The sequence below is a fragment of the Lelliottia nimipressuralis genome (genome assembly GCF_004402045.1).
GTDB classification, from domain to species: domain Bacteria; phylum Pseudomonadota; class Gammaproteobacteria; order Enterobacterales; family Enterobacteriaceae; genus Enterobacter; species Enterobacter chinensis.
In genome coordinates this window covers 1-98176 of the sequence record NZ_SOMG01000008.1, presented here as the reverse complement: position 1 = coordinate 98176, position 98176 = coordinate 1, and the positions used below count along the sequence as shown (strand labels likewise).

Sequence of the window (98176 nt, the reverse complement as noted above, 5' to 3'; positions counted from 1 at the left end):
TCAGAAGTGAAACGCCGTAGCGCCGATGGTAGTGTGGGGTCTCCCCATGTGAGAGTAGGGAACTGCCAGGCATCAATTAAGTAGAGAGGCCATCCGCAAGGATGGCCTTTTTGCGTTTCTGAACCAACCGAATTTTGTAGACCGGGTAAGGCGAAGCCGCCATCCTGCAAGTCAGACCGCACTCCATGTCACAATAAACTCCGCAATCCCATCCACATCATTTAAATCCAGCAGCGGAACCTCAAGCGGCAATACAACATCACTGGCTACGGCAATCACATGCTCATCCAGCGTTAACTCGCTGACATCATGCCCGGCATCGCTTCGGAATAGCAGGATCTTAGGTACGGCCTCATGTTTAAAACCCTCAACCAGTACCAGATCCAGCGTGGAATGATCCATCCGACTAACCAGATAAGCGAGATCCAGCGGTGCCTCATCCGGCGTTTCTGTCATCAACGCCCAACGCTGGCTACTTGCCACCATCGTTTGCGCTGCACCCGCTTTACGCAACGCATAGCTATCTTTGCCCGGTTTATCGACATCCATATTATGGTGGGTGTGCTTGATCAATCCTGGACGAATACCTCTGGCACAAAGCGCGGGAATGAGCTCTTTCAGTAGCGTGGTTTTCCCGGTCCCACTCCAGGCGGAAATGGCGAGAACTGGTATCATTTTTTCTCCTGCATCATCTGCAAATCTTCACTCGTATTCACGTTCACAAACGCTGATTTCAAATCGCTAAAATCAACGGGATGGCCGCCAGAGTCGCGCATAAATACCATCACCCTGCGCTCTCCCGCAGCCAGATACGCCTGCAGGGCAGGTGCTAGCGATCGGTGTATCAACGCGATAGCAGGATGGTCACGCTCGCCGTCATGTACCCACACCACAGGAGCTGTACCACGAAGCAGAAACAAACGCTCGACAAGACAGGACGGAATAAACGGGGTATCGCAGGGGCAGAATATAAACCACTCTCCGTGAGACTGTTGCATGACCGAAAGCATACCGGCCAGTGGTCCCGGGTAATCTTCAAGGATGTCTGGGTAAACGGCGTATCCGCTGCGCTGGTAAGTGTCGATATGCCTGTTAGCACTGATGACCATTGTCGTCACCTGGCCTGCGAGCGTATCAGCGACACATTGCCATAAGGGCTTGCCGTTCAGGAGCTGAAGCCCCTTATCTTTTCCCCCCATTCGTGTCGCTCTGCCACCTGCCAGAACGACCCCAATGATTTCCTGGCTAAGATTCACGAATATCGCCTCTTTTATTGTGGGATTGACCCTGCTAACGTGTCACTCTAAATGAAAGGAGCACCACCATGAAATGTAAACGTCTGAATGAAGTTATTGAACTCCTCCAGCCCGCCTGGCAAAAAGAGCCAGAGCTAAATCTGATGCAATTTTTACAGAAACTGGCGAAAGAGTCAGGTTTTGACGGCGATCTGGCAGACCTTTCTGACGACATCCTGATCTACCACCTTAAAATGCGTGACTCAACCAAAGATGCTGTTATTCCTGGTATTCAGAAGGATTATGAGGAAGATTTTAAGACTGCATTATTGCGCGCCCGAGGCGTAATTAAAGAGTAAAAGCTTGTAAGCGGCGGCACCGAAATCGCCACAAGATGATATCCTGAATCATTCGTATAATTTCCGGATGATCGGATGAACGACCAGGCTTTTACTTTCCAGACATTACACCCGGACACCATTATGGATGCCCTGTTTGAACAGGGTATTCGGGTGGATTCCGGGCTAACACCGTTAAACAGCTACGAAAACCGCGTCTATCAATTTCAGGACGAGGATCGTCAGCGCTTCGTCGTAAAGTTCTATCGCCCTGAACGCTGGTCCGCAGAACAAATTCAGGAAGAGCATCAGTTTGCTCACGATCTGCTGGATGACGATGTTCCCGTTGCCGCACCGCTAAAATTCAATAACCAAACGCTCCTCACGCACGAAGGGTTTTACTACGCGGTATTCCCGAGCCTGGGTGGTCGACAGTTTGAAGCGGATAATATCGATCAGATGGAGTGGGTTGCCCGCTATCTTGGGCGTATACACCAGACGGGGCGCAAAAAAAGCTTTATCACCCGCCCGACTATCGGGATTCAGGAATACCTTCTTGAACCGCGGGGAATATTCGAAACGTCTGCCATGATCCCCACTGCGTTAAAGGATGATTTCCTCAACGCCACCGATAAGCTCATTGCTGCCGTTAAAACCTGCTGGCGCGACGATATTTCCATCCTGCGCCTGCATGGCGATTGTCATGCCGGAAATATCCTCTGGCGCGATGGCCCGCTGTTTGTCGATCTCGATGATGCGCGTATGGGGCCAGCGGTTCAGGACCTGTGGATGCTGCTCAATGGCGATAAAGCCGAGCAACGCATGCAGCTTGAAACCATTATTGAAGCTTATGAAGAATTTAGCCCGTTTAATTCAGATGAAATTCCCCTGATTGAGCCTTTACGTGCGATGCGTTTTGTTTATTATCTCGCATGGTTAATCAGGCGTTGGGACGATCCCGCATTTCCCCGGAATTTCCCGTGGCTTACCGGAGAGGATTACTGGCGTAGCCAGATATCTACATTTACTGAGCAGGTCAAGGTTCTTCAGGAACCCCCTCTGCAATTAACGCCGATGTATTAATTGGACACACCCAGGAGAGAGTTAATCATGAAAAAAATTTGGCTGGCGCTGGCAGGTATGATTCTGGCATTTAGCGCTTCTGCTGCGCAGTTTACCGACGGCAAACAGTTCATCACGCTGGACAAACCGGTCGCTGGCGAGCCACAGGTTCTGGAGTTCTTCTCGTTCTACTGCCCGCACTGCTATCAGTTCGAGCAGGTTCTGCATGTGTCTGACAACGTGAAGAAAAAGCTGCCGGAAGGTACCAAAATGACCAAGTACCACGTCGAGTTCCTGGGCCCATTGGGTAAAGACCTGACTCAGGCGTGGGCTGTTGCTATGGCACTGGGCGTGGAAGATAAAATCACTGCGCCAATGTTTGAAGCCGTACAGAAAACCCAGACCGTTCAGACCACAGCGGATATCCGTAAAGTGTTCGTTGATGCCGGCGTGAAAGGTGAAGATTATGACGCAGCCTGGAACAGCTTTGTGGTGAAATCTCTGGTGGCCCAGCAGGAAAAAGCGGCTGCTGACCTCCAGCTTCAGGGCGTTCCGGCGATGTTTGTTAACGGCAAATACCAGCTGAACATGCAGGGCATGGACACCAGCAGCATGGATATCTTCGTACAGCAGTATGCTGATACCGTGAAATACCTGGTTGAGAAGAAGTAATTTCGCTGATGTAAAAACGCCGGTCACTGACCGGCGTTTTTGTATGAAGATTTAATCTTGTCTATCTGTTCGTCTTTCTCTTTCCAGAGCGTATTGAGCCACTGCTGGAAACGACGTTTGAAATTCTTATCGTTAACGTAATCACCGTGCAGCCCGGCATCAATCGGGACCAGATCGACACGCACAACAATGCGCGTCAGTTTGCCGCTGAGCATATTGAAGAACGGCGTCTTATCATTTTCCGGATAGCAGAGCGTGACGTTCAGGAGTTTATCGAACTGTGCTCCCAGCACGTTAAGCGCCATCGCAATACCCGCCGCCTTCGGCGGCAGCAGATGCTGATAAGGAGAGCGGGTTTGTTGATGCTTCTCTTCCGTAAACCGGGAGCCTTCAACAAAGTTCACGATGGTCGTTGGATGCGCGCGAAACTTTTCGCAGGAACGGCGGGTGGTCTCTACATCCTTACCGCGACGCTCCGGGTGACGAATCAAATAGCTGCGCGAATAGCGTTTCATAAACGGCATATCGAGCGCCCAGCAGGCCAGGCCGATAAAAGGTACCCAGGCGAGCTGCTGTTTCAGGAAGTATTTGTTCATCGGGATGTGTTTGCGGAAAAGCACACACAACACCACGATATCAGCCCAGCTGTGGTGATTACAGATCAGCAGGTACCAGTTCTTTTTGTTGAGGCTCTCCAGCCCTTTAATATCCCATTTCAGATGCGGGTTCAGGCACAGCAGGATCGCCAGTCCTTCGCACCAGCAGTACATCATAAAATTACAAAATGCGGATACGGCTCGCCACACCACAGGTACAGGCAGCAGCAGTTTAATGATCCCGGCGACAATGATCGGCACAGAACAGGCGACAGTCACCAGGATAGTTAAAATGATGCTTAACAGTAATATTATTGCAGCGAGCAATCTCGGCATGATGAGCTTTTTCAGGTGGTTAGCTGTAAGTGAGCGGCCGGCTATTCGGCGCTGGGCGCTGATTCTACCAGAAAACAGGCAGAGTAATGGCGCTTTCAGGTGAGGAGCCGGTGGCTTTTACCCTGCTGCAGAAGATTTCTCTGTGATTCTACGCTAATCAAGGCTTATATCCACATAGACTAAATTGCCATCAGTTGGCCATATAGAGTAGATCTAGTAACGTAATGGCATGATAAATAAGATCTAAATATTCAGGTATATATATTTTTAGCGTCTGTTATTCATATGAAGTGAAAATATGCACAAACTTATCCACAGTTTTATTTTTGCGAGCGATCCTCACGATCGCAAAATCTTTTCCTGTATATGGCGCTAATAACTGATGTTTTCATCCTTCTGTGGCATCCTTTACGCATAAATTGATTAAAGGCACGGACATTATGGTTCAGATCCCAGAAAACCCTCTTATTCTCGTCGATGGCTCTTCTTACCTGTATCGGGCGTACCATGCGTTTCCTCCTCTGACCAATAGCGCAGGGGAACCTACCGGCGCAATGTACGGCGTGCTGAATATGCTGCGCAGCCTGATCCTTCAGTATCAGCCAACCCATGCGGCAGTCGTTTTTGATGCGAAAGGCAAAACGTTCCGCGACGAGTTATTTGAGCATTACAAATCTCACCGTCCGCCAATGCCTGACGATCTGCGTGCGCAGATTGAGCCGCTGCACGCCATGGTGAAGGCGATGGGCCTGCCGCTGCTGGCCGTCTCTGGCGTCGAAGCCGATGACGTCATCGGCACGCTGGCGCGTGAAGCTGAAAAAATGGGCCGACCGGTACTGATCAGCACCGGTGATAAAGATATGGCACAGCTGGTGACGCCGGGTATCACCCTGATAAACACCATGACTAACACGATTCTGGGGCCTGAAGAGGTGGTCACAAAGTATGGCGTGCCGCCTGAACTGATTATCGACTTCCTCGCGTTGATGGGCGACTCCTCGGATAACATCCCTGGCGTCCCGGGCGTTGGTGAAAAAACTGCGCAAGCGCTGCTGCAGGGGCTGGGCGGGCTGGATACGCTATACGCGGAATCGGATAAAATCGCCGCGCTCACCTTCCGTGGTGCAAAAACCATGGCCGGAAAACTGGAAGAGAACAAAGAGGTGGCTTATCTCTCTTATAAGCTGGCAACCATCAAAACCGATGTCGAACTGGAACTAGGCTGTGAACAGCTGGAGGTACAACAGCCTTCCGCTGACGAACTGCTGAGCCTGTTTAAGAAATACGAATTTAAGCGCTGGACCACAGACGTAGAAGCCGGTAAATGGCTGCAGGCAAAAGGGGCTAAACCGGCTGCAAAGCCGAAAGAGACAATTGTTGTTGATGCAGAAGAGCAGGCGGAAGAAGAAGCCGTGGCGCTTTCCTTCGACAATTATGAAACCATTCTTGAAGAATCGCAGCTGATTGCCTGGATCGAGAAGCTGAAAAAAGCTCCTGTCTTTGCCTTTGATACCGAAACTGACAGTCTCGATAACATCTCTGCCAATATGGTGGGCCTGTCATTTGCGACAGAGCCGGGTATTGCCGCCTACGTTCCTGTGGCGCACGATTACCTGGATGCGCCGGAACAGCTCTCCCGTGAGCGCGTACTTGAGCTGCTGAAGCCGCTCCTGGAAGACGAGAAGGCGCTGAAGGTCGGGCAAAACCTCAAGTACGACCGCGGCATTCTGCAGAACTACGGCATTGAACTGCGCGGGATTGCCTTCGACACCATGCTTGAATCCTACATTCTGGACAGCGTCGCGGGCCGTCATGATATGGATTCCTTATCTGACCGCTGGCTCAAGCACAAAACGATCACCTTTGAAGAGATTGCCGGTAAAGGGAAAAATCAGCTCACCTTTAACCAGATTGCTCTTGAAGAAGCGGGGCGCTACGCGGCGGAAGACGCTGATGTCACGCTGCAGCTGCACCTGAAGATGTGGCCAAAACTGCAGCAGCAAGAAGGACCGCTGAACGTGTTCCAGCATATCGAGATGCCGCTGGTACCCGTGCTGTCACGCATTGAACGTAACGGCGTGAAGATCGATCCAACGGTGCTGCATAACCACTCCGGGGAGCTGGCGCAGCGTTTGACCGAGCTTGAGCAAAAAGCGCATGAGCTTGCAGGTGAGCCGTTTAACCTCTCTTCACCGAAACAGCTGCAAACCATCCTGTTTGAAAAGCAGGGCATCAAACCGCTGAAGAAAACCCCTGGCGGCGCGCCTTCAACCTCTGAAGAGGTGCTTGAAGAGCTGGCGCTGGATTACCCGCTACCAAAAGTGATTCTGGAGTACCGTGGTCTCGCGAAGCTGAAGTCTACCTACACCGATAAGCTCCCGCTGATGATCAACCCGAAAACAGGCCGCGTGCATACCTCATATCATCAGGCTGTAGCGGCGACGGGTCGTCTTTCGTCAACCGATCCAAACCTGCAGAACATCCCGGTACGTAACGAAGAAGGCCGCCGTATTCGGCAGGCTTTTATTGCGCCCGATGACTACCTGATTGTCTCGGCTGACTACTCGCAAATTGAGCTGCGTATTATGGCGCATCTCTCCCGTGACAAAGGTTTGCTGACCGCGTTTGCCGAAGGGAAGGATATCCACCGTGCAACGGCGGCGGAAGTCTTCGGCTTACCGCTGGACAGCGTGACGAACGAACAGCGCCGCAGCGCTAAAGCGATCAACTTCGGTTTAATTTACGGCATGAGCGCGTTTGGTCTTTCGCGGCAGCTCAATATTCCGCGCAAAGAATCGCAAAAGTATATGGATCTCTACTTCGAGCGTTATCCGGGCGTGCTGGACTATATGGAACGCACCCGCGCGCAGGCGAAGGAAAAAGGTTACGTCGAAACCCTGGATGGCCGCCGTCTCTACTTGCCGGACATCAAATCCAGCAACGCGGCGCGTCGCGCTGGCGCAGAGCGTGCGGCGATCAACGCCCCGATGCAGGGTACCGCGGCGGACATTATTAAGCGTGCAATGATCGCCGTTGATGCCTGGCTGGAAAAAGAGAAGCCTCGCGTGAAAATGATCATGCAGGTACACGATGAACTGGTATTTGAAGTGCACAAAGACGATCTCGACGCCGTGTCGAAGAAGATCCATGAACTGATGGAAAGCAGCATGACGCTTGACGTGCCGTTGCTGGTGGAAGTGGGAAGTGGTGAAAACTGGGATCAGGCTCACTAACGGTTCTTCGCATAACGCGCTTTTTATGTAAGTTTGCAACATAACAACGCGCGTTTTGTGACGATCATTAGAATTCCCTATGTAAAGAATGAAAAAAAACTACAAAAAGTGCTTTTTCTGCAGAACAAAAAGGGGTAGAGTTATCGGCGTAGGGTACAGAGGTAAGATGTTCTATCTTTCAGACCTTTTACTTCACGTAATCGGATTTGGCTGAATATTTTAGCCGCCCCAGTCAGTAATGACTGGGGCGTTTTTTATTGTGGCAAAGAAAACTTCAGGCAAAAAAAAGCGCGGCCATCGCCGCGCTCGGTATTACTCTTCTTCCGCTTCCGTCGCGGGTTCCAGCTCGCTAAACCAGGTGTCGAGCTTCTGACGCAGCTTGTCAACGCCCTGCTTTTTGAGCGAGGAGAATGGCTCAACCTGCACATCACCGTTGAATGCCAGCACCGCTTCGCGAACCATATTCACCTGCGCTTTACGCGCGCCGCTTGCCAGCTTATCGGCTTTCGTTAGCAGCACCAGCACGGCGATATCGCTTGATACCGCCCAGTCGATCATCTGCTGATCCAGATCTTTCAGGGGATGACGAATATCCATCAGCACCACCAGACCTTTCAGGCACAGGCGTTTTTCCAGGTATTCACCCAGCGCACGCTGCCACTTGATTTTCATCTCTTCCGGTACTTGCGCGTAGCCGTAGCCCGGTAAGTCGACCAGGCGTTTGCCCTCTGCGACTTCAAACAGGTTGATCAGCTGGGTACGGCCAGGTGTTTTTGAGGTACGGGCCAGGCTCTTCTGATTGGTCAGCGTATTCAGGGCGCTGGATTTCCCCGCATTGGAGCGGCCAGCAAATGCCACTTCAATACCGGTATCAGAAGGAAGGTGGCGAATATCGGGCGCACTGGTGACAAAATGCGTCTGTTGGTAGTTCCAGGTAGTCACGTGGTCGTCTCCAAAATCGTAATCTGAAGGGGATTATACCCGAATGCAGGCAAAAGACTTTTCTCATTGCTATGACCTGTAGGCGAAAGCCCTAACCGGTGTGAGAGATCGGCCAGAGAAGCTATGAGAGATTTCAGAGAATTCGCAGGCGTTAAAAAAGCCAAACTGTTTTAAATCATAAGCTTATTTCCGGGTAATTGTCTGAAAATTCCTTTTAGTACCGTTTCGTTGCTTGTTAGTTTAACGGAACAAGGTAAAGTGTGCGTCAGGGCGAGGAAGCCAACAGGATATCGACTTAAGGATTAGGGTCAGGAGCGCCAGGAGGCGAAGACGCAGGATTGTCAGGATGACCAGCGCCTGGAGGCGTTTAAACAGGAAATGGAACCGTATCACGGACGGTATTAGCCAAGGGATAAACAGGGTTTGTTGTTGGCAAACATGGAATGTCTGACCCGCTAAGGGTTGTGAGTCAGGAAAAAAGGCGACAGATTGCTCTGTCGCCTTTTTTCTTTGCTTGCTTTCTGCTAGATTTCGCCGCAATTCTATACTGAAGAAAACGACTTAAAGATAAAACATTATGAAAAAACCAACCTCCGCTGCAGGCGCGAAACGCCCTGCAAAAGCACGCCGCAAAACGCGCGAAGAACTGAACCAGGAAGCGCGCGATCGTAAACGCGATAAAAAACATCGCGGTCATGCTGCGGGTAGCCGTGCCAGCGGCGTTGGTGCAGCGGGCACTTCTGCAAAAGGCAAACAGCAGAAAGATCCTCGTATCGGCAGTAAAACTCCCATTCCACTGGGCGTGACAGACACCCCGGTCACTAAGCAGCACAAACCAAAGAGCGAGAAACCTATGCTTTCACCGCAGGCTGAGCTGGATTTGCTGGAGAACGATGAGCGCCTGGATGCGCTGCTGGAACGTCTTGAAGAGGGTGAAACCCTGACCGCCGAAGAGCAGTCATGGGTTGATGCCAAACTGGATCGCATCGATGAACTGATGCAGAAGCTGGGCCTGTCATACGACGATGACGAAGATGAAGAAGAAGACGAAAAGCAGGAAGATATGATGCGTCTTCTGAAGGGTGGAAACTAACATTTGCACCCGGCAGGCACGATAGTCCTGCTTATAACCCTTCCGGTTATATGTTATCTGGTGTGGTTATTCGTTAAACTACGGCGGTTGTCGCGGCGACAGAAGTGGCTGCGCACCCGGGTGATGGCCCGCAATGGGGTCAGAACGGGCCGCCGTATACGAACGCGACACCAACGGAAGGAGTGAGCATGTCTGTACCATCTATCGACTGGGATTTGGCCCTAATCCAGAAATATAACTATTCCGGGCCGCGTTATACGTCATACCCCACTGCGCTGGAGTTCTCCGATGCCTTCGGTGAGGATGATTTTCTGCAGGCTGTCGCGCGCTATCCTGAGCGTCCGCTGTCTCTCTACGTCCATATTCCGTTCTGCCACAAGCTCTGCTATTTCTGCGGCTGCAATAAAATCGTTACCCGTCAGCAGCACAAAGCCGACCAATATCTTGATGCGCTCGAGCAAGAAATTGTGCATCGCGCGCCGCTGTTTGCTGGCCGTCACGTCAGCCAGCTTCACTGGGGTGGCGGCACGCCAACCTATCTGAATAAAGCGCAGATCAGCCGTTTGATGATGCTTTTACGAAGCCACTTCGATTTTAACGATGATGCTGAAATCTCGATCGAGGTCGATCCGCGTGAAATTGAGCTGGATGTGCTTGATCATTTACGCGCCGAAGGCTTCAATCGTCTGAGTATGGGCGTGCAGGACTTCAACAAAGAGGTCCAGCGCCTGGTGAACCGCGAGCAGGATGAAGAATTTATCTTTGCTTTACTCAACCACGCGCGTGAGATCGGTTTTACATCGACCAATATTGACCTGATTTACGGCCTGCCAAAGCAGACGCCGGAAAGCTTCGCCTTCACGCTGAAACGCGTGGCCGAACTAAACCCTGATCGCCTGAGCGTCTTTAACTATGCGCATTTGCCGACGCTCTTTGCCGCTCAGCGTAAAATCAAAGATGCCGATCTGCCTTCTGCTCAACAGAAGCTGGATATCCTGCAGGAAACTATTACTTCGCTGACCGAGACCGGTTATCAGTTTATCGGTATGGATCACTTTGCCCGTCCGGATGACGAACTGGCGATTGCCCAGCGTGAAGGGGTATTGCACCGTAACTTCCAGGGTTACACGACCCAGGGCGATACCGATTTACTGGGGATGGGAGTCTCTGCCATCAGCATGATTGGCGACTGTTACGCGCAGAACCAGAAAGAGCTGAAGCTGTACTACCAGCAGGTTGATGATACGGGCAACGCGCTATGGCGCGGCATTGCGTTAACGCGTGACGACTGCATCCGTCGTGATGTGATTAAGGCGCTTATCTGCAACTTCCGTCTCGATTTCAGCGATGTTGAGTCGCAGTGGTGTCTGCACTTCAGCGATTATTTCGCTGAAGACCTGAAGCTCCTGGCACCGCTGGCGAAAGACGGGCTGGTGGATGTATCGGAGAGTGGGATTGAGGTCACGCCGAAAGGGCGTCTGTTGATCCGTAATATCTGCATGTGCTTCGACGCGTACCTGCGTCAGAAAGCACGCATGCAGCAGTTCTCGCGGGTGATTTAAGCCGCATTGCCAACAGCACGAAACGTAGGCCGGGTAAGGCGAAGCCGCCACCCGGCTTTTACGTTCAACCCCGCTAGCTAAACAGCCCAACCAGCGCCGCACACAACATAGCCGCAACGGCTGTTTGTGGCGTGTGGCTTTCAGCGGCTCCGCTAGAGAGCATATTCACTAATGTTTCCAGCATGATGTTCACCCCCAATTTCCGGGCACGATCATACAAAACTCAACGGAACAGTAAAGCGCAAAATAACGGCAATTTGCGCTCAATTAATAACCTTTACACAGCGGCGTAAGATCACTCCATTCCCAACTCTTTAAGCTTGCGCGTCAGAGTATTACGTCCCCATCCCAACAGGCGAGCGGCCTCCTGCTTATGACCCTGCGTATGACGAAGCGCGGTAGTTAACAGCGTACGCTCCATCTCTGGCTGAGCTTCAGACAACAAGTTTTGATGACCGGAACGCAGCGCGCGGTCGGCCCACTGTGCCAGCAGCGTCGCCCAGCTGTCCGGCAGCGCGTGACCAGTACTGCTTTCAGGCGCGGTCGCTTCAAACAGCTCAGCCGGTAAATCCTGAATCAGCACTTCCTGCCCGGCAGCCATCACGGTTAACCAGCGGCAGGTATTTTCCAGCTGACGCACGTTGCCCGGCCACGCAAGGCGGGTGAGGGCGGCATCGGTTTCCGGGTGAAGTTGCTTGGCTTCCACACCCAGTTCCCGGGCGGCCACCTGCAGAAAATGACGCGCCAGGCGGGGGATATCTTCACGACGTTCACGCAGCGGTGGCAGATGAACGCGAATGACGTTCAGGCGATGGAATAAATCCTCACGGAATTTTCCCTCCTGCACGCGTTGCTCCAGGTTCTGATGGGTTGCGGCGATAATGCGCACATCCACCTTCACCGGTGCATAGCCGCCCACGCGATAAAACTGCCCATCGGCCAGTACGCGCAGCAGGCGGGTCTGGACATCCAGCGGCATATCGCCGATCTCATCCAGGAATAGCGTGCCGCCATCAGCCTGTTCGAAACGCCCCTGGCGAATGGTATTTGCGCCGGTAAACGCCCCTTTTTCATGGCCAAACAGTTCGGACTCAATCAAATCCTTCGGGATTGCTGCCATATTCAGGGCGATAAACGGTGCTTTTGCCCGCGGGCTGTGGCGGTGCAATGCATGTGCCACTAGCTCTTTACCGGTTCCCGATTCACCGTTAATCAATACGCTGATGGACGAACGGGATAACCGGCCAATAATGCGAAACACATCCTGCATCGCCGGCGCTTCGCCGATTATGTCAGTCGTTGGCCCAAAATCGGGCGCGTGGCGCGGCTGTTGCTGCTCCTGATAATGGCTAATCGCGCGCTCAACCAGCGCCACCGCTTCGTCGATATCAAACGGTTTGGGCAGGTAATCGAACGCCCCTTGCTGATAGGCGCTCACTGCGGCATCCAGATCGGAGTGTGCCGTCATTATGATGACCGGAAGCATAGGGTGGCGTTGTTTGATCTGCTTTAAAAGCGCAAGCCCGTCCATGCCCGGCATGCGAATATCCGAAAGCAGAACGTCCGGCGTTTTGGTGGTGAGTGCGTCGAGCACTTCGCTGCCGCTCTCAAACGTCGTGCAGCTTAATCCTGCCCCTGTGAGCGCGCGTTCAAGCACCCAACGGATGGAGCTATCGTCATCGACTACCCAGACTATCCCTCGTTGCATAAACGTCACCTTTATTTTTTAATCGGCAGGAAAACCGAAAACTCGGTATGTCCCGGCCAACTGGTAAATTCAATTTTTCCAGAGTGTTGATCGATCAAACTGCGGGCAATGGATAAGCCCAGGCCGGTCCCGCCTTCGCGACCGCTTACCATCGGATAGAACAGGGTGTCCTGCAGATGCGATGGAATACCGGGCCCGTTATCCTCGACGTCGATTCGGGCCGCCAGTCGATAGCGCACGCCGTGTAACGTGAGCTGGAAGGCGGTGCGGGTGCGTAAAATAATCTCGCCCCCTTCCGGCCCCAGCGCCTGCAGCGCGTTGCGCACAATGTTCAACAGGACCTGCTCAATTTGATCCGGGTCATGTGCCAGTTCCGGCAGGCTTGGGTCGTAATCACGTACCAGCGTGACGTTCTCTGGCAGCTCCATCGAGACGAGCTTCACCACCCGTTCAGCCACTTTATGAATGCTTTCTGTGACATGCATTCCCGGCTGCTGCGGCCCGAGAAGACGGTCAACCAGATTACGCAGTCGGTCCGCCTGCTCAATGATGACGTTGGTGTACTCCGCAAGCGCAGGGTCGGGCAGCGCCTTGGTCAGAAGCTGCGCCGCGCCTCGTAACCCACCCAACGGATTTTTGATTTCATGCGCCAGACCACGCACCAGGTCTCGGGCAGCAATTTGCTGCGCATGCTGAAGCTGCTCCTGACTCAGTCGACGCTGATTATCCATCGGCGCCATTTCAAGCAGGATCATGCCTTCGGGAAGACGTTGCGCGGTCAGCGACAGGATATGCGAGCGCCCGTCGATAACCAGCGTCACTTCGTTATCCGTGAACCCCTGACCAGCCTGCAAACTTTCCTGCATCAGGCCAATATTCAGCGAAAAATAGCTCAGTAATTCCGGAAGCGGGGTGCCGAACAGTTTACGTGCGCTTTGGGCAAGCAATTGCTGCGCCGCCGGGTTGGCGTAATGAACGGCCAGCTCGTCATCGACCAGCAATATGCTGTTAATCAAAGAATTGAGGATCTGCCCAGCATCGGGCAGCGTGCCAGTTGCCATTCAGCAGTCTCCTGGAGTTGTTTGCACTAATTTAGTGCAGTATAGCGTTTTCGGCGTAAAAAGCGCGTGAGATCAGATTGTTGGTGGAGAAAAAAGCCCATCCGGAGATGGGCTAAAAGTTTCCACGGCAACTACTCCCGGCGCTTGTCACGCCGGGTAAAACAACTTTATTAAACGCTGTAGTACAGCTCGAACTCAACCGGGTGTGGAGTCATACGCACACGGTCGTTCTCTTCAATACGCAGAGCGATGTAAGCGTCAATCGCTTCATCAGTGAACACGCCACCGGCAGTCAGGAACTCACGGTCTGCGTCCAGCGCCTGCAGGGCTTCTTCCAGAGAGCCAGCAACCTGTGGGATCTCTTTCGCTTCTTCTGGCGGCAGGTCATACAGGTTTTTGTCCATCGCTTCGCCTGGGTGGATCTTGTTCTTGATACCGTCCAGACCCGCCATCAGCAGTGCTGCGAAGCACAGGTATGGGTTAGCCGCTGGATCCGGGAAGCGTACTTCGATACGACGCGCTTTCGGAGACGCAACAACCGGGATACGGATAGAAGCAGAACGGTTACGTGCAGAGTAGGCCAGCATCACTGGCGCTTCGTAGCCCGGGACCAGACGCTTGTAGGAGTTAGTGGTTGGGTTCGCCAGGGCGTTGATCGCTTTAGCGTGTTTGATAACACCACCGATGTAGTGCAGCGCCTGCTCAGACAGACCGGCATACTTGTCGCCAGAGAACAGGTTGGTACCGTTCTTGGACAGAGACATGTGGCAGTGCATACCGGAACCGTTGTCGCCAAACATTGGTTTTGGCATGAAGGTCGCGGTTTTACCGAAACGGTGCGCAACGTTGTGCACAACGTATTTGTAGATCTGAATCTCATCCGCTTTTTTGGTCATAGTGTTGAAGCGGGTAGCGATTTCGTTCTGGCCAGCAGTCGCCACTTCGTGGTGATGTGCTTCAACAACCAGGCCCATCTCTTCCATGATAAGACACATGGTAGAACGGATGTCCTGTGAAGAATCGACCGGAGGAACCGGGAAGTAACCGCCTTTCACGCCAGGACGGTGACCTTTGTTACCACCTTCGTATTTGGTGGAAGAGTTCCATGCGCCTTCGATGTCATCGATAGCCACGTGGGAACCAGAAATTGAAGCGCCGAAACGGATGTCGTCAAACAGGAAGAACTCTGGCTCTGGCCCGAACAGAACGGTGTCTGCAATGCCGGTAGAACGCAGGTACTCTTCAGCGCGTTTCGCGATAGAACGTGGGTCGCGGTCGTAGCCCTGCAGGGTGCCTGGCTCGAGGATGTCGCAACGGATGATCAGGGTTGGTTCTTCGAAGAACGGGTCAATGAGCGCAGTGGTCGCATCTGGCATCAGAACCATGTCAGATTCGTTAATGCCTTTCCAGCCACCAATGGAGGAGCCGTCAAACATTTTGCCTTCTTCAAAGAATTCGGCGTTCACCTGATGAGCAGGGATTGTGACGTGCTGTTCTTTACCTTTGGTATCGGTGAAGCGCAGATCAACAAACTTCACTTCATGTTCGTTCAGCATCGTCAAAACGTGTTCAGCGGACATACTTAACTCTCCAGATTGGTCATTGTCGTCGTGGTAACGAGGTCTTCAATTTCTGTTTGTACTGGCTGTTGCCATGTATTTTTTATAAAGCGAAATCTGTGCCAACTTTTAAAACACCCCCAAAAGGCGTTATCATGCGCACCATAGTGCAAAAGGGCTGCACCACAATGGATTTGTTGCACCAGTATAGTGCTTCAATGTGAACATTGAGCACCATATTGGTGCAATTTACGTTAAAGTGCCCTTTTACCGCTCCGTGAAAGCGATCACAAAGCATCTCTGCAATACTTGTTTGCGGGGGATGTTTGTGATCCTGTTTTGTAGTGCGATTAATCCGTGTACAATAACGCGCTATTTCTAAATGCCTGAGGCAAAGTTGTGATCGAAAATTTGCGTAACATCGCCATCATCGCGCACGTTGACCATGGTAAAACTACCCTGGTTGATAAGCTGCTGCAGCAATCCGGTACGTTTGATGCTCGTGCCGAAACCCAAGAACGCGTGATGGACTCCAACGATTTGGAGAAAGAGCGTGGGATTACCATCCTCGCGAAAAACACCGCGATTAAATGGAATGACTACCGTATCAACATCGTTGATACCCCAGGGCACGCCGACTTCGGTGGTGAAGTTGAACGTGTAATGTCCATGGTAGACTCCGTTCTGCTGGTCGTTGACGCAATGGATGGCCCAATGCCACAGACGCGCTTCGTGACCAAAAAAGCATTTGCCCATGGTCTGAAGCCAATCGTTGTTATTAACAAAGTTGACCGTCCTGGCGCGCGTCCTGACTGGGTTGTGGACCAGGTATTCGACCTGTTCGTTAACCTCGACGCGACTGACGAGCAGCTGGACTTCCCTATCGTTTACGCTTCTGCGCTGAACGGTATCGCAGGTCTGGACCACGAAGACATGGCCGAAGACATGACCCCGCTGTACCAGGCGATTGTTGACCGTGTTCCTGCGCCAAACGTCGATCTCGACGGTACCCTGCAGATGCAGATCTCTCAGCTCGACTACAACAACTATGTTGGTGTAATCGGCATTGGTCGTATCAAGCGCGGTAAAGTGAAGCCTAACCAGCAGGTCACTATCATCGATAGCGAAGGCAAAACCCGTAACGGCAAAGTGGGTAAAGTGCTGACTCACCTGGGCCTTGAGCGTATCGAGAGTGACGTTGCGGAAGCGGGCGATATCATCGCTATCACCGGTCTGGGTGAGCTGAACATCTCCGACACCATCTGCGATCCGCAGAACGTCGAAGCGCTGCCAGCCCTGTCCGTTGATGAACCAACCGTAACCATGTTCTTCAACGTCAACACCTCTCCGTTCTGTGGTAAAGAAGGTAAGTTCGTTACCTCTCGTCAGATCCTTGACCGCCTGAACAAAGAGCTGGTGCACAACGTTGCGCTGCGCGTTGAAGAAACTCCGGATGCAGACGCATTCCGTGTTTCTGGTCGTGGTGAGCTGCACCTGTCTGTTCTGATTGAGAACATGCGTCGTGAAGGTTTCGAAATGGCGGTTTCCCGTCCGAAAGTAATCTTCCGCGAGATCGATGGCCGTAAACAAGAGCCATTCGAAAACGTAACGCTGGACGTTGAAGAGCAGCACCAGGGTTCTGTGATGCAGGCACTGGGTGAGCGTAAAGGCGACCTGAAAAACATGAATCCAGACGGCAAAGGCCGCGTACGTCTCGACTACGTGATCCCAAGCCGTGGTCTGATCGGCTTCCGTTCAGAGTTCATGACCATGACCTCCGGTACCGGTCTGCTGTACTCCACCTTCAGCCACTACGACGACGTTCGTCCGGGCGAAGTGGGCCAGCGTAACAACGGCGTGCTGATCTCCAACGGTCAGGGTAAAGCGGTTGCGTTTGCGCTGTTCGGTCTGCAGGATCGCGGTAAGCTGTTCCTGGGTCACGGTGCTGAAGTGTATGAAGGCCAGATCATCGGTATTCACAGTCGTTCTAACGACCTGACCGTAAACTGCCTGACCGGTAAGAAACTGACCAACATGCGTGCGTCCGGTACTGACGAAGCAACGGTTCTGGTTCCACCGATCAAGATGACTCTGGAGCAGGCTCTGGAATTCATCGATGATGACGAACTGGTAGAAGTGACTCCACAGTCAATTCGTATCCGTAAACGTCACCTGACCGAAAACGATCGTAAACGTGCGATGCGCGGTCCGAAAGAAGACTAATACGGTTAATTCGTATTAAAAAAAGCCGCTGAGAAATCAGCGGCTTTTTTGTTGTTATTTGAAGCTGTATTTCACCCCCAGCATTCCCTGCGTATCGCTGAAGCCTTTATCACCTACCTGCTGAGCCACGTTGCCCCAGACGCTCAGTTGCGGCGTAATTTGTCCCTCAACACCCGTTTTAAGTTCACCGATATTGCGCGTACCGCGCATCTCGTTGCTGACATCATCCATGCGGATGCGCGTGGTCTGAGTATTGTGGATCCAGTTCGCCTCAATAAACGGCTGGAAGGTACGGGATTTACCGTCGTCAATCGCGTTATGCCCGCTGATGTAGGCCTTCACGCCGAGACGTGTCATCAGGTTTCCTTGGGTTTCGTCTTTCACCCGCGTGCCGCTGCGTTCGCGATGGTCGTCAGCCTGCACGTCCATCCACACCACCTGCGCTTTTGGCTGGAGCCAGTAGCTGTCACGCTCGCTTTCGCCCACCTTGAAGCTATATCCCGCTTCGACAGAGGCGGTCACCCCACTTGAGCGATAATTCTCAGTGGCCTGATCCTGCCCCATCACCTTGTTATCGAACCAGTTATACAGCATCCAGCTATCAACGTAGGTACCGCTTTTATCCGCTTCGTTTGCGTACCAGGTTCCATACAGGCCTAAGCTATAGCCATTAACTTCGCCACGCGAGTGGTATCCGGTCAGGCTGGAAACGCTCCGGCTCTGGCTGTTGCCATAGCCGGCCATCAGGCCAAGATGCCAGCGATCCAGTCCGTCGGAACTCCATTGCGCCACATCTCCTCCCATCTGGAGTACATAGCGATTGGCTGTGGTTTTTAACTGGCCACTGCCGTCTTTAAACCGCGTATGGCCGCCGACGTTACGCATCCACAGGCTTGTCACCTTTTGCTCACCCGTGAGGATGTCGGTGTACTGTGTTTCACCCAGACGATCGTGCAGGCGGGTCATAAACAGCGTATTTGCCGCATAGCTGTTCGCCTGATAACTGCCAAATTCCGGGCGATACTGGTGCTCGCTTTTCGGTGGTGCAACGGGCGGTACCGGTTCCTGCGGCGGAACAACCGGGTCAACCGGTGGGTCTACGGGGTCGACCGGCGGAATGACCGGGTCAACCGGTGGGTCAACAGGGTCGACAGGTGGATCTACCGGGTCAACTGGCGGGTCAACAGGGTCGACTGGTGGGTCTACCGGGTCTTCCGGTGGGTCAACGGGTTCAACCAGGCTGGTCAGGAACCAGTTTTTCCCTTTTTGCACAACGTTATAGTCATAACCCCCTGCCACGATACGGCTGGCCTTCTCAAACGTCCCATCAGAGTTACCGCCAACGCTGACAATCTCAATCCCTTCTACGGTTTGTGCGCCGGTACCGCCAATGTTGTTCACTTCCACCCCGGTATGACCGGAAGTATTCCCTTCGACGATCAGCTTGTCCGTTTCAGAGGTATCGTCAAACAGCACGGTATTGAAAACCAGCTTGCCGCCGTTGCCGATGTAATCATCGTTGATGGTCAGGGTTTGCCATGCTTCATCTTCAGGATGCTGGAAATTAATCGTGCCGCCCGCATTCAGCGTCAGGCTGGTCAGCGTGGAACTGTCGCGCATATTCCACACGGCATCATTCATCGTAAGTGCGATGGTACCGCTGCCTGCGGCATTGCTCTCAATGAAGGACGCCCCGTTCCATAATGAGTTGTCACTCATTGTCAGCGTAATAGTGCTGTTTTGTGCCGGAAGCGTGCTGGTGGCCGCGATGCCGCCTGCGGAGAGAATATCGCCGTTGAGGGTGAATTTGCCCCCAGCGGATGCATCAATCATCCCGCCATTGCCAGCGTTCATGACATAACTGCCGCTTTCGCGCTGGCCAGCGGTGGTAATGGTTGCGCCACCCTCCATCGTTATCACGCCGCGTGACCAGGCATACATCCCATGCGGCGCTTGTGCGGAACTGCTGGTTTTCTCGCTACTGTTTACCGCAATAGTGACGTTATCGCCAAGGTTCACCGCACCGGTGTAGGCATAGACGCCATGCGCGCTGGCGCCGTTGGTGGTGATGCTGGCACCCTCATCAAGGTTGATGGTAGATGAGCCGGTTGAATAGATGCCGGAGGCGCTATTCTGGTCAGTAATAATGGTTGCGTTTTTTCCCAGCTCAATTTTTGACGCAGAACCTGCATACAGGCCGTAGGCCGATGCGCCGTACGTTTCAATGGTTGCCTCATCCCCCAGACGGACATATGAGCCGCTCTGGTTGGTGCGGATCCCCTCGGCGTAGGTACCACGCGTAACAATATGTGCACGATCGCCGACGATAACGTTATTTTTGGCCTTCGACGCGTCATTCAAAGCATAAGCGCTAATCCCGCGGCCGGTGCTGCCGGTAGTTTCGATATAGAGATCGTCACCCACATAAATATTGGCGGAGCCGAGAGAGCCCTGGCTGAAGGAGCTATATCCGGCATTTATACCGTCACCGCTTTGGCCATTAACGTAAATATGGGTGCGATCGCCGGTAATAATAAACACCGGGTTGTCCGGCGTATTCATACCATGCGTACGAATGCCGTCGACATCTCTGCCATTATTGGCCGCCACTTTTGACTGGGTGCGAATAGTCAGATCGTCACCAAAAATCACCCCCGGACTGCCGGACGTGGCGTTCTGAATAACGGTAACTGAATGCTCAAAGGCTTCCGCCCCTGGCCCTTCGAGAGTAATACCATCTCCGTAGATCGGGATATTACCTGGGCTATACTGATAGACATAGTTAGGATCGGTGGTATTTTTGCTAAAGTTCGCATTTGCCGTTGCAGGTATTAGCGCCTGTATTTCTGCAGGCAGATCCGTGACCGCTCCGGAGGTGGGTAAATTAGCAAAATCTATTACCGCAGCATTGACGGTGAATAACGCTGACGATAACGCCAGAGAAATCGCAACAGCGACAGGTGAGTGTTTCATTAAATATGGCATAGCTGCCCCTTTCTTTCAGGCGTAAAACATCCTCCACACCATTAAATGTGGGTATGTTAATTAGTTGAAATTACAAAATAGAAACGAGAATTTTATGAATGCGGGTACCTAACTTCCTCTCTAATCGTACTTTATGAACATAAATTTTTTTTACATCAATACTGTTTGTTTTTATAATCTCCTGAAGGCACACTCCTGACATAAATCGGTTAAGCAACATGAATTCGACAGCATTCAAGATATTTCCTCGTCTGCTATTTACACGTCTCCCGGAAAAAATATGACTTATTTTTTCCTGTAATATAACGTCATTATCGCCCGAATAAATAACTCCCTTTATTTCACTGCGATGAGTGAATAAGTAATTAGCCAGCGCCTCCAGTTTACGGTCGGTGATAATAACGATATTCATGTTAGTTATCGCCAGGCGTTCAATCCATTGTGGATTTGCAAGTATGCGAAGGTTGTACATCGAAAAGTCTACAAAAATAAAACCTCGAGATAAGTGATTCTTGTTTCTTCGCAATATTTTATCTTCTACTGCAATCTCTAAAAAATGATTACCAGCCGGCCAAACGGCGAACGAGGCGTTGTCACAGTATTGTGATCGTACTGCGTTATCTGGAAATAACTGACAGGACAATTCACAGCTTATACAGCGGACAACTTTTTGCGACGATGTTATCATCCAGTCCACTCCTGTCTTACTTTCATTGTCAATATTTCACTGCCATTCAAATGTGTCAATGTTGAAACATATACGGCGGTCTTGTCTCATTTGTGAAAAATAGGCCAGGGGAAATAAATTCCTGGTGGCATCTATTTTGAAAGACCGTAACCATAGCGAAAAACATCAGTTGGCCGAAGTACTCCAGGAATATTCCTCAATCATCTAAGACTATTCTTCAGAAAAAACCCCCGTAAGAAAATTTCATGAATAGCACTAATAGCTAAAAATTCGCTTCCTCAATCTGCCGTAACGTCAGTCTATTCCCTTGTGGTGACTCAATATAAGTATTTGGCCTGGTGAAGTGTAATGAAATCTCATTATGTCGCTTTAGATGAGGTAAACCTAAGAAAAGTGCCCTGTAAAAAGTTGAAAAATAATGCTTTGTTTTTAATCTTAGATAAGATGGTGTCGCGGCCTAATCCTCTCTGGCCTATACTGTTGTTAAATATGCGTGTGCCTTTTGGATGTAGAGAGTTAAATATTGTTATTGCAGAGGAAAGGAAAATTGTATCTCATTAACAAACTGGTCGAGTATGACTCAGAAAACAAAACCCTGGTGAATAATATTACCGGGCGCACGATACAATTGCAGCTTCCTGCCAATCTCTGTTTTCTGTATCTCGTTACGCATCCTGGCGAAATTATTTCGCAAAATCAGCTAATGGTGGTGGGATGGGGGGAGCGCAATGACGTTACCACTCCGAATACCTTTTATCAGGCCATTTTGACATTACGCAATGCTTTGGCTGAGGTGGGATTACCGCGCGAGACGGTAAAAACGATTTCGCGACGCGGGCTGATGCTTTCCGAAACAACAGAAGTTGAGGTATTTATCCCAACCGCTGAGCAGGTAATCGTCCATAAAAACACAGCTGTAGTCGGTGGTGCTACGATGCAGAGGCCAGCCTGGCTGATAATAACCACCACTGCGCTTTTGCTGATCGGGCTTATCAACGGGGCACTGTTATATAAAAATCGCCTGGCCATGCCGTTTAACAACTATATTCCACTTTCAACGGGTACCCGAATCGGCGCCTGCCAACTTTTTTATGCACCTAACGAGCATATGCAGGACCATTACTTGCGCTTGTTAAACAATTACCCCAACCTGTGTGCCGAAAAACGATACGTTTTTCTCACCGGTTATAGTAAAACGGAGCGGATCGCGGCGTTTGTCTGTAATAACGATGCGCGACGGGACACGGCAGCGTTTTGTACCACACACTATTTTTGGGCGCATGAACAATGATGACGTTCCGGAACCGTATTATTTTGCTGGTAGCGTTTCTGGGGGCTGTTGTTACCAGCGGCTGGCTAGCGTATTCGCATTTGTCGAGTACGCCGATACGTTGTACGGGAGATGTGGAATGGACGATTGGCAAAAACCGATTTGTTGGTACGGTTTCCTGGCGAATGCAGCATCGGGAAGGGACCGCGATCATTAACGGTAAATTATTTGGTCATACGGTTTCAGAAGTAAACCGTACCATATATTTCCATTACAGCTATCATCAGAACGCGCGAGTATTAAATAACGATCGTATTGTTAAAACCTTTGCGGATGCGGCGGATGAGGCTGATATCAACGTCACGCTGCCGGGCTTTTATCGCACGCCGGGAAGAGAGCTGAGCCTGATGATTGATGAGTATCGGGGAGCCTGGCTTTTTGCTGCATCAAACGTCCCCTCGCTCTACTGTCGTAAAAACACGCCGTAAAAATCGATCGCACACCTTCGACCGCGCGCATAGTCAAATCTCTTTATTCCCGCTACAGTTACTTCTCCACGGCGAGCAGGAGATAAACATGCTTTATATCTTTGATTTAGGAAACGTAATCGTCGATATCGATTTTAATCGGGTGCTGGGCGCATGGAGCGATTTTAGCCGTGTCCCGCTGGCGACATTAAAGCAGAGTTTCGCGATGGGCGAGACCTTCCATCAGCATGAGCGCGGCGAGATCAGCGATGAAGAATTCGCTGAACGTTTCTGTCAGGAGATGGATCTACCGTTAAGCTACGAGCAGTTTTCACACGGCTGGCAGGCGGTATTTGTCGCCATACGACCGGACGTGATCGACATCATGCATAAACTTCGCGAGCAGGGACATCGGGTGGTCGTACTGTCGAATACCAACCGTCTGCACACGACGTTCTGGCCTGAGGAATACCCTGAAGTTAAGGCCGCGGCAGATAAGATCTATCTCTCGCAGGAGATGGGCATGCGTAAACCTGAAGCCCGAATCTATCAGGCTGTTCTCCAGGCAGAAGGTTTTACCGCGGCCGATGCGGTCTTTTTCGACGACAATGCCGATAATATAGAGGGAGCTAATCAGTTGGGTATCACGTCAATTCTGGTGACCGGAAAAGAGACGATACCAAACTACTTTGCGAAGCAGTTATGCTAAAAAACGTTCATCAAAAAGCCACGCACCATACTCGCCCGCTGAGGGCCTGGCTGAAACTGCTCTGGCACCGCATTGATGAGGACAACATGACCACGCTGGCGGGTAATCTCGCCTACGTGTCATTGCTCTCATTAGTGCCGCTGGTGGCCGTTATCTTTGCCCTGTTTTCCGCTTTTCCGATGTTTGCGGACGTTAGCCTGCAGCTTCGCCATTTTGTCTTCGCGAATTTCATCCCTGCAACCGGAGATGTCATCCAGAACTACATTGAGCAGTTTGTTGCCAACTCCAGCAAGATGACGGCAGTGGGGGCATGCGGTCTTATCGTCACTGCGCTGTTGTTGATGTACGCCATTGATAACGCACTGAACACTATCTGGCGGAGTAAAAAGGCACGGCCAAAGGTGTATTCCTTTGCCGTGTACTGGATGATTCTCACGCTGGGGCCATTGCTGGCCGGGGCGAGCCTGGCTATCAGTTCTTATTTGCTTTCCCTGCGCTGGGCGAGTGATTTAAACGGCGTTATTGATAATGTGCTTCGCATCTTTCCGTTGATCCTGTCGTGGCTTTCGTTCTGGCTGCTCTATAGCGTCGTGCCTACCACGCGCGTGCCTAACCGCGATGCGGTTGTGGGGGCGCTGGTGGCGGCGTTGCTCTTTGAGCTGGGAAAAAAAGGGTTTGCCCTCTACATCACCATGTTTCCGTCCTATCAGCTGATTTACGGCGTGCTGGCGGTGATCCCCATTTTGTTTGTCTGGGTCTACTGGACCTGGTGTATCGTCTTGCTTGGTGCCGAAATAACTGTCACTCTCGGGGTATACCGCGAACTTAAAAAAGCAGCAGCAGCTGAAAAACAACAAGAAGCAGACCAACCATGATTGCATTGATACAGCGCGTAACCCGTGCCAGCGTCACCGTGGAGGGAGAGGTGACGGGTGAAATTGGCCCAGGACTTTTGGTGTTGTTAGGTGTCGAAAAGGATGATGACGAACAAAAAGCCAACCGCTTGTGTGAGCGCGTGCTGGGCTACCGTATTTTCAGCGATGCGGAAGGTAAAATGAACATGAACGTCCAGCAGGCGGGCGGCAGCGTGCTGGTGGTTTCCCAGTTTACGCTGGCTGCGGATACCGAGCGCGGCATGCGCCCGAGTTTCTCTAAAGGCGCCGCGCCGGATCGTGCAGAAGCACTTTATGAATACTTTGTTGAGCGTTGTCGCCAGCAGGAAATGAATACGCAAACCGGACGATTCGCTGCAGATATGCAGGTGTCGCTGGTGAACGATGGCCCCGTCACATTCTGGCTCCAGGTATGAGCCAACTGGCGGCGTGGCCGCGGGTAACAAGAGAGAGTACAGCTATGTATCACCTTCGAGTACCGCAAACGGAAGAAGAGTTAGAAGCCTATTACCAGTTCCGCTGGGAAATGCTACGCAAGCCATTACATCAGCCAAAAGGGTCTGAACGCGACGCCTGGGACGCGATGGCCCACCATCAGATGGTGATGGACGAAGAGGGCAACCTCGTCGCCGTCGGGCGTTTGTATATCAACGCCGATAACGAAGCCTCTATTCGCTTTATGGCGGTTCACCCCTCCGTCCAGGACAAAGGTCTGGGGACGCTAATGGCGATGACCCTGGAATCCGTCGCCCGTCAGGAAGGCGTTAAGCGCGTCACCTGTAGCGCCCGCGAAGATGCCGTTGAGTTCTTCGCCAAGCTCGGTTTTGTTAATCAGGGGGAAATCACGACCCCGCAAACCACTCCGATTCGTCATTTTTTGATGATCAAACCCATCGCTACGCTGGATGATATTCTCCATCGCGCTGACTGGTGCGGACAGCTGCAGCAAGCCTGGTATCAGCACATTCCGCTCAGCGAAAAAATGGGCGTGCGTATTCAGCAGTACACCGGACAAAAATTTATTACTACCATGCCGGAAACCGGCAATCAGAACCCGCACCACACGCTGTTTGCCGGCAGTCTGTTCTCACTGGCGACGCTCACCGGCTGGGGGCTGATCTGGCTGATGCTGCGCGAGCGCCATCTGGGTGGCACGATCATTCTTGCCGACGCTCACATCCGGTATAGCGCACCGATAAGCGGCAAGCCGAGCGCCGTGGCCGATCTGGGTTCACTGGGCGGCGATCTTGACCGTCTGGCACGCGGCCGCAAAGCCCGCGTCCAGATGCAGGTTGAACTGTTTGGCGATAAAACCCCGGGCGCGGTGTTTGAAGGCACCTATATCGTTCTTCCGGCGAAGCCCTTTGGCGCGTATGAAGAGGGTGGGAACGAGGAGGAGTAATCTCTTCCGCGCTATCGTCGGGCGGAGCTTATCCGCCAGGCGATGTCCCGCATAACGTCTCGCGCTGACTGGCTAATTCCACCAAGCTGGAAAAAGCCATGTATTACCCCCAGCCACCGTTGAGCGGTACACGTTACCCCTTGCTCCGTGAGGCGTTGAAACAGCGCCTCCCCCTCATCGCATAACGGATCGTACTCCGCGGTTACAATATGGACAGCCGGCAGGCCGCTGAAGTCTTCTCGCCACAGCGGGCTAACTTCAGGATGCAGACGGTCGGCTCCAGCCAGATATATTTCATAGCCGCTCAGCAGAGTATCGCGAGTAATTACGTAATCCATGCCGTTGAGGGTATAGCTTTCAAAACTGGCCGTGGCGTCGAGCATGGGGTAGATAAGAATAAGCTGCACAGGTTGCCACAGTCCTTTAACCTTAAGCCGCAGCGCCGTTACCAGCGCCAGATGCCCTCCTGCGCTGTCTCCACAAAGCGTGATCCGCTTTTTATCCACGCCTAATTTGTCTGCATATTGCCAGACCAGATCCGCACCTCTTTCAGCATCGTCATGTGCGGTGGGAAAGGTATGTTCCGGTGCCAACCTGTACTGAATCGCAACCACCCGGCAATTGCCGTAGCAGGCTAACTGACGGAGTTGGTTGTCATGGGTATCAAAGCCGCCGCTGATAAAGCATCCGCCGTGGTAGTAGATGGCAGCAGGCAATATTTCAGGCGCATTGAGAGGTGAAAATACCCGAATGGTATGACCCTCAAGAACAAGCGTCTCCACCTGAACGCGCATTTCGGTCTCCCCGGCAAGCTCCGTGCTGGCAATATAGCCTGCTCGTCGTACCTCAATTGTCTGGCGACGCGATGAGGGGCGACCTGCAGCGATAAATCCTTGAACCAGCCGTTTAATACCCTTTTCCAGTGCCATGAAAACACCCCTTAACTGTATGGATGTACAGTTTTATAGCCTGGTTTGATTCAAAAGAAAATAAGAAAATTGTTGAGGACTAAAAATCTGGAAAGCGACTCGCAAAGACCAGGCAAACTCTTGTCGGGTACTTTAACCCTACAGAAAGAAAGCGTATGTTGCCTTAAAAATGGACAATAATGATATACTGAGGTGATATATGAGTTTACTGGCGGAGCTTAATATGGGCAGGATCCTGATCGATTTGTCGGATGACGTTATTCAGCGTCTCGATAATCTCAAGCAACTGCGTAACCAACCTCGTGCCGAATTACTGCGTGAAGCAATTGAGCAGTATCTCGATCAGCAAAGCTCATCGGTTATCCGTGATGCGCTGGGTCTGTGGGGAAACCAGCAGGAAGATGGGCTTGAGTATGAACGTAAGCTGCGTGAGGAGTGGTAGGTATGGAACACATGGCGGTGTTTGATACCAACATTCTGATCGACCTTTTCAATAATCGCGTTGAGGCAGCAAATTCGATCGAAAGCGCAGCATCGCACCGAGCGATCAGTCTAATCACATGGATGGAAGTTATGGTGGGAGCACGCAAACATGGTCATGAAGCGAAGACAGCGGCGGTACTGGGCGCTTTTGAAATAATTGATGTAACCCGAGAGATAGCAGAAAGAAGCGTAATGCTTCGCGAGAAGCATGGCATGAAACTTCCGGATGCCATTATTTTAGCGACTGCCCAAAGCAGAAATTGCCCGTTAATCACCCGGAACACCAAAGACTTTCAGGGCATCGCCGGGGTGGTTTTGCCTTATCAACTGTAGGCCGGGCAAGCTTGCGTCGCCCGGCACTGTCACAGAAGATTACTCCCCTTCACCCGGGAACAGGAACGGGTTGATAGAGCTGCGGGCAAAGCCCTCCTGCTCCATTTTCGCGTCCAGAATCAGTGAAGCGAGATCGTCAGCGACCGCTTCAACTTTCGGGTCTTTTTCCTGGTAGAGAATCTTCAGGTAGGTCCCGCAGTCACCGCAGCTTTCGGCTTTTACCGCCGCTTCTTCGTTTTCCAGCGACCAGTAGTTCAGATCGCGGGTCTGCTCGCAGTTGCTGCACTTGATGCGCACCACGTGCCACTCGGTTTCACACAGGTTGCAGTGCAGGTAGCGCAGCCCCTGAGTGGTGCCGATTTGCACCATGCTGGAGACCGGCATTGAGCCACACACCGGGCAGAACTGGCGTGCTTCGCCATATTCAGCGCGCGCTTTGCCTGGGATTAGGCTGGCCATTTGCGCCCAGTAAAGCGACAGCGCAGCCCAGATAAACGGTGCTTTGTCGCTGCTGACCAGCGAGAAGTCGGAAGCGAACAGCGCGCTCGCCATCTCTTCCAGCTCCTGCTCGGACGCTTTTTCCAGATTCTCGATGACCGCCAGCGCGGTGCCGCTCATCTCGGGCTTCAGCTCGGCAATCAGCGAATTCAGCAGCTTGTGCCAGTGCTTGTCGCGCGGCAGGACGTGAATATCCAGCGGCGGCTTGCCCTGCGCATTGGCTTCTTTGATGCGCGCGGTCAGATCCATTTGCAGCGGGTGGTCGTACAGCACCACTTCCTGCGCGTGGGCGACCAACGCGGCAAAACGCAGAAAATCGCCCAGCGGGTTGTTCTCTGCCAGCTCGCGCAGACGCTCTGCGCGGCGGTTGTAGAGGTTCTTGAGTCTGGGGAATAACAACGGCGGAATATAATCCGCCGTGCGTTTCTCGCTCGACCCCAGCTCATCTTGCGGGATTATGCGAATACTCATTCAGATGACTTTTCCTGTTTCTGGCGGACCTCACGGTACCAGCGCGGGTGATGTTTCTTCGCCCACGTGCTGGTTACCCATCCTTCCACCATCGCGGTAATGGTGCCTTTCACCCAGAGGGCGGCGTAAATATGCACCATGATAACCACAATTAACGCCACTGCGGCAAATGAATGCAGCATCAGCGCGAATCGGATCACCGGGATTGAGAAAGCAGGCGCAAAGTACGGACGCCAGATGATCACGCCGCTCACCAGCAACAGGACCAGGAAGATAATCGCCGCCCAGAATACGCATTTCTGGCCGAAGTTATAACGCCCGGTGTCACCTACTTCCTCGTTGACGACGATCTTACGAATATTCTTCGCCCAAAAGATATCATCCCGATTGATTAGGTTATGGTGCCAGTAGCGGAAAAACATGATGATGAACGACGCGAACATGATGACGCCAACAAACGGGTGCAGGATACGCGCCAGCTGTGGTGTCCCCATGATCTGCATCAGCCAGTTGAAGGAGGGGAAGAAGAACCCCAGCCCGCTTATCGCCGCCAGCATGAAGCAGAAGGCGGTGACCCAATGGTTGATACGTTCCGGCGCGGTGTAGCGCACGATGGTGTCACGTTTTCTCATTTGCGCACCTCGTCTTTCTCTTCATGCAGGTTGTCGTCTTCCTCTTCCGCGCGGTTCGGACCGACGCCGACGTAGTGGAAGATGCTCGCTGCGAAGGTGGCAGCAAAACCGACCGCTGCCAGCGGTTTCCAGATGCCTTTCCAGAATTTCACGGTGGCACTGATTTCCGGGTTTTCCGGCAGGCCGTGGTACAGGTTTGGCTTGTCGGCGTGGTGCAGCACGTACATCACGTGCGTACCGCCAACCCCGGCCGGATCGTACAGGCCCGCGTTGTCGTAACCACGGGTTTTCAGCTCGCCCACGCGTTCTGCCGCCAGCGTTTTCATATCCTCTTTGGAGCCAAAGTGGATAGCGCCGGTTGGGCAGGTCTTCACGCACGCTGGCTCCTGGCCGACGGTGACGCGGTCAACGCACAGCGTGCATTTGTAGACGCGGTTGTCTTCCGGGTTCAGGCGCGGTACGTCGAACGGGCAGCCCGCGATGCAGTAGCCGCAGCCAATGCACTGCTCGGACTGGAAGTCGACGATACCGTTGGCATACTGAATGATAGCCCCTTCTGACGGACACGCCTTCAGGCAGCCCGGATCCGCACAGTGCATACAGCCGTCTTTGCGGATAAGCCATTCCAGTTTGTCGTTCTGCTCCACTTCGGAGAAACGCATCACCGTCCAGGACTTTGCGGTCAGGTCCGCCGGGTTGTCGTACACACCGACGTTGTGACCCACTTCGTCACGGAGATCGTTCCACTCTGAACAGGCCACCTGACAGGCTTTACAGCCAATACAGGTGGTTACGTCGATAAGCTTCGCCACTTCCTGCTGGTGGTCCCGCGCCTGAGGCGCGGGCGTGAAACTATTTGTCGCGGAACGACGGATAATGTCTTGAGATTGATAAGCCATAAGTCGTCTCCGTTACACCTTTTCCACGTTCACGAGGAAGGCCTTAAACTCCGGCGTCTGCGTGTTCGCATCACCGACGAACGGCGTCAGGGTATTCGCAATGAACCCTTTCTTCGCCACACCTTCGTAACCCCAGTGAATCGGGATGCCGATGGTATCCACCTCCTGACCGTGAACGTTCAGCGTGCGAATACGCTTGGTCACGACCGCCTTGGCTTTAATATAGCCGCGGTTAGAGGAGACCTTCACGGTGTCGCCATGGGCGATGCCGAGCTTGTTCGCCAGCTTCTCGCCGATCTCCACAAACTGTTCCGGCTGCGCGATGGCGTTAAGCAGCGCGTGCTTGGTCCAGTAGTGGAAGTGCTCGGTCAGACGGTAAGTGGTGCCCACGTACGGGAACTTGTCCTTTTTACCCAGCGCTTCGAAATCGCCCTTGAAGATACGGGCTGCCGGGTTAGAGACCACGTTCGGGTGCAGCGGGTTAGTCCCCAGCGGCGTCTCAAACGGCTCGTAGTGTTCCGGGAACGGCCCTTCCGCCATCTTATCGATGGCAAACAGGCGTCCCATCCCTTCAGGCTGCATGATAAACGGCCCGACATCGCTGCCAGGTGCGGCAGTGCTGTAGTCTGGAATATCCACACCGCCCCATTTTGCGCCGTCCCATTTCAGCAACTGACGCTTCGGATCCCACGGGTTGCCCTGCGGGTCAGCGGAAGCGCGGTTATAGAGAATGCGGCGGTTGAGCGGCCACGCCCATGCCCAACCCAGCGTATTGCCGAGACCCGACGGGTCGGCGTTATCGCGGTTGGCCATCTGGTTGCCTTTCGGCGTCCAGCTACCGGCAAAGATCCAACAGCCGCTGGAGGTGGTACCGTCGTCACGCAGGTGCGCGAAGGTGCTGAGCTGATCGCCTTTCTTCGCCAGAACCGCACCGGTAGCCGGGTCGATAACATCCGCCAGCGCCTTACCGTTGCTCTCCATCGCCACTTCTTCTGGCGCTGGGTTTTCCGGCGTCGCGTAGTTCCAGGTCATGTTCAGAACCGGTTCCGGGTTTGCGCCGCCTTCAGCCGCGTACATCTTACGCAGGCGTAAGAAGATACCGGCCAGGATTTCGCCGTCGTTCATGGCGATACCCGGGGCGTCCGCGCCTTTCCAGTGCCACTGCAGCCAGCGTCCGGAGTTAACGATAGAACCGTTCTCTTCCGCAAAGCAGGTTGATGGCAGACGGAACACTTCGGTCTGAATCTTCGATGGATCAACGTCGTTCGATTCACCGTGGTTCTGCCAGAAGGTCGAGGTCTCGGTATTGAGCGGGTCAATCGTTACCAGGAACTTCAGTTTCGACAGAGACTCAACAACCTTGTTCTTGTTCGGGAACGAGGCAACCGGGTTAAAGCCCTGGCACAGATAGCCGTTCACTTTGCCCTGATGCATCATCTCGAAATACTGCAGAACGTCGTAACCTTTGTCCCACTTCGGCAGCCAGTCAAAGCCCCAGCTGTTTTCCGCTGTCGCTTTGTCACCGAAGAAGGCTTTCATCATCGAGACGAAGAACTTCGGATAGTTGCCCCAGTAGTTTACCTGGCCTTCAAGCAGCGGCTTAGGCGTGCTGGCCGTCAGGTAGGTTTGCAGGTCGGTCTGTTTCTCGCTCGGCAGGTTCATGTAACCCGGCAGACTTTGAGACAGAAGGCCGAGGTCGGTAAGACCCTGAATGTTGGAGTGGCCGCGCAGGGCGTTCACGCCGCCGCCTGCCATCCCCATGTTGCCGAGCAGCAGCTGAACCATCGCCATGGTACGGATGTTCTGCGCGCCGATGGAGTGTTGCGTCCAGCCGAGGGCATACAGGAACGACGCGGTTTTATCTTTCGCGCTGGTTTCGGCGATAAGCTCGCAGACTTTCAGGAAGTCCGCCTTCGGCGTACCGCAGATGTTCTCAACAACCTCCGGCGTGTAGCGGGAAACGTGCTCTTTCAGCAGGTTCCACACGCAGCGCGGGTGTTGCAGGGTGGTATCGCGCTTCGCAAAGCCTTTCTCATCCAGCTCGTAGTTCCAACTGGTTTTGTCGTATTTGCGTTTTTCGGCGTCGTAACCGCTGAACAGGCCATCTTCGAAGTGGTAATCCTCACGCACGATCAGGCTGGCGTTGGTATAGGCTTCGGTGTATTCGCGGTTATATTTTTCGTTGGTCATCAGGTACAGCAATACGCCTGACAGGAAAGTGATGTCAGTACCTGAACGAATAGGGGTGTAGAAATCCGCCACTGACGCAGTACGCGTAAAGCGGGGATCGATCACAATCAGTTTCGCACCGTTGTGGATTTTGGCTTCCATCGCCCAGCGGAACCCGACAGGGTGCGCTTCAGCGGCGTTACCGCCCATCACCACAATGAGGTTGGCGTTCTTGATGTCGACCCAGTGGTTGGTCATCGCACCGCGACCAAATGTTGGAGCAAGACTTGCTACCGTTGGTCCGTGTCAGACACGCGCCTGGTTGTCGACCGCGAGCATACCGAGTGCGCGCGTGAATTTCTGAGTTAAATAACCGGTTTCGTTGCTGGAAGCAGAGGCACACAGCATCCCGGTGGAGAGCCAGCGGTTGACCGTGACGCCGTCGGCGTTCTTCTCAACAAAGTTGGCATCGCGGTCTTCTTTAATATGTTTTGCGATGCGGTCAAACGCCTCTTCCCAGCTGATTTGCTGCCATTTGTCGGAGCCAGGCGCGCGATATTCAGGGAATTTGAGGCGGCTTTCGGAGTGGATAAAGTCCACCAGACCGGCCCCTTTCGGGCACAATGCGCCGCGGTTGACCGGATGATCCGGGTCGCCTTCGATATGGAAAATAGACGCTTTGGCGTTTTTAGCACCGTCGCCGAGGCTATACATCAACAGCCCGCAACCGACAGAGCAGTACGTACAGGTATTACGGGTTTCACGGGTGCGCAGCAGTTTATACTGCCGCGTTTCCGCCAGCGCTACGCCGGGCGCAAAGCCCAGTGCCGCTGCCGTGGTGCCTGCCATACCGCCAGCGCAGATCTTAAAGAACTGCCTTCTGCTGACCTGCATGGGTCACTCCTTGTTTCGACATTGCTTACATATGTAGTTTTGACTTCGCGGCTGAAGAATGACCGCAAAGGAAAAAATTTGCGTTAATCCCTCAATTCCACGAGGGATATCATCAGAATACCACAATGTCGGTACAGCTGTTCTAATGGCGTTAATACAAAGTGAACGTATTATCACCATGTTGATTATAAAGTGTGATATCGATCACATTAATAGCTCTGCATGTTAAAGCGGTGTAGCGGGCGTCAGGTTGCACCCCTTCTAAATGAGTAGGAGAATGGTTGTCGAAAAGTTGATCCATACTATGCGTAACGCCTGTGGTTTGTGCTGCAATAGCAGGCTCGCTTCCGTGGTTGTTCAGGAATACCGCTGTGTCTAAACAAAACCGTGCTCCCCATCCGTCATCCCTGCCTGCCGGCATTGTGGAACTGTCTGTACACAGACCGCCCCACATTACCCATGCCACGCCCGATTATCTGGCGGAAGAAGTGCCTGTTGCGCTCGTTTACAACGGCATCTCGCATGTGGTGATGATGGCTTCGCCGAAAGATCTTGAACTGTTCGCAATAGGGTTCTCCCTTTCGGAAGGCATCATCGAACAGCCACAGGAGATTTACGGCATGGACGTGGTGCGGGCATGCAACGGCCTTGAAGTACAAATTGAACTGTCCAGCCGCCGCTTTATGGGATTGAAAGAGCGCCGCCGCGCGCTTGCCGGGCGCACCGGCTGCGGCGTGTGTGGCGTTGAGCAGCTCAACGATATCGGCAAACCTGTTGCACCCCTGCCGTTTACGCAGACCTTTAATCTGGCTCACCTCAACCATGCGCTTGCGCATCTCAACGACGTACAGCCCATCGGCCAGCTGAGCGGCTGTACGCACGCGGCTGCATGGGTGCTGCCGTCGGGCGATATCGCCGGGGGACATGAGGACGTTGGCCGCCACGTGGCGCTGGATAAACTACTTGGTCGCCGGGCGCAGGAAAGCGAGATGTGGCAGCAGGGCGCCGCGTTAGTGTCCAGCCGGGCCAGCTATGAGATGGTGCAAAAATCGGCAATGTGTGGGGTAGAGATCCTGTTTGCCGTGTCGGCGGCAACCACGCTGGCGGTAGAGGTGGCAGAGCGCTGCAATCTGACGCTGGTGGGTTTCTGTAAGCCGGGAAGGGCGACAATTTATACCCACCCACAGCGATTAATAGTTAATCAATAATTTTGAATGATAATAGCAAATCCTTCCGCTTTTAGTTGTTCACGATGAGGTCTAGTATTTATCTCATCAAGGCACGGTGCCTTACCAAAACAACTTAATGAAAGGGTTTAAATCATGAAAAGCATCAAAACTTTTGTCGCTGTAATCGCTCTGGCTACTTCTTTCGGTTCTTTCGCTGCGCAGACCGTGACCGCAACCGCGTCTACCATTGATGGCGCAGAAGCGAAAATCGCGGCTCAGGCTCAGGAAGCTGGCGCATCATCTTACAAAATTACCCAGGCGTTCTCAGGTAACCGCGTACACATGACTGCTGAACTGACTAAATAAGCTGTGTTGCCACTGTCCCTTGCTCTTTGGAGCAGGGACAGGTGTTTCTGACTACCTGAGTTACACTCAGTCGAAAAGCCTCTCTCTTCTTTATTATCATATCTATTTAGTCACTCCTGTTAAATAAACGTCTCAAAAATATTAATTAACCCGTCTGGTGAAGATGTTTTTTGAGTTATTTCAATGGGTTTGGCATCTCTATTTGCGAACATTTATTTTTAAATTAAATCAATAACCCTGGTTATTAATGAAAGGGTCGGGCACAAATCCTAAAAGAAACTCTTACCGTTGAACGTGAATATTGGGTTTGATATTCTGCTAAAGGTAATATTTATTATGTCACATCTTCTCTGCCAAATGCCTGCATTTGGCTTTTTTTGTTTTTCACCTTTATAAGGAAATAGAATGAACACACTTCTGAAAAAAGGAATGCTTCTCTCTGTATTAGCGCTGTCGGTTAACGCTGCCACAGCCGCTGAAAGCGTTGATATTAAAGTGACCGGTAAAATTCTCCCGTCTTCCTGTACGCCGTCCTTCCCAAGCGGTGGCGGTATCGCTGACTTCGGCACAATGAAAGTGGCAGCACTCAACGCGACCAGCGTGACGCAACTGAAGGACATGAAAGAAGTTCCGATCACCATTACCTGTGAAGAAAGCACGCGCATTGCGGTGAAGTTTACCGATGCTCGTGACGCGTCTTCCCCAACTGACGACATCGGTTTTAATTCTTTTGCTGGTTCACCAACATTTTCCTTCGGTCTGGGAACGTATAACGGTAAAAACATTGGTGCCTATGCATTGGGCATACCACGCGCCCAGGGTGCAAACACTAACGATGCTGGCGATTCACTCTACCCTATAATGAGTTTAGATAACGGTAGCTCCTGGGGCGTAAGGGGGATTAACCATCTGCAAATTGCCAGCGACAATCGCGAAATTTATTCTTTTGGAACCACGCTGAATAGCGTAGCGCTTGCACCACAAACCAAAATCAACTTTAAGGTTGCTGTGGAAGCCACTATTAACCCAACTAACGATTTAAGCATTACTGATGAAGTTACGCTGGACGGTTTAACCAACGTTGAGCTGGTTTACCTCTAATTATCACTTTGCTGATAATTCACTGCTCCCCGAATAAGGGGGGCAGTATTAATGGACTAATATTATGATTCACTTTAAAAAAGCGTTGCTCTGCGCTTGTCTTTTTACGTCTTTGCAGACGTTTGCTACCGGAATGGTGCCGGACACGTCACTGCTGTTAATAAACGAAGACGAGCAAGGGGCTAGCATGGATGTGAAAAATACCGACGATACCGCCCAGCTGCTGTATACCCGCATTGTTGATTTACCGGACGATCCAAAACCCGGCGTTATCGTCACCCAGCCGGTGGTTCGTGTAGACGCGGGCAAAACCCAGCGTGTGCGCTTTGTTTTAAAAGAGAGCGCAGAAAAATTAAAAACCGAACATTTAAAACGCGTCATTTTTGCCACCATTCCGCAGCGTGAACAGAATAAAGTTAAAATGGTCTTCAGCCAAAATCTGCCCGTGATTATTCGCCCGGTGGGTCTCAGGGTGAACCTGGAGCCATGGAAGGATCTGCGCTGGCAGATCGCAAACGGTAGTCTGACTGTAGTCAATGATACGCCTTATGTGGTCCGCATGGAGCAGAGCGCAAAATTACTGCCATCCGGAACAAAGGTGAAATTAGATAAGAGTTATATTCTGCCCGGTCAGACGCTGACGGCTAAGCCAGAGAATAACATATCAGACCTGGACAAAAAGATTGAAATGTATCCCGCTACTCGTTTTGGCTATAAAGCCGATTCTTACGTTGCAGAACTAAAATAATAATAGACGGGGTGGTCATGATATCTTCTCCTGGTAGAATAGGTGTGCTGGCATTTTGTCTGAGCGCAGTGGCATTAAGTATTCGCGCGGAAATAATGCCAGTCTCAGCGCCTTCAATGGAGCTGGCAAGAGCGATATTCGATACCGATGCGTTAAAAGAGAGCGGCCTCGATCCGGCTATTGCTGAATATTATGCTGCTGCACCGCGATTTATGCCGGGCTATCATAATGTTACCGTACTTATTAACGGTAAAAAACGCGGTATTATGCCCGTGAAATTTAATGAAGAAGGTATCCCTTGTGTTGACAGTGAATTTCTGGAGGGCGCCGGGCTATATAAAAAAATCAGACGTGGAGCCTGTCCGTTAATTCATCAGTACTGGAAAAATGCCACGGTGAGCACTTCACCGGATCTTGAAGAAATTTCGGTAGTTGTCCCGCCAGAGGCAATTAACCCGGAAAGCGGCCGCCAGGTGGCTGATGTGCGCGGCGGACGCGCGGCTATGCTGAACTACTCCATGTTTGGCACCCATTATGATTTTGAGGATGATAAATCCGATCGCTTCCAGTCCTCCTTTGAGTTTGGCTTTAACGCAGGTGACTGGATTGCGCGCAGCGCGCAGTTTATCAGCGATGGCAATGGCATGGCGTTTAGAAGCGAATCGCTCTACACCTATGTTCAGCGCACCTTTACCGACTACGACGTGATGGTACAGGGCGGGCAGATCAACGTTGCCAACAGCCGCTTCAGTATACCGGGCATTTACGGCGTGCAGCTGATGCCGGATCGCGCGCTCCAGCCGGGCGGCGGTAGCGGTATTGAAGTGAGCAGTATCGCCCGTAATGCCCAGGCCCGGGTTGATATCCGCCAGGGCGGCCAGCTGATTTTATCTACGCTGGTGCCGGCTGGGCCATTCACCTTAAGCGATGTGCCGATCGTCAGTCTCAATACGGATTTAAACGTCACGGTAACGGAAATCGACGGTAGCGAAAGTCACTTCACGGTTGCCGCCAGCACCTTCCGCAGCAACCATGTGGGTCGCGCGCCAGGGTTTTCGATGGCCGTGGGACGTGCGCAGGACATGGAGACTCACTTCGAACAGCCGTGGATTGTCGCCGCGTCGGACGGCTGGTCTATCAACAACCGCATGAATTTTCTCGCTGGCATGGTAATGGCAGATAACCACTACTACGGTTTTTCTGCCAACATCGATGCCGTACCGGCACAGAATTTGTCCGCTTCCCTGGGCTTCCTCGGCTCGATTGATAACCTTTCGCAGACCGACGGCAATAAAACCACGCTAGATCTCGGCTATGCATTGCCGTGGGGCCTGGGGGTTTCGCTCGGGGGCAGCTATGGCACGCCGAAGTACCGTGAAATGGAGGAGCTGTACGGTGACGACGATTTCTCGCCCACCAAATATGACACCAACGTCGGTATCAACTGGTCGAGCTCGACGCTGGGGCGTTTTTCTCTGAGTTACTACAACAACCAGACCTGGAATAGCGAATACAACAGTCGTCGTGTCATTTCCTCATGGTCGCAGTCGTTCCGCTACGTTAGCGTCAGCGTTAACTGGGAATCAGACATCAGCAGCGGCGACAAGAGCGAAAGCGACCAGGACTTGTTCTACGTGAACCTGTCGGTTCCACTAGGCCGCTCTGGCGTCTCCACCAACAGCTGGTATCGCGAAAACGAAGGCAAAGCCTCCTACGGTACTCGCGCGATGGGCTCGTTCAACGATGAAAACACCTACACGGTGGGTGTCTCTCAGGATCACGATGACAGCGTAACCAACTGGGACAGCTCGCTGAGCAGCAATCTACATTACACCACGCTCGCCCTGGCGGCAGGGGGTGACAATGAGCGCAACAGCAACTACTCGGCGGCACTGAGCGGAGGCATTGTTGCTCATGGTGAGGGGGTGACCTTCTCGCCGTATACGATAACGGATACCTATGCGGTGGTAGCACTGGACAAACCGGTCGCCGGGGTTGAGATCGGCACGCCGCGTGGCAATGTCTGGACGGACAAATGGGGTCGCGCGGTCGTTCCCGCTTTGGCACCGTTTAGTGCAAGCACGGTTGAAATTGATACCCAGAGCCTGCCGGGCAACCTGGACGTGAGGAACGGCCATGCGTCGCTGAAAGCATCTCACGGGGCGTTCGCGAACTGGAAGTTCACCACGCTGAGCCAGCGCCGCGTGCTGCTTAATATTACGCGCGCCGACGGTACGCCGCTGCAGAAGGGAGTCTCTGTCGTGAACGACAAGGGGGAATACCTCACTTCCGCACCGGAGGACGGTATGATCTTCCTGAACGATATCTCTGCCAGCCAGACGCTGTACGCGAAGCTGGACGAGGGGCGATGTGTGTTGACCTACACTCTTCCGGAAGCGGATCCAAACAAATTTTACGAGGAGATAAACGGAAAATGTCTCTAACCAAACAGGGAGTGAACGTCATGAATCGCACGTTTTTGCTGCCGCTACTGGTGGCCTGCGTGGCCATCGGCCATGCATCTTCAGCCATGGCAGAAGAGGGGTGTCAGGTGGTTTCATCGGTGAAGAATATCGACTATGGACGCCTGCGTCGGGAGGCGATGCGCGAGGTCAGTACGGACATTGCCGGCAAGCATTACTAGGGGTACGCCTCGGTGGAGCGGGAAATACAGGTGTCGGTGTTCTGCCCGGACAAGCGCAGGATCCGCCTGTGGGTGGACGGTCCGGCGCGTGGGAATAAAGCGTATCGCTTCAGCGAGAACGGGGCGATGAAAATCACAGCGAAAGCGGCACGGGTAGACAGTGGCGTTGTACAACTGGCCGTTGTGCCGCGCGGTTCAGAACAGCTGACTGCCGGGGCGGCGGAGGTTACGCTGCTGCCGGGTATGTCCCTCGCTGCGGTTAACGGCCAGGAGGCGGTGGGCCAGCAGTTGGTCGTTACTCTCTCCGTTGTGACTTATACCAACAATGATGCGTTCAAAACGCGTAACACGACGGACCTGGAAGCGCAGCTGACCGTGAATTATGAGGCTCTCCAGGGCCGTTGATAATGGCGTCTTACGGTCAAGATGTTCCGATTTACCTGGCGAAAGGTTCTTCGGCAGGTAAAGTTTATTATCAATGAACCCCTGCCAGACGCAGCAGCGCGGTGATGACCGCCGCGGTCACGATCACCACGATTAACGGCATTTTTCGCCAGGCCAGAAATACCGCAAACGCCACGCCCAGCACGCGCGCCATGCCGGCGAAGTGTTCCCCTTCATAAAACGTGGTCGCCAGCGCCACGGAAAACAGCAATACCGTTGCCGCATCTGAAAGCAGTGCCTGAGAACGTTCCGACAATGCCAGCCTGTTGCCGAGTTTCGCCCCGCCAAGACGCATCAGATACGTTCCCGCAGACAAAATGGCGATGCCGAGAATAAAAAACGTCATATTTCCCATTATTTTTTCCTCGCAGCGAGACCCAGTAAAGAGAGCAGCACCGGTAATCCCACCGGGGCAAACGGCACGGCGGCCAGTGACACAAGGGCACCGCTGCAGGCGCGGATGAGCGTGGTACGGTTTTTAAACGCGGGCACCACCAACGCCAGCAATATGGCCGGAAATACCGCATCCAGGCCAATGGTTTCCGGATCCGGTAGCAATTTGCCGACCATGGCGCCCAGCAGGGCCCCCAGCGGCCAGACAATCGCCACGCCTAAACCGCATAACCAGTACGCCGCCTTGCGCTGTTCGGGCGTTTTTTGCGACAGGCCAAACACCACGCTTTCGTCGTTCATGATGTGGCAACCCAACAGGCTCAGGCCCCGTTTACCCACCAGTTCTCGCACCGTCACGCCAAACGGCACATGGCGCGCGTTGACCAGCAACCCTGCCGCCGCTGCCGCCAGCGGGTTACCACCGCTCGCTACAATGCCGATAAACATAAATTCGGACGCACCCGCGAGCACGGTGATGGAGAGTACAAACGGTACCCAGACCGGAAAACCGTAGGCCATCGCCAGGGAGCCGTAGGACATCCCGACCACGCCGACCGCGAGGCAAACCAGGATGATTGCTTTTATGGTGTCGCCTTTCAGGCAGGAGAGATAATGCTTCATACAATTTTAGCCATATCGAACGGGTATCCATTATAATGAACGCAACAAAAGTATTTTTCAAGACGAACGATTCGTTCGATTTATAGAACAAGAGGCCGTTACATGACGCAGCCAATCAGCCTGATCGCTAAAAGTCTGGTGCGAGAACGCCTGCGAACCGGACTTTCACTGGCGGAAATCGCCCGTCGTGCCGGGATCGCTAAATCCACGCTTTCTCAGCTGGAGTCCGGCAACGGTAACCCTAGCCTGGAAACGCTGTGGTCGCTTTGCGTGGCGCTGGATATTCCTTTCGCTCGCTTGCTTGAGCCGCAGCTCCCGACCACGCAGGTGATCCGCCGCGGTGAAGGGACGAAAGTGGTCGCCGGGCAGGCTAATTATGAAGCTATTTTACTGGCAGCATGTCCACCGGGCGCGCGTCGTGATATTTATCTGCTGCTGACTCAACCAGGGGCCGACCGTATTTCCCAGCCGCACCCGCCCGGCTCGGTTGAACACATTATTGTGACGCAGGGGCGGGCGATGGTCGGCCTGGTCGACGCCGCGGAAGAGCTTGGTCCGGGAGATTACATTTGTTACCCCGCCGATCGGCCGCATATCTTTAAGGCGCTGGAGCCCGATACGCACGCGCTGCTGGTGGCAGAACAAAATTAACGAAGATACGGAAAATCATGTCGCTTAAAGCCATTGCTAAAGAACTGGGGCTGTCTGTTACCACCGTCAGCCGCGCGCTCAACGGGTATGATGATGTCTCCGCCGAGACGCGCGCACGCGTGGAAGCTGAGGCCCAGCGCCGTGGCTATCGACCAAATACATTTGCCCGCCGCCTGAAGATGGGCAAAATTGACGCCGTTGGGCTCGTTTTCCCCGTGCATCCTGTTCCGCTCAATAACAGCGTTTTTATGGACATGGTCGGCGAAATTAGCCACGAACTGGCGCGACATGAAATAGACTTGCTGTTGATTGCCGATGACGATCTGGCTGACAAGCACAGCTATATGCGCATGGTGCAAAGCCGGCGCGTGGATGCACTGATTGTGGCGCATACGCTGGATCACGATCCGCGTCTTGAGCAACTGCAGGCCGCCGGATTCCCATTCCTGGCGCTCGGACGCAGCCATCTGCCGCAGCCGTATGCGTGGTTCGATTTCGACAACTATGCCGGCACGTATCACGCCACTCGCTGGCTGATCGAGAAAGGTCATCAGCGCATTGCGCTACTGGGCGAAAGCAATAATCAGGCATTCATCACCCAGCGTCGTCAGGGCTATCTGGACGCGTTACGGGAAGCCGGGCTGTCCAGCGAGTGGCTGCGCGCCATGCCCCCTTCGCGCCGCGTGGGGTATGCCACCACGAAAGAGCTGCTCTCTTTGCCGCAGCCCCCCACGGCCATCATTACCGACTGCAACACCCACGGCGACGGCGCGGCAATGGCGCTGGCGCAGATGGGACGCCTTACTGGCGAAAATGCCGTCTCACTGGTGGTCTACGACGGCTTACCGCAGGACAGCATTGTTGATATCGACGTTGCGGCGGTGATCCAGTCCACCCGTGAGGGCGTCGGGAAACAGATTGCCGATATGGTGCGCCAGCTGATTAACGGCGACGACATTGAACGGCTTCAGGTGCTCTGGCAGCCAGAATTCTCTCCAGGCCAGACGGCCTAAATACCGCAAAATTATAAACCCGATCACATATCCGAAACGTTTTGGTTTGTATCCGAAACGTTTCGGATCAACACTCAGATCGTCCCGATAACAGGAGAGGTCTGATGCAAGATTCCGTTTTACGACTCGAAAGCAACACGGTAGACGTGGTAATCAAAACCCACCCATTCGCCGAAATTCTCTACTGGGGGCCGCACCTTCAGTACTTTTCGCCACAGAATGCGGCTACGCTCGCACGTCCGGTGGCTAACGGCAGGCTGGATGTTGATTCTCCGGTCACGCTGATGGCTGAGCTGGGGCATGGCCTGTTTGGGTCGCCCGGTATTGAGGGCCATCGTCAGGGGCTGGACGGCTCTCCTGTCTTCACCACCACAGACGTACGCCAGCAGGGGCAAACCCTGACGATTACCGCAGAAGATGAGTATGCGGGCCTGCGTCTGACCAGCGAACTGGCACTGGATGCCAGCGGCGTGCTGGCGGTGCGTCACGGCTTAACCAACCTGAAGTCGCAGGCGTGGCAGGTGGACCGTTTCGCCGTCACGCTGCCGGTGGCCGAGCGCGCGCGGGAGGTGCTGGCCTTCCATGGACGCTGGATCCGTGAATTTCAGCCACACCGCGTGACGCTCGAGCACGACAGCTTTGTAATTGAAAACCGCCGGGGCAAAACCTCCCACGAACACTTCCCGGCGCTGATTTCAGGTACGCCTTCGTTCAGCGAAATGCAGGGCGACGTCTGGGGCGTGCATTTGGGCTGGAGCGGCAACCACCGCCTGCGCGCGGAAGCGAAAACCGATGGCCGCCGTTATATACAGGCCGAAGCACTCTACCTGCCGGGTGAAATGGCGATTGAAGAGGGCGAAACGCTCTGGACGCCGCGCCTGTATGCAAGCTACTCCGCGCACGGGCTGAATGGCATGAGCCAGCAGTTCCACCGCTATCTGCGCGACAACATCATTCGCTTCCCGAAAAACAAACCGCGCCCGGTGCACCTCAACACCTGGGAGGGGATTTATTTCAACCACGATCCGGACTACATCATGCGCATGGCCGACGAGGCCGCAGCGCTGGGCGTGGAGCGCTTTATCATTGACGACGGCTGGTTCAAAGGCCGCAACGACGATCATGCCGCGCTGGGTGACTGGTATCTGGACGAGAAAAAATACCCGAACGGCCTGACGCCAGTGATTAATCACGTTAAACAGCTCGGCATGGAGTTTGGCATCTGGGTTGAGCCGGAGATGATTAACCCGGATTCTGATTTGTATCGCGCGCATCCTGACTGGGTTCTGGCGCTGCCGGGCTACGCGCAGGCGACCGGGCGACATCAGCTGGTGCTCAACCTCAACATCCCGGAAGCCTTTGATTACCTGGTCGAGCGCATGAGCTGGCTGCTGGGCGAGCATGCGGTCGACTACGTGAAATGGGACATGAACCGCGAGCTGGTGCAGCCTGGACACAACGGCAAAGCGGCTGCCGACGCCCAGACGCGCCAGTTTTATCGTCTGTTAGACGTGCTGGGCGAACGCTTCCCGCACATCGAATTCGAATCCTGCTCTTCTGGCGGCGGGCGTATTGATTATGAGGTCCTGACCCGCAGCCACCGCTTCTGGGCGTCCGACAATAACGACGCGCTGGAGCGCAGCACCATTCAGCGCGGAATGAGTTACTTCTTCCCGCCGGAGGTGATGGGCGCGCATATCGGTCATCATAAATGCCATGCCACTTTCCGCCAGCACAGCATTGAATTCCGAGGTCTGACGGCACTGTTTGGCCATATGGGGCTGGAGCTGGATCCACTCACCGTTGATGAGAAGGAGCGCGAGGGGTATCGCCATTATGCCGCGCTGCACAAGCAGTGGCGTGAGGTGATCCACCGCGGTACCCAGTGGCGCGTGGATATGCCGGACGCCACCACGCTGGCGCAGGGGATAGTGAGCGAAGATAAGTCGTACGGGCTGTTTATGATCAGCCAGCTCGCGATGCCGGATTACACCCTGATGATGCCGCTGCGCATGCCGGGGTTAGAAGCCAGCGCGCAGTACCGTATCACGCTGCTCGATCACCCGAATATTCAGATTACGGGAGAGGGTGGGCACACCATGCGCAAGCTGCCGGCGTGGATGAACGAGCCGCAAACGGTGAGCGGTGAGTGGCTGATGCAGGCAGGTATTGCGCTGCCGATTCTGGATCCGGAAACCGCCATTCTGATTGGCGTGGAACGCGTGTAAGGGTGACGGGCCGGAGACCCGGCCCTCCGTTGAGGATAAAAATAATGAACACAACAACCTGTACCCACAAAGACAACCCTAACTTCTGGATTTTCGGGCTGTTCTTCTTTCTCTACTTCTTCATCATGGCCACCTGCTTTCCGTTCCTGCCAATCTGGCTGTCGGACATCATTGGCCTGAACAAAACCCATACCGGGATTGTTTTCTCCTGCATCTCGCTGTCGGCTATCGCCTTCCAGCCGGTGCTGGGGGTAATTTCGGACAAGCTGGGGCTGAAAAAACACCTGCTTTGGATAATCTCGGTGTTGCTGTTTCTGTTCGCGCCGTTCTTCCTGTACGTCTTCGCGCCATTGCTGAAAACCAGTATCTGGCTGGGCGCGCTGAGCGGCGGGTTGTATATCGGCTTCGTTTTCTCGGCGGGTTCGGGGGCGATTGAGGCCTATATCGAACGCGTGAGCCGCAACAGCTTCTTTGAATACGGCAAGGCGCGCATGTTCGGCTGTCTTGGCTGGGGGCTGTGCGCCTCAACGGGGGGCATCTTGTTCGGCATCGATCCGTCATATGTCTTCTGGATGGGATCGGGGGCGGCGCTGTTGTTGATGCTGCTGCTGGTGGTCGCGAAGCCGAAGCCAAACCAGACGGCGCAGGTGATGAACGCCCTGGGCGCCAACCAACCGCAGATCACTGCCAGAACCGTCTTTAACCTGTTTCGCCAGCGCAGAATGTGGATGTTTATTCTGTACGTGATTGGCGTGGCCTGCGTCTATGACGTCTTCGACCAGCAGTTTGCCACCTTCTTCAAAACTTTCTTCGCCACGCCGCAGGAGGGCACCCGTGCTTTTGGCTTTGCGACGACGGCGGGGGAAATTTGTAATGCCATCATCATGTTCTGCTCGCCGTGGATCATTAACCGTATCGGCGCGAAAAACACGCTGCTGATCGCCGGGGTGATTATGGCGACGCGTATTATCGGCTCGTCATTTGCCACCACCGCTGTAGAAGTGATTGCCCTGAAGATGCTGCATGCGCTGGAGGTGCCGTTCCTGCTGGTGGGGGCATTCAAATACATCACCGGGGTGTTTGATACCCGTCTGTCGGCCACTATCTACCTGATTGGCTTCCAGTTTACCAAACAGTCGGCGGCGATTTTCCTTTCTGCCTTTGCCGGAAATATGTATGACAGGATCGGCTTTCAGGAGACATATCTGATGCTGGGCTGTTTCGTGCTGGCGATTACGGTGGTGTCAGCGTTTACGCTGAGCAGCAGGCGTGAGATTGCGGCAGGCAATAAGGCAGTAGAAGTCCATTAACGTCCTGAACCTATTCACCATTTTAGCTTTGGTCAGAAAATGAATAACCTTATAAAAACTAAGGCATTGATAATCATTTTCAATATCATTTAATTAACTATAATGAACCAACTGCTTACGCGGCATTAACAGCTGTGCCGCCCGACAATAATGGAGAGGATTATGAGTTATACACTGCCATCCCTGCCGTATGCCTACGACGCACTGGAACCGCATTTCGACAAGCAGACGATGGAAATCCATCACACTAAACACCACCAGACCTATGTGAACAACGCGAACGCCGCGCTGGAAAGCCTGCCTGAGTTCGCTAACCTGTCTGCTGAAGAGCTGATCACCAAGCTGGACCAGCTGCCAGCGGACAAGAAAACCGTTCTGCGCAACAACGCGGGCGGTCACGCTAACCACAGCCTGTTCTGGAAAGGCCTGAAAACTGGTACCACCCTGCAGGGCGACCTGAAAGCGGCTATCGAGCGCGACTTCGGTTCCGTAGATAACTTCAAAGCGGAATTCGAAAAAGCCGCTGCAACCCGTTTCGGCTCTGGCTGGGCGTGGCTGGTACTGAAAGGTGACAAACTGGCCGTGGTGTCTACCGCTAACCAGGACTCCCCGCTGATGGGTGAAGCTATTTCTGGCGCATCCGGTTTCCCAATCCTGGGTCTGGACGTGTGGGAACACGCTTACTACCTGAAATTCCAGAACCGTCGCCCGGACTACATCAAAGCCTTCTGGGACGTAGTGAACTGGGACGAAGCAGCAGCGCGTTTCGCCGCTAAAAAATAAGGTTGCATTGACGCCTGTGAGAAGCGAGTCTGATGACTCGCTTTTTTTGTATCTGCAGAAAGGAGCAGCGATGCATTATCCGGTGAATGTATTTACAGGCAAGGTAAGGGAATACGACGGCAGCCGCCCGAGCGCCATCGCCAAAATTCAGGTCGACGGTGAGCTGACGTTAACCGACCTCGGGCTTGCGGGTGACGAGCAGGCCGAAAAGAAAATCCACGGCGGGCCGGAGCGCGCGCTGTGCCACTACCCGCGCGAACACTATCTGCACTGGAAAACTGAGTTCCCCGAGCAGGCGGACCTCTTCGTCGCCCCCGCGTTTGGCGAGAACCTTTCCACCGAAGGGCTGACCGAAAAGAACGTGTTTATTGGTGACATCTACCGCTGGGGCGATGCCCTGATTCAGGTGACGCAGCCACGCTCGCCGTGCTTCAAGCTCAACTTCCATTTCGGCATCAGCGATATGTCCGAGCAGCTGCAAAATGCCGGTAAGACCGGCTGGCTGTATCGCGTTGTGCTGGCAGGGCAGGTATCTGCGGATGCGCCGCTTGAGCTGGCGTCGCGCCTGAGCGATGTCTCCGTCTATGAGGCCTGCGCTATTGCCTGGCATATGCCGTTCGACGACGAACAATATCACCACCTGCTGTCGGCGGCTGGGTTGTCGACCAGCTGGACAAGAACCATGCAGAAGAGGCGTTTAAGCGGCAAAATCGAGGATAATTCACGGAGATTGTGGGGGAAATAGTGTCCGTGGAAAGTAGGCCGGGTAAGGCGAAGCCGCCACCCGGCACATACGTCTACGAACGCTTATACAACGGCAGCCACAGCGTTAACCGCAACCCGCCCAGCGGGCTGTCATCGGCTTTCACCCAGCCGCGGTGCTGCTGCATGGCGGTTTCAACAATCGCCAGACCCAGTCCCGTCCCGCCAGACTCGCGGTCGCGCGCTTCGTCGGTGCGGTAGAACGGACGGAAAATCTGCTCGCGATCTTCCGGGCTCACGCCAGGACCGTCGTCATCGACAATAACGGTGATCCCGTCTTTATCCACCGAGAACGCCACCTCAATCTTCGTATGCGAGTAGCGCAGGGCGTTACGCACGATATTCTCCAGCGCGCTTTCCAGCGTGTTGGGGTTACCGTACAGCGGCCATGGCCCCGGCGGGAAGTTGACGGTAAACGATTTGCCCATCTGTTCCGCTTCGAACGCCGCGTTATCCAGCACTTCATGCCACAGATGATTGGCTTTCACCGTTTCGCTGACCAGCGCGTTTTTCTGCTGATTACGCGACATGACCAGCAGGTCGTTGATCATGCTGTCCAGGCGGTGAGCTTCCGTTTCAATACGCTCCAGCTCCTTGCTCTCACCGCTGCGGCGACGCAACAGCGCGGTGCCAAGCTGCAAGCGCGTGAGCGGGGTGCGCAGCTCGTGCGAGATATCCGACAGCAGGCGTTGCTGCGCCGTCATCATCCGATCGAGCGCGCTCACCATCTGGTTAAAACTGGTCCCGGCGGCAAGGAACTCCTGCGGTCCGGCTTCCAGTTCAGGGTGTTGTCGCAGGTTACCCTGAGCGACTTCATCGGCGGCATTTTTCAGCTTACGTGCCGGTTTTGCCAGGCTCCACGCCAGCCATAACAGCAGCGGGGAACTGACCAGCATGGTGACAATCAACAGCAGGAGAGGGCGGTCAAACAGCAGGTTGATGAAGTCGGACTGGGAATTGCTCGCCGGACGAATCAGGTAGAGTTGATAATTATCCTCCCCGTCCCTGACGGAGAAAGGCCCCACCATCTCTACGCGGCCATATTTCTTCTTCTGGGGGTGATCGGCGTTATCCGCCTGGCCAATAAAGTTGCGGATGATCTGCATCTCGTTGCGATCGGCCCCAATCACGCGACCTTCGCTGGTGACCAGCAAAAGACGCTGCCCGGGAGGCGCCCACTTGTCGATAGCGCGAAACAGCCTGCGCCACCACATCAGATCGTTCGGTGGATCGTTTGCCAGCTCGGCTTCCACGTGCTGCTCGATCATCACGCCCTGACGTTGCTCGCTGTCGAGAAGCTCCGTCATCTGGCGTGAGTCGAGTTTTGGCAACATCAGTACGAGCATTAAAACCAGTGCCAGCGTCAGCCAGAAGATGGCGAAGATGCGGGCGGTTAAGCTTCCTATCATGAAGCGGAAACCATCAGATAACCACGACCACGCAGGGTTTTAAACCATGGGTGACCGTCTTTACGCTCCGGCAGCTTACGGCGTAGGTTCGAGATGTGCATGTCGATGGCGCGGTCAAACGGGGTGAGGCGTTTACCCAGCACTTCCTGACTTAAATGTTCACGCGATACCACCTGGCCGAGGTGCTGCGCCAGCAGATAAAGCAGGGTGAACTCCGTACCGGTCAGTTCCAGCGTCTGGCCGTCGAAGCTCGCTTCCTGGCGGCCCGGGTTCAGGCTCAGGGAGTCGACTTCAAGGGTTGGTGAGCTATTGTCGGTATTTTGCTGCTGCTCGCTCCAGTGGGAACGTCGCAGGATAGCGCGAATACGGGCAACCAGTTCACGGTCATTAAACGGTTTGGGTAAATAGTCATCCGCGCCCAGCTCAAGGCCGAGTACGCGGTCAAGTTCGCTGCCGCGCGCGGTCAGCATGATAACGGGAGTCTGGTGTGTCTGGCGAAGCTCTTTCAACGTATCGATACCGTTCTTCTTTGGCATCATGACGTCGAGCAAAAGTAAATCGATGCTGTCGTCAAGGAGACTCAGCGCCTGCTCGCCATCATGGGCAACCAGGACGTTGAAACCTTCCATGTCGAGCAACTCCTTTAAAAGGGATGTGAGCTCTCGGTCATCATCAACTAACAGGATTTTATTCATTGTTTAAATACCTCCGAGGCAGAAATTACGACATCAAGGCTGTCTAATCCATGACTTTACGTTGTTTTACACCCCCTGACGCATGTTTGCAGCCTGAATCGTAGACTGTCTCTCGTTGAATCGCGACACGAAAGATTTTGGGAGCAAGTGATGCGCAAAGTTACCGCTGCCGTCATGGCCTCAACGCTGGCGTTCAGTGCGTTTAGCCAGGCTGCTGTAGCTATCATCAGCGATAACGGTTCCTCGCAAGAGGGCGCAACGCAGCACAGTAGCCAAAGCCATATGTTTGACGGCATAAGTTTAACCGAACATCAGCGTCAACAGATGCGAGATCTGATGCAGAGGGCACGACACGACCAGCCCCCTGTTAATGTTAGCGAAATGGAGACAATGCATCGCCTTGTCACCGCAGAAAATTTTGACGAAAGCGCTGTTCGCGCTCAGGCCGAAAAAATGGCACAGGAACAGGTTGCCCGCCAGGTAGAGATGGCGAAGGTCCGCAACCAGATGTTCCACCTGCTAACGCCCGAGCAGCAAGCGGTTTTGAACACCAAACATCAGCAGCGAATGGACCAGCTGCGTGAGGTTGCACGGATGCAGCGAAGCTCAGAAACGACGTTTTTCAGTAGCAATAGCAGTACCCGTAGTAACCAGTAAACCCTGTTTTCCTTGCCATAGACACCATCCCTGTCTTCCCCCACATGATGTGGGGGTTTTTTTTGCCCTTCATTCAGGTTTGTTAACCGTTTATTCATCCTTTGACTCCTCAAGCATCCGTTATACTAGCGGCATGACATGACAGGAGCGTTTATGAATCAATCCTATGGAAGACTGGTAAGCCGGGCCGCAATGGCCGCGACGGTAATGGCGTCGTGCTTGCTGGTCATCAAGGTTTTCGCGTGGTGGTATACCGGCTCGGTCAGTATTCTGGCGGCGCTGGTGGACTCGCTGGTGGACATTGCCGCCTCGCTGACCAACCTGCTGGTGGTGCGTTACTCGCTGCAGCCGGCAGATGAAGAGCACACGTTTGGGCATGGCAAAGCGGAATCGCTGGCCGCGCTGGCGCAAAGTATGTTCATTTCTGGTTCTGCGCTGTTCCTGTTTTTAACCGGCATTCAGCATCTCGTCTCGCCGACACCAATGAACGATCCCGGCGTGGGCGTGATTGTGACGATCGTTGCACTTATATGCACACTTGTTCTGGTAACGTTCCAGCGCTGGGTCGTTCGCAAAACGCAAAGCCAGGCTGTACGGGCGGATATGCTTCATTATCAATCTGATGTTATGATGAATGGGGCAATTCTTATTGCGCTCGGTCTGGCCTGGTATGGCTGGCATCGGGCCGATGCGTTGTTTGCGTTAGGGATTGGTATCTATATTTTATATAGCGCCCTGCGGATGGGGTACGAAGCGGTGCAATCACTGCTTGACCGCGCCCTCCCGGACTCGGAACGCAATGAAATTTTTTCTATCGTGACCTCCTGGCCTGGCGTCAGCGGTGCACACGATCTTCGAACGCGGCAGTCAGGGCCGACCCGCTTTATTCAGATTCATATTGAAATGGAAGACAACCTGCCACTGGTTCAGGCTCACGTTATTGCTGAGCAGGTCGAGCAGGCGATTTTGCAGCGTTTTCCTGGTTCAGACGTCATCATTCACCAGGATCCCTGCTCGGTTGTATCCGGACATGTTGGGCTTTCGTAATTCGTTGTAAAAAAGTGAGCCAGGCCAGCATTTTGTGTATAAATTACCGCCATTTGGTCTGACCTGAATCAATTCAGCTGGAAGGGATTGATATACTATTTGCAGTATTCGTTGGCCGATAAATTTCTTCCGGCAACAGATTTCAATTTTGCATTCCTAAGTTCAGAGGTAGTCATGATTAAGAAAATCGGTGTGTTGACAAGCGGCGGTGATGCGCCGGGCATGAACGCGGCAATTCGTGGTGTTGTCCGTGCAGCGTTGACGGAAGGCCTGGAAGTTTTTGGCGTTTATGACGGTTATCTGGGCCTGTATGAAGATCGTATGGTTCAGCTAGACCGTTACAGCGTGTCTGACATGATCAACCGTGGCGGTACTTTCCTCGGTTCTGCGCGCTTCCCGGAATTCCGTGATGAACACGTTCGTGAAGTGGCTATCGAAAACATGAAGAAACGCGGCCTGGATGCCCTGGTGGTTATCGGTGGTGACGGTTCCTATATGGGTGCAAAACGTCTGACCGAAATGGGCTTCCCGTGCATCGGTCTGCCAGGTACTATCGACAACGACATTAAAGGTACTGACTACACTATCGGCTTCTTTACTGCGCTGGGAACCGTTGTTGAAGCGATTGACCGTCTGCGTGACACCTCGTCTTCTCACCAGCGTATCTCTATCGTAGAAGTGATGGGCCGTTACTGTGGCGACCTGACTCTGGCGGCAGCCATTGCGGGCGGTTGCGAATTTATCGTCGTGCCGGAAGTCGAATTTAGCCGTGAAGATCTGGTGGCTGAAATCAAAGCGGGCATCGCGAAAGGTAAAAAACACGCGATCGTTGCTATCACCGAGCACATCTGTGACGTTGACGAGCTGGCGAAGTACATCGAAGCTGAAACCAAACGTGAAACCCGTGCGACCGTTCTGGGTCACATCCAGCGCGGTGGCTCTCCTGGCCCGTACGACCGTATCCTGGCATCCCGTATGGGTGCGTATGCTATCGATCTGCTGCTGCAAGGCCATGGCGGTCGTTGCGTCGGTATTCAGAACGAAAAACTGGTTCACCATGACATCATCGACGCCATTGAAAGCATGAAGCGTCCGTTCAAAGGTGACTGGCTGGACTGCGCGAAAAAACTGTATTGATCGGCGTTTGTATTGTGCCGGGTGGCGGCTTCGCCTTACCCGGCCTACAAAAGCACGGTTCGTAGGCCCGGTAAGCGAAGCGCCACCGGGCTTTTTTGTCCGCAGAGTTTGCCTTTTTATTCCTCAAAGTTATAGCCAATCTTTTTTTATTCTTTAATCCTCGATTCGCTTTCTGGCACGCTGCATTCATCAAAACACTACACAAGAGAGCTGGGCGATGAATAAATGGGGCGTGGGTTTTACATTATTGCTGGCATCGACCAGCGTTCTGGCTAAGGACATCCAGTTACTGAACGTGTCATACGACCCGACGCGTGAACTGTATGAGCAATACAACAAAGCGTTTGCGGCACACTGGAAGCAGGAAACCGGCGACAATGTTGTGGTTCGCCAGTCTCACGGTGGTTCTGGTAAGCAGGCGACCTCCGTCATCAACGGTATTGAAGCCGACGTGGTGACCCTGGCGTTGGCCTACGATGTTGACGCTATCGCCGAGCGTGGCCGCATCGACAAAAACTGGATCAAACGTCTGCCGGATAACTCCGCGCCATACACCTCGACCATTGTTTTCCTGGTACGTAAAGGCAACCCGAAACAGATCCATGACTGGAATGACCTGGTTAAACCAGGCGTGTCAGTCATTACGCCTAACCCGAAAAGCTCTGGCGGCGCTCGCTGGAACTACCTGGGCGCATGGGGCTACGCGCTGCATCACAACAATGGCGACCAGGCCAAAGCGCAGGAATTTGTGAAAGCGCTGTATAAAAACGTTGAGGTGCTCGACTCCGGCGCGCGTGGCGCCACCAACACCTTCGTAGAGCGCGGGATTGGCGACGTGCTGATCGCATGGGAAAACGAAGCCCTGCTGGCCACTAACGAACTGGGCAAAGACAAGTTTGAGATTGTCACCCCGAGCGAGTCTATTCTTGCCGAGCCGACTGTTTCCGTGGTCGACAAAGTGGTTGAGAAAAAAGACACCAAAGCGGTGGCGGAAGCGTACCTGAAATATCTCTACTCGCCAGAAGGCCAGGAAATTGCGGCGAAAAACTTCTATCGTCCACGGGATCCGGCGGTTGCGAAGAAATACGAAAGCGTCTTCCCTAAACTGAAGCTCTTCACCATTGATGACGAGTTCGGCGGCTGGACGAAAGCGCAGAAAGAGCACTTCTCCAACGGTGGCACCTTCGACCAGATCAGCCAGCGCTAACCCTTAGCCAATGACACGGTGACCCGGCGTGAGAAATCCGCCGGGTTTTTTATTTGGTCATCATTTTGCGTTACTCTTTTGCCTCTATTGAAAACAGGGAACGCGTTGTGAAAAAAATTATCTTATTGCTCCTGATTGTCATCGCCCTTGCCGCAGGCGGCGGGTACTGGATGAAAGCGGGTAATCCGAATGCGTTGCGACATATCGTTCTCGACCAGTGTGTGCCGAATCAGATCCAGAACCGTAACCCGGCGCCGTGTGCGCAGGTGAAAACGGATGCAGGCTATGTGGTGTTTAAAGATCGCAACGGGCCGCTGCAGTATTTGCTGATGCCAACCTACCGAATTAACGGTACCGAAAGTCCGCTTTTGACCGAATCTCATACGCCGAACTTTTTCTGGCTGGCCTGGCAGTCGCGAAGCTTTATGACCCTGAAGCGTGGATCCGAGGTGCCTGACAGTGCGATTTCACTGACGATCAATTCCCCGACAGGCCGTTCGCAGAACCATTTCCATATTCACATTTCCTGCCTGCGCCCGGACGTGCGTGAGAAGCTCAATGCGGCTCAGGGCGAAATCACTACCCAGTGGCTACCGCTCCCGGGCGGGCTGGAAGGGCATGAATATCTTGCTCGTCGGGTAACAGAGAATGAACTGGTCCAGCGCAGCCCGTTTATGATGCTGGCAGAAGAGCTGCCGGAAGCGCGCGACCATATGGGGCGCTTCGCGCTGGCGATGGCGCAGCAGTCGGATGGTTCGTTTGTTTTGCTGGCGACCGAGCGCAACCTGCTGATGTTGAACCGCGCGTCGGCTGAGGAATTGCAGGATCATCAATGCGATATCCTGAAGTGACCCCACTATAAATAGCGTTTACTCGTCCTGCCTGTCGCCGTAGACTTGCTGAAAAATTCTACAGGAGACAGGTATGTCGCTCTGGTTAACGTATCCTCTGCTGCTGCCTTCATTGATCGTTGGCGTTACCATCGTGCTATGGGCGACGTCGCTACTACCGGAATTTATCACCGCGCTGCTGTTCTTCACGGCGGCGATGACCGCGAAAATCGCTCCTCCTGAGGCGATCTTCGGCGGGTTTGCCTCGTCGGCTTTCTGGCTGGTATTCAGCGGTTTTGTGCTCGGCGTGGCGATCCGTAAAACCGGACTGGCCGACAGGGCCGCCCGGGCCCTGTCCGCAAAGCTCACCGACTCCTGGGTATTGATGGTGGCGAGCGTGGTGCTGCTGAGCTATGCGCTGGCGTTTGTGATGCCGTCGAATATGGGACGTATTGCACTGTTGATGCCGATTGTCGCCGCGATGGCTAAACGTGCCGGTATACCCGACGGCTCCCGCGCCTGGTTTGGTCTGGCGCTGGCGGTGGGGTTCGGGACTTTCCAGCTCTCGGCGACTATCCTGCCTGCTAACGTCCCTAACCTGGTCATGAGCGGTGCGGCGGAAGGCTCGTACGGCATCCATCTGAACTATGTCCCGTATCTGCTGCTGCACACGCCGGTGCTGGGTATTCTTAAAGGCCTGATTCTGATTGGCCTGATCTGCTGGCTTTTTCCCGGTAGCCCTAAACCACCGAAGGAACTGGTGCCATCTGAACCCATGGGGCGGGATGAGAAGCGTCTTGCCTGGCTGCTGGCGGTGGTATTGGGGATGTGGGTGACGGAGAGCTGGCACGGCGTGGGGCCCGCGTGGACGGGGCTGGCGGCATCGGTCATCGTTATGTTGCCGCGCGTTGGCTTTATCACCGGAGAAGAGTTTTCTGCGGGGGTGAATATGCGTACCTGTATCTATGTTGCAGGTATTCTTGGGCTGGCGATCGTCGTAACGCAAACCGGAATTGGAACGGCGGTGGGCGAGGCGTTGCTCCGCATTATGCCGCTGGATGCAGACAGGCCATTCACCAGTTTCCTGGCGCTGACCGGTATTACCACAGCCCTCAACTTCATTATGACCGCCAACGGCGTTCCGGCGCTGTATACCACCCTGGCACAGAGTTTTTCGGATGCGACCGGTTTCCCGCTGCTGTCGGTGATCATGATTCAGGTGCTGGGCTATTCCACACCGCTGCTGCCCTATCAGGCGTCACCGATTGTCGTGGCGATGGGCTTAGGGAAGGTGCCTGCGAAGGCGGGGATGGTGCTCTGTCTGGCGCTGGCGATTGCAACCTATCTGGTGTTGCTGCCGCTGGATTATGTGTGGTTTAGCGTATTAGGCCGTTTGTAGCGGTTTTGTAGGGCGGGTAAGCGCAAGCGCCACCCGCCACAACAGCATTACGCCTGTTTAGCCGCTTCTGCTGCTTTAACGATCACCGCGAAAGCGTCAGCTTTCAGGGATGCACCGCCAACCAGCGCGCCATCGATGTCTGGCTGGGTGAACAGCTCAGCAGCGTTTGCTGCGTTTACGGAACCGCCGTACTGGATGATAACCTGCTCAGCCACTTTCGCGTCTGCTTTAGCAATGTGGTCGCGGATGAATTTGTGAACCGCCTGCGCCTGCGCAGGGGTTGCAGATTTACCGGTACCGATCGCCCAAACTGGCTCGTATGCGATGACCGCGCCTTCGAACGCTGCCGCGCCCTGGGTTTTCAGCACCGCGTCGATCTGACGTGCGCACACTTCTTCGGTTTTGCCTGCTTCGTTTTCTGCTTCGGTTTCACCGATGCACAGAACCGGGATCAGACCCTGCTCTTTCAGCACAGCGAATTTCTTCGCGATGAACTCGTCGGATTCTTTGTGGTAGGTGCGACGCTCAGAGTGGCCGATGATGATGTATTTCGCGCCGATATCTTTCAGCATTTCAGCGGAGGTTTCACCGGTGAATGCGCCAGACAGGTTAACGTCAACGTTTTGCGCGCCCAGCACGATATGGCTGCCGTCAGCGGCGTGTTTAGCCAGATCCAGGTACATATCCGGCGGAGCGATAGCAACCGCGCAGCCTGTCACGCCAGCCAGCTCTTTACGCAGGTTCGCAACCAGTTCGTTTACCATGTGGCGGCTGCCGTTCAGTTTCCAGTTACCCATCACTAAAGGATGTCGCATTTCAATTCTCCACGCTAAATAAGCGAATTAAGGAATATGGCCACCCTGACGGGCAGCATGGTCTGTGAATCAGTATAGAGATTTTCCCTCGAAAGGCTTTGCTTTTTGTCATTAATTCGCCCCGCCGAGGGTGTCAGATAGTGCCAGCTTAATCGGTTCAACAGCGAAGGTCAGTCCTTTTTCGCCGTTGTCCGCCACAACATAGCGGATCGCGCCTTCGGTATCGGCGTAGTAACGCTTATTTTTACCGGCGGTAAGGAGTTTTTGCAGTTTTTGCTGGCTCTGTTTTTTCGTCAACGCAGGGGTAAAAGCCTGCAGCACTGCGCTCATGTACTCCAGCGCCTTCACCTTAGCGGCTTTTTGCTCTGGCCCCTGTATCGGCAGCCAGGTGATTTGCATACTTTTGATTTTTAACGTACCGCGCTCCAGCGCCGTGGAGGCATACAAATTCTCGTTAATCTTGCTTGCCGCGCGGGTCAGTGTGGGGGTATCGCGGGAGCCATCAATGGCGCGGAATTCATCCAGCGGTAGCGTTGGGTTGGCCTGATTGAAGGTTTCACGAAACTGGCTAATGGACTGATCGAACGACGGCGCGCCCGCCAGCAGATACGGCGCTGTGGTCGGGGCAGTGGTTTCGGCGGCGTGCAGGGGAAAACCCGCGCTGAGCATCGCTAAACACAGGTAAAGAGAACGTGCCGAACTTTTCATCAACATTGCCCCTGGCCGTAAGTGCTCATGATTAAAACGATATCTGGTCGGCTTGTCAAAAGGTCACAACTCCAGGGTAAAATGCGCGCTATACGATAATAAGGAACCTTACATGACCATACAGCAGTGGCTGTTTTCATTCAAAGGGCGTATTGGACGCCGTGATTTCTGGATCTGGATGGTGACGTGGGTTGTCGCCATGCTGCTTCTTTTTTTCGTTGCTTATAACGCCTGGCTAAGCACGCAAACGGCGGCATTTGCGCTGGTCTGCCTGCTATGGCCAACGGCCGCCGTCGTGGTGAAACGTCTGCACGATCGCGGTCGTTCCGGCGCGTGGGCGTTTCTGATTATTCTGGCGTGGATGCTGGTGGCGGGGAACTGGGCGATGCTTCCATCCATTCTGCCGTGGGTCGTGGGCAGGCTGCTGCCGTCGGTCATCTTCGTGATGATGATTGTCGATCTGGGCGCGTTTATCGGCACCCAGAGCGAAAACAAATACGGTAAAGATACCGTTGAGGTGAAATACCGCTGATCACCAGTAGTGTTCTGCGGTCATATGGCCCGGCCGGCGGCGAAGATGTTTCGTCATCTGCCGGGTATCCTTCAGAAGCTGCTGCGTGTCCCGTACCATCTGTGGGTTGCCACACAGCATGACGTGGCTGGTTTCCGCGTTCAACGGCAAACCTACTGCCTCTTCCAGGGCGCCACTTTCAATAAGCGCCGGCACACGACCGGTAAGCGTTCCTGCTACGGTTTCGCGGCTGACCACCGTCTGAATCTTTAACTTCCCGCCGTACTGCTGTTCCAGCGCCTGCATCTGCGGCAAATAGCTCAGGTCTGCGGCGTAGCGCGCAGCATGAACCAGCACGATGTTTTTAAAGCGCTCCAGATCTTTGCCGTACTGCAAAATAGAGAGATAAGGGCCGATGGCCGTACCGGTTGCCAGCATCCAGAGCGTGTCACAATCAGGGATCTCTTCGAGCACAAAGAAGCCTGCCGCTTCACTCACAATTTGCACCTTGTCGCCGGGCTTAAGCGCGGCAAGGCGCGGGCTGAGCTTGCCGTCAGGAACGGTGACCAGATAGAACTCAAGATCCGGGTTATCAGGTGCGTTAACGTAAGAGTAGGCGCGCTGCACGCGCTCGCCGTCAACATCCAGCCCCAGCTTCGCAAACTGCCCGGCTTTAAACGGGTGAACGGGAGCATGTACGGTGAGACTAAATAGCGCATCGGTCCAGAACTGTACCTTTGTGACTTTACCTGTTACCCAGTCCGCCATGATCTTCTCCTGTGCTGTTTCTCTGTTCTATCTTCCGTACTTGTGGTGACAATTTCCAGCCCGTCAGGGCCGGAAAGCTCTATCGATCAAACGGTTTTACAGAATGTGCGTCTGCACGTCCGGGTCTTTACGGTCGAGATAGTGAATAGACTGAATGCGGCGAATAGTGCGTGATTTACCGCGGATCAGCAGTGTTTCTGTGGTGGCCATATTGCCCTTGCGGGTGATGCCGTCCAGCAGATCGCCTTTGGTGATGCCGGTCGCCGAGAAGATAACGTTATCGCTACGCGCCATCTCGTCCAGAGCCAGCACTTTATTGGCCTCGATACCCATTGCTTCGCAGCGTGCCAGCTCGTTTTCTCCGATACGGCGGTTCTCTTCGCTGTCGCCTTTCACCTCATGGCGGGGCAGCAGACGGGCCTGCATATCGCCATCCAGCGCGCGGATCACTGCTGCAGAGACCACACCTTCCGGTGCGCCGCCGATGCCATACAAAACATCCACTTCGCTGTCCGGCATGCAGGTCAGAATGGAGGCGGCAACGTCACCATCCGGAATCGCAAATACGCGCACGCCGAGCTTTTGCATCTGCGCGATGGTGGCGTCGTGGCGTGGTTTTGCCAGAATAGTCACGGTAAGTTCGCTAAGGGGTTTGCCCAGGGCTTTGGCGATGTTGTGCAGGTTCTCTTCCAGCGGCAGGCTGAGGTCGATAGCGCCCTTCGCGCCAGGACCGACAATCAGCTTCTCCATATACATATCCGGCGCGTTGAGGAAGCAGCCTTTATCGCCTACGGCCAGCACCGCTAACGCATTGGCCTGACCCATCGCCGTCATTCGGGTGCCTTCGATCGGGTCGACGGCGATATCCACGGCGTCGCCTTTGCCGGTACCGACTTTTTCACCGATATAGAGCATTGGTGCTTCGTCGATTTCGCCTTCGCCGATCACGATAGTGCCGTCGATGTTGACCTGGTTAAGCACAATGCGCATGGCATGGACGGCGGCACCGTCTGCGGTATTTTTGTCGCCACGGCCCAGCCATTTATAGCCTGCGAGGGCAGCTGCTTCGGTGACGCGGGAAAACTCGATAGCAAGTTCACGTTTCATGAGGTACTCGTGCAATCAAAAGGAATTGCACGAAGTTTATCACAGAGTGGGGAGGGGTGAGGGGACCGGTGCGGTCGGAGCCTCTCACCCTAACCCTCTCCCCAGGGGAGAGGGGATTAAGGACAATTACTCTTCGTGATCTTCCCACGCCAGGGCGCGTTTCACCGCTTTTTTCCAGCCGCTGTAGCGGAAGTTACGCTCGGTGGTTTCGATGCCTGGGCGGAATTCGCGTTCGATAACTGCTTTTTCCTGCAGCTCGTCCAGGTTCTGCCAGAAGCCTACCGCCAGACCGGCAAGGTAGGCCGCACCCAGCGCTGTTACTTCACGCACTTCCGGGCGTTCAACGCGGGTGCCCAGAATGTCGGACTGGAACTGCATCAGGAAGTTGTTCGCAACCGCACCGCCGTCCACGCGCAGGGCGTGCAGACGAATCCCGGAGTCAGCCTGCATCGCTTCCAGTACGTCGCGCGTCTGATAGGCGATAGATTCCAGCGTGGCGCGAATAATGTGGTTAGAGTTCACACCGCGCGTCAGGCCGAAAATCGCGCCGCGTGCATACGGATCCCAGTACGGTGCGCCCAGACCGGTGAACGCAGGCACTACGTACACGCCGTTGGTGTCTTTCACTTTGGTCGCGAAGTATTCAGAGTCGAATGCATCGCTGATCAGCTTCATCTCGTCACGCAGCCACTGGATAGACGCACCGGCCATGAACACCGCACCTTCGAGGGCATAGTTCACTTCGCCGCGCGGGCCGCAGGCGATGGTGGTCAGCAGGCCGTTTTCTGATTTCACCGCTTTCTCGCCGGTGTTCATCAGCATAAAGCAGCCGGTGCCGTAGGTATTCTTCGCCATCCCTTCTTTGACGCACAGCTGGCCGAACAACGCCGCCTGCTGGTCACCGGCGATACCGGCGATAGGAATACGCGTACCGCCTTTACCGCCAATGTTGGTCTGACCGTACACTTCAGAAGATTTGCGCACTTCCGGCAGCATCGCGCGTGGGATATCCAGCGCGTCCAGCATCTTGTCATCCCACTCCAGGGTGTTGATGTTGAACAGCATGGTACGCGAGGCGTTGGTGTAGTCAGTGACGTGGACGCGTCCCTGGGTCATCTTCCAGATAAGCCAGGTGTCAACGGTACCGAACAACAGCTCGCCGCGTTTTGCACGCTCACGTGAACCTTCCACGTGGTCGAGGATCCACTTCACTTTGGTGCCGGAGAAATACGGGTCAACCACCAGGCCGGTGGCGCTGCGCACATACTCTTCCATACCGTCGCGCTTCAGCTGTTCGCAGATCTCTGATGTACGGCGGCACTGCCAGACGATAGCGTTGTAAATGGGTTTACCGGTTTCGCGTTCCCAGACTACGGTCGTTTCACGCTGGTTGGTGATACCAATGGCGGCAATCTCGTCGGAACTGATATCGGCTTTCGCCAGCACTTCGACCAGCGTGGAGCTTTGTGACGCCCAGATTTCCATCGGGTCGTGTTCAACCCAGCCTGGACGAGGATAAATTTGCTCAAATTCGCGCTGTGACACGCTGACGATGTTCGCGTCATGATCCATTACGACAGCGCGGGAGCTGGTAGTGCCCTGGTCGAGCGCAACGATATATTTTTTTTCGGTCATGGTATGTGTCCCGTAGTCAGATTACAGCGAAGCTTTTTGTTGTGCGGTAGAAGTCGTTTCCTTCTCCTCTTCCACACAGGTGTCGCACGGTAAGTGGCGACCAATTAATTTGCGGTAGCTAAACGCACCCAGCGCAGCCCCGACAACCGGCGCAAACAGCGGTACCAGGAAGTAAGGAATGTCTTTGCCACCGGTGAAGGCGACGTCCCCCCATCCTGCAAAGAAGGCGAAGGTTTTTGGACCCAGGTCACGCGCCGGGTTCATCGCAAACCCTGTTAATGGGCCCATGGATGCGCCAATCACCGCGATCAGAAGACCAATCAGCAGGGGGGCCAGTGGACCGCGCGGAATGCCGTTTCCGTCGTCGGTCAGCGCCAGGATAACGCCCATCAGAATAGCGGTAATCACCATTTCAACTGCGAACGCCTGCACAAAATTGATATGCGGGTTTGGATAGGTTGAGAAGATACCTGCCAGATCCAGACTTTCGACGCTGCCGCGCACCATATGATGCGTCTGTTCGAAGTCGATGAAAAGATTGTAATAAAGCCCGTAAACTAACGCCGCTGCGCAAAACGCGCCGGCAAACTGAGAAAGAATGAAAGGAACAACTTTGCGTCCGTCGAAGCACGCGAACAGCCACAGTGCGATAGTCACCGCCGGGTTAAGATGTGCACCAGAAACCCCTGCGGTCAGGTAGATGGCCATCGCCACGCCCAGACCCCAGATGATACTGATTTCCCACTGACCAAAACTGGCACCCGCCACTTTCAGTGCAGCGACACAGCCCACTCCGAAGAATATCAACAACCCGGTACCAAGGAACTCGGCAATGCACTGGCCTTTTAAGGTTGATGTCTGACTCATAATCGGAATCCTGAAGAAATTGATGTTTATTGTTAGCATGGCCGCCCGTGACAGCCACGATGCCCTGTAGACATAGTGTTAATTTATCGTTAACGAGCAAAAACGAGAAATATCGAAATCAAAATGTGTGGTCTGCGTCAATAAAATGAGCGTTTTCGCGCCATAAAGCACATTTTTGCATCAGCGTCGGAATGTGAGCTGAATCATTTCATTAACGAATGAGTTAACAATTTAGGGGTATGTGACGCGAACGCACCAGGACCAGACCTAAAAGTGTTGCAAACCGCGATCTGCGCGGTGTGTCGCTGGACACAGAGCGCCGCGCTCCATACAATCGACGGTATATGTCGTGCGCGTTTACGTTAAAGCGTCGCCTTGCAATTCAGGAGAGGTAGCATCATGTCTTTAGAAGTGTTTGAGAAACTGGAATCGAAAGTACAGCAGGCGATTGACACCATCACCCTGCTGCAGATGGAAATTGAAGAGCTGAAAGAGAAGAACAACAGCCTGGCGCAGGAAGTTCAGAACGCTCAGCACGGCCGCGAAGAGCTGGAGCGCGAAAACAACCAGCTGCGCGAACAGCAGAACGGCTGGCAGGATCGCCTGCAGGCGCTGCTGGGACGTATGGAAGAAGTCTGATCCCCTTGGGGATGACTGACCAGGCCGGGTAAGGCGAAGCCGCCACCCGGCTTTTTTATGGTTATTGCTCGCGGATTTCAACCATAAAAAAGGCCGCCCGAGGCGGCCTTAACGCTACTTGTCCTGCGCTGTCATAGCATAAGCAACAAACCCACTCGGTTCATCACTCTTTACCACGAGTACGCTGGCGACAATGAACGCGATACATAAATAGCGTTTCATTATGCGGTCCCTGCAGCTAACCGCTCCACCGTTCACCACCGGTGATAAGTCGGTGGACACAAGCCCGGTCAAAGGTTGCTTTACGGTGGTGAATACACCTTTCCCTGGACCGATGCCCATTTGCGAGATGGCGGAAAGGGACGATGCATCATAATGAGCAACAGTAGCGTAGTTAAGGCCTTCAGAGGAAATTAGGAATTTATAAAGGGTCGACGGGGGTTACCAGAGGGATGAACCAGGGTAAGATAAAAATCCTGGTTAAAGGTTGCAAGATAACCCAACGGACCGCGAATCCCGAGGGACAAAAAAACCGCCACATTGCTGTTGGCGGTTTTTTTATGGTTCACGCTGGCTGTTTTACTACTCGATATCCAGCGGATCTTCCGAAAGGATAATCCCGGTGTTATCAGCGTAGAGATGGTCCCCGGAGAAGAAGGTCACGCCGCCGAAGTTAACGCGCACGTCGCTTTCGCCGATACCGTCACCCGCCGCCCCTACCGGTATGGCCGCGATGGCCTGAATCCCGATATCCAGTTCCTCCAGATCGTCCACCTGGCGCACGGAGCCGTATACCACAAGGCCTTCCCACTCATTCTGAACGGCAATGCCGGCCAGTTCTGCATCAATTAATGCACGGCGTACGGAACCGCCGCCGTCGACCACAAGAACGCGACCGCGGCCGTTCTGTTCGAGCAGATCGTACAGCAACCCGTTGTCCTCGAAACATTTCACCGTGACGATTTGACCGCCAAACGACGACCGCCCACCAAAGTTGGAGAACAGCGGTTCAACGACGTTGACATCTTCCTGGTAGATGTCACAGAGCTCGGAGGTATCGTATTTCATAGGTTTAACGCTCAGTTGCTGCGAATGTGTTCAGTATATCGTGCGAAATGCGTTGTTGGCAAAATCATCAATTGTTAATTGATATTTGTCAGCTAACTGAGCGTCTGGCTTAAAACAATCCCGATGACGAACAATAGGTTAGTCAGCAGGGCGCCTTTTACCGTTCGCTCCAGCATCGGCGGCATGGCTGCCGGGCTAAGTTCACGCATCACAAAGCGAGCCTGTTTAATCAGCAGCGGCGCGGCAAGCACAAACAGCCAGCCCCACAGGCTGTGCAGGGAAATCAGGTTAAACAACGCCAGACAGACCAGAGCACCCAACAGCAGGCAGGCATGGTAGCGACGCGCATTTACCGGCCCCAGACGAACTGCCAGGGTATTTTTGCCGTTCTCACGATCGCTGTCGATGTCGCGCAGGTTGTTGATGTTAAGCACCGCTGTCGCCAGCAGACCGCAGGCGGTTGCGGGCAGGAACAGGGCAGGTATCACCGTATGCGCCTGTAAGTACCAGCTGCCCATCACGCTCAACCAGCCGAAGAACACCAGTACGGAAATATCCCCGAGTCCAATATAACCGTAGGGGCGCGTACCAACGGTGTAAGTGATGGCCGCGATAATGGCCAATAAACCCAACACCAGGAAGCCAATAAAATCGCTGGTGGTATTAGACGCAACCGTTACCAGCGCCAGGCCGGACACGCAGATCAGCAGCACGGTGATAATCAGCGCGCGTTTCATCTGCGCCTGGGTAATCACACCTTTCTGCATCCCGCGCAGTGGCCCGATACGGTCCGGCTTGTCGCTGCCTTTCACCGCATCGCCGTAGTCGTTGGCAAGATTGGAGAGGATTTGCAGCAGGCCTGCGGTAATCAATGCCAGCGCGGCGACCAGCGGATCAAAGTAACCTTGCCACCAGGCAAGCGCCGTACCGACGATAATCGCGGCAAAGGCCAGAGGAAGGGTTTTAGGGCGCAGACTTTCGAGCCACGCCTGAGTACGGCTGATGTCAGTCATAAGTATTTAGCCAATAAAAATGGGGGCATTAGCCCCCATTAAACGTGATGAGAATCCAGTAACCGCGATTATAGGATAAAACGGCTCAGATCTTCATCTGCCACTAACGCATCCAGATGTTTACTCACATATTCCGCGTTAATGGTAACGGTTTGACCGTTCAGGTCGCTCGCATCATAAGAGATATCTTCCACCAGGCGTTCCAGCACGGTGTGCAGACGACGGGCACCGATGTTCTCGGTGGTTTCGTTCACCTGCCATGCGGCCTGGGCGATACGTTTGATGCCGTCTTCGGTGAACTCAAGGTTCACGCCTTCAGTCGCCATCAGCGCTTTGTACTGTACGGTAGCAGAGGCGTTTGGCTCGGTCAGGATACGTTCGAAATCTTCGGTGGTAAGCGCCTGCAGCTCAACGCGGATTGGCAGACGCCCCTGCAGCTCGGGGATCAGATCCGACGGGCTGGCAACCTGGAACGCGCCTGAAGCGATAAACAGGATGTGGTCCGTTTTCACCATGCCGTGCTTGGTGGAGACGGTGCAGCCTTCAACCAGCGGCAGCAGGTCGCGCTGAACGCCTTCGCGGGACACATCCGGGCCGGAGCTGTTGCCGCCGCGCTTACAAATTTTGTCGATTTCGTCGATAAACACGATGCCGTGCTGCTCAACCGCGTCGATTGCGTCCTGCTTCAGCTCTTCCGGGTTCACCAGCTTCGCCGCTTCTTCTTCAATCAGCAGCTTCATCGCGTCTTTGATTTTCAGCTTACGCGCTTTCTGCTTCTGACCGCCCAGGTTCTGGAACATGGACTGCAGCTGGCTGGTCATCTCTTCCATTCCCGGAGGCGCCATGATTTCCACACCCATTGGCGCGGCAGCGAGATCGATCTCAATCTCTTTGTCATCCAGCTGGCCTTCACGCAGTTTTTTGCGGAACGCCTGACGCGCAGCAGACGGTTCCGCCTGCTGCTCAGACTGACCCCAGTTGTTTTTTGCCGGCGGGATCAGCACGTCGAGAATGCGCTCTTCAGCCATCTCTTCCGCGCGATAGCGGTTTTTCTCAATCGCCTGGACGCGTACCATTTTGATCGCCGAATCGGTCAGATCGCGGATGATGGAGTCCACTTCTTTACCCACATAGCCCACTTCGGTGAACTTGGTGGCTTCAACTTTGATGAACGGCGCGTTAGCCAGTTTGGCCAGACGACGGGCAATTTCGGTTTTACCGACGCCGGTCGGGCCGATCATCAGAATGTTTTTCGGCGTCACTTCGTGGCGCAGCTCTTCATCAAGCTGCATACGGCGCCAGCGGTTACGCAGAGCGATAGCCACGGAACGCTTCGCGTTATCCTGGCCAATGATGTGTTTGTTCAGTTCGCTGACAATTTCGCGTGGGGTCATTTCAGACATGGGAGATCCTTACGCTTTGGAGGTCAATTCTTCGATGGTGTGGTTGTGGTTGGTATAAATGCAGATATCGCCTGCAATATCCAACGCCTTCACCGCGATATCACGCGCGTTCATGTCGGTGTTTTCCAACAGCGCGCGGGCTGCAGCCTGGGCATAAGGGCCGCCAGAGCCGATGGCAATCAGGTCATTTTCCGGCTGAATCACGTCACCGTTACCGGTGATGATTAGCGATGCGGTTTCATCGGCTACCGCCAGCAGCGCTTCGAGCTTGCGCAGCATGCGGTCGGTGCGCCAGTCTTTTGCCAGCTCAACGGCAGCTTTCACCAGATGACCCTGGTGCATTTCCAGTTTACGTTCAAACAGTTCAAACAGCGTGAAGGCATCAGCCGTGCCGCCTGCAAAACCGGCGATCACTTTGTCGTTATAGAGACGACGCACTTTCTTCACGTTGCCTTTCATGACGGTATTACCCAGCGTGGCCTGGCCATCACCGGCGATTACCACATGGCCGTTACGGCGTACACTTACTATTGTTGTCACGAGCAGACCCCCTGGTTACAGAATCGGGAAACAGAAGCCCTGAGCCTGTGCTCAGGGCTGAATTAAATGATAGATGGGGGGGAATTTGGGGGTTTCAACCCCCGGAGGCGAGTCGAATACAGTTTGTGTGACCAGCGATTTTCAAACGAGAAATGGTGCCATCGGCATTTTCTTTGCCTTTGACCGGACCAATCACCACGCGATTCCAGCCGTTATTGGTGGTAATACGCGAATCAAACCCTTCGAAGGCCAGCTGTGCACGCACCGTTTCCGCCTGCTCGGCACCTTTGAACGAACCGCACTGTACCATCCAGCGGCGTTCGTCTTTTTTCTCTGCCGTCTGCTTCGGCGCCTCGGTCTCTTTGGTCACCGGCGCGGCCTGCTGCGTTTTCGGCTGCTGCGCGGTGGTATGCGCTGGCGTCTGAAGCAGATCCTGATACGGCTGAGCCGCTTGTTTTTGCGGCTGCGCTTTTGGCTGCTGCTGAACAGGCTGGGACTGTACCGTTCGCGTCGGCTGCTGGTATGGCTGTTCCGTTACCCGCGGCTGTGCTTTCGGCTGCTGTAGCGGCTGGGTTTGCGCCCACTGCTGCTGTTGCTGTTGCTGCTGAATTTGCTGTTGCGCCTGACGTCGCTGCAGCGTTTGCTGACGCTGTTCCGGCGTCTGCTCATTCCACGGCACTTCGTTCAGCTGCGTAGGCTGCTGGCGCATATCGGCCTGCATTTGTGCCAGCAGCTGACGTTGTTCATCCGTTAGCTGATTCGCATTCTGCACTTCACCACCCGCAGAAGGTTCGGTTGGCGCACGTACCCCAGGCTGACGGCTTTCCAGCTCTTTGATATAGCGCCAGCGCTCTTCAGGCTTCGGAGGAAGGCCATTTCCGGCCACTTTACTGGCCTGAAGCGCCTCAGACTCTTCTTTTTTATGGTGCGTGATAAAGTACAGGCCACCAATAAAGGCGACGACTACAGCCGCAGCAATAGCGACCATTGCTGGCGAGACAGCAGGCAGGTTACGTTGCTTTTTCCTTGAGCTACTCTTTTTGCGTCGCGAAGGTGCCGGCTGGCCGCGACGTACATAATCTCGTTGTGCCACTATCGTTTCGCTGTATTTATTCGTTCGTCAGTCCGCCATGTTACTTAAGCGGCGGGGCTTTGACCAGATAAGGGTGTCTTAAAGACGTTTACTTTAAGTCAATGCCTGGGTAGAGCCGCGAACAATCAGTTCGCAGTCCAGCAACCGCGAACCGCTGCTAACTGTTTGACCGTGAAGCTGATCCAGCAAAAGCAGCATCGCTTCACGACCAATTTGATAACGCGGCTGAGAGACCGTTGAGAGCGGTGGATCGCAAAATTCTGAAAGCGAAATATTATCGAATCCGATGATCGATAAATCTTTCGGGATCCGCAAGCCGCGGCGTTTGGCATACGATAACGCGCCCAGCGCCATCACGTCGCTGTGACAAAATACGGCGGTTGGCGGTTCAGGCAGGTCCAGAAGCTTCTCCAGCGCCTGTCCACCGGCTGCGAAGGTAAAGTCACCGCGCGCAATGTAGTGCGGATCGACGGTAGCGCCGGTACGGCGCAGCGCCTGAACGTAGCCCTGCAGGCGGTAGTGACATAGCGGCATCTCTTCCGGTCCGGCAATGCAGCCAATACGCTTATGCCCCAGATCCTGGAGATAGTTTACGGCATTGAACGCGGCGGTGAGGTTATCAATATGAACGGTCGGCAGCTCCAGCTCTGGCGCAAACTCGTTGGCCATCACCATCGGCGGTAAATTACGCTGCTCTTCAATGCTGGCATCAAACGGCAGACGAGAACCAAGCAGCAGCATGCCGTCAATCTGCTTGGTGATAATGAGGTCGATAAAGGTTTTTTCCTGCTGGTTCTGATGGGCACAATCGCCAATCAGCACCAGGTAACCCTGTTCCGCCGCGGTGACTTCAATACCGCGGATAATTTCGCTGAAGAAAGGGTCGCAGATGTCCGGCACAATCACCAGGATGGTGCGTGACTCGTTGCGTTTGACGTTACGCCCCATTGCCTGTGGAAAATAGCCTACTTCAAGCGCCGCCTGCTCCACCCGGTTACGGGTCGCCTGGGAGACTTTATCCGGGTTCATTAATGCGCGGGACACGGTTGCCGTAGAGACTTGTGCTTTCTGGGCAACGTCTTTCATGGTCGCCGGTGCAACCTCTTTCCTGGACTTCAACGTATTCTCCTCGCCTGAACACCGAACTTCTGCCATCACCATTTTTACAGATAGTTAATGGAATCGGTTACAGAATTTTCATAAAAAGTGTGAGGAGCGTTAAATTTTTCGATCCGTCTTCAACCTTCTATGGGATCGACGTCCAGCACCCACTTCACTTTTCGCGCTTCGGGCAGGGTGTTAATCAATACCAGAGCGCCGCTGACGATGTGCTGAAGACGAACACGCGAGGGGTGCTGGAGCAAAATTTGCCAGCGGAAACGTCCGCCGCGTTTTGGCGCCAGCGCGGGCACCGGGCCCAAAATCCACAGCTGATTATCCACCAGCGGGCTGGCCTGCAGGAGGTTTCTTAGCTGCTGCAGGAAAAGTGGTGCCTGCTGGTTGTTATGATCTTCCGCGCGGATGATAACGTGGCTTGTCCACGGGGGAAGCTGCATGGACTGACGTTCAGCCAGCGCCTGCTCGGCAAAGGCGTCATAGCCTTTATGCAGCAGGGTTTGCAGCAACGGGTGCTCCGGGTGGTGCGTCTGCAACACCACTTCGCCCTGTTTACCGGCACGGCCCGCACGTCCAGCCACCTGAGTATAAAGCTGGGCGAAGCGCTCGGCTGAGCGGAAATCCGCAGAGAACAACGCGCCGTCCACGTCCAGCAGGGCGACCAGCGTCACGTCCGGGAAGTGGTGCCCTTTGGCCAGCATCTGGGTGCCAATCAGAATGCGCGCCCCACCGCGATGCACTTCCGCCAGCTGCTGTTCCAGCGCCCCTTTGCGGCTGGTGGTGTCCCGGTCGATTCGGGACAGGGGCACGTCAGGGAAGAAGGGCGCGAGGGCCTGTTCCAGCTGCTCCGTGCCCAGACCGACCGGCACAATATGCGTTGAACCACATGACGGGCACTGGCGCGGCACCGGACGCTGGCTGTCGCAGTGGTGACAGCGCAAATGGCGCTGGGCCTGGTGAAAGGTGTAGTAATGGTCGCAACGCGGACACTCGGCAATCCAGCCGCAGTCGTGGCACAGCAGGGCCGGTGCAAATCCGCGTCGGTTGAGGAACAGAATGACCTGATTCCCCGCCTGCAAATGCTGGCGCATGCGGGTAATAAGTGCGGGCGCTAACCCTGCCTGCACCTGCTGACCTTTCAGATCCAGCACGTGCTGAATGGCTGGACGGGCATTTCCTGCCCGACGCGTCAGGCGCAGCATATGGTATTTACGCTGGCGCACGTTGTGCAGTGTTTCGAGCGCAGGCGTGGCGGAGCCGAGAATAATAGGAATCTGCTCACTGTGCGCGCGATAAACAGCCAGATCGCGAGCATGGTATCGCCAGCCTTCCTGCTGTTTATAGGAGCTGTCGTGCTCTTCGTCGATCACAATAACGCCAAGATTTTTAAACGGCGTAAACAGCGACGAGCGGGTGCCGATCACAATTGCCGCTTCGCCGTTCTTCGCTTTCAGCCAGGCGCTGAGACGTTCGCTGTCATTCAGGCCGGAGTGCAGCACCTCAACAGGGGCATTAAAGCGTTCGCGGAATCGGGCGATGGTTTGGGGCGTCAGGCCGATTTCCGGCACCATCACCAGCGCCTGCTTGCCCTGCGCGAGTACGTTTTCCAGCACGCTGAGATAAACCTCGGTCTTGCCGGAGCCGGTGACGCCCGCCAGAAGCCAGGCTGAGAAATGGTCCGAGGCGCTATGAATGGCACCTACGGCGGTGGCCTGCTCAGTGTTCAGACGCAGACGATCGCCCGACACGGAAAAGCTGTCGCGCCAGTCGTAAAGGGCGGGGGCTTCACTGCCCAGTTCGCTTAACCCTTTCTTTCTTAACGCCTGCAGTGCGGCTTCGTTCACCTCGAGCTCGTCGACCTGATGACGCCAGATTTTCCCCTGACGCAGCGCCGCCAGCGCCTGCTGCTGTTTCTGCGAGCGCTTCAGGCTGTTGATGTCCACGGCCTGACCCTGTTCGGTAGCAAACCAGTACCACATCGGCGCGTGGCTGGCGTTCTTGCCCTGGCGCAGCATGATTGGCAGGGCGTGGAACAGGACGTCGCCGATGGGGTGGTGGTAGTAATCCGCCGCCCACAGCAGCAGTCGCCAGGTGCTGGTGGAGTAAACCGGCTCACTGTCCAGCACCTCAACCACCGATTTCAGTTCATTGAGGGGCAGCTCGCTTTTCTCGCTAACTGACACCACAATTCCCACGCGCTGCTGTTTGCCAAACGGCACGGTCACGCGACAGCCCGCTTTGGCGCTCATGCTGTCAGGCAGCAGATAGTCAAAGGTGCGGGGAAGCGGAACGGGCAGGGCAACGTGAGCAACGGGCATCGAATCTTCCTGACTTGAAAAGTGGCGCGTTAGTATACACATTAGTAAAAGCGGCGTGCGGATCAGTTTGCATGCGCTGGTTAAATTCTGTATGATTCGCCGCCTTTGGTGTACTTTACGCCAAAGAACTTACATTCAACATCGCGTGGTGTCTGGCGTTAGGGCTGGAAGAGCGACGCGGCCTTAACTGAGGTTCTCCCATGAAAAAAGATATTCACCCGAAATACGAAATGATTACTGCAAACTGTTCTTGCGGTAACTCTATCCAGATCCGCTCCACCGTGGGTCACGATCTGAACCTGGACGTGTGCGGCAAATGCCACCCGTTCTACACTGGTAAGCAGCGTGATGTTGCAACCGGTGGCCGTGTTGACCGCTTCAACAAGCGTTTCAGCATCCCGGGCGCTAAATAAGCTTCCCGAAAAAAAGGCACCGCAAGGTGCCTTTTTTGTATCCGCTTATCAGTATTCCCACGTCTCCGGGTCAATACCCAGTTCACGCATGATCACCTTCGCCTCTTCCGGGATTTCGTCACTACGCTCTTTGCGCAGATCGTCATCGTTTGGCAGCGGTTGACCGGTAAACGCATGCAGAAACGCTTCGCACAACAGTTCGCTGTTGGTTGCGTGACGCAGGTTGTTCACCTGACGACGCGTACGTTCATCGGTGAGGATCTTCAACACCTTCAGAGGAATGGAAACCGTAATTTTCTTTACTTGCTCACTCTTCTTACCGTGCTCAGCGTATGGGCTGATATATTCGCCGCTCCATTCAGCCATGAGATACCTTTAATCCTCTCAGTCATTTATCTAAAGGTGCAAAACCTGTAACCACCCGTTTTGAACCGCAATCTTGCCTAGTTTACCGTAGAGACGATACCGTGGCACGGATATTGCCGCTGCAGCGTGCACTAAAGCATATAATTTTAACGGCTATTTGCGCATTGCTCAATCTATACGCAAAGAAGTTTAGATGTCCAGATGTATTGACGTCCATACTTTCAATGTTTACTCTGGTGCCTGACTTTTCACCTCATTCGCCAGGAAGCCCTCACCATGACGCGTAAACAGGCCACTATTGCAGTGCGTAGCGGATTAAATGATGACGAGCAGTACGGCTGCGTTGTCCCGCCGATTCATCTTTCCAGTACCTATAATTTCACCGGATTTAATGAACCCCGCGCGCATGATTATTCGCGTCGTGGCAACCCTACACGTGACGTAACCCAGCGCGCGCTGGCCGAGCTGGAGGGTGGCGCAGGAGCAGTATTAACCAATACGGGAATGTCTGCCATTCACCTGGTGACCACGGTGTTCCTGAAACCGGGTGACCTGCTGGTTGCGCCGCATGATTGCTACGGCGGCAGCTATCGTCTGTTTGATAGCCTGGCAAAACGCGGCTGCTATCGCGTGCTGTTTGTCGATCAAAACGACGAACAGGCGCTGAAACAGGCGCTGGCAGAGAAACCGAAGCTGGTGCTGGTGGAAAGTCCAAGCAATCCATTGTTGCGCGTTGTCGATATTGCGAAAATTTGTCAGCTCGCAAGGGATGCGGGAGCGATAAGTGTAGTGGATAATACGTTCCTCAGTCCGGCCCTTCAGAACCCACTCGCACTGGGTGCCGATCTGGTATTGCATTCATGTACTAAATATCTGAACGGCCATTCTGACGTGGTTGCGGGCGTGGTGATTGCCAAAGATCCTGATGTTGTCACCGAACTGGCATGGTGGGCGAATAACATTGGCGTCACCGCGAGCGCCTTCGACAGCTATCTGCTGTTACGCGGCATTCGCACGCTGTCGCCGCGTATGGAAGTGGCGCAGCGCAATGCCCAGGCGATTGTTGATTTCCTGAAAACGCAGCCGCTGGTGAAAAAGCTTTATCACCCGTCGCTGCCTGAAAACCAGGGGCACGAGATTGCCGCGCGCCAGCAGAAAGGATTTGGCGCGATGTTAAGTTTTGAACTGGACGGTGACGAGCAAACGCTGCGTCGCTTCCTGAGCGGGTTGTCATTGTTTACGCTGGCGGAATCTTTAGGTGGGGTTGAAAGCTTAATCTCCCACGCCGCGACCATGACGCACGCAGGTATGGCACCCGAAGCACGTGCCGCTGCCGGGATCTCTGAGACGCTGCTGCGAATCTCAACCGGTATTGAAGATTCTGAAGATTTAATTGCCGATCTGGAAAATGGCTTCCGGGTCGCAGCCAAGGGGTAATCATGAGTGTGATAGCGCAGGCAGGGGCGAAGGGTCGTCAGCTGCACAAGTTTGGTGGTAGTAGTCTTGCTGATGTGAAATGTTACCTGCGTGTCGCAGGGATCATGACAGAGTATTCTCAGCCGGGGGACATGATGGTTGTCTCTGCGGCAGGCAGCACCACCAACCAGTTGATTAGCTGGCTGAAACTGAGCCAGACCGATCGCCTTTCTGCGCATCAGGTGCAACAGTCCTTACGTCGTTACCAGAGCGAGCTGATTGCCGGCCTGCTGCCTGCGGACGTGGCGGACGGGCTGATCAGCGCCTTTACCCATGACCTTGAGCGTTTGGCTGCCCTGCTGGACAGCGGCATTACCGATGCGGTGTATGCCGAAGTGGTGGGCCACGGTGAAGTGTGGTCCGCGCGCCTGATGGCTGCCGTTCTGCAACATCTGGGGGTAGACGCAGCCTGGCTCGACGCGCGTGATTTCCTGCGCGCTGAACGCGCCGCGCAGCCGCAGGTGGATGAAGGCTTGTCCTACCCGCTGCTGCAACAGCTGCTGGTGCAGCACCCGGGCAAACGTATTGTGGTGACCGGCTTTATCAGCCGCAGCAACGCGGGTGAAACCGTACTGCTGGGCCGTAACGGCTCCGACTACTCGGCAACGCAAATTGGTGCCCTGGCCGGCGTATCCCGCGTCACCATCTGGAGCGACGTAGCCGGTGTGTATAGCGCTGACCCGCGTAAAGTGAAGGATGCCTGCCTGCTGCCGCTGCTGCGCCTGGATGAAGCCAGCGAGCTGGCGCGTCTGGCCGCACCGGTGTTGCACGCGCGCACGCTGCAGCCGGTTTCCGGTAGCGATATCGACCTGCAGCTGCGCTGCAGTTACACCCCAGATCAAGGCTCCACGCGTATTGAGCGCGTGCTGGCGTCCGGTACCGGGGCGCGTATTGTCACCAGCCATGACGACATCTGCCTGATTGAGTTCCAGGTTCCTGCGGGACAGGACTTCAAACTGGCGCATAAAGACATTGACCTGGTGTTAAAGCGTGCCCAGGTTCGTCCGCTGGCCGTGGGTGTTCACAATGACCGCCAGTTGTTGCAGTTCTGCTATACCGCTGAAGTGGCGGACAGCGCCCTGAAAATCCTGGATGAAGCGGGCCTGCCGGGCGAGCTACGCCTGCGTCAGGGGCTGGCGCTGGTGGCGATGGTGGGCGCGGGCGTCACCCGTAACCCGCTGCACTGCCACCGCTTCTGGCAGCAGCTGAAAGGCCAGCCGGTTGAATTTACCTGGCAGTCGGAAGAGGGTATCAGCCTGGTCGCCGTCCTGCGCAAAGGGCCAACTGAAAGCCTGATTCAGGGTCTGCATACCACTTTGTTCCGCGCGGAAAAACGCATCGGCCTGGTGCTGTTTGGTAAAGGCAACATCGGTTCCCGCTGGCTGGAGCTGTTTGCCCGCGAACAGGTCACGCTTTCGGCGCGTACCGGATTTGAATTCATTCTCGCGGGTGTCGTGGACAGCCGCCGTAGCCTCCTGAACTACGAAGGGCTGGATGCCAGCCGCGCGCTTGCCTTCTTTAATGATGAGGCCGTCGAGCAGGATGAAGAGTCGCTGTTCCTGTGGATGCGCGCGCACCCGTACGACGATCTGGTGGTGCTGGACGTCACCGCCAGCGAACAGCTTGCCGATCAGTATCTTGATTTCGCGAGCCACGGTTTCCACGTCATCAGCGCCAATAAACTGGCGGGTGCGAGCAGCACCGATAAATATCGTCAGATCCACGACGCGTTTGAAAAAACAGGGCGCCACTGGCTCTATAACGCCACCGTTGGGGCTGGCCTGCCGGTTAACCATACGGTGCGCGACCTGATTGAGAGCGGCGACAGCATTCTGGCGCTGAGCGGTATTTTCTCTGGCACGCTCTCCTGGCTGTTCCTGCAGTTTGACGGCACCGTACCGTTCACTGACCTGGTGGATCAGGCCTGGCAGCAGGGCTTAACGGAACCCGATCCGCGCGTTGACCTCTCCGGTAAAGACGTCATGCGTAAGCTGGTGATCCTGGCGCGTGAAGCCGGTTATGACATCGAACCGGATGCCGTTCGCGTTGAGTCACTGGTGCCTGCTGGCTGTGAAGAGGGTTCTGTGGACCATTTCTTTGAAAATGGTGAAGAGCTTAACGAGCAGATGGTGCAACGTCTGGAAGCGGCGAACGAGATGGGGCTGGTACTGCGCTACGTGGCGCGTTTCGAGGCGAACGGAAAAGCGCGAGTCGGCGTCGAGGCGGTGCGTCCTGAACATCCGCTGGCGGCGCTGCTGCCGTGCGATAACGTCTTCGCTATCGAAAGCCGCTGGTACCGCGATAACCCACTGGTGATCCGTGGTCCTGGCGCGGGACGCGATGTCACCGCTGGGGCAATCCAGTCCGACATCAATCGTCTGGCTAAGCTGCTGTAATTTCGCTTATTCCCTCTCTCTGTGGGAGAGGGTTGGGGTGAGTGCAATCAACCGCACTCACCCTCATCATGAATTTCTCTCATATTCCCTGAGCAAACCTCACCGTTATTGTTGATTATTTATGTTGACGTCCCTCCGCTTTTCCGTCATTTTTACATCTGGACGTCTAAACGTATAGAAGTTCACAATACAACAAACAACGACACAAGATTGATAGAGGTAAGGTATGAGCTTTTTTCACGCCAACCAGCGGGAAGCACTGAATCAGAGCCTGGCCGAAGTAAACGGCCAGATTAACGTCTCTTTTGAATTTTTCCCGCCGCGCACCAGTGAAATGGAGCAAACCCTGTGGAGCTCTATCGATCGTCTCAGCAGCCTGAAACCGAAGTTTGTCTCCGTGACTTACGGGGCTAACTCCGGCGAGCGTGACCGTACGCACAGCATCATTAAGGGCATCAAAGATCGTACCGGTCTGGAAGCGGCTCCGCACCTCACCTGTATCGACGCGACCCGTGACGAACTGCGCGCCATTGCCCAGGATTACTGGAACAACGGCATCCGCCATATCGTCGCGCTGCGCGGTGACCTGCCGCCGGGCAGCGGTAAGCCGGACATGTATGCTGCCGAGTTGGTCGCGCTGCTGAAAGACGTGGCCGACTTTGATATCTCCGTTGCCGCTTATCCTGAAGTTCATCCAGAAGCGAAAAGTGCCCAGGCCGATCTGCTTAACCTGAAGCGTAAAGTGGACGCCGGCGCGAACCGTGCCATTACCCAGTTCTTCTTTGATGTGGAAAGCTATCTGCGCTTTCGTGACCGCTGCGTCTCCGCGGGCATCGACGTTGAAATCATCCCGGGTATTCTGCCGGTCTCTAACTTCAAACAGGCAAAGAAATTTGCCGACATGACCAACGTGCGTATCCCGCTGTGGATGTCCAAAATGTACGAAGGTCTGGACGATGACCCGGAAACCCGCAAGCTGGTGGGGGCCAATATCGCGATGGACATGGTAAAGATCTTAAGCCGCGAAGGCGTGAAAGATTTCCACTTCTATACGCTGAACCGCGCGGAGATGAGTTACGCCATTTGTCATACGCTCGGCGTTCGTCCAGCGTAATAAGCATAAGGCCCTCATAATATGAGGGCTTTTTAGTCAGGTAAAAAGCTTAAAAGGTATTAGCTATCGAATCTGTGGATTAATTCAACTATATCTTATTGCTAGTGGTGTATATCGTAACGGTAACACTGTAAAAGGGAGCATAGCGATGAGCACGTCAGACGAGACCAATAAAGCGGCATCAGTCGGCAAATGCCCGTTCCATCAGGGCGGCGTCGATCACAGCGCGGGTGCAGGTACAGGCAGCCGTGACTGGTGGCCAAAACAACTCCGCATCGATCTTCTTAGCCAACATTCCAACCGTTCTAACCCACTGGGTGAAGACTTCGACTACCGCAAAGAATTTAGCAAACTCGATTACTCTGCCCTTAAAGGCGACCTCAAAGCACTTTTAACCGACTCTCAACCGTGGTGGCCTGCCGACTGGGGCAGCTATGCGGGTCTGTTTATCCGTATGGCCTGGCACGGCGCGGGTACCTATCGCTCCGTTGACGGACGCGGTGGGGCAGGACGCGGTCAACAGCGCTTTGCGCCGCTGAACTCCTGGCCGGATAACGTTAGCCTGGATAAAGCTCGCCGCCTGCTGTGGCCCATCAAGAAAAAATACGGACAAAAAATCTCCTGGGCTGACCTGTTCATTCTCGCGGGGAACGTGGCGCTGGAGAACTCTGGCTTCCGCACCTTTGGTTTTGGTGCCGGGCGTGAAGACGTCTGGGAACCGGATCTGGACGTAAACTGGGGCGATGAAAAAGCCTGGTTGACCCATCGTGATCCGGAAGCGCTGGCGAAGCGCCCTCTGGCCGCCACCGAAATGGGGCTGATTTACGTTAACCCGGAAGGGCCAAACGCCAGCGGTGAACCGCTGTCAGCGGCAGCGGCGATTCGCGCCACCTTTGGCAACATGGGCATGAACGACGAAGAGACCGTGGCGCTGATTGCTGGTGGCCACACTCTCGGTAAAACCCACGGCGCGGGTGAAGCCACCCACGTGGGCACCGACCCGGAAGCCTCACCGATTGAAGCACAGGGCCTGGGCTGGGCCAGCACGCACGGCACAGGGGTTGGCGCTGACGCCATTACCTCCGGTCTGGAAGTCATCTGGTCGCAAACCCCGACCCAGTGGAGTAACTACTTCTTCGAGAACCTGTTCAAATTCGAATGGGTTCAGACCCGCAGCCCGGCAGGCGCGATTCAGTTTGAAGCCGTGGATGCGCCGGAAATCATGCCTGACCCGTTCGACCCGTCGAAAAAACGTAAGCCAACGATGCTGGTTACCGACCTGACGCTGCGTTTTGACCCGGAATTCGAAAAGATTTCCCGCCGTTTCCTGAACGACCCGCAGGCCTTCAACGAAGCCTTCGCGCGCGCGTGGTTCAAACTGACCCACCGCGATATGGGACCAAAATCGCGTTACCTCGGACCGGAAGTGCCGAAAGAAGATCTGATCTGGCAGGATCCGCTGCCGGAGGCGGTATTCAACCCGACCAAAGAAGACATTGAAAGCCTGAAGGCGGAAATTGCGGCATCCGGTCTGTCCATCAGCGAACTGGTTTCCGTTGCCTGGGCGTCAGCGTCAACCTTCCGCGGTGGCGATAAGCGTGGCGGCGCCAACGGTGCACGTCTGGCGCTGGCCCCTCAGCGTGACTGGGACGTGAACGCCGCAGCGGTTCGCGCGCTGCCGGCTCTGGAAGCTATCCAGCGCACTACTAACAAAGCCTCCCTGGCTGATATCATCGTGCTGGCAGGCGTGGTAGGCGTAGAACAAGCCGCCAAAGCTGCGGGCGTGTATGTCACCGTGCCGTTCACGCCGGGCCGCGTGGATGCGCGTCAGGATCAGACGGATATCGAGATGTTTAACCTGCTCGAACCGATTGCCGACGGCTTCCGCAACTACCGTGCGCAGGTGGATGTGTCCACCACCGAGTCACTGCTGATTGATAAAGCCCAGCAGCTGACGCTGACCGCACCTGAGCTGACGGTGCTGATCGGTGGTCTGCGCGTACTGGGTGCAAACTTTGATGGCAGTAAGAATGGCGTGTTCACCGACCGCGAGGGCGTGCTGAGCAATGATTTCTTCGTGAACCTGCTGGACATGAATACCCAGTGGAAGGCGACCGATGAATCAAATGAACTTTTTGCCGGAAGCGATCGCGCCAGCGGTGAAGTGAAATATACCGCCACTCGCGCCGATCTGGTCTTCGGTTCAAACGCCGTTCTGCGCGCGCTGGCAGAGGTTTACGCCAGTGACGATGCGCACGAGAAGTTTGTTCGCGACTTCGTTGCAGCATGGGCGAGGGTGATGGATCTGGACCGGTTTGACGTGAAGTAACCATTGTGCCGGGTGGCGGCTACGCCTTACCCGGCATTCGAATTAAGTTGCCTTGTAGGCCGGGTAAGCGTAGCGCCACCCGGCTTTTCTGTTACTCCCACTCCTGCAGAAAACGTTGTCCATACTGGTCGGCAACCAGCAGTGCCGCGTAAACCTGATCCGGTGACACGCCGCCTGGCATGTTGTGGATGGTTTCTCCTTCAGCACAAGACGCTTCGGCAATCAGACGCATTTTGGCCGGAATATCCACTTTGATGTTTAGCTGTGCCAGCGTGATAGGCAGCCCAACGCTGTGGCAAAGCGCGGCGACGGTCTCTATTTCTTCTACCGGCGCATTTTCCAGCACCAGCTGCGTCAGCGTACCAAACGCCACTTTTTCGCCGTGATAGAAATGGTGCGCGTCCGGCACGGCCGTCATACCGTTATGAATAGCGTGTGCCGCGGCCAGCCCGCCGCTCTCAAAGCCGACGCCGCTGAGATAGGTATTGGCTTCGATAATGCGTTCCAGCGCCGGTGTGACCACATGCTGTTCCGCTGCCAGCATCGCTTTTTCACCCTCTTCAATCAGCGTGTTGTAGCACAGCTCAGCCAGCGCTAATGCCGCCTGGGTGCATTTACCGCCGGCCATGGTGGTGGCGCCGCTGCGCGAGCAGGCACGTGCTTCAAACCAGGTCGCCAGCGCATCGCCAATCCCGGCGGCAAGCAGGCGTGCAGGCGCACCCGCCACCACTTTCGTATCCACAATGACCATGTTTGGGTTGTGCGGCAGCATCAGGTAGCGATCGAACTCGCCGCTGTCGGTGTAAATAACCGAAAGGGCGCTGCACGGCGCGTCGGTGGACGCGATCGTCGGCGCAATCGCGACGGGCACGTCCATGAAGTGGGCCAGCGCTTTGGCGGTATCCAGCGTTTTACCGCCGCCGATGCCCAGCACCGCCATGCAGTCGGCGCCGTCAGCGAGTTTTTTCAGTCGATCGATTTCATTTTGTGAACATTCGCCGCCAAACGGCGCGATTTCGGCATGCAGTTCGGCTTTTTTAAAACTCTGACGCAGGGTTTCTTCGGCAAAACCCAGCACAAATTTATCGCCGACAACCAGCCAACGCTGTGCCAGCGGTTTCAGATAGTCGCCGAGACGGGTAAGCACATCAGCACCCTGGATGTATTTCCCAGGTGATTGAATGATACGGTCCATAACAGTTCTCCCTTACAGGTTGAGGTTACCAAACGCGTTTTTCCAGTCCTGCTCGAACTTCTCTATGGCTGACTCTACCGCCGGGGTGCCGAGCATTTGTTGCGCTACGTCTAAAGGAAGCGTGATTGCCTCACATCCTGCGAGCAGACAGTCCAGCACCTGACGCGGCGTTTTGAAGCTGGCGGCCAGCACTTTACTGTCCGGTGCGTGCAGCTCCAGCAGGGACTGCAGCTCCTGCACCATGCGGATGCCGTCACCGCCCTGAGCGTCGACGCGGTTTACATACGGCGCGACATATTTCGCCCCTGCGAGTGCGGCGAGTAAGCCCTGTGCAGCGCTGTAAACGGCGGTCCCCAGCGTGGTTATCCCCTCTTTTTTCAACGCCCTAATTGCGATAAGCCCCTGCGCGGTAACCGGGATTTTGACCACGATATCCGGTACGGCGTTACTCAGGCGTTTGGCTTCCGCCACCATGCCTTCGGCATCGCGGCTCATGGTTTGAGCAAACAGCTTGCCTTCCGGCCCGATGGCTTTTTGCAGGCGCGGCAGCACGTCCCAGATCGATTCACGGTTGGCGGCAATGATGCTCGGATTGGTGGTGACGCCCGCGATGGGGAAGACGCGCGCCAGACGTTCAACATCCGCCACGCTGGCGGTATCGAGGTACAGTTCCATTATTTTTCCTTAAGTCAGAAAGGTTAAATAAAGGATAAGGCCCGGCCAGGCGCGGCCGATACAGGTCAATTTTGCCAAATACTGGACAAATGTATTCTGCTTAACGAAGTGCGATGTCGATCACAGTGCTAGTTTTTGGCGATCAGCTGGCTGTGATACTGGCGTCGATATTCGGAAGGGGAACGTTCGGTGTGTTTGCGAAAGAGACGGCAGAAATAGTTGCTGTCCATAAACCCGCAGCGCGCCGCAATATCCTTGATTTTTAAATCATATCCCTTGAGCAGCTGGCGCGCATTTTCCAGACGCGTCTGCGTCAGGTATTCGTTGAACCCGACGTTCCCGGTCTTCTGAAAAAGATGAGAGAGATAGTTAGGGGAAATGTAAAACGCCTCGGCAACGGAATCCCGGCTCAGCGCTAAGGCATGATGTTCGTCGATAAAGCGGCGAATGGCCTCAAAGAGTGCGACCCTGCGGCTGTCAGTGTGGATCTCGCTGCCAAGCAGATCGCGGCAGTGGCTGAGCAGACTTAGGACGACCAGCCTGGCGGTATCTTGCTCGGTCGGCTGCATGTGCAGCTCGTTGAGCGTTTGCAGGAGAAACGCGCCCGTTCGGGGGCCTCTTCTGGCAACCTGCTGCTGTTGCAAAAGGACGTTGCCCCGATGGAGCTGAAGCGTCAGCTGCTGTTTACCGAAGATTATTCTGAGAATGTTTGAAGAATGAAGCGGGACGTGCCCGGATGTGGAAAAGAATGCCTCGCAGCGGGTTTCCAGGATAACCGAGAGACAAGGTGATGTTCGTGTATTCTTCCCGGCAGGCGCGACAAAGTGCACCTGATGCAGGGGTAGTGCGCCGTTAATCAGCTCCGTCAGGAGTTGCCTAACATCGTGGTGCATGACGTGGATACCGCGGTATTGCCGGGTGGCGCTAACGCTTCCCGGCCTACCTGTCGTAGGCCCGCGCAAGCGTAGCGCCGCCGGGCATAAAGCATTAACCGGTGTTACGCATACCTGCCGCAACACCCGCAATCGTCACCATCAGCGCCTGTTCAACGCGTGGATCCGGCTCTTTCCCTTCTTCTTCCGCCAGGCGCGAACGGTGCAGCAGTTCTGCCTGCAGAACGTTCAGCGGGTCGGTGTAGATGTTGCGCAGCTGGATAGACTCGGCAATCCACGGCAGGTCTTCCATCAGGTGGGAATCGTTAGCGATATCCAGCACTACCTTGATGTCGCCTTGCAGTAGCTCGCGCAGCTCTTTACCCAGCGCCCACAGCTCAGGCTTCACCAGACGCTGATCGTAATATTCCGCCAGCCACAGGTCGGCTTTTGAGAAGACCATTTCCAGCATACCCAGGCGGGTGGAGAAGAATGGCCAGTCGCGACACATGGTTTCCAGCTCGCTCTGCTTGCCGTCTTCGACGACTTTCTGCAGCGCCGCTCCCGCTCCCAGCCAGGCTGGCAGCATCAGGCGGTTTTGCGTCCAGGCGAAAATCCATGGAATAGCACGCAGAGACTCTACGCCACCGGTTGGGCGACGCTTCGCAGGACGCGAGCCCAGCGGCAGTTTACCCAGCTCCTGCTCTGGTGTGGCTGAGCGGAAGTAAGGGACGAAGTCTTTGTTTTCACGCACGTAGCCGCGGTACAGATCGCAGGAGATATCCGACAGCTCGTCCATGATGTGGCACCAGGACTCTTTCGGCTCCGGCGGCGGCAGCAGGTTCGCTTCCAGAATGGCGCTGGTATAGAGCGACAGGCTGCTGATGGTCACTTCCGGCAGGCCATACTTGAAGCGGATCATCTCGCCCTGCTCGGTGACGCGCAGGCCGCCTTTCAGGCTTCCCGGCGGCTGCGACAGCAGAGCCGCGTGAGCAGGCGCGCCGCCGCGGCCAATTGAACCACCGCGTCCGTGGAACAGGGTCAGTTCGATACCGGCTTTCTCGCAGGTTTTGATCAGCGCATCCTGCGCCTGATACTGCGCCCAGGAGGCTGCCATTACGCCCGCATCTTTTGCGGAGTCGGAATAGCCGATCATCACCATCTGTTTGCCCTGAATAAAGCCGCGATACCAGTCGATGTTCAGCAGCTGGGTCATGACGTCGTTGGCATTGTTCAGGTCGTCGAGGGTCTCAAACAGTGGCGCTACAGGCAGGGCATAGTCGATACCGGCTTCTTTCAGCAGAAGGTGAACGCCCAGCACGTCGGACGGGGTTTTCGCCATGGAGATCACATAGGCGGCCACCGATCCTTTCGGTGCATCCACGATCGCTTTACAGGTATTGAGCACTTCGCGGGTTTCGTTGCTTGGCTCCCAGTTGCGTGGCAGCAGAGGGCGCTTCGAGTTCAGCTCACGGATCAGGAAGGCCTGTTTGTCGGCTTCGGACCAGCTTTCATAATCGCCGATACCGAGATAGCGGGTCAGCTCGCCCAGGGCTTCGGTATGACGAGTACTTTCCTGACGTACGTCGATACGCACTAGCGGCACGCCAAAACACTTCACGCGACGCAGGGTGTCGAGCAGTTCGCCGTTGGCGATGATGCCCATCCCGCAGGCCTGCAGCGATTTATAGCAGGCGTAGAGCGGCTCCCAGAGCTGTTCGTTCTGGCTGAGGAGGCCTTCCGGTTTTGGCAGGCGCTGACCTTTCAGGCGCGCTTCCAGCCAGGCCTGAGTGGCCATCAGCTGACCACGCAGTTTTTTCATCAGGAAACGGTACGGCTCGCTGGCACCTTCTTCTCCGGCCAGCGCGCGCAGTTCAGGTGTCGCTTCAACCATCGACAGCTCGGAGATCAACACCTGAATGTCTTTCAGGAACAGGTCAGTCGCTTTCCAGCGGCTTAGTAACAGGACGTGACGGGTGATTTCTGCGGTGACGTTCGGGTTGCCGTCGCGGTCGCCGCCCATCCAGGAGGTGAAACGGACCGGAACAAAGTCGACCGGCAGGCGGTAGCCCAGGTTCTCTTCCAGCTGTTCGTTCAGCTCGCGCAGGTAGTTAGGCACCCCTTCCCACAGGCTGTTTTCCACCACCGCAAAGCCCCATTTGGCCTCGTCGACCGGGCTTGGGCGGTGCTTACGAATTTCATCGGTGTGCCAGGACTGAGCAATCAGCTGGCGCAGACGGCGCATTAGCTGGTTGCGTTCGTAGTCGGCAATGTCTTTATTATCCAACTGTTTGAGGCAGTTGTTCACTTCCACCATTTTATGGATCAGGGTGCGACGGGTGATCTCGGTTGGGTGAGCAGTGAGTACCAGCTCCAGCGAAAGAGACTCCACCGCTTTTTTGATAGTGGCTTCGTTGAGGTCTGGCTGGTCTTTCAGTTTACGAAGGGTGCGGGCAATGACTTCCGGGTTGCTGGCCGCTTCGCCGTTTGGCGAAATGCTGTGGTATTGCTCAGCGGTATTTGCCAGGTTCAGGAACTGGCTGAATGCGCGTGCAACGGGCAGCAGCTCATCGTTCGAGAGGTTCTGCAACGTCGTAAGCAGCTCCTGACGACTGGCCTCGTTACCTGAACGGGAAGATTTAGACAGCTTGCGGATGGTTTCAACGCGGTCGAGGATGTTCTCCCCCAACGCATCTTTGATGGTATCTCCAAGCACTTTGCCGAGCATACTGACATTACTACGCAACGCGGAATATTGTTCGTTCATAAAAACCCAGTCACCCCATCATTTTTGTTTATGCCCAATCGAAAATCTTTTGGACATTATTTTGTCATCTCCCTTTATAAAGCCACGTAAAACCCCCGTCGTCAATTGCTGCGAAAACGGTTCAGCAAACGAATAAATGCGGACAATTTACGAAATTTAATTCGCTTCGCGTCAGATAAGAGATGCTTATGGGAATGTGACGGAGATCGCGGGATTTTCCCCTCCCAGACGGGAGGGGGAAACGTCATTAATGCCAGCAGAAGTGATGCACAACCTGGGTAATCAGTTCGCGGGTGGGCTTGATGAAGCGGGTTTCCAGATATTCATCCGGCTGGTGCGCCTGGTTGATCGAACCGGGGCCAAGGACCAGCGTCGGACAAAGCGTCTGAATAAACGGCGCCTCGGTGCAGTAGTTCACGACGTCGGTTTTCTCGCCGAGCAGCTTTTCCACCACTTCGACCAGTTGATGGTCCGGCGGGCATTCATAACCCGGAATCGGCGGGTGCAGTTCGGAGACCGTCAGACGGCCCGGCCAGCGCTCGCTCACCGGGGCCAGCGCTTCATTCAGCAAGCCGTCGAGATCGCTCAGCGTCATGCCCGGCAGCGGGCGGATATCCATGTGCAGTTCGCAGCAGGCGCAGATACGGTTAGAGGCATCGCCGCCGTGCAGGCTACCGAGGTTCAGGGTCGGATACGGCACGGTGAACGCGTCGTAGTGGTAACGCTCTTTCAGGTCGTCGCGCAGGGTCATGATACGGCCGATGGCGTCATGCATCAGCTCAATGGCGTTGACGCCGCGCGCCGGATCGCTGGAGTGGCCGGACTGGCCCAGAACACGCACTGCGGTTGAGATATGGCCTTTATGCGCACGGATTGGCTGCAACGACGTTGGCTCGCCGATGATGGCGCAATCCGGGCGAATCGACGTGTTTTCAGAGAAGTAGCGCGCGCCCGCCATGCTGGTCTCTTCATCGGCAGTCGCGAGGATGTAGAGCGGCTTTTTCAGTTTTGTCACGTCCACGTCACGCAGCGCGTCGAGGATAAAGGCGAAGAAGCCTTTCATGTCGGCGGTGCCCAGACCGTAAAGCTTGTTGTCATGCTCGGTCAGGGTGAACGGGTCGCGGGTCCAGCGGCCATCATCAAATGGCACGGTGTCGGTATGACCGGCAAGCAGCAGGCCGCCCGCACCGGTTCCGGTGCTGGCGAGCAGGTTAAATTTGTGACGTGTTCCGGGGACGGGCTGAACCTCAACGTTAAATCCAAGATCGCTGAACCACCCCGCCAGCAGATTGATTAAAGACTCATTGCTCTGATCCAGCGCTTCTTCCGTTGCGCTGATGGACGGTGTGGCAATCAGGGCGCGGTAAATCTCGATAAATGGTGGTAAGTTCATTTTCATTGTTGACACACCTTAGGTCGTGATAGTATCAATATTCATGCAATGAATGTGAATAAAAATACATTATCGTTGAGCATAAAGGAACCCGATGTTGAATACGCTGATTGTAGGCGCTAGCGGTTATGCGGGCGCAGAGCTTGTAAGCTACGTAAATCGTCACCCTCATATGACCATAACCGCTTTGACTGTGTCAGCGCAAAGCAATGATGCGGGAAAGTTAATTTCCGATTTGCATCCGCAGCTTAAGGGCATGGTCGATCTGCCGCTGCAGCCCATGTCTGACATCAGCGAGTTCATCGACGGCGTCGACGTGGTGTTTTTAGCCACCGCGCACGAGGTCAGTCACGACCTGGCGCCGCAGTTCCTGGCTGCCGGCTGCGTGGTGTTCGACCTCTCCGGCGCGTTCCGTGTTAACGACGGCGCGTTTTACGAAAAATATTACGGCTTCACTCATCAGCATCCGGAACTGCTTGAAAAAGCGGTGTATGGCCTGGCGGAGTGGAGCGCAGACAAACTGAAAGAAGCAGATCTGATTGCCGTGCCGGGCTGCTACCCAACGGCGGCGCAGCTTTCCCTGAAACCGCTGATCGACGCCGGTCTGCTCGATCTGAGCCAGTGGCCGGTGATCAACGCTACCAGCGGCGTGAGCGGCGCAGGGCGCAAAGCGGCTATCTCTAACAGTTTCTGCGAAGTGAGCCTTCAGCCGTATGGCGTGTTTAATCACCGTCATCACCCTGAAATCACCACCCATCTGGGCGCGGACGTGATTTTCACGCCGCATCTGGGCAGCTTCCCGCGTGGGATCCTCGAAACCATTACCTGCCGCATGAAGCCTGGCGTGACCAAAGAGCAGGTGAGCGAGGCCTTCACGCAGGCGTACGCGGATAAACCGCTGGTACGTCTGTACGACAAAGGCGTGCCGGCGCTGAAAAACGTGGTCGGCCTGCCCTTCTGCGATATCGGCTTTGCCGTGCAGGGCGAACACCTGATTGTGGTGGCCGCAGAAGATAACTTACTCAAAGGCGCTGCCGCGCAGGCAATGCAGTGTGCAAATATTCGTTTCGGCTTCCCTGAAACGCAGGCTCTTATTTAAGGTGTGATGATGAACCCATTAATTATCAAACTCGGTGGTGTACTGCTGGACAGCGAAGAAGCGCTGGAGCGTCTGTTTACCGCGCTGGTTAACTATCGCGAATCACATCAACGTCCGCTGGTGATTGTGCACGGCGGCGGCTGCGTGGTGGATGAGCTGATGAAAGGGCTCAACCTGCCGGTGAAAAAGAAAAACGGCCTGCGCGTGACGCCTGCCGACCAGATTGACATCATCACCGGCGCGCTGGCGGGTACGGCGAACAAAACTCTGTTGTCCTGGGCGAAGAAACACCATATCGCGTCTGTTGGCCTCTATCTGGGCGATGGCGACAGCGTAAAAGTGACCCAGCTCGACGAAGAGCTCGGCCATGTTGGACTGGCGCAGCCAGGTTCGCCTAAGCTGATTAACACGCTGCTGGAAGGCGGATTCCTGCCGGTGGTGAGCTCTATCGGTGTGACCGAAGAGGGCGACCTGATGAACGTCAATGCTGACCAGGCGGCGACTGCGCTGGCGGCAACGCTGGGTGCGGATCTGATCCTGCTCTCCGACGTGAGCGGTATTCTGGACGGTAAAGGTCAGCGCATTGCGGAAATGACCGCGGAAAAAGCCGAGCAGCTGATTGATCAGGGCATTATCACCGATGGCATGATCGTCAAAGTGAATGCGGCGCTGGACGCTGCGCGCACGCTGGGTCGCCCGGTGGATATCGCCTCATGGCGTCACGCGGAGCAGCTCCCGGCGCTGTTTAACGGCACGCCGATTGGCACGCGTATTTTAGCCTAAGTTTTTATTGAATGACCGTAGGCCGGGTAAGCGTAGCGCCACCCGGCGGAACTAACGAATAAAGGAAGCATGTTATGGCACTTTGGGGTGGGCGTTTTACACAGGCAGCGGATCAGCGTTTCAAACAGTTCAACGACTCTTTGCGCTTCGACTACCGCCTGGCCGAACAGGATATCGTCGGCTCTGTGGCCTGGTCCAAAGCGCTGGTGACGGTAGGCGTGCTGACCGCAGAGGAACAGCTGCAGCTGGAAGAGGCGCTTAATAATTTGCTGGAAGAAGTGCGTCTGGATCCGCAGCAAATCCTGCAGAGCGATGCCGAAGATATTCACAGCTGGGTGGAAAGCAAACTGATCGACAAAGTCGGTCAGTTGGGTAAAAAGCTGCATACAGGCCGTAGCCGTAACGACCAGGTCGCTACCGACCTGAAGCTTTGGTGTAAAGATACCGTTGGCGAACTGCTTACGGCCAACCGTCAGCTGCAGAGCGCACTGGTGGAAACCGCACAGAATAATCAGGACGCGGTGATGCCGGGTTATACCCATCTGCAGCGTGCGCAGCCGGTGACCTTTGCGCACTGGTGTCTGGCCTACGCTGAGATGCTGGCGCGTGATGAAAGCCGTCTGCAGGATACCCTGAAGCGTCTGGACGTGAGCCCACTGGGCAGCGGTGCGCTGGCCGGTACGGCGTATGAAATCGACCGTGAGCAGCTGGCAGGCTGGCTGGGCTTTGCCTCCGCCACCCGTAACAGCCTGGACAGCGTGTCCGACCGCGACCACGTGCTGGAACTGCTCTCAAATGCGTCTATCGGTATGGTGCATCTGTCGCGCTTCGCTGAAGACCTGATCTTCTTTAACTCTGGCGAAGCGGGCTTCGTCGAGCTGTCCGATCGCGTGACCTCCGGCTCTTCACTTATGCCGCAGAAGAAAAACCCGGATGCGCTGGAGCTGATCCGCGGTAAGTGTGGCCGTGTACAGGGCGCGCTGACCGGCATGATGATGACCCTGAAAGGGTTGCCGCTGGCATACAACAAAGATATGCAGGAAGACAAAGAAGGGCTGTTCGACGCGCTCGACACCTGGCTGGACTGTCTGCATATGGGCGCGCTGGTGCTGGACGGCATTCAGGTGAAACGTCCGCGCTGCCAGGAAGCGGCGCAGCAGGGCTATGCGAACTCTACCGAACTGGCAGATTATCTGGTGGCGAAAGGCGTTCCGTTCCGTGAAGCGCACCATATTGTGGGCGAAGCGGTGGTAGAGGCGATTCGTCAGGGTAAACCTCTGGAAGATCTGGCGCTTGCCGATCTGCAGAAGTTCAGCGCGGTTATCGGGGATGATGTGTATCCGATTCTGGCGCTGCAGTCCTGCCTGGACAAGCGTGCAGCGAAAGGCGGCGTGTCGCCTAAGCAGGTTGCGCAGGCGATTGCGGATGCGAAAAACCGGTTGGTTTGAACCGTGCGGGCTGGTGCCCTCACCCCGGCCCTCTCCCACGGGAGAGGGAGCAAACACTAAAAATGGCAACTTCGGTTGCCATTTTGCTTTTATCCCGGGCTTTTTTACGCAAAAAAAAGCGGACCACGGGGTCCGCAAAAGTTCACGTTGGCTTTAGTTGTTCGAGTTTTGAGAGAAACTCGCTGACGGTGCGGGGACGTCAAGGGTCAAACACGTGCCGCCTCGTCTATGTGGCGTATTATTCAACAGAATGCTTGATAGGGATAATCGTTCGTTGCTATGCTATCTATCGCCATGAACTATCGTGGCGACGGAGGATGAATAATGAATATTCGTGATCTTGAATACCTGGTAGCGTTAGCCGAGCATCGTCACTTTCGCCGCGCGGCAGATTCCTGCCACGTCAGCCAGCCCACGCTGAGCGGTCAGATCCGCAAGCTGGAAGACGAGCTGGGCGTGATGCTGCTGGAGCGCACCAGTCGTAAGGTTCTGTTCACACAGGCAGGTCTTCTGCTGGTGGATCAGGCGCGCACCGTGCTGCGCGAGGTCAAAGTGCTCAAGGAAATGGCAAGCCAGCAGGGGGAGGCGATGTCAGGCCCACTGCATATTGGCCTGATCCCAACCGTTGGTCCGTACCTGCTGCCGCAAATCATTCCTATGCTGCACCAGACGTTCCCGAAACTCGAAATGTATCTGCATGAAGCGCAAACGCATCAGCTGCTGGCACAGCTGGACAGCGGCAAGCTCGACTGCGCCATTCTGGCGCTGGTGAAAGAGAGTGAAGCCTTTATTGAAGTGCCGCTGTTCGATGAGCCGATGATGCTGGCGATCTATGAAGATCACCCGTGGGCGAACCGCGATCGCGTACCGATGTCCGATCTGGCCGGTGAAAAGCTGCTGATGCTGGAAGATGGCCACTGCCTGCGCGATCAGGCGATGGGCTTCTGCTTCGAAGCGGGTGCTGATGAGGATACCCATTTCCGCGCAACCAGCCTGGAAACGCTGCGTAATATGGTCGCTGCGGGAAGTGGAATCACGCTGTTGCCTGCACTGGCGGTACCGCGCGAGCGTAAACGTGATGGCGTGGTCTATCTGCCGTGCATTAAGCCGGAGCCGCGTCGTACCATTGGCCTGGTGTATCGTCCGGGTTCACCGCTGCGCAGCCGCTATGAGCAGCTGGCAGAGGCCATCCGTAGTTCCATGGATGGCCATTTTGACAGCGCGTTAAAACAGGCGGTTCAGACCGTTTAGTGCCGCAACCCGATAGGCTTCCGCCATGGTCGGGTAGTTAAAGGTGGTGTTAACGAAGTACTCAATGGTGTTACCACCACCTTTCTGCTCCATAATTGCCTGCCCGATATGAATGATTTCCGCGGCGCGTTCACCAAAGCAGTGAATCCCGAGGATCTCTTTCGTCTCGCGATGGAACAGGATCTTCAGCGTACCCACGCTCATCCCCACGATTTGCGCCCGCGCCAGATGTTTAAACTGCGCACGTCCCACCTCGTAAGGTACCTTCATGGCCGTCAGCTGCTGCTCGGTTTTCCCGACAGAACTGATTTCCGGGATGGTATAAATGCCCGTCGGGATATCTTCAATCAGATGCGCCGTCGCTTCGCCTTTCACCAGCGCCTGAGCTGCAATGCGGCCCTGGTCGTAAGCGGCAGAAGCCAGACTCGGGTAGCCAATCACGTCACCGACCGCGTAAACGTGCGGCAGCGCGGTCTGGTACATGCTGTTGACCTTCAGCTGACCACGGCTGTCGGTCTCAAGACCGATATTTTGCAGCTGCAGTGAGTCGGTGTTGCCGGTACGGCCGTTGGCATACAGCAGGCAGTCGGCTTTCAGCTTCTTGCCGGACTTCAGGTGCATGATCACGCCGTCGTCGCAGCCTTCAATCTTCTCGTACTCTTCGTTGTGGCGAATCACCACACCGCTGTTCCAGAAGTGGTAGGAGAGAGAGTCTGACATCTCCTGATCGAGAAACGCCAGCAGGCGATCGCGGGTGTTGATCAGGTCAACTTTGACCTCCATTCCGCGGAAGATCGACGCATATTCGCAACCAATCACCCCCGCGCCATAGATAATGACGTGGCGTGGTTCATGGTGCAGGCTCAGGATGGAGTCGCTGTCGTAGACGCGCGGATGCGAGAAGTCCACATCGGCCGGATGGTACGGGCGAGAACCGCAGGCAATCACAAATTTTTCAGCCGTGATGGTTTCAACTGAACCGTCGTGGCATTCGAGCGCCAGGGTGTGTTCATCCACAAAATGTGCGTTGCCCTGCAAAATTTCACAGTGGTTACGCTCATAAAATCCCTGACGCATACGTGTTTGCTGGTTAATGACGGTATCCGCGTGATTCAGGATATCAGCAAAGGATGAACGAAGAAGTCGGGAGTGGTCGCTGTAAAGAGGGTTCTGGTTAAATTCGATAATGCGGCTAACGGCGTGGCGGAGGGCTTTGGAAGGGATGGTGCCCCAGTGGGTGCAACCGCCGCCGACATTATGGTAGCGCTCAATGACCGCTACTCTGGCTCCCTGTTTCACCAGACCCATAGCAGCACCTTCGCCGCCGGGGCCGGAACCAATAACTATTGCGTCGTAATCGTAGGAATGTGGCATGGCAAGGCTTACCTGTTCTTATACATAAAAGCAACAGAATCATAACATCATTGCCAGAGTAACCCAATTATCGTTGTGCTTTTTTCCGGCAGTGGAGCACAAACCGCACGTAAACAATCATTCACAAAGCTGAGCAAACAGATTAATTTTATTCTCTGGTATAGTGCCATCAGGCCTTTGGAAGGATTCAACTATCGTGATGGGCGTAAGAGCACAACAAAAAGAGAAAACCCGGCGTTCGCTGGTGGAAGCCGCATTCAGTCAACTGAGTGCTGAGCGGAGTTTTGCCAGTTTGAGCCTGCGCGAAGTCGCACGCGAGGCCGGGATTGCGCCAACGTCCTTCTATCGTCATTTCCGTGATGTGGATGAACTGGGTCTGACCATGGTCGACGAGAGCGGCCTGATGCTGCGTCAGCTGATGCGCCAGGCGCGTCAGCGGATTGCAAAAGGGGGCAGCGTGATCCGTACCTCCGTCTCGACCTTTATGGAATTTATCGGCAATAACCCCAACGCATTTCGTCTGCTTCTGCGCGAGCGTTCGGGCACATCGGCGGCGTTTCGTGCCGCCGTCGCGCGTGAAATTCAGCACTTCATCGCGGAACTTGCCGACTATCTTGAACTCGAAAACCATATGCCGCGTGCGTTTACTGAAGCACAGGCCGAGGCGATGGTGACGATTGTTTTCAGCGCAGGTGCCGAAGCGCTGGATGTCAGCATTGAACAACGTAAGCATCTCGAAGAGCGACTGGTATTGCAGCTCAGGATGATCTCCAAAGGTGCGTACTACTGGTATCGCCGTGAACAAGAGAAACTGGCACATCAAACCGAAGAGTGAAGGTGAGTAATGAAACAGTCAGGTCAGGATAAAGGGACGCTGTTGCTGGCATTGATCGCTGGCTTATCCATTAACGGTACGTTTGCCGCTATTTTTAGCTCAATCGTTCCGTTTTCGATTTTCCCGCTTATTGCACTGGTGCTGACGGTTTACTGCCTGCATCAACGTTACCTGAACCGCACGATGCCGGTCGGGTTACCGGGACTGGCCGCAGCCTGCTTTATTCTGGGTGTATTGCTGTATAGCACGGTGGTGCGCGCGGAGTATCCGGATATCGGCTCTAACTTCCTGCCTGCGGTACTGTCTGTGGCGCTGGTGTTCTGGATTGGCTCGCGCATGCGTAGCCGTAAGAGCCAGTTGCCGGAGTAAAGAAGGGTTTTGTAGGCCGGATATGCGAAGCGCCATCCGGCTTTTTGGCAGGTGGCGCTTCGCTTACCTGCCCTACAAAACCTCTGTCATTTTGCCGTGAGCAGTACACCGCACTCCATATGATGCGTATACGGGAACTGATCGAACAGCGCCAGACGTTCAACCTTATGCGTCTGGCCTAACGTTTCCAGATTCTTGCACAGCGTCTCCGGGTTACAGGAGATGTACAAAATACGCGGATACGCCTGCACCATCTTTTCGGTTTCGCTGTCCAGGCCACTGCGCGGCGGGTCGACAAAAATCGTCTCACACTGGTAGCTTTTCAAATCGATCCCTTCAAGACGGTTAAACGCCCGCACGCCGTTCATGGCCTGAGTAAACTCTTCCGCTGCCATACGAATGATCTGCACGTTGTCGATATGGTTAGCGGCAATGTTGTACTGCGCGGCAGCGACCGACGGTTTGGCAATTTCCGTGGCCAGAACGCGATCGAAGTTACGTGCCAGCGCCAGCGAGAAGTTACCGTTACCGCAGTAGAGCTCAAGCAGATCGCCCGTTGACCCTTCCGTTGCCTTCAGCGCCCACTCCAGCATTTGCACGTTCATCGCGGCGTTTGGCTGGGTGAAGCTGTTCTCCACCTGGCGATAAACCATCTCTTTACCTGCCACCGGCAGACGCTCGTCGACGTAATCCTGATCCAGCATGATTTTGGTTTTTGTCGCGCGGCCGATCAGATGAACGTTGATGTTCTGCGCACGCAGGGTATCGCGCAGCGCTTCCGCCTGCTCGCGCCACTCGTCATTAAGCGCTTTGTGATACAGCAGGGAGACAATCGCCTGGTTGCTTTGCGTGGTCAGATAGTCAATCTGGAACAGCTTGTGACGCAGCACCGGGTTATTGTGCACGCCTTCCATCATCAGCGTCATGAGCTGGTTGATGAGTTCGCTTGCCGCCGGGAAGCTGTCCACGCGAATGCGCGATTTCGTCTGCTGATCGAAAATGATGTGATACAGGTCATCCCCGTCATGCCAGATGCGGAATTCGGCGCGCATACGGTAGTGGCTGACAGGAGAGCGAAACACCTCGGGAACGGGCGCGTTGAACGGCGTCATCATACTTTGCAGGCGGACAACTTTCTCTGCCAGCTGCGCGTCGTACTGTTCTGTTGGGAGGTGTTCGGGGGTCATGATGCGTCCTGAGTGATATAGAATTACGCGGGGATTGTAGGCATTGTGTAGGGGATGTCCAGATTTAATGGCTAATAGCTGTCTGGACATCTATACGTGTCTAATTGTAGCATTCTGTTTCCGGTCTCATGAGAGTGAAAAGGGAATCCAGTGTAAATCTGGAGCTGACGCGCAGCGGTAAAGACTGGCGGGATGAGCGTTGTAGACACTGTGAAAATGGGAAGTCTTCATCCTTATAAAGCCACCTAGCCCGAAGACCTGCCGGGATCACGTCGCATTTGGTTTCATCATCGCGTGCTATCGATGAGGCCTGCGGCATCCTTCTTATATTGTGGATGCTTTAACAATGATTAAAAAAGTATCGCTGCTGACGGCGTTGTCCGTCACGGCATTTTCGGGCTGGGCGCAGGATAGCGCAGACTCGTTGGTGGTGACGGCAAATCGTTTTGAACAACCGGCAAAAACTGTTCTGGCACCGACGTCCGTGGTGACGCGTGAAGATATTGAGCGCTGGCAGGCAAAAAGCGTTGTGGAAGTCATGTCACGTCTGCCGGGCGTGGATATCGCGCAAAGCGGTGGAATGGGCTCGAACTCTTCGACTTTTATTCGCGGAACAGAATCTCGCCATGTGCTGGTGCTGATTGACGGTATTCCTTTGAATAACGCCGGGATCAGCAACGTTCCCGATCTGAGCCAAATCCCGACCTCGCTGATTCAGCGTATTGAGTACATCCGTGGTCCGCGTTCGGCCCTGTATGGCTCCGACGCGATTGGTGGCGTGATCAACATCATCACCGGACGCGACAAGCCGGGTGCAGAAATCTCAGCGGGCGTCGGCTCTAAGGGTTATCAGACCTATGACGGCGCTTTCCAGCAGGTGCTGGATAAAACCAAAATCACCATGGGGGGTAACTATACCTATACCCGTGGCTTTGATATTGCTGCCCAGGATGCGCCGCGCCAGCCTGACCGCGATGGCTTTATGAGTAAATCGCTGTACGGCTCCGTGGAACAGCAGATTACCGACAGCGTGAGCGGGTTCTTCCGTGGCTTTGGATACGATAACCGTACGGCGTATGACGGTTATGATCATTACGACGCCAACTTTATGGTGGATGGACGACCTGATACTCGCCAGCTCTACAGTCAGAACTGGGATACCGGTCTGCGTTACAACCAGGGGATTTTCCAGTCACAGCTGGTGGCGGGTTACGGCCGCAGTAAAGATCAGAACTATGATCCGAAGAAAGGGCGTTACGCTGATTCCGCCACCATGGATGACGTGAAGCAGTACACCACCCAATGGCTCAACACCGTAGAAGTCGGCCATGGCAACATCGGCGCAGGTCTGGACTGGCAAAAGCAGAAGACGCAGGCCGGAACGGGCTACCTGGATAAAGGTTACGAGCAACGTAATACCGGCGTGTTCATCTCGGCGATGCAGCAGTTCAACAGCGTGACGCTGGAAGCGGCGGCGCGTAATGACGACAACTCCAACTTTGGCAACCATGGCACATGGCAAACCAGCGCAGCGTGGGAGTTTGTGGATGGCTATCGCGTGATTGCCTCCTACGGTACCGCTTTTAAAGCACCTACCATGAGCCAGATCCACAGTGCCTCTTACGGTAATCCGGACCTTAAACCGGAGGAGAGTAAGCAGTGGGAAGGGGGCTTTGAAGGCCTGACGGGACCGGTCAACTGGCGTATCACAGGTTATCGCAATGACATTGATAATCTAATTAGCAGCGATCCGCATACGTATCGGTACTACAACGTTGACGAAGCACGTATTAAAGGTGTGGAAGCGACCGCACAGTTTGATACTGGCCCGGTTGGACATCAGATTTCCTATGATTATGTCGACCCGCGTAATGCCAAAACCAACGAAGTGCTGGCCCGCCGTTCTAAGCAGCAGGTTAAGTATCAGCTTGACTGGCAGGTATGGGATCTCGACTGGAACCTTGCCTATCGTTACCTGGGCACCCGCTATGATGTTGCGATTGATCCAGACACCTATTCATCAGAACGCGTGAAAATGGGCGGTGTCAGTCTGTGGGATGTCGCAGTTTCGTATCCTGTCACCTCACACCTCACAGTTCGTGGTAAAATAGCCAACCTGTTCGATAAAGATTACGAGACAGTTTATGGCTACCAAACTGCAGGACGGGAATACACCTTGTCTGGCAGCTACACCTTCTAATCCGCGTCCCACCGTGCTGGTATTTGATTCCGGCGTCGGTGGGCTTTCGGTCTATGATGAGATTCGGCATCTCCTGCCGGATCTCCATTACATCTACGCCTTCGATAACGTCGCTTTCCCGTATGGTGAAAAGAGCGAAGATTTTATTGTTGAGCGTGTGGTTGAAATCGTCACTGCGGTACAAAAGCGCTATCCCCTTGCGCTGGCCGTCATCGCCTGTAATACGGCGAGCACCGTCTCCCTTCCTGCTCTGCGTGAAAAATTCCCGTTCCCGGTTGTAGGCGTCGTTCCTGCAATAAAACCTGCCGCGCGCCTGACGGCGAACGGCATCGTGGGTTTGCTGGCGACGCGGGGCACGGTAAAGCGTCCTTATACCCGCGAGCTGATCGATCGTTTTGCTAACGAATGTCAGATTGCGATGCTCGGCTCGGCTGAGCTGGTGGAGATGGCCGAAGCGAAGCTGCATGGAAAGGCGGTATCGCTTGAAGAGTTGCGTCGTATTCTTCGTCCTTGGCTGCGGATGCCCGAACCACCGGATACCGTTGTGCTGGGCTGCACCCACTTCCCGCTATTGCAGGAAGAGCTGTTAGAGGTACTGCCGGAGGGGACGCGCCTGGTGGATTCCGGTGCGGCTATCGCCCGTCGTACGGCCTGGTTGCTGGAGCATGAAGCGCCGGATGCCAAATCTACCGATGCGAATATCGCGTTTTGTATGGCAATCACGAAAGAGACTGAGCAACTTTTACCCGTTTTACGCCGTTATGGCTTTGAAACGCTCGAAAAACTGGCGCTGTAGCACGCTTTTGAGCAAAAAAGAGACGGTTGAACGTTTTTTTTAAAAGAGGGGTTGTCAACGTCTGAGAACTCCCTATAATGCGCCTCCACTGACACGGAACAACGGCTTACAGGCCGCCGGGTTAGCGGGGTTCAGCGATGAACGCCAACAGAGAAAAGCGAAAATAATCACTTGACTCTGAATGAGGAAAACGTAATATACGGGACCTCGCAACGGTGAGCGAAAGCCGCGTTGCACTGCTCTTTAACAATTTATCAGACAATCTGTGTGGGCACTCAAAG

General features: G+C 54.6%; 89 protein-coding genes and 1 riboswitch. Of the genes, 49 read left to right on the top strand and 40 right to left on the bottom strand.

Annotation, left to right across the window (positions count from 1 at the left end; all coding sequences use genetic code 11):
• Positions 1-171: 171 nt before the first annotated feature.
• Both mobB and mobA read right to left on the bottom strand, forming a co-directional pair.
• Positions 172-675, bottom strand: a complete 504-nt coding sequence (gene mobB, locus E3U32_RS03060) for a molybdopterin-guanine dinucleotide biosynthesis protein MobB (RefSeq protein ID WP_134347594.1) — start codon at positions 673-675, stop codon at positions 172-174.
• Positions 672-1256, bottom strand: coding sequence for a molybdenum cofactor guanylyltransferase MobA (mobA, locus tag E3U32_RS03055; RefSeq protein ID WP_134347593.1), 585 nt, complete (start codon positions 1254-1256; stop codon positions 672-674). The genes mobB and mobA overlap by 4 nt, the downstream gene beginning before the upstream one ends.
• A 68-nt stretch (positions 1257-1324) precedes the next feature.
• Between mobA and E3U32_RS03050 the strand changes: the two genes are divergently transcribed.
• The 3 genes from E3U32_RS03050 to dsbA all read left to right on the top strand — a co-directional run bounded on the left by E3U32_RS03050 (position 1325) and on the right by dsbA (position 3307).
• On the top strand, positions 1325-1594 hold the full coding sequence (locus tag E3U32_RS03050) for a YihD family protein (protein ID WP_134347592.1): 270 nt from the start codon (positions 1325-1327) through the stop codon (positions 1592-1594).
• A 75-nt stretch (positions 1595-1669) separates the two neighbouring features.
• Entirely contained in the window at positions 1670-2656 is a 987-nt protein-coding gene (locus E3U32_RS03045; protein WP_134347591.1) for a serine/threonine protein kinase, read from the top strand.
• Between the two features lie 27 nt (positions 2657-2683).
• The gene (dsbA, locus tag E3U32_RS03040) at positions 2684-3307 is read left to right on the top strand and encodes a thiol:disulfide interchange protein DsbA (protein WP_121423247.1); all 624 of its coding nucleotides are present in this window, start codon (positions 2684-2686) and stop codon (positions 3305-3307) included.
• A gap of 23 nt (positions 3308-3330) precedes the next feature.
• On the opposite strand, the gene E3U32_RS03035 is transcribed toward dsbA, so the two are convergent.
• Positions 3331-4239 (bottom strand): acyltransferase, encoded by a 909-nt coding sequence (locus tag E3U32_RS03035; RefSeq protein WP_134347590.1) that lies wholly within the window; start codon positions 4237-4239, stop codon positions 3331-3333.
• A 440-nt stretch (positions 4240-4679) separates the two neighbouring features.
• On the opposite strand from E3U32_RS03035, the gene polA reads away from it, so the two are divergent.
• Positions 4680-7472 carry a DNA polymerase I gene (gene polA / locus E3U32_RS03030; RefSeq protein ID WP_134347589.1) on the top strand — a complete coding sequence of 931 codons (2793 nt, stop codon included), beginning with the start codon at positions 4680-4682 and terminating at the stop codon, positions 7470-7472.
• Between the two features lie 312 nt (positions 7473-7784).
• Here polA and yihA read toward each other — a convergent pair whose 3' ends face one another.
• Positions 7785-8414 carry a ribosome biogenesis GTP-binding protein YihA/YsxC gene (gene yihA, locus E3U32_RS03025; RefSeq protein WP_134347588.1) on the bottom strand — a complete coding sequence of 210 codons (630 nt, stop codon included), beginning with the start codon at positions 8412-8414 and terminating at the stop codon, positions 7785-7787.
• 577 nt (positions 8415-8991) lie between these two features.
• On the opposite strand from yihA, the gene yihI reads away from it, so the two are divergent.
• Positions 8992-9507, top strand: a complete 516-nt coding sequence (gene yihI / locus E3U32_RS03020; protein WP_134347587.1) for a Der GTPase-activating protein YihI — start codon at positions 8992-8994, stop codon at positions 9505-9507.
• A gap of 188 nt (positions 9508-9695) precedes the next feature.
• Positions 9696-11069 (top strand): oxygen-independent coproporphyrinogen III oxidase, encoded by a 1374-nt coding sequence (gene hemN, locus E3U32_RS03015; RefSeq protein ID WP_134347586.1) that lies wholly within the window; start codon positions 9696-9698, stop codon positions 11067-11069.
• A gap of 73 nt (positions 11070-11142) precedes the next feature.
• Here hemN and E3U32_RS23625 read toward each other — a convergent pair whose 3' ends face one another.
• The 4 genes from E3U32_RS23625 to glnA form a co-directional block, all read right to left on the bottom strand.
• Positions 11143-11253: a YshB family small membrane protein gene (locus tag E3U32_RS23625; protein WP_166790900.1), complete on the bottom strand. Its 111-nt coding sequence runs from the start codon at positions 11251-11253 to the stop codon at positions 11143-11145.
• 111 nt (positions 11254-11364) lie between these two features.
• Positions 11365-12777, bottom strand: coding sequence for a nitrogen regulation protein NR(I) (gene glnG, locus E3U32_RS03010; RefSeq protein ID WP_023309765.1), 1413 nt, complete (start codon positions 12775-12777; stop codon positions 11365-11367).
• An 11-nt stretch (positions 12778-12788) separates the two neighbouring features.
• The gene (gene glnL, locus E3U32_RS03005; protein WP_014885760.1) at positions 12789-13838 is read right to left on the bottom strand and encodes a nitrogen regulation protein NR(II); all 1050 of its coding nucleotides are present in this window, start codon (positions 13836-13838) and stop codon (positions 12789-12791) included.
• Positions 13839-14008: 170 nt separating this feature from the next.
• Complete coding sequence (gene glnA, locus E3U32_RS02995; RefSeq protein ID WP_014072406.1) at positions 14009-15418, bottom strand: glutamate--ammonia ligase; 1410 nt, start codon at positions 15416-15418, stop codon at positions 14009-14011.
• Positions 15419-15796: 378 nt separating this feature from the next.
• Here glnA and typA point away from each other — a divergent pair, with 378 nt between their 5' ends.
• Positions 15797-17620: a ribosome-dependent GTPase TypA gene (gene typA, locus E3U32_RS02990; protein WP_134347585.1), complete on the top strand. Its 1824-nt coding sequence runs from the start codon at positions 15797-15799 to the stop codon at positions 17618-17620.
• A gap of 54 nt (positions 17621-17674) precedes the next feature.
• On the opposite strand, the gene E3U32_RS02985 is transcribed toward typA, so the two are convergent.
• Positions 17675-20605 carry an autotransporter outer membrane beta-barrel domain-containing protein gene (locus tag E3U32_RS02985; RefSeq protein ID WP_134347584.1) on the bottom strand — a complete coding sequence of 977 codons (2931 nt, stop codon included), beginning with the start codon at positions 20603-20605 and terminating at the stop codon, positions 17675-17677.
• A 70-nt stretch (positions 20606-20675) separates the two neighbouring features.
• Positions 20676-21293 (bottom strand): helix-turn-helix transcriptional regulator, encoded by a 618-nt coding sequence (locus tag E3U32_RS23875; protein ID WP_134347583.1) that lies wholly within the window; start codon positions 21291-21293, stop codon positions 20676-20678.
• Between the two features lie 547 nt (positions 21294-21840).
• Here E3U32_RS23875 and E3U32_RS02975 point away from each other — a divergent pair.
• The 6 genes from E3U32_RS02975 to fabY all read left to right on the top strand — a co-directional run bounded on the left by E3U32_RS02975 (position 21841) and on the right by fabY (position 26034).
• A complete protein-coding gene (locus E3U32_RS02975; RefSeq protein WP_134347582.1) occupies positions 21841-22584 on the top strand; it encodes a winged helix-turn-helix domain-containing protein in 744 nt (247 codons plus the stop codon).
• The gene (locus E3U32_RS02970) at positions 22581-23051 is read left to right on the top strand and encodes a hypothetical protein (protein ID WP_134347581.1); all 471 of its coding nucleotides are present in this window, start codon (positions 22581-22583) and stop codon (positions 23049-23051) included. Before E3U32_RS02975 ends, E3U32_RS02970 begins: the two co-directional genes overlap by 4 nt.
• Before the next feature lie 88 nt (positions 23052-23139).
• The gene (yihX, locus tag E3U32_RS02965) at positions 23140-23739 is read left to right on the top strand and encodes a glucose-1-phosphatase (RefSeq protein WP_063958126.1); all 600 of its coding nucleotides are present in this window, start codon (positions 23140-23142) and stop codon (positions 23737-23739) included.
• Positions 23733-24614, top strand: a complete 882-nt coding sequence (locus E3U32_RS02960; protein WP_134347580.1) for a virulence factor BrkB family protein — start codon at positions 23733-23735, stop codon at positions 24612-24614. The genes yihX and E3U32_RS02960 overlap by 7 nt, the downstream gene beginning before the upstream one ends.
• A complete protein-coding gene (gene dtd / locus E3U32_RS02955; protein ID WP_134347579.1) occupies positions 24611-25048 on the top strand; it encodes a D-aminoacyl-tRNA deacylase in 438 nt (145 codons plus the stop codon). Before E3U32_RS02960 ends, dtd begins: the two co-directional genes overlap by 4 nt.
• A 44-nt stretch (positions 25049-25092) precedes the next feature.
• Entirely contained in the window at positions 25093-26034 is a 942-nt protein-coding gene (gene fabY, locus E3U32_RS02950; protein ID WP_025759561.1) for a fatty acid biosynthesis protein FabY, read from the top strand.
• 11 nt (positions 26035-26045) lie between these two features.
• Here the strand turns inward: fabY and E3U32_RS02945 are convergent, their stop codons facing one another.
• Positions 26046-26963 carry an alpha/beta hydrolase gene (locus tag E3U32_RS02945; RefSeq protein ID WP_134347578.1) on the bottom strand — a complete coding sequence of 306 codons (918 nt, stop codon included), beginning with the start codon at positions 26961-26963 and terminating at the stop codon, positions 26046-26048.
• Between the two features lie 199 nt (positions 26964-27162).
• On the opposite strand from E3U32_RS02945, the gene E3U32_RS02940 reads away from it, so the two are divergent.
• Together E3U32_RS02940 and E3U32_RS02935 are read left to right on the top strand one after the other, a co-directional pair.
• On the top strand, positions 27163-27405 hold the full coding sequence (locus tag E3U32_RS02940) for a ribbon-helix-helix protein, CopG family (RefSeq protein ID WP_045909092.1): 243 nt from the start codon (positions 27163-27165) through the stop codon (positions 27403-27405).
• Between the two features lie 2 nt (positions 27406-27407).
• On the top strand, positions 27408-27779 hold the full coding sequence (locus E3U32_RS02935; protein ID WP_134347577.1) for a type II toxin-antitoxin system VapC family toxin: 372 nt from the start codon (positions 27408-27410) through the stop codon (positions 27777-27779).
• A gap of 39 nt (positions 27780-27818) precedes the next feature.
• Here the strand turns inward: E3U32_RS02935 and fdhE are convergent, their stop codons facing one another.
• Genes fdhE through fdnG form a run of 4 tightly spaced genes read right to left on the bottom strand, consistent with a single transcriptional unit; the run spans position 27819 to position 33342 of the window.
• Positions 27819-28748: a formate dehydrogenase accessory protein FdhE gene (gene fdhE / locus E3U32_RS02930; RefSeq protein WP_047345529.1), complete on the bottom strand. Its 930-nt coding sequence runs from the start codon at positions 28746-28748 to the stop codon at positions 27819-27821.
• The gene (fdoI, locus tag E3U32_RS02925; RefSeq protein WP_008501832.1) at positions 28745-29380 is read right to left on the bottom strand and encodes a formate dehydrogenase cytochrome b556 subunit; all 636 of its coding nucleotides are present in this window, start codon (positions 29378-29380) and stop codon (positions 28745-28747) included. The genes fdhE and fdoI overlap by 4 nt, the downstream gene beginning before the upstream one ends.
• On the bottom strand, positions 29377-30279 hold the full coding sequence (gene fdxH, locus E3U32_RS02920; RefSeq protein ID WP_010436855.1) for a formate dehydrogenase subunit beta: 903 nt from the start codon (positions 30277-30279) through the stop codon (positions 29377-29379). Before fdxH ends, fdoI begins: the two co-directional genes overlap by 4 nt.
• 12 nt (positions 30280-30291) lie before the next feature.
• Positions 30292-33342, bottom strand: coding sequence for a formate dehydrogenase-N subunit alpha (fdnG, locus tag E3U32_RS02915; protein ID WP_166790899.1), 3051 nt, complete (start codon positions 33340-33342; stop codon positions 30292-30294).
• Positions 33343-33713: 371 nt separating this feature from the next.
• Here fdnG and fdhD point away from each other — a divergent pair, with 371 nt between their 5' ends.
• From fdhD to E3U32_RS23720, 7 genes are all read left to right on the top strand, one after another.
• Positions 33714-34550 carry a formate dehydrogenase accessory sulfurtransferase FdhD gene (gene fdhD / locus E3U32_RS02905; RefSeq protein ID WP_134347575.1) on the top strand — a complete coding sequence of 279 codons (837 nt, stop codon included), beginning with the start codon at positions 33714-33716 and terminating at the stop codon, positions 34548-34550.
• A 114-nt stretch (positions 34551-34664) separates the two neighbouring features.
• A complete protein-coding gene (locus E3U32_RS02900; protein WP_023309747.1) occupies positions 34665-34877 on the top strand; it encodes a DUF1471 domain-containing protein in 213 nt (70 codons plus the stop codon).
• 405 nt (positions 34878-35282) lie between these two features.
• Positions 35283-35978, top strand: coding sequence for a DUF1120 domain-containing protein (locus tag E3U32_RS02895; protein WP_134347574.1), 696 nt, complete (start codon positions 35283-35285; stop codon positions 35976-35978).
• 64 nt (positions 35979-36042) lie between these two features.
• Entirely contained in the window at positions 36043-36726 is a 684-nt protein-coding gene (locus tag E3U32_RS02890) for a fimbria/pilus chaperone family protein (protein WP_134347573.1), read from the top strand.
• A 17-nt stretch (positions 36727-36743) separates the two neighbouring features.
• A complete protein-coding gene (locus E3U32_RS02885) occupies positions 36744-39170 on the top strand; it encodes a fimbrial biogenesis usher protein (RefSeq protein ID WP_134347572.1) in 2427 nt (808 codons plus the stop codon).
• Entirely contained in the window at positions 39161-39370 is a 210-nt protein-coding gene (locus tag E3U32_RS23725) for a hypothetical protein (protein ID WP_286164124.1), read from the top strand. The genes E3U32_RS02885 and E3U32_RS23725 overlap by 10 nt, the downstream gene beginning before the upstream one ends.
• A 30-nt stretch (positions 39371-39400) precedes the next feature.
• Positions 39401-39775: a hypothetical protein gene (locus E3U32_RS23720; RefSeq protein ID WP_286164123.1), complete on the top strand. Its 375-nt coding sequence runs from the start codon at positions 39401-39403 to the stop codon at positions 39773-39775.
• Between the two features lie 70 nt (positions 39776-39845).
• Here the strand turns inward: E3U32_RS23720 and E3U32_RS02875 are convergent, their stop codons facing one another.
• Together E3U32_RS02875 and E3U32_RS02870 are read right to left on the bottom strand one after the other, a co-directional pair.
• A complete protein-coding gene (locus E3U32_RS02875; protein ID WP_134347571.1) occupies positions 39846-40169 on the bottom strand; it encodes an AzlD domain-containing protein in 324 nt (107 codons plus the stop codon).
• The gene (locus E3U32_RS02870; protein ID WP_134347570.1) at positions 40169-40828 is read right to left on the bottom strand and encodes an AzlC family ABC transporter permease; all 660 of its coding nucleotides are present in this window, start codon (positions 40826-40828) and stop codon (positions 40169-40171) included. The genes E3U32_RS02875 and E3U32_RS02870 overlap by 1 nt, the downstream gene beginning before the upstream one ends.
• Before the next feature lie 102 nt (positions 40829-40930).
• Between E3U32_RS02870 and E3U32_RS02865 the strand changes: the two genes are divergently transcribed.
• From E3U32_RS02865 to yiiM, 6 genes are all read left to right on the top strand, one after another.
• Positions 40931-41479 (top strand): helix-turn-helix domain-containing protein, encoded by a 549-nt coding sequence (locus tag E3U32_RS02865; RefSeq protein ID WP_134347569.1) that lies wholly within the window; start codon positions 40931-40933, stop codon positions 41477-41479.
• Positions 41480-41496: 17 nt separating this feature from the next.
• The gene (locus E3U32_RS02860) at positions 41497-42492 is read left to right on the top strand and encodes a LacI family DNA-binding transcriptional regulator (RefSeq protein WP_134347568.1); all 996 of its coding nucleotides are present in this window, start codon (positions 41497-41499) and stop codon (positions 42490-42492) included.
• A gap of 104 nt (positions 42493-42596) precedes the next feature.
• Positions 42597-44720, top strand: coding sequence for an alpha-galactosidase (locus tag E3U32_RS02855; protein ID WP_134347567.1), 2124 nt, complete (start codon positions 42597-42599; stop codon positions 44718-44720).
• A gap of 44 nt (positions 44721-44764) precedes the next feature.
• On the top strand, positions 44765-46030 hold the full coding sequence (locus E3U32_RS02850; RefSeq protein ID WP_134347566.1) for an MFS transporter: 1266 nt from the start codon (positions 44765-44767) through the stop codon (positions 46028-46030).
• A gap of 162 nt (positions 46031-46192) precedes the next feature.
• Positions 46193-46813 (top strand): superoxide dismutase [Mn], encoded by a 621-nt coding sequence (gene sodA, locus E3U32_RS02845; protein WP_004203668.1) that lies wholly within the window; start codon positions 46193-46195, stop codon positions 46811-46813.
• 70 nt (positions 46814-46883) lie between these two features.
• Entirely contained in the window at positions 46884-47558 is a 675-nt protein-coding gene (gene yiiM / locus E3U32_RS02840) for a 6-hydroxyaminopurine reductase (RefSeq protein WP_435659338.1), read from the top strand.
• Between the two features lie 52 nt (positions 47559-47610).
• Here the strand turns inward: yiiM and cpxA are convergent, their stop codons facing one another.
• The gene (gene cpxA, locus E3U32_RS02835) at positions 47611-48984 is read right to left on the bottom strand and encodes an envelope stress sensor histidine kinase CpxA (RefSeq protein WP_023309731.1); all 1374 of its coding nucleotides are present in this window, start codon (positions 48982-48984) and stop codon (positions 47611-47613) included.
• Positions 48981-49679 (bottom strand): envelope stress response regulator transcription factor CpxR, encoded by a 699-nt coding sequence (cpxR, locus tag E3U32_RS02830; RefSeq protein WP_006179159.1) that lies wholly within the window; start codon positions 49677-49679, stop codon positions 48981-48983. Before cpxR ends, cpxA begins: the two co-directional genes overlap by 4 nt.
• 150 nt (positions 49680-49829) lie before the next feature.
• On the opposite strand from cpxR, the gene cpxP reads away from it, so the two are divergent.
• The 6 genes from cpxP (at position 49830) to E3U32_RS02800 (ending at position 55956) form a co-directional block, all read left to right on the top strand.
• Positions 49830-50336 carry a cell-envelope stress modulator CpxP gene (gene cpxP, locus E3U32_RS02825; RefSeq protein WP_134347564.1) on the top strand — a complete coding sequence of 169 codons (507 nt, stop codon included), beginning with the start codon at positions 49830-49832 and terminating at the stop codon, positions 50334-50336.
• A 153-nt stretch (positions 50337-50489) separates the two neighbouring features.
• Positions 50490-51383 carry a CDF family cation-efflux transporter FieF gene (gene fieF, locus E3U32_RS02820; RefSeq protein WP_134347563.1) on the top strand — a complete coding sequence of 298 codons (894 nt, stop codon included), beginning with the start codon at positions 50490-50492 and terminating at the stop codon, positions 51381-51383.
• Positions 51384-51557: 174 nt separating this feature from the next.
• The gene (pfkA, locus tag E3U32_RS02815) at positions 51558-52520 is read left to right on the top strand and encodes a 6-phosphofructokinase (protein ID WP_134347562.1); all 963 of its coding nucleotides are present in this window, start codon (positions 51558-51560) and stop codon (positions 52518-52520) included.
• A gap of 217 nt (positions 52521-52737) precedes the next feature.
• A complete protein-coding gene (locus E3U32_RS02810; RefSeq protein ID WP_134347561.1) occupies positions 52738-53727 on the top strand; it encodes a sulfate ABC transporter substrate-binding protein in 990 nt (329 codons plus the stop codon).
• A 107-nt stretch (positions 53728-53834) separates the two neighbouring features.
• On the top strand, positions 53835-54578 hold the full coding sequence (locus tag E3U32_RS02805; RefSeq protein ID WP_134347560.1) for a CDP-diacylglycerol diphosphatase: 744 nt from the start codon (positions 53835-53837) through the stop codon (positions 54576-54578).
• 73 nt (positions 54579-54651) lie between these two features.
• Positions 54652-55956 (top strand): SLC13 family permease, encoded by a 1305-nt coding sequence (locus E3U32_RS02800; protein ID WP_134347559.1) that lies wholly within the window; start codon positions 54652-54654, stop codon positions 55954-55956.
• Positions 55957-56003: 47 nt separating this feature from the next.
• On the opposite strand, the gene tpiA is transcribed toward E3U32_RS02800, so the two are convergent.
• Both tpiA and E3U32_RS02790 read right to left on the bottom strand, forming a co-directional pair.
• Positions 56004-56771 (bottom strand): triose-phosphate isomerase, encoded by a 768-nt coding sequence (gene tpiA, locus E3U32_RS02795; RefSeq protein WP_010436926.1) that lies wholly within the window; start codon positions 56769-56771, stop codon positions 56004-56006.
• A gap of 111 nt (positions 56772-56882) precedes the next feature.
• Entirely contained in the window at positions 56883-57479 is a 597-nt protein-coding gene (locus tag E3U32_RS02790; RefSeq protein WP_134347558.1) for a DUF1454 family protein, read from the bottom strand.
• Positions 57480-57591: 112 nt separating this feature from the next.
• Between E3U32_RS02790 and E3U32_RS02785 the strand changes: the two genes are divergently transcribed.
• Positions 57592-58011, top strand: a complete 420-nt coding sequence (locus tag E3U32_RS02785) for a DUF805 domain-containing protein (RefSeq protein ID WP_023293600.1) — start codon at positions 57592-57594, stop codon at positions 58009-58011.
• Here E3U32_RS02785 and fpr read toward each other — a convergent pair whose 3' ends face one another.
• The 4 genes from fpr to E3U32_RS02765 form a co-directional block, all read right to left on the bottom strand.
• On the bottom strand, positions 58012-58758 hold the full coding sequence (gene fpr / locus E3U32_RS02780) for a ferredoxin--NADP(+) reductase (RefSeq protein WP_134347557.1): 747 nt from the start codon (positions 58756-58758) through the stop codon (positions 58012-58014).
• A 96-nt stretch (positions 58759-58854) separates the two neighbouring features.
• Positions 58855-59865, bottom strand: coding sequence for a class II fructose-bisphosphatase (gene glpX / locus E3U32_RS02775; protein WP_134347556.1), 1011 nt, complete (start codon positions 59863-59865; stop codon positions 58855-58857).
• Positions 59866-59991: 126 nt separating this feature from the next.
• Positions 59992-61500 (bottom strand): glycerol kinase GlpK, encoded by a 1509-nt coding sequence (gene glpK / locus E3U32_RS02770; protein ID WP_029739196.1) that lies wholly within the window; start codon positions 61498-61500, stop codon positions 59992-59994.
• A 21-nt stretch (positions 61501-61521) separates the two neighbouring features.
• Positions 61522-62367, bottom strand: a complete 846-nt coding sequence (locus E3U32_RS02765; RefSeq protein ID WP_134347555.1) for an MIP/aquaporin family protein — start codon at positions 62365-62367, stop codon at positions 61522-61524.
• 399 nt (positions 62368-62766) lie between these two features.
• Between E3U32_RS02765 and zapB the strand changes: the two genes are divergently transcribed.
• On the top strand, positions 62767-63006 hold the full coding sequence (gene zapB, locus E3U32_RS02760; RefSeq protein WP_010436935.1) for a septal ring assembly protein ZapB: 240 nt from the start codon (positions 62767-62769) through the stop codon (positions 63004-63006).
• A 582-nt stretch (positions 63007-63588) separates the two neighbouring features.
• Here zapB and rraA read toward each other — a convergent pair.
• From rraA to priA, 7 genes are all read right to left on the bottom strand, one after another.
• On the bottom strand, positions 63589-64074 hold the full coding sequence (gene rraA, locus E3U32_RS02755) for a ribonuclease E activity regulator RraA (RefSeq protein WP_025758826.1): 486 nt from the start codon (positions 64072-64074) through the stop codon (positions 63589-63591).
• Positions 64075-64166: 92 nt separating this feature from the next.
• A complete protein-coding gene (gene menA / locus E3U32_RS02750) occupies positions 64167-65087 on the bottom strand; it encodes a 1,4-dihydroxy-2-naphthoate polyprenyltransferase (RefSeq protein WP_134347554.1) in 921 nt (306 codons plus the stop codon).
• A 68-nt stretch (positions 65088-65155) separates the two neighbouring features.
• Complete coding sequence (hslU, locus tag E3U32_RS02745) at positions 65156-66490, bottom strand: HslU--HslV peptidase ATPase subunit (protein ID WP_134347553.1); 1335 nt, start codon at positions 66488-66490, stop codon at positions 65156-65158.
• A 9-nt stretch (positions 66491-66499) separates the two neighbouring features.
• Positions 66500-67030, bottom strand: a complete 531-nt coding sequence (gene hslV / locus E3U32_RS02740) for an ATP-dependent protease subunit HslV (protein WP_008501802.1) — start codon at positions 67028-67030, stop codon at positions 66500-66502.
• Positions 67031-67124: 94 nt separating this feature from the next.
• A complete protein-coding gene (gene ftsN / locus E3U32_RS02735) occupies positions 67125-68123 on the bottom strand; it encodes a cell division protein FtsN (protein WP_134347552.1) in 999 nt (332 codons plus the stop codon).
• Between the two features lie 93 nt (positions 68124-68216).
• Positions 68217-69242, bottom strand: coding sequence for a DNA-binding transcriptional regulator CytR (gene cytR, locus E3U32_RS02730; RefSeq protein ID WP_134347551.1), 1026 nt, complete (start codon positions 69240-69242; stop codon positions 68217-68219).
• Positions 69243-69361: 119 nt separating this feature from the next.
• Positions 69362-71557: a primosomal protein N' gene (gene priA, locus E3U32_RS02725; RefSeq protein ID WP_134347550.1), complete on the bottom strand. Its 2196-nt coding sequence runs from the start codon at positions 71555-71557 to the stop codon at positions 69362-69364.
• A 200-nt stretch (positions 71558-71757) separates the two neighbouring features.
• Here priA and rpmE point away from each other — a divergent pair, with 200 nt between their 5' ends.
• Positions 71758-71970 (top strand): 50S ribosomal protein L31, encoded by a 213-nt coding sequence (gene rpmE, locus E3U32_RS02720; protein ID WP_003862040.1) that lies wholly within the window; start codon positions 71758-71760, stop codon positions 71968-71970.
• Positions 71971-72018: 48 nt separating this feature from the next.
• Here rpmE and metJ read toward each other — a convergent pair whose 3' ends face one another.
• Positions 72019-72336: a met regulon transcriptional regulator MetJ gene (gene metJ / locus E3U32_RS02715; RefSeq protein ID WP_003862042.1), complete on the bottom strand. Its 318-nt coding sequence runs from the start codon at positions 72334-72336 to the stop codon at positions 72019-72021.
• A 276-nt stretch (positions 72337-72612) separates the two neighbouring features.
• On the opposite strand from metJ, the gene metB reads away from it, so the two are divergent.
• From metB to katG, 4 genes are all read left to right on the top strand, one after another.
• Positions 72613-73773, top strand: coding sequence for a cystathionine gamma-synthase (gene metB, locus E3U32_RS02705; protein ID WP_134347549.1), 1161 nt, complete (start codon positions 72613-72615; stop codon positions 73771-73773).
• A 2-nt stretch (positions 73774-73775) separates the two neighbouring features.
• The gene (locus E3U32_RS02700; protein WP_134347548.1) at positions 73776-76208 is read left to right on the top strand and encodes a bifunctional aspartate kinase/homoserine dehydrogenase II; all 2433 of its coding nucleotides are present in this window, start codon (positions 73776-73778) and stop codon (positions 76206-76208) included.
• Between the two features lie 226 nt (positions 76209-76434).
• Positions 76435-77322, top strand: coding sequence for a methylenetetrahydrofolate reductase (gene metF, locus E3U32_RS02695; protein ID WP_134347547.1), 888 nt, complete (start codon positions 76435-76437; stop codon positions 77320-77322).
• A 148-nt stretch (positions 77323-77470) separates the two neighbouring features.
• Positions 77471-79651, top strand: a complete 2181-nt coding sequence (katG, locus tag E3U32_RS02690) for a catalase/peroxidase HPI (RefSeq protein WP_134347546.1) — start codon at positions 77471-77473, stop codon at positions 79649-79651.
• A gap of 91 nt (positions 79652-79742) precedes the next feature.
• On the opposite strand, the gene gldA is transcribed toward katG, so the two are convergent.
• From gldA to argE, 5 genes are all read right to left on the bottom strand, one after another.
• Positions 79743-80846 (bottom strand): bifunctional L-1,2-propanediol dehydrogenase/glycerol dehydrogenase, encoded by a 1104-nt coding sequence (gene gldA, locus E3U32_RS02685; protein WP_134347545.1) that lies wholly within the window; start codon positions 80844-80846, stop codon positions 79743-79745.
• Positions 80847-80858: 12 nt separating this feature from the next.
• Positions 80859-81521, bottom strand: coding sequence for a fructose-6-phosphate aldolase (gene fsa / locus E3U32_RS02680; RefSeq protein WP_134347544.1), 663 nt, complete (start codon positions 81519-81521; stop codon positions 80859-80861).
• A 128-nt stretch (positions 81522-81649) separates the two neighbouring features.
• The gene (locus E3U32_RS02675) at positions 81650-82414 is read right to left on the bottom strand and encodes a helix-turn-helix transcriptional regulator (protein WP_134347543.1); all 765 of its coding nucleotides are present in this window, start codon (positions 82412-82414) and stop codon (positions 81650-81652) included.
• A 94-nt stretch (positions 82415-82508) separates the two neighbouring features.
• Complete coding sequence (ppc, locus tag E3U32_RS02670; RefSeq protein WP_134347542.1) at positions 82509-85160, bottom strand: phosphoenolpyruvate carboxylase; 2652 nt, start codon at positions 85158-85160, stop codon at positions 82509-82511.
• A gap of 247 nt (positions 85161-85407) precedes the next feature.
• Complete coding sequence (gene argE / locus E3U32_RS02665; protein ID WP_023309677.1) at positions 85408-86559, bottom strand: acetylornithine deacetylase; 1152 nt, start codon at positions 86557-86559, stop codon at positions 85408-85410.
• Between the two features lie 88 nt (positions 86560-86647).
• On the opposite strand from argE, the gene argC reads away from it, so the two are divergent.
• The 4 genes from argC to oxyR all read left to right on the top strand — a co-directional run bounded on the left by argC (position 86648) and on the right by oxyR (position 91134).
• Positions 86648-87652, top strand: coding sequence for an N-acetyl-gamma-glutamyl-phosphate reductase (gene argC, locus E3U32_RS02660; RefSeq protein WP_134347541.1), 1005 nt, complete (start codon positions 86648-86650; stop codon positions 87650-87652).
• A gap of 6 nt (positions 87653-87658) precedes the next feature.
• On the top strand, positions 87659-88435 hold the full coding sequence (gene argB, locus E3U32_RS02655; RefSeq protein ID WP_134347540.1) for an acetylglutamate kinase: 777 nt from the start codon (positions 87659-87661) through the stop codon (positions 88433-88435).
• Between the two features lie 74 nt (positions 88436-88509).
• Entirely contained in the window at positions 88510-89883 is a 1374-nt protein-coding gene (argH, locus tag E3U32_RS02650) for an argininosuccinate lyase (RefSeq protein ID WP_134347539.1), read from the top strand.
• 324 nt (positions 89884-90207) lie between these two features.
• Positions 90208-91134 (top strand): DNA-binding transcriptional regulator OxyR, encoded by a 927-nt coding sequence (gene oxyR, locus E3U32_RS02645; RefSeq protein ID WP_134347538.1) that lies wholly within the window; start codon positions 90208-90210, stop codon positions 91132-91134.
• Here oxyR and sthA read toward each other — a convergent pair.
• Entirely contained in the window at positions 91108-92508 is a 1401-nt protein-coding gene (gene sthA, locus E3U32_RS02640; protein WP_063144398.1) for a Si-specific NAD(P)(+) transhydrogenase, read from the bottom strand. The genes oxyR and sthA overlap by 27 nt on opposite strands.
• A gap of 196 nt (positions 92509-92704) precedes the next feature.
• Between sthA and fabR the strand changes: the two genes are divergently transcribed.
• On the top strand, positions 92705-93343 hold the full coding sequence (gene fabR / locus E3U32_RS02635) for an HTH-type transcriptional repressor FabR (RefSeq protein WP_134347537.1): 639 nt from the start codon (positions 92705-92707) through the stop codon (positions 93341-93343).
• Positions 93344-93352: 9 nt separating this feature from the next.
• Entirely contained in the window at positions 93353-93712 is a 360-nt protein-coding gene (locus E3U32_RS02630) for a YijD family membrane protein (protein ID WP_042713638.1), read from the top strand.
• 86 nt (positions 93713-93798) lie between these two features.
• On the opposite strand, the gene trmA is transcribed toward E3U32_RS02630, so the two are convergent.
• Entirely contained in the window at positions 93799-94899 is a 1101-nt protein-coding gene (trmA, locus tag E3U32_RS02625) for a tRNA (uridine(54)-C5)-methyltransferase TrmA (RefSeq protein WP_134347536.1), read from the bottom strand.
• A 104-nt stretch (positions 94900-95003) separates the two neighbouring features.
• Positions 95004-95179: riboswitch (cobalamin riboswitch) on the top strand.
• A gap of 66 nt (positions 95180-95245) precedes the next feature.
• Here trmA and btuB point away from each other — a divergent pair.
• Both btuB and murI read left to right on the top strand, forming a co-directional pair.
• A complete protein-coding gene (btuB, locus tag E3U32_RS02620) occupies positions 95246-97099 on the top strand; it encodes a TonB-dependent vitamin B12 receptor BtuB (RefSeq protein WP_134347535.1) in 1854 nt (617 codons plus the stop codon).
• Positions 97044-97895, top strand: coding sequence for a glutamate racemase (gene murI / locus E3U32_RS02615; RefSeq protein ID WP_134347534.1), 852 nt, complete (start codon positions 97044-97046; stop codon positions 97893-97895). Before btuB ends, murI begins: the two co-directional genes overlap by 56 nt.
• Positions 97896-98176 lie beyond the last annotated feature (281 nt).

Bases quoted from the DNA above. Each gene is read 5' to 3' on its own strand.
- mobB (WP_134347594.1), bottom strand. From the start codon at position 675: ATGATACCAGTTCTCGCCATTTCCGCCTGGAGTGGGACCGGGAAAACC.
- E3U32_RS03050 (WP_134347592.1), top strand. From the start codon at position 1,325: ATGAAATGTAAACGTCTGAATGAAGTTATTGAACTCCTCCAGCCCGCC.
- E3U32_RS03045 (WP_134347591.1), top strand. From the start codon at position 1,670: ATGAACGACCAGGCTTTTACTTTCCAGACATTACACCCGGACACCATT.
- dsbA (WP_121423247.1), top strand. From the start codon at position 2,684: ATGAAAAAAATTTGGCTGGCGCTGGCAGGTATGATTCTGGCATTTAGC.
- E3U32_RS03035 (WP_134347590.1), bottom strand. From the start codon at position 4,239: ATGCCGAGATTGCTCGCTGCAATAATATTACTGTTAAGCATCATTTTA.
- polA (WP_134347589.1), top strand. From the start codon at position 4,680: ATGGTTCAGATCCCAGAAAACCCTCTTATTCTCGTCGATGGCTCTTCT.
- yihI (WP_134347587.1), top strand. From the start codon at position 8,992: ATGAAAAAACCAACCTCCGCTGCAGGCGCGAAACGCCCTGCAAAAGCA.
- hemN (WP_134347586.1), top strand. From the start codon at position 9,696: ATGTCTGTACCATCTATCGACTGGGATTTGGCCCTAATCCAGAAATAT.
- E3U32_RS23625 (WP_166790900.1), bottom strand. From the start codon at position 11,253: ATGCTGGAAACATTAGTGAATATGCTCTCTAGCGGAGCCGCTGAAAGC.
- glnG (WP_023309765.1), bottom strand. From the start codon at position 12,777: ATGCAACGAGGGATAGTCTGGGTAGTCGATGACGATAGCTCCATCCGT.
- glnL (WP_014885760.1), bottom strand. From the start codon at position 13,838: ATGGCAACTGGCACGCTGCCCGATGCTGGGCAGATCCTCAATTCTTTG.
- glnA (WP_014072406.1), bottom strand. From the start codon at position 15,418: ATGTCCGCTGAACACGTTTTGACGATGCTGAACGAACATGAAGTGAAG.
- E3U32_RS02985 (WP_134347584.1), bottom strand. From the start codon at position 20,605: ATGCCATATTTAATGAAACACTCACCTGTCGCTGTTGCGATTTCTCTG.
- E3U32_RS23875 (WP_134347583.1), bottom strand. From the start codon at position 21,293: ATGATAACATCGTCGCAAAAAGTTGTCCGCTGTATAAGCTGTGAATTG.
- E3U32_RS02970 (WP_134347581.1), top strand. From the start codon at position 22,581: ATGATGACGTTCCGGAACCGTATTATTTTGCTGGTAGCGTTTCTGGGG.
- yihX (WP_063958126.1), top strand. From the start codon at position 23,140: ATGCTTTATATCTTTGATTTAGGAAACGTAATCGTCGATATCGATTTT.
- E3U32_RS02960 (WP_134347580.1), top strand. From the start codon at position 23,733: ATGCTAAAAAACGTTCATCAAAAAGCCACGCACCATACTCGCCCGCTG.
- dtd (WP_134347579.1), top strand. From the start codon at position 24,611: ATGATTGCATTGATACAGCGCGTAACCCGTGCCAGCGTCACCGTGGAG.
- fabY (WP_025759561.1), top strand. From the start codon at position 25,093: ATGTATCACCTTCGAGTACCGCAAACGGAAGAAGAGTTAGAAGCCTAT.
- E3U32_RS02945 (WP_134347578.1), bottom strand. From the start codon at position 26,963: ATGGCACTGGAAAAGGGTATTAAACGGCTGGTTCAAGGATTTATCGCT.
- E3U32_RS02940 (WP_045909092.1), top strand. From the start codon at position 27,163: ATGAGTTTACTGGCGGAGCTTAATATGGGCAGGATCCTGATCGATTTG.
- E3U32_RS02935 (WP_134347577.1), top strand. From the start codon at position 27,408: ATGGAACACATGGCGGTGTTTGATACCAACATTCTGATCGACCTTTTC.
- fdhE (WP_047345529.1), bottom strand. From the start codon at position 28,748: ATGAGTATTCGCATAATCCCGCAAGATGAGCTGGGGTCGAGCGAGAAA.
- fdoI (WP_008501832.1), bottom strand. From the start codon at position 29,380: ATGAGAAAACGTGACACCATCGTGCGCTACACCGCGCCGGAACGTATC.
- fdxH (WP_010436855.1), bottom strand. From the start codon at position 30,279: ATGGCTTATCAATCTCAAGACATTATCCGTCGTTCCGCGACAAATAGT.
- E3U32_RS02900 (WP_023309747.1), top strand. From the start codon at position 34,665: ATGAAAAGCATCAAAACTTTTGTCGCTGTAATCGCTCTGGCTACTTCT.
- E3U32_RS02895 (WP_134347574.1), top strand. From the start codon at position 35,283: ATGAACACACTTCTGAAAAAAGGAATGCTTCTCTCTGTATTAGCGCTG.
- E3U32_RS02890 (WP_134347573.1), top strand. From the start codon at position 36,043: ATGATTCACTTTAAAAAAGCGTTGCTCTGCGCTTGTCTTTTTACGTCT.
- E3U32_RS02885 (WP_134347572.1), top strand. From the start codon at position 36,744: ATGATATCTTCTCCTGGTAGAATAGGTGTGCTGGCATTTTGTCTGAGC.
- E3U32_RS23725 (WP_286164124.1), top strand. From the start codon at position 39,161: ATGTCTCTAACCAAACAGGGAGTGAACGTCATGAATCGCACGTTTTTG.
- E3U32_RS02875 (WP_134347571.1), bottom strand. From the start codon at position 40,169: ATGGGAAATATGACGTTTTTTATTCTCGGCATCGCCATTTTGTCTGCG.
- E3U32_RS02870 (WP_134347570.1), bottom strand. From the start codon at position 40,828: ATGAAGCATTATCTCTCCTGCCTGAAAGGCGACACCATAAAAGCAATC.
- E3U32_RS02865 (WP_134347569.1), top strand. From the start codon at position 40,931: ATGACGCAGCCAATCAGCCTGATCGCTAAAAGTCTGGTGCGAGAACGC.
- E3U32_RS02860 (WP_134347568.1), top strand. From the start codon at position 41,497: ATGTCGCTTAAAGCCATTGCTAAAGAACTGGGGCTGTCTGTTACCACC.
- E3U32_RS02855 (WP_134347567.1), top strand. From the start codon at position 42,597: ATGCAAGATTCCGTTTTACGACTCGAAAGCAACACGGTAGACGTGGTA.
- E3U32_RS02850 (WP_134347566.1), top strand. From the start codon at position 44,765: ATGAACACAACAACCTGTACCCACAAAGACAACCCTAACTTCTGGATT.
- sodA (WP_004203668.1), top strand. From the start codon at position 46,193: ATGAGTTATACACTGCCATCCCTGCCGTATGCCTACGACGCACTGGAA.
- yiiM (WP_435659338.1), top strand. From the start codon at position 46,884: ATGCATTATCCGGTGAATGTATTTACAGGCAAGGTAAGGGAATACGAC.
- cpxA (WP_023309731.1), bottom strand. From the start codon at position 48,984: ATGATAGGAAGCTTAACCGCCCGCATCTTCGCCATCTTCTGGCTGACG.
- cpxR (WP_006179159.1), bottom strand. From the start codon at position 49,679: ATGAATAAAATCCTGTTAGTTGATGATGACCGAGAGCTCACATCCCTT.
- cpxP (WP_134347564.1), top strand. From the start codon at position 49,830: ATGCGCAAAGTTACCGCTGCCGTCATGGCCTCAACGCTGGCGTTCAGT.
- fieF (WP_134347563.1), top strand. From the start codon at position 50,490: ATGAATCAATCCTATGGAAGACTGGTAAGCCGGGCCGCAATGGCCGCG.
- pfkA (WP_134347562.1), top strand. From the start codon at position 51,558: ATGATTAAGAAAATCGGTGTGTTGACAAGCGGCGGTGATGCGCCGGGC.
- E3U32_RS02810 (WP_134347561.1), top strand. From the start codon at position 52,738: ATGAATAAATGGGGCGTGGGTTTTACATTATTGCTGGCATCGACCAGC.
- E3U32_RS02800 (WP_134347559.1), top strand. From the start codon at position 54,652: ATGTCGCTCTGGTTAACGTATCCTCTGCTGCTGCCTTCATTGATCGTT.
- tpiA (WP_010436926.1), bottom strand. From the start codon at position 56,771: ATGCGACATCCTTTAGTGATGGGTAACTGGAAACTGAACGGCAGCCGC.
- E3U32_RS02790 (WP_134347558.1), bottom strand. From the start codon at position 57,479: ATGAAAAGTTCGGCACGTTCTCTTTACCTGTGTTTAGCGATGCTCAGC.
- E3U32_RS02785 (WP_023293600.1), top strand. From the start codon at position 57,592: ATGACCATACAGCAGTGGCTGTTTTCATTCAAAGGGCGTATTGGACGC.
- fpr (WP_134347557.1), bottom strand. From the start codon at position 58,758: ATGGCGGACTGGGTAACAGGTAAAGTCACAAAGGTACAGTTCTGGACC.
- glpX (WP_134347556.1), bottom strand. From the start codon at position 59,865: ATGAAACGTGAACTTGCTATCGAGTTTTCCCGCGTCACCGAAGCAGCT.
- glpK (WP_029739196.1), bottom strand. From the start codon at position 61,500: ATGACCGAAAAAAAATATATCGTTGCGCTCGACCAGGGCACTACCAGC.
- E3U32_RS02765 (WP_134347555.1), bottom strand. From the start codon at position 62,367: ATGAGTCAGACATCAACCTTAAAAGGCCAGTGCATTGCCGAGTTCCTT.
- zapB (WP_010436935.1), top strand. From the start codon at position 62,767: ATGTCTTTAGAAGTGTTTGAGAAACTGGAATCGAAAGTACAGCAGGCG.
- rraA (WP_025758826.1), bottom strand. From the start codon at position 64,074: ATGAAATACGATACCTCCGAGCTCTGTGACATCTACCAGGAAGATGTC.
- menA (WP_134347554.1), bottom strand. From the start codon at position 65,087: ATGACTGACATCAGCCGTACTCAGGCGTGGCTCGAAAGTCTGCGCCCT.
- hslU (WP_134347553.1), bottom strand. From the start codon at position 66,490: ATGTCTGAAATGACCCCACGCGAAATTGTCAGCGAACTGAACAAACAC.
- priA (WP_134347550.1), bottom strand. From the start codon at position 71,557: ATGCCCGTTGCTCACGTTGCCCTGCCCGTTCCGCTTCCCCGCACCTTT.
- rpmE (WP_003862040.1), top strand. From the start codon at position 71,758: ATGAAAAAAGATATTCACCCGAAATACGAAATGATTACTGCAAACTGT.
- metJ (WP_003862042.1), bottom strand. From the start codon at position 72,336: ATGGCTGAATGGAGCGGCGAATATATCAGCCCATACGCTGAGCACGGT.
- metB (WP_134347549.1), top strand. From the start codon at position 72,613: ATGACGCGTAAACAGGCCACTATTGCAGTGCGTAGCGGATTAAATGAT.
- E3U32_RS02700 (WP_134347548.1), top strand. From the start codon at position 73,776: ATGAGTGTGATAGCGCAGGCAGGGGCGAAGGGTCGTCAGCTGCACAAG.
- metF (WP_134347547.1), top strand. From the start codon at position 76,435: ATGAGCTTTTTTCACGCCAACCAGCGGGAAGCACTGAATCAGAGCCTG.
- katG (WP_134347546.1), top strand. From the start codon at position 77,471: ATGAGCACGTCAGACGAGACCAATAAAGCGGCATCAGTCGGCAAATGC.
- gldA (WP_134347545.1), bottom strand. From the start codon at position 80,846: ATGGACCGTATCATTCAATCACCTGGGAAATACATCCAGGGTGCTGAT.
- fsa (WP_134347544.1), bottom strand. From the start codon at position 81,521: ATGGAACTGTACCTCGATACCGCCAGCGTGGCGGATGTTGAACGTCTG.
- E3U32_RS02675 (WP_134347543.1), bottom strand. From the start codon at position 82,414: ATGCACCACGATGTTAGGCAACTCCTGACGGAGCTGATTAACGGCGCA.
- ppc (WP_134347542.1), bottom strand. From the start codon at position 85,160: ATGAACGAACAATATTCCGCGTTGCGTAGTAATGTCAGTATGCTCGGC.
- argE (WP_023309677.1), bottom strand. From the start codon at position 86,559: ATGAAAATGAACTTACCACCATTTATCGAGATTTACCGCGCCCTGATT.
- argC (WP_134347541.1), top strand. From the start codon at position 86,648: ATGTTGAATACGCTGATTGTAGGCGCTAGCGGTTATGCGGGCGCAGAG.
- argB (WP_134347540.1), top strand. From the start codon at position 87,659: ATGATGAACCCATTAATTATCAAACTCGGTGGTGTACTGCTGGACAGC.
- argH (WP_134347539.1), top strand. From the start codon at position 88,510: ATGGCACTTTGGGGTGGGCGTTTTACACAGGCAGCGGATCAGCGTTTC.
- oxyR (WP_134347538.1), top strand. From the start codon at position 90,208: ATGAATATTCGTGATCTTGAATACCTGGTAGCGTTAGCCGAGCATCGT.
- sthA (WP_063144398.1), bottom strand. From the start codon at position 92,508: ATGCCACATTCCTACGATTACGACGCAATAGTTATTGGTTCCGGCCCC.
- E3U32_RS02630 (WP_042713638.1), top strand. From the start codon at position 93,353: ATGAAACAGTCAGGTCAGGATAAAGGGACGCTGTTGCTGGCATTGATC.
- trmA (WP_134347536.1), bottom strand. From the start codon at position 94,899: ATGACCCCCGAACACCTCCCAACAGAACAGTACGACGCGCAGCTGGCA.
- btuB (WP_134347535.1), top strand. From the start codon at position 95,246: ATGATTAAAAAAGTATCGCTGCTGACGGCGTTGTCCGTCACGGCATTT.
- murI (WP_134347534.1), top strand. From the start codon at position 97,044: ATGGCTACCAAACTGCAGGACGGGAATACACCTTGTCTGGCAGCTACA.